A 95,957-nucleotide genomic window follows, 5' to 3' on the forward strand; every position below is an offset into this window, starting at 1 on the left:
GGCCGACGGTCTTGGTGCGTTCGCGCATGGTTCCCCCGTTCTCCGAGGCCGGTTCCTTCGTGCCGGGAGCACTCTGCCCGAGAAATGTCTCGATATCAAGATGCTTGATGTCGAGATGCCCTGTCGGGATCCGGTGGGTACGCTCGGCGCATGGTTGATCACGAGCGGGTGGAACACCCCGGCGCCGTCGGCCCGGTGACGGCGGACGACCTCGCCGAGGGCGTGCGGCTGGTCGTCGCCCTGCTGAGCGGGCCGGACGCGGCGGCCGCCGACTGGGACCGGCCCGCCGGAACGCTGGAGTGGAGCTGCTGGGAGACCGCGGAGCACTTGGCGGACGACCTGTTCTCCTACGCGGCCCAGCTGGGGCCGCAGTCGCCCCCCGCCGAGGGCTTCGTGCCGTTCGTCTACCAGCGGGAGGCGCCGGGCAAGCCCGCCAACGTCGTCTTCGCCGAGCGGGAGGCCGGACCGCGCGGCCTGGTCCGGGTCCTGGAGGCCTGCGGAGCGCTGCTGGTGGCGATGGTCCGCACGGCGCGCCCGCAGGACCGCGCCTTCCACGGCTTCGGGACGGCGGACGCCGAGGGCAGCGCCGCCATGGGGCTGGTCGAACTCTTCGCCCACGCCCGGGACCTGGCGCTCGGCCTGGGCCTGGAGTGGACGGCGCCCGCCGGGATCACCACCCGGGTGCTGGCCCGGCTCTTCCCCGACGCGCCGGCCGGTACCGACCCCTGGCCCACCCTGCTGTGGGCCACCGGCCGGGGCGACCTGCCCGGCCGCGACCGGCCCGCCGAGTGGCGCTGGTACAGCGCCCCGCGCGACTGAGCACCGGCCCGCGCGACTGAGCACCGGCCCGCACGGCTGAGCACCGCTCCGTGCCGGGCCGTGCCCCCGGCCGGCCCCGCCCCTCGCGCGGGTCACAGCAGGGGCTGGATGTCCCCCGTGGTGACGGTGGGGCCGGTGCCGCGGGTGGTCAGGTCGCCCGGGGGGATGCCCGGGTGGTGGCGGGAGTCGCCGGGGGCGGCGGGGGACGGGCCGGCGAGGGAGATTCGGGAGACGATGCGGTAGCGGTCGCCCCGGTAGAGCGAGTGGACGTACTCGACGGGGCCGCCGGAGGCGTCGGTGGTCAGCCGCTCGAAGCGCAGCGCGGGGGAGAGGGCGGGGACGGTCAGCAGCCGGGCCTCGCGGTCGCTGACCACGGTGGGCTCGATGGCCTGGACGGCCTGGTGGACGTGCACGCCGCGGGCGGCCATCAACTGGTAGAGGTCGCCGCGCTCCAGGTCGGCGGGGGCCAGGCCGGGCAGCAGGGCGGCCGGGATGTGCAGGTGCTCGATCGCCATCGGCTCGCCGTCGACCAGCCGCAGCAGGACGATGTGCAGGATCGGCGTCGGCGGTGAGAGCGACAGCTTGCGGCCGATCGCCGCGCCGGCCGGCATCGAGCCGAACTCCAGCACCCGGCTGGTCCAACTCCCGGACGCCCGGGGCACGCTGAAGGCCGGCTCGCCGCCGCCGGACGGGGTCAGCTCCTGGACGATCTTGGCGGGGGCGACGAACATGCCGCGCCCGTGCTCGCGCACCAGCAGCCCCGCGGCCACCAGTTCGTCCACCCCGGCGCGCAGCGTCGGGCGCGAGACGCCGAGCTGGGCGCAGAGCGTCCGCTCGGAGGGGACCGGGTCGCCGGGGGTCAGCGACTCGACCAGTTCGCGCAGGTACTCCCTGACCTGATCGCGCTTCAATCCCGCCCCGCCGGACGAATCCGTCGCCATCGTTCCATCCCCTTCACTTCGAACTGGTCAGACCATACCAGACCAGTTCGCGGACCTTACCAGTGGCCGACCGGACGCCGGAAGGCCCGCACTCGATGTCTTCCTCGCAGGTAGATGGCCAAGTTACCTGGGCGCACGGGGCCTTGACGGGGTGTGGCGGCTGTGCCACCTTCTCTTACCACTGACCGGACCAGTTCACTCTACTGGTAAAGAGCCGGTCTCCTTCGAACACCCCCACCGGCATCCCCTGCACCCCCGAGGCGGCACCCACCGTGAGATCCACCGCACTTCCGGCCACCCTGCGCTCCGCGATCGCCCTGCTGCTCGGCGCGGCCACCCTGACCGCCTGCTCCTCCGGCTCCGGCTCCCAGGAAGCGTCCGGACCGGCCGAACTGACGGTCTGGATCATGAAGGACAGCGTCACCGATGCCTTCCTGAAGGACTTCCAGGCCGACTTCGAGGCCGGCCACCCCGGCACCACCCTGAAGGTGCAGATCCAGGAGTGGGACGGCATCGGCCAGAAGGTCACCAGTGCGCTGGCCAGCAAGGACGCCCCCGACGTGATCGAGGTCGGCAACACCCAGGTCGCCCAGTACGCGGCCAGCGGCGGCGTGCACGACCTCAGCGACAAGGCCGCCGAACTCGACGGCGGGCACTGGATCCCCGGCCTCGCCGAGCCGGGCAAGATCGGCGGTCGGCAGTTCGGCATCCCCTGGTACGCCGCCAACCGCGTGGTCATCTACCGCAAGGACCTGTTCCAGCAGGCCGGCATCACCACCCCGCCCAGGACCCGCGAGGAGTGGATCGCCGACACCCGGAAGCTCGACACCGGCGGCAACGAGGGCATCTACCTCACCGGCCAGACCTGGTACGTGCTGGCCGGCTTCCTCTGGGACGAGGGCGGCGACCTCGCCGCCAAGGGCTCCGACGGCAAGTGGGCCGGCACCCTGGACACCCCGCAGGCCAAGGCCGCGATCGGCTTCTACCAGCAGCTCCAGTCCCTCGGCAAGGGACCCAAGGACGCCGACGAGGCCAAGCCGCCGCAGGCCGAGGTGTTCGCCCAGGGCCACACCGCGCAGGTGATCTCCACCCCCGGCGGCGCCGCCGCCATCCTCAAGGCCAACCCGGAGCTCAAGGACCGGCTCGGCTTCTTCCCGATCCCCGGCAAGAGCGCCGACAAGCCCGGCGCGGTCTTCACCGGCGGCTCCGACCTGATCGTCCCCGAGTCCTCCCGCCACCAGCAGGCCGCCTACGAAGTGGTCAAGGCGCTGGCCGGGGACAAGTGGCAGACCGAGATCGCCAAGCGGATGAGCTACGTCCCCAACCGGACCACCCTGGCCTCCGTGCTCAGCGCCGACGAGGGCGCCGCCGCGATGGCCGCCGGCGCGGTCAACGGCCACGCCACCCCCAACTCGCCCGACTGGGCCGCCGTCGAGGCCGACAACCCGATCAAGCAGTACATGACCCAGGTCCTCACCGGCGCCGACCCGGCCGCCGCGGGCAGGACCGCCAGCGAGGCCATCACCAAGGCGCTCAGCGGCAACTGACCCCGGCCGGGCCCCGCGCCGCGCCCGGCCGCGTCCCGCCGACCCGCCCCGCACGCCCGACAGGAGTACACCCCGCCGTGCCCACCGACGCGCCACCGCCGCTCCGCACCCGGATCCGGCCCTACCTGCTCATCGCCCCGACCCTGGTGGGCGCGGCGTACCTGCTGCTCTACCCCGTCGCCCGCAACCTGGTGATCTCCTTCCAGCACTTCCGGCTGGCCGAACTGATCCGCGGCGGCGCCCCCTTCGTCGGGTTCGACAACTACACCGCGCTGCTCTCCGACCCCAAGTTCTGGACCGTCACCGTCCGCACCCTCGGCTGGACCGCCCTCAACACCGCGCTGATCACCGGCCTCGGCACGCTCGTCGCGCTGATGCTGGTCCGGCTCGGCCGGCGGATGCGGCTGGCCGTGATGAGCGCCCTGGTCCTGGTCTGGGCGACCCCCGTGATCGCCGCCACCACCGTCTTCCAGTGGCTGTTCCAGTCCCGCTTCGGAGTGGTCAACTGGGCGCTTGACCAGTTGGGGCTGCACGGCTACCACGACTACGCCTGGTTCGCCCACTCCGGCGCCACCTTCACCGTCCTGGTGCTGCTGGTGGTCTGGCAGTCCGTCCCGTTCGCCGCGCTCACCCTCTACGGCGGGCTCACCACCATCCCGGGCGAGCTCTACGAATCCGCCCGGATCGACGGCGCGGGCGCCTGGCAGACCTTCCACCTGGTCACCGTCCCCGTGCTGCGCCCGCTGTTCGCGCTGGTCACCTCGCTCGAAGTGATCTGGACCTTCAAGTGCTTCGCCCAGATCTGGGTGGTCAGCCAGGGCGGCCCCGACGGCGCCACCACCACCCTGCCCGTCTACGCCTTCCAGATCGCCCAGAACCTGCACAAGTACGACCTCGGCTCCGCGGCCTCCACGCTCACCGTGCTGATCCTGCTCGCCGCGCTCGTCACCACCCTGCGGCGGATGCACCGCCAGGAAGGAGCCGAGGCGTGAACCCCCTCGCCCCCCGCGAGCTCCTCGCCCCCCGCCGGCTGCGCCGGCTGCCGCTCAACCTCGCCGCGCTCGCCGTCCTCGCCACCGCCGCGTTCCCGGTGTACTGGATGGTGGTCACCGCCTTCAAACCCACCGCCGAGATCCAGTCCGCCACCCCCGCCTTCCTGCCCCTGCACCCCACCCTCGACCACTTCTCCACGGCGATCCACGCCCCCGGCTTCGGCGGCTACTGGCGCAACAGCCTGCTGGTCACCCTCGGCGCCGTCCTGCTCTCCCTGGCCGTCGCCCTGCTCGCCGCGTACGCCGTCGGCCGACTGCGCTGGCGCGGCCGACGGGCCTTCCTGCTGCTGGTGTTCACCGCCCAGATGGCGCCCTGGGAGGCGCTGCTGATCCCGATGTACGTGATCGCCCGCGACACCGACATGCTCGACAGCCTCAGCATGCTCACCCTGGTCTACTTCATGACCACCCTCCCCTTCACCATCGTCACGCTGCGCGGCTTCCTCGCCGCCGTCCCCGCCGAGCTGGAGGAGGCCGCCCAGGTCGACGGCTGCACCCGGGCCGCCGCCTTCCGCCGGATCACCCTCCCGCTGCTCGCCCCCGGCCTGCTCGCCACCTCGCTGTTCGGCTTCATCACCGCGTGGAACGAGTTCGCCTTCGCCAACACCCTGATCATCAAGAACCAGGACGCCCGCACCCTCCCGGTCTGGCTCTCCTCCTTCGCCAACGTCTTCGGCACCGACTGGGGCGCCACCATGGCCGCCGCGACGCTCTTCATGCTCCCCGTCCTGCTGGTCTTCCTGTTCCTGCAGAACAAGGTCACCACCGGCATGACCGCCGGCGCCGTCAAGGGCTGAACCCCCGCCCCGGCCACCCCGCCCACCCCTACCCCCGGAAGAAGACCACCCCGTGATCCTGCCGACCCCGGTCGATCTCGTCCCCGCTGCCGGACGGTTCACCCTGACCGAACGGACCACCGTGCGCGCCGAGGGCGGAGCCGCCGCCGTCGCCGACCTGCTGCGCACCCTGCTGCGCCCCGCGACCGGACTGCCGCTGGCCCCCGGGGCGGAGGGCACCGTGGCACTCGTCCTCGACCCCGCCGAGCGGGAGCTGGGGGAGGAGGGGTACCGGCTGACCGCCGACCCGTTCCAGGTGACGCTGCTCGCGGCCCGGCCCGCCGGCCTGCGGCACGCGGTGCAGACGCTGCGCCAACTGCTGCCCCCCGAGGCGCTCTCGGCCACCCCCGTCCACGGCGTCGAGTGGAGCCTGCCCGCCGTGCGGATCACCGACCGGCCCCGGCACCCCTGGCGCGGATTCATGATCGACACCGCCCGGCACTTCCAGCCCCTCGACCGCCTGCTCACCGCCGTCGACCGGATCGCCCTGCACAAGCTGAACGTGCTGCACCTGCACCTGACCGACGACCAGGGCTGGCGGCTGCCGGTCGACGCCTACCCCCGGCTCACCGAGATCGGCGCCCGCCGCGAGCGCAGCATGGCCGGTCACGCCGGCTCCACGACCTACGACGCGCTGCCGCACCAGGGTGCGTACACCAAGGCCGAACTGCGCCGCCTGGTCGCGTACGCCGCCGAACGCGGCGTCACCGTCGTCCCCGAGATCGACATGCCGGGCCACACCCGGGCCGCCCTCGCCGCCTACCCCCACCTGGGCAACCGCCCCGAGCGGCGGCTCGACGTGTGGACCGACTGGGGCGTGTGCGAGACGGTGCTCGGCGTGCACGAGGAGGCGCTGGCGTTCTGCCGCGCCGTGCTGGACGAGACGATGCAGCTGTTCCCCTCCCGCTACGTCCACCTCGGCGGGGACGAGTGCCCCACCACCGAGTGGGAGAACAGCCCCGCCGCCCGCCACCGGGCCGCCCAACTCGGCCTCGCCGCCCCCGCCCACCTGCGCGGCTGGTTCCTCGGCGAGACCGGCCGGCACCTGCTGGACGCCGGCCGCGTCCCGGTCTGCTGGGCCGAGACCGACGGCGCCACCCTCCCCGTCGAGTTCACCGTGATGCCCTGGCGGGACGTCGAGCACGGCCGGGAAGCCGCCCGGCGCGGCCACGACGTGGTGATGGCCCCGCACCGCGCCACCTACCTCGACTACCCGCAGAGCACCCACCCCGACGAGCCGCTCGGCCAGGCCGGGTACGTCGTCGACCTGCCCACCGTCCACGCCCACCGGGCCGCCCCCGCGCACTGGGACGAGAGCGAACGCGCCCGGGTGCTCGGCACCCAGGCCCAGCTGTGGAGCGAGTTCGTCACCACCGCCGAGCACTTCGACTACCTCGCCTACCCCCGGCTGTGCGCCGTCGCCGACCGGGCGTGGAACCCCGACAGCGACTACGTCCGGGACTTCCTGCCCGCCCTCGCCGCGCACCGCCCCCGCCTCGCCGCCCTCGGCGTCCACCACGCCGAACGCGAACCGCTCACCGTCTGAGCACCCCCACAGACCCGGCCGCTCACCCGCGGCCGACCGCAGCACGCGGACCACCTCCGCCGCCGCACCCCGCACGTGCACCGCCGGAACGTCCCGCCGCCCCGCCGCACCGCGGGGCTCCCCCCACGGAAGGAACCACCGTGTCCGCACGCCCCCGCACGACCGGCCGGCGCGCCCGGCTCGCCGCGGCCGCCGCGATCGCCGCGGCCGGCCTGGCCGCCACCGCGCTGACCGTCGCCCCCGCGTCCGCCGCCGACGCGTTCAGCGTCCAGTACCGCACCAGCGCCTCCGGCGCGACCGCCGACCAGACCGAACCCTGGCTGCAGGTCACCAACACCGGCAGCACCACCGTCCCGCTCAGCCGGATCACCCTGCGCTACTACTTCAAGTCCGACGGCCCGCCGGTCAGCTACCGCTTCGCCTGCTCCTGGGCGGTCAAGGGCTGCGCCAACATCACCGGCACCTTCGGCTTCGGCACCCTGGCCAACCCCACCGCCACCGCCGACCGCTACCTGGAGATCGGCTTCACCGCCGGCGCCGGCTCGCTCGCCCCCGGCCAGTCCACCGGCGACATGCAGCTGCGCTTCTACCGCTCCGACTGGCAGACCCTCACCCAGTCCGACGACTACTCCTTCAGCGGCTCCCAGACCGGCTACGCCAACTGGCAGAAGGTCACCCTCCAGGAGGACGGCGCCCTGATCTGGGGCACCGCCCCCACCGGCAACAACCCGTCCCCGTCGCCGAGCTCCCCGCCCTCGCCGTCGCCGTCCGGCTCCACCTCCACCCCGCCGGTCGACCCGAACGCGCCCGTCCTGTTCGACGACTTCTCCTACAACACCAGCGCCGACGCCGCCGTCCAGCAGCACGGCTGGACCGTCAAGTCCGGCCAGGGCGGCCCCGGCGTCGCCGGCGCCACCTGGTCCCCGGCCGACGTCACCTTCCCGACCGTCGGCGGCAGCAAGGTGCTCAACCTGCGCCTGACCACCGACGGCACGGCCTCCGGCACCAAGGAGACCGAGATCCAGACCACCGCGCGCAAGTTCAAGAACGGCACCTACGCGGCCCGGGTCAAGTTCGCCGACGCCCCCAACAGCGGCCCCGACGGCGACCACGTCAACCAGACCTTCTTCGCCTTCACCCCGCTCAACGCCCCGATGGACCCCGACTACAGCGAGCAGGACTTCGAGTACCTGCCCAACGGCGGCTGGGGCGAGCAGAGCGACATCATGTACGAGACCACCTGGGAGACCTACAACCCCGACCCGTGGAACGCCGTCAACACCCACGGCGAACAGCGCCAGTCCTACGACGGCTGGCACCTGCTGCAGTTCACCATCGACAACAGCAGCGTCACCTACTACATCGACGGCCAGGTCGTCGCCGCCCACGGCGAGCCCTACCTGCCCGAGACCCCGCAGTTCATCGACTTCAACCACTGGCTGATCGACCTGGCCGGGCAGTACTCCACGACGCCGCGCTCGTACGACCAGCAGGTCGACTACGTGTACTTCGTCAAGGACCAGGTGCTCAGCCCCGCCCAGGTCGCCTCGAACGTCGCCGCGCTGCGCTCGGCCGGCACCGCCTTCAAGGACACCGTCCCCGGCAGCTGACGCCCCCGCACCAGGTGCCCCGCCCCGCCCGCCGGGCGGGGCGGACCCCCGCCCCGCGCCGGCGAACCCCTTGGAGAAACAACGGACATGGTGATCTCCGGACAGTATGATCGCGAATCATTTCGATCACGGGGGATACCATGTCCGACCACCGAGAACCACCCCGCTGGCCACTGATCGCCCTCCGGGTGACGGCCGGCCTCACCGCCCTGCTGGCCCTGCTCATGCCGTTCCTGGCCGGCGGATTCCTACAGGGCTACTACCCGCTGCTGGACGCCCACCGGCAGACCGCGCTGGTGCTGTCCTCCACGGCCCTGCTGGCCGCCGTCGCCGGCGTGCTGGTGCGGCGCCTCTCGCGCGGCCCCAGCGGCCCGGCCGTCCAGTACGGGGTGCTCACCCTGCTGTGCATCGTGCAGTACTCCCTCGGCGACGAGCGGATCCTGCTGCTGCACGTCCCGCTCGGCGTGGGCGTGTTCGTGATGGCGGAGAAGTCCGTGGTGGAGGCGTTCAAGGCGAAGGCCGGGAGCGCCGACACGGAGGACCGGGCCGCCGACCCGAAGGCCGGGAGCGCCGACGCGGAGGACCGGGCCGGGGACGCCGCCACGGCGGGTGCCGAGTGAGCGCCCCGCTGAGCAGGCGCCGACTGCTGGGCGCCGGCGGCGTCGCCGCGCTCGGACTGGGCGCGGCCTTCGGCCTCCCGCCGCTGATGAACCGGCTGCTGCCCGGCGGCGAACCCGGCAGACTGCTGCGCAGCGCCCTGCCGCTGCCCGCCCGCCACACGGCCGAACTGCCCGTCCCCGCCGTGCTGGAGCCCGTCCGCAGCGACGCCGGCGCCGACTACTACGAGATCACCGCGCGCCGGGCCACCGCCCGCCTGCTGCCCGGCCACGACACCGAGGTGTGGGGCTACCAGGGCACCTTCCCCGGCCCGACCGTCGAATCGCGCAGCGGCCGGCGCACCGTCATCACCCACCGCAGCGAACTGCCCCGCCCCACCGCCGTCCACCTGCACGGCGGCCACACCCCGCACGACAGCGACGGCCACCCGCTCGACCTGGTCGGCACCGCCGGCCACCACGACATGGCGGGCATGCCGGGGATGGCGGACGCACCGGGCCTCGACGGGGCCACCGTCCTGCCGCAGCGCGACCACACCTACCCGATGGCGCAGCGCGCCGCCACGCTCTGGTACCACGACCACACCATGGGCTTCACCGGCCCGCAGGTCTACCGCGGCCTGGCCGGCTTCCACCTGGTGCGCGACGAGGAGGAGGCCGCGCTCGGGCTCCCGCAGGGCCCGCGCGAACTGCCGCTGATGATCGTCGACCGCTCGTTCGCCGCCGACGGCTCCTTCGCGTACCCGGAACTCCCCGGCGGCGCCCCGGGCGTGCCGGACGCCTACATGAACGGCGTGCTGGGCGACGTGATGCTGGTCAACGGCGCGCCCTGGCCGCTGGCCCGGGTCGACCGCGCCTGGTACCGGCTGCGGCTGCTCAACGCCTCCAACGCCCGGCGGCTGCGGCTGTCGCTGGACCCGCAGCCGGGCGGCGGCGGGGCGCTGGTGCAGATCGGCTCCGACGGCGGCCTGCTGGAACGCCCGCTGCGCCACGACTCGGTCGACCTCGCGCCCGCCGAACGCTGCGACGTGCTGGTCGACTTCTCCCGCTACCCCGCCGGGACGCGGGTGCGGCTGCGCAACCGGCTCGGCGACGGCCCCACCGGCGAGGTGATGGCCTTCGAGGTCGGCTCCGCGGCCGACGACGGCTTCCGCCTCCCCGAGAAGCTCTCCACCGTCGAGCGGCTCGACCCCGCCAAGGCCGTCAACACCCGCACCTTCGTGTTCCGGAAGGGCGAGCGGTACTGGACCGTCAACGGCCGGGAGTACCGGCCCGGGCGCTCGATCGCCGCCCCCCGGCTCGGGCAGATCGAGGTCTGGCGCTTCGTCACCGACTTCCACCACCCCGTCCACCTGCACCTCGACCCGTTCCAGGTGCTCGGCCGGGCCGGCGGCCGGCCCGGCGCCAACGACGCCGGCTGGAAGGACACCGTCGACGTGCTGCCCGCCCAGGGCGTCGAGGTCGCCGTCCGGTTCACCGACTACGCCGGGCGGTTCCTGCTGCACTGCCACAACCTCGAACACGAGGACATGGCGATGATGGCCGAGTTCACCACCACCGAGTAGCCGCCCGGCGGCGCCCCGGACCCCTCCCGTCGGCGGGGCCCGGGGCGCCGCCGCGCGCGGGCCCGGTCAGCCCAGCCGGGGCGGCGTCCAGGCGTGGTGGCGCAGGATCATGCGCACGGCGGTGCGCGAAGGGGTCAGCCGCATCGCGGTGTTGCGCAGCGCGACGGCCAGCGGGTTGGCCAACTGGTGGCCCATCCGGCCGGCCTGCCGGGCCGCCCGGGCGACCGATTGGCTGCGCGGGCGGCGCTCGGCGTCGTAGCGGGCCAGGGCGGCTTCGACGGTCGGCCCGGCGGCGAGGGCCGCGGCCAGGGTGACCGCGTCCTCCAGGGCCTGGCAGGCGCCCTGGCCGAGGTTCGGGGTCATCGCGTGCGCCGCGTCGCCGAGCAGGGCGACCCGGCCGACCGCGAACGCGGGCAGCGGGGTGCGCAGTTCGTCGACGTCGTGGTGGAGCACGTCGCCGGGACGGGTCGCGTCGAGCAGCGCCGGGATCGGGTCGTGCCAGCCGCGGAAGCGGCGGCGCAGTTCGGCGAGCGGGTCAGCGAAGCGCGTCCGCGCGGGCAGCGTGAGCACCGCGTGCCACTCGGCCCGCCCGTCGTTGAAGGCGATGTGCCCGAACTCGGCACCGCGCCCCCAGGTCAGCTCGAAGTCGGTGCGGAGGTCGACGGCCCGCTCGGTGATGGCGCGCAGCACGGTCGACCCGCTGTAGACGGGGCCCGGGTGGTCCGGGAAGAGCGCGCGGCGCACCCGGCTGCCGATGCCGTCGGCCGCCACCACGAGGTCGGCCTCCAGGACGGTGCCGCCGCACACCACCCGGACCGGCGCCGGGCCGTCCGTTCGGACCTCCTCGGCCTCCGCGCCGGCCAGCAGGCAGTCGGCGGGCAGGGCCTCGCGCAGCAGCCGGTGCAGGACGGAGCGCGGTACGCCCGTGATCGGGGTCCCCACCGCCGCCTCCAGCGCCGCGCCGTCCATCCGGGCCAGCCAGCCGCCGCCCGGGGTGCGGGTGCCGCCCGCGTACTGGCCCCGGGAGGCCGCCCGCACCGCCGCGCCGACGCCGAGCTCGTCCAGCGCCCGCAGGCCGTTGGCGGCCAGCGAGATGCCCGCCCCCGCGTCGTCCAGGACCGGCGCGCGCTCGACGACCGTCACCTTCCAACCGGTGCGGTGCAGGCCGATCGCCGCGGCCAGCCCGCCGATGCCGCCGCCGACGACCACTGCGGTACCGCCCATGCCGACCTCCAGGTTTTCTACATCTGTAGAAGAGACCCTAGCGGACGCCCTACAGGTGTAGAAAAGAGCCATGACCCCCGACCGGCGCACCCTCCTCGCGGACACCGCCCTCGACGTGCTCGCCGACGAGGGGATCCGCGGCCTCACCCACCGCGCGGTCGACCGCGCGGCGGGCCTGCCCCCCGGCACCACCTCGGCGTACTTCCGCACCCGGTCCGCGCTGCTCACCGGACTCGTCCGGCGCCTGGTCCAGCTCGACCAGGCCGAACTGCAGGAGCTCGCCGAACGGCTGCCCGCCCCCCGCACCGCCCGTGACCTGGTGGACGGCGTCGTCCTGCTCGCCCGGCACCGGCTCACCGGCGAAGGCCGCCGCCGCTCGCTCGCCCGCTACGCCTGCACCGTCGAGAGCGTCCGCGACCCGGAGCTGCGGGACATCCTCGTCCCCCGCGAGAACGCCGGCCGGGAGTCCGTCCGGCTCTTCCTCGCCGCGCACGGCGTGGCGGACGTCGAGACCCGCGGCCGGGTCCTGCTCTCCTGCGTCGACGGCCTGGTCTTCGACGCACTGGTGAACGGCGGCGAGGTGCCGCGCGAAGCCGTCGAAGGACTGGTCGCCGCCGCCCTGCGGTAGCCCGGGCCCGGGCCGTCCGGACCGGCCGGTAGGGTCGGGGGACAGGCGTGCGAACGGGGGAGCGGGGCATGGGGACGGAGCACCGGCAGTCGGTCCGGCAGGCCCGGGAGGACGGCATCGAGGCGCTGCTGGGCGGGGTGGCCGTCCTCGACGGCAGCGGGCGCGTCCTGCTGGTGCGGCGCAACCCGGACGACCACTTCGGCGGCCTGTGGGAGATCCCCGGCGGCTCGCTCGAACCCGGCGAGGAACCGCCGGCCGGCGCCGCCCGCGAACTCGCCGAGGAGACCGGGCTCACCGGCCTCGACCTGGCCTACCTGCACGCCGCCGACTTCACCAGCCGGCGCGGCCTGCGCACCCGCCAGTTCGCCTACACCGCCACCGTCCCCGACGGCACCCCCGTCACGCTCACCGAGCACGACGCCCACCGCTGGGTGCCGCTCGACGCCCTCCCGGAGGTCAGCGCCCACCACCGGGAGATCCTCGACCGCCTGCCGCGCGGTTAGATCCCCGCTGGGGTCACCACCCTGGCGTTCCGTCACCGCCGGGGCGGGCGGATCGCCCGGGCGGGGAGCCGGGCTGGCCGATCGGGTGACAGTGCGTCAACGAAGCGATAGGCGGGCGGCCGCCCTGGTGATGGCTGAGCGTGACCGCCGATCGGTTCGGCGGCCGCCCCGACCCACGGGCGCCCCACCCCTCCAGCAGGATCCGAGCAGGAGAGACATGCCCCGCACCCCCTGGCGCCGCCGCCTCCCGGCGGCCCTCGCCGTCCCCGCCAGCGTCCTCGCCCTGAGCGCCGCCGCCCCCGTGCCGGGCCCGGCCCCAGGCCCCGCTGCGATGCCGCCCGCCGCCCGCGACACCGAACCGGTCTGCACCGGCCCCGCCGGGCCCGCGGTCCCCGTCACCGGAGGCACCGTCACCTGGTGCCCCACCCGGGACGGCGGCCGGCTGCTCTTCACCAACACCGGCCCCGCGACCACCGACCTCTCGCTGGTCGTCCACGACTGCGACGGCGGCAAGGCCCCCGCCGTGGACGCCGCCAAGTGCGCCGCCACCCTGAAGAGCACCCGCGACGTCATCTGGCGGCAGGTCGCACCCTCGGAATCGGTGCACGCCGACTTCGCCATCCCGAAGGGCGCCAACGCCCAGGTGTGGTGGACCGCCGACAGCACCGACCGGGCCACCGCCCTCAAACTGCTGGGGACGCCGTGGAACTCCTGACCGCCTCCCGCCCGCTGCGCGCCCTCGCCGCCCTGCTGCTCGCCGCCGCCCCACTGGCCGCCCCGGCCGCCCCCGCGGCGGCCACCCCCGCCCCGACGCCCCCCGCCCCGGCCGCCGCCGTCAGCAACCCGCCCGGCGTGCACGTCCTCAACGGCGACGGCCGCGCCCCCCGGCACACCGAATGCCCGGCCGGCTGGGTCTGCCTCTACGACGGCGCCCACTTCGACCACGCCGCCGTCGCCCTGCTGCCCGGCACCGGAATCACCGACACCGAACGCCTGAACCTCCCCGACGGCTCCCGGTTCACCGGCGAGGAGGGCGTCTCCGCCTGGATCAACAACTCGCCCGTCACCTACTGCTGGTACCCCGGCAAGGACTACGCGGGCACCGCCGTCACGATGGCCCCCGCCACCCGGGGCAACGCCCACGGCAACGCGCTCAAGTCGCTGCGCCCGTGCTGAGACCCGCCGTGCTGAGGCCCACCGCGCCGAGGCGGCCGTGCTGAGCCGGCCGTGCTGAGCCGGTCGCATTGAGCCTTCCGCGTTGAACCCGCCGCCCCGGGGCCGCCCATCGAACGGACGGCCGAGAAGGATCTCGGGTGAACCGCTGCCGACGGGAGACCCGCGCGCCAGGGGCGTGACGTGCGGGAACGGGGGAGCGGTGAGGGTCGGGCGGGCTCCGGCGGGCCGGTGGGCAGGGCGGGGCGAGGGTGCGGGGAGGTTCGAGGGGCGGGCAGTGTGGGCAGGTCCCTGCCAATCCTGTCCGTTGCTCGATCCTCTTCCACCCGCGGAGGCTGTCGAATGAAGCGCACGACCTGGAGTGCCGGACTGACCGTCCTGGCCATGGTGTCGCTCGCCCTGTCCACCACCACCGGCACGGCGTCCGCCGCCGGGCCCGGGGCCGGAACCACGGCCGGGAACACCGCCGGAACCGCGGCCGCCGGGTGCACCTACACCGCCGCCGTGCCCGCCGACAACTTCAAGGGCATCCCGGTCTTCGACGCCGAGAAGGCCGCCAAGCCCTACAGCGCCACCCTCCGCACCAGCCAGGGCGCGATCACCTTCCGGGCGCTCACCGACAAGGCCCCCTGCACCACCTACTCGTTCCGCTTCCTCGCCGAACGCGACTACTTCGACCGCACCCACTGCCACCGCCTCACCACCCAGCGGCTCTACGTCCTGCAGTGCGGCGACCCCACCGGCACCGGCAGCGGCGGCCCCGGCTACTCCTTCCCCGACGAGAACCTCGAAGGCGCCACCTACCCCGCCGGCACCGTCGCGATGGCCAACGCCGGCCCGAACACCAACGGCAGCCAGTTCTTCATCGTCTGGAAGGACACCAAGCTCTCCCCGGCCTACACCCCCTTCGGCCGCGTCACCTCCGGCCTCGACGTGCTCGAGAAGATCGCCGCCGGCGGCGAGGACGACCAGAACGGCCCCGGCGACGGCTTCCCGACGCTGCCCGTCGACATCCGCGACGTCAAGCTCTCCAAGCGCTGAGCGGCCGCGTCACGCCCCGGCGGTGCGCCACGCCGCCGGGGCCAGCGCCCCGCACAGGTGGCTGCCCGGGTCCGCCGGGTCCGCGCTGATCCAGAACTGCGCCCACAACTCGGTGAACTCCTCCCGGGAGAGGAAACCGTCGCCGTCCAGGTCGACCAGTTCGAACACGCCGGTGGTGTCCGTCGGCCGCCCGTTCCACACGTCCACCAGGCGGCGGTGCTCCTCCCGGGAGATCCGGCCGTCGCCGTTCTCGTCGATCGCCTCGAAGACGGTGTCCGCCGTCGCCGTCACCGCCTCCCGCATCCCGGGCAGCCGGTCCACCATGGCCAGGACCTCGTCCATGTCCACCAGCCCGTCGCCGTCGGTGTCCGCCGCCGCGTACAGCGCGTCCCACCAGCCGAGCATCACCCGCTCCACCCGGGCCGCCAGTTCGGGGTCGGCCGCCACCCGGGGCAGCCGCCCCCAGCGGTCCGCCAGCGCCCGGAAGTCCTCCCGGTCGAGGTAGCCGTTCCCGTCGGTGTCGAACGCGCGGAACACGCTGGTCAGCTTGTAGCGCTGGAACTCGCTCGCCATGGCCGTGCCCTCCCTGGAACCTCTCGCGACCTGCGAGGCTGATCCTTTCCACTCCGCGCCGCCCTACGGCAGCGCGCGGTCGCAGCCCCCGTCCCCGACCGCACGCCGGGGGAGCGCACGCCCACCCGCGCGCCGGGTCGCCCATGACATCCGTCACTCCCGGGCCGTGCGACCGGCCACTACGCCGGGACTTCTGACGGCCCCTAAGGTTGCCGCCATGACGAACACGGGGAATCCCAAGGACGACGACCGCACCGACATCCGGATCAGCCTGATCGGCGGCGCCCGCCTGGAGGGCGGGGAGATCCACACCCGCACCCTCACCGCCTCCCTGATCGGCGGCGCCGACATCGACCTCACCGACATCGACATCCCGGACGGCGCCGAACTGCGCATCACCAAGCTCAGCCTGATCGGCGGCGTCTCGCTGCGGGTCCGCCCCGACGTCCGGGTGGTCGTCACCGGCATCCGGCTCGGCGGTGTCAGCGACGACGGCCCCACCCGCGAGGGCGGCCCCACCGTCCACGTCGCCGCCTGGGGCCTGCTCGGCGGCGTCAGCGTCCACCGCGACTGAGCACCCGCCCGCCCCGCCCCCGCAGACCGGGCCCGGCCTGTCGGCACGTCCGGAACTGCGGCTATTGTGGCCCGCGCGCCGAAAACACGGCGCCGAGTACGGTGCTACAGCAAGAAGAGGGGTGGGTCCGGTGGCGGACATAGAAGCGGCACGGGCGGCATTCGCGCGCCTGGACGTCGACGGCGACGGGCGGGTCACCGCGCGCGAGTACAAGACGGTCATGGCCCAGCTCGGCGACTACCACGTCACCGAGACGGTCGCCCAGGCGATCATCAACGCCAAGGACGCCAACGGCGACGGCAAGCTCTCCTTCGAGGAGTTCTGGGCCTCCGTCCAGGGCTGACCGCGCCCCCGCCCCCTCCACCCGGAGGGGGCGGGCGAGGCACGACCCACCCGCACCGCCCCGACCAGCCGGAACACCACCGTCCCGGCCCCGGGTTTGGCCGCCCGCCCCCGGCCGCCGTACAACTGGCGGATGCCGCCGAAAACCCTCCACCGACGCCACCTCGCCGCCCGGGCCGCCGCGCCCACCTACCCCGAGGTCGGCGCCACCGCGAGCGCCGCCCTGCCCGCCGGCTACTCCCGGCTGCGCCGCCGGGTCCACCTCGGCCGCGGCCCCGCCGTCCTGGAACGCGCCGGCGCGTACGTCCTCGGCTGGGGCGCCCAACTCGGCTCCGGCTTCGCGGTGTACCCGACGGCCGAACCCGCCGCCCCCGGCGCCACCGTCCTGCTCCGGCTCGCCCTGCCCGGCCTGCGCCTGCCTCGCCTGGTCATCCCCTGCCGGGTGGTCTGGACGGTCGAGGCCCCCGACCGGATCGGCTTCGCCTACGGCACCCTGCCCGGGCACCCCGAGCGCGGCGAGGAGTCCTTCACGGTGAGCATGGACGCCGACGGCGAGGTGTGGTTCGAGGTCGCCGCCTTCTCCAGGCTCGCCTCCTGGTACGCCAGGCTCGGCCGTCCCGTCGCGCTCACCCTCCAGCACCTGGCGATCGAACGCTACCTGCGGGCCGTCGCCCGCGCGGTGGACGCGCCCTGACCACCCGGCGGCCCGGGCCCGCGCGCCCCTGCGTCCTACGTCATTGCGCCCCTACGTCATTGCGTCGCGTCCGCGAAGGCCCGCACCGCCGCCGACGCGACGGACTCCACCAGCGCGATGCCGGCCTCCTCGCTCGCCGAACCGTCGCTCAGCACCGACACCAGCAGGCTCCGGCCGCCGTACTCGATCCGGCCGATGCTGTTGACCACCCACAGACCCGTGCCGTCCCGCGGCAGCCAGCCGTTCTTCAACCGCACCGCACCGCCCTGGTCCGCCGCGGAGACGCCCCAGTCCTGGCCGTCCGCGACCAGGCCCATCAGCTCCGCCAGGTAGGCGCGGGAGGCGGGGCCCAGCGGCGAGTCCTCGGTGAACACCACCCGCAGCAGCCGCGCCTGGTCGGCCGCGGTGGTCTCGGTCAGCCCCCAGAAGCCGTCCGTCCCCGCGACCGTCCCGGTCAGCCCGAAGACCGCGTTGGCCGCGTCCAGCCCGCTCGCGCCGCCCACCGCCTCGAACAGGGTGGACGCCGCGGCGTTGTCGCTCTGCTCGATCATCAGCTCGGCCGCGGCCTTCTGAGCGGCGGTCAGCACGCCGTCGCCACGCAGCAGCAGCGCGGCCAGGATGTCCACCTTGACGATCGAGGCGGTGACGAAGGCGTCCTCGCCCCGGACCGCGGACGCCCCGGAGCCGGGGTCGGTGACAGCGACGGCGAAGTGCCCGCCGAGGGCGCCCAGTGCGGCGTCCAGCGCGGCACCGGCGGCGTCGGCGGCGTCCGAAGTGTTCGAGGCGTCCTGGGTCGCGTGGGCGGTGGCGGTGTCCGCGCCGTCCGCCGGGCCGGTCGCCGACGCGGACACCGCCGCGCCCGCCGGGGCGCCGGCCGACGGGCGGGAGAGCACCAGCCACGAACCCAGTGCCGAGAGCACCACCGCCACGACCACCGCCCGCCTGATCCGCCGGGTGCGCCGGGTGCGCCTGCCGTGACGCTCCTGCCTGCGGGCGGAGGTCCGTGATCCGGGTGGTGCCGTCATGCGGACGATGCTCCGGCACCCGCCTTGAGCCGGGATGAGCCCCGTCTGAGGCCGCCCTGAGAAGCCGCGGCGGCACCATTCGCCGGCGGTCGGCGGTCGGCGGTCGGCGGTCGGCGGTCGGCGGTCAGCGGTCAGCGACGTGCAGGTGCGGGGCGCCGTCCGGCGGCCGGTGCCAGGAGGTGCGCAGCCCGCAGGCGGTCAGGGCGGTGCCCACCGCGTGGTGCATCGCCTCCCCGACGGCCGTCGACACGGCCGGGCTGCCGGGCAGTCGGGGGGAGGAGCGCCAGGCGGCGTCGACGACGGGGGCCGCGCCGGCGGCGTCCGCGACGGGCGGGCAGGCCGTGAGCGCGACCCCGGCCGCCCGGGGGTGCCGGGCGAGCGGGAGGCCCGCGAGGGCGGCTCCTCGGCGGACGGCGGCGACGACCTCCGCGGCCGGGGGCTCCACCGCGGGCGGCTCCCCGGCGGACGCCCCGAGGGGCCCGTCGGCGGTCAGGGCTGCGGCCGGTACGACAGGCTCGCCGGGGCCGACCAGCGTCGGCCCGTCCGGAGCGGTGCGGGTGGCCGTCAGCCCGAGGGCGGGCAGGAACTCGGCGAGCGCGGTCTCGACGCTGTTCACCACCGACTGCCGCGTCCGGGGCCACGGGCTCCCCGCCCCGCCCCCGGAGTCGGCGGCCGCCGCGGCGTCCTCCAGCCGGGCGGAGCACAGCCAGCGCAGCGTGACCGGCCACAGGTCCCGGTCGGGGGTGCCGTCGGAGCCGTCGGTCTCCGTGGCGCACAGGTGCACCCCGGGCCCGTGCCCGCCGTGCGCGACGGGCAGGCCGACCAGCAGCAGCGCCTCGACGACCCGGTCGGCCAGCAGCGGATCGACCCGCGCCTGCCGCGCACCGGCTGCCACCCCGTGGACTCCCATCCCGACACCCCTCCCGCCCGCGGGGCGCTCCCGCGCGTGTGACTATCCATGAACACGTAAAGCCAGTCAACAGCCCCGGCGCGCAACGGAGATCGAGCCGAGGGCCGCCCGCCCGCGCCACCCGTGACCGCCCGTTCCGCCCGCACCCTGATACCGTCCGGCCGTGTCCCCTTCACCCACCCCGCTGTACGCGGCAGCCGACGTCCACGGCCACCGCGCGGAGTTCCTGGACGCGCTGCGCGCCGAGGGACTGGCCGACGCAGACGGCCACTGGTGCGGCGGTCGGGCCCGGCTCTGGATGCTCGGCGACTACGTCGACCGCGGCCCGGACGGCATCGGCGTCATCGAGGACATCCGCCGCCTCGCGGCCCAGGCCCGCGACGCCGGCGGCCAGGTGGGCGCCCTGCTGGGCAACCACGAGGTGCAACTGCTCGCCGCGCACCGCTTCGGCACCGCGCCCGTCCCCGGCTGGAACCAGCCCGGCGGGTTCCACGGCGGCTGGGTCCGCTTCGGCGGCCAGGAGACCGACCTGCGCCGCCTGACCCCCTCCCACCTGGACTGGCTCGCCGCACTGCCCGCCGCCGTCCTGGTCGAGGGCCACCTCCTGGTGCACTCCGACACCACCCAGTACCTCGAACTCGGCACCAGCCTCACCGCCGTCAACACCGCCGCCGCCGAAGCCCTGGCCGACGAACGCCCGGAAGCCTGGCTGGAGTTCAGCCGGCTGATGAGCTCCCGCGGCTCCTTCCGGGGCGCCCGGGCCGCCGACCCCCACGACCCCGTCGCCCGCGTCCTGGACGCGCTCGGCGGCACCGTCCTGGTCCACGGCCACAGCACCCTCACCGGACACTTCGGCATTCCCCCGGAACACCTCCGGGAAGCCCTGCGCTACGCCGGGGGCCGGGTCCTCGCCATCGACGGCGGCGTGTACGAGGGCGGCCGGATCCTGCTCACCCGCCTGCTCTGAACCCCCGGCCCCCGGCCGGGTCCGCGTGGTCCGGCGCCACCTTCAGCCGGCCGCACTGCAGCGCCGACTCGTCGGTCTTGCCGGTCTCCGGGGCGTCCGCGCACGGCGCCCGGGCGGTCCGCTGGGTGCGGAACGCCTTCAGCGCGGGGTCGTCGGCGTGGATCCCCCCCCGCACGTCGGCGCTCACGCCCCCGGGCCGGAGAGCACCTCGTGCAGCCGCTCCGCCGTCGCCCGCGGCCGGAACGCGTAACCGTTGTGCCCGCCGGGGAACCCCTCGCACGCGACACCCAGTTCCGCAGCCAGCAGCTCGCCGCACCGGCGCGGCCAGAGCCGCCCCGAGTTCTCCCCGACCCCGGGCACCACCCGTACGCCCGAGCCCCGCAGCGCGGCCAGGTCGAGCAGGTGCCCGCGCAGTGCGGAGACGTCGTGGCGCAGCAGGAACTCCGCGTTGCGCACCTGCTCCGGCCCCCGGGCCCGGGTCGGGGCGTCCGGCTCCCGGTCGGTCGGATCGATGCCCGCGAACCGCGCGAACCGCCGCAGCGCGGCATCGACCCCCCGCGTCCCGAACGCCTCCTGGGCCCCCAGCAGGTCCCGGACGGCCGAGGACCGCTCGGGCTCCGGCAGGAGCTGGACGGCCGCCGGCTCGTGCGCGACGACCGCACGGGCCTGGCCGGGGTGCCGGATCGCGAACTCCAGCGCCACCAGGCCGCCGAGACTGCTGCCGAAGACCAGGGCGGGCTCCGGGGTGAGCGCCGCCAGCAACCGCGACACGTCATCGGCGTGCACCGGCACCGTGGTCCGCTCCGGCTCCTCGACAGGGCTGCCGGACAGGCCGCGCCGGTCGTAGGTGACCACGGTGTACCGGTCGGCCAGCCGGTCGGCCAGCGCGTCGGTCACCCCCGCGTCCCCGTGGCCCCCGGAGACGAGCACCAGCACCGGGCCCGCCCCGCGGACGAAATGGCGCAGCCGGGCACCCGGCACCTCCAGCACGGACTCCCTCATGGGACGCTCTCCTCCCGCTCGTCGGCTCCGGAACTCCCGGCCCCGCTCCGACGACTATGGCCGCCCCGCCCGCGCCCGTGGAGCGGAGAGCCTGACCTAGGAGCGCCGCTCCCAGGCGGCGCCGCCACGGCAGCCGGCACCCCGCGTCCCGCCCGGCCGCTCCCGGCCGCTCCCGGTTCCGCCCGGCTCAGTCGTCCTCGTCGGCGCCGCCCGCGCCGCCCGCGTCGACGTCCACGGCGGCGCGGATGCGCCCCAGCAGGGCGCGCAGCTGCTCGCGCTCGGCGCCGCTGAGCGCCCCGGTGGCCGCGGCCAGGGCGGCCCGGTCCAGCTCCTCGGCCTCCCGGTGGCAGCGCGCGCCCTCCTCGGTGAGCGTCAGCAGGAACGCCCGCCGGTCCGAGGGGTGCCGGACGCGCTCGACCAGCCCGTCGCGCTCCAGGCTGTCGACGATCGTGGTCGTGGTGCGGGGCGCGTTGCCCACGTACTCGGCGAGGTCGCGCATCCGCAGCGGCTCGCCCGCGAGGGCGAGGACGCGCAGGGTGCGCAGCCGGGCCACCGAGGCGCCGTGCTCGCGCAGCCTGCCGTCCACGAAGGCGCGCAGCCGCTGGGTGGTGACGAACAGTTCGTCCACCAGGGCGTCACTGCTGCCGAACCGCTGCCGTGCTGCCGGGTCCTCTGCCATGCCGTGCCTTCCCCATCCTCTTCGGGCCCGCCGGGCCCTTCCGGTCCCTCGGGTTCCGTGGGCCGGCAGCTTTCTGAGCACCATCATAGTGAGTATGCTCAGCTTCCATGAGCACCCGCTTGAGCCAGCGCCGTGTCGTGCCCATCATGGCTGTCCTGACCACCTTCATCTGCATCATCGACGGCGCGATCACCACCGTCGCGCTCCCCAGCATCGCCCGGCAGTTCGACCTCACCCCGGCCGCCCTCACCGGCGTCGTCGTGGTCTACCCGGTCTGCCTGGGCATGATGATCCCGGCCTCCGCCTGGCTGGTGGAACGCTACGGCGGCCGCCGCTCGCTGCTGCTGTCCCTGGCCGCCTTCACCGCCGCCAGCGGCCTGTGCGGCGCCGCCCCGAACCTGACCGCCCTGGTCGGCGCCCGCGCCCTGCAGGGCCTGGCCGCCGGCCTGCTCATGCCCACCTCGCAGGCCCTGCTCTTCCGCACCTTCAGCCAGGCCGAACAGGTCCGGCTCTCCCGGCTGATGGTCATCCCGCAGCAGATCGCCCCCGCCATCGCCCCCCTGCTCGGCGGCCTGCTGATCACCAGCCTGTCCTGGCGCTGGGTGTTCTACGTCAACGTCCCCTTCGGCACCGCAGCCGTCCTGTTCGGCGCGCTCTTCCTCGCCGAGCACCGCGACCACGCCGCCGGCCGCCTCGACCTGCCCGGCCTGCTGCTGTGCGCCGCAGGCACCGGCACCCTGATGTACGGCGTCTGCGCCGGCCCCGACCTCGGCTGGGACCGCCCGCAGGTGATCGGCACGCTCGCGGCCGGCGCCGTCCTGCTCGCCGCCGCCGTCCGGCACCAACTGCGCGCCGCCGAACCGATCCTGCGGCTGCGCCTGTTCCGCGACCGGCTGTTCCGCGACACCAACCTGATCAGCCTGGTCGGCTACGTGCCGATGATGGGCGCCATGTTCCTCGGCCCGATCTTCATCCAGGAGGCCCGCGGCGGCTCCGCGCTCGACAGCGGCAGCACCACCTTCACCGAGGCGTTCGGCGTCCTGATCACCATGCAGGTGGTCGGCGCCGTCTACCACCGGGTGGGGCCGCGCCTGATCATCGGCACCGGCCTGTTCGGCGTGGCCGGCGTGATGCTGCTGTTCGCCGCCGCCGACGCGAGCACCAGCCTGTGGACCTTCCGCGGCTACATGTTCCTGCTCGGCCTGGCCATGGGCGCGATCTTCATCCCCGCCACCATCGCCTCGTTCAGCACCGTCGACCGCGCCGACGTCGCCCACGCCGCCACCCTCAACACCGTCGTCCGACAGACCGGCAACGCGCTCGCCCCGGCCGTCGTCACCTCCGTCCTCGTCCTCGGTGCGAGCGGCACCCAGCGCGTCCACCCGCCACTGGCCTCCTACCAACTCAGCTACTTCGTCCTGGCCGCCGTCGCCGTCGCCGCCGCCCTCTTCGCCTTCACCATGCCCGACGGCCCGGCCCGCACCGCCGCCCCCGCCGCCTCCCGCCCCGCCGGATCCCGCGCCGCGGGCTCCCGTCCCGCCGCCCGGCGCACCGCCGCCCGGCGCACCGCCGCGCCGGGCTCCCGGCAGAAGGCCGGCCGATCGGGCGGCTGAAGCCCCCGCCCGGGCCACCGCCCGCCGCGTAGAGTGGCCGCCCGCCCACCGGAGAGGACGACAGCGTGCACGAGCGTTCCAGGATCCTGTTCGTGACCGACCTCGCCTACCCGGCGCGCGGCCGCCGCTACTGCGACGAGGACATCCTCCTCACCTCGCGCCTGCGCGACCACTTCGACCTGGCCCTGTGCCACCCGAAGGACGCGGCCGCGCTGATGCCCGGCTTCGACGCGGTCGTGGTCCGCAACAGCGGGCCCGTCCTGCACTACCGGCAGCAGTACGACGAGTTCCGCCGCCGGGCCGCCGAACAGCGCACCCGCGTCTACAACCCGCTCACCGGCCGCGGCGACATGGCGGGCAAGGGCTACCTCCTCGACCTGACCGAGGCCGGGTTCCCGGTCATCCCCACCATCCGCCGCCCCCAGGACCTCCACCTGCTGCCGCCCACCGACCGCTACCTGGCCAAACCGGAGGCCGGCGCCGACTCGATCGGACTCACCCCCGTCAGCCGCACCGACCTCCCCCGGCTGGACTGGACCGGGCTGCTGCTCCAGCCACTGGTCGACTTCCGCCACGAGGTCTCCTTCTACTTCGTCGACGACGCCTTCCAGTACGCCCTGCACGCCCCCGACCCGTCCCGCCGCTGGGAACTGACCCCCTACCGGCCCACCCCGGACGACCTCGCCTTCGCCCGCCGCTTCATCGACTGGAACACCCTCGACCACGGCATCCAACGGGTGGACGCCTGCCGCACCACGGCCGGCGACCTCCTGCTGGTGGAACTCGAGGACCTCAACCCCTACCTGTCCCTGGACGCCGTCACCCCGCGTCAGCGCGAGGACTTCGTCACCGCGCTGACGGCCTCGCTGCACCGCTTCCTGCGCACCGGCTAGCAACAGGGGACGCGGCGAGGGGCGGGAGACGAGCCGCCCGCCGATGCCGGATCCACGATCGAGGCCAAGGGCCGGACCGGCCAGGTCGCGTCCGGCGGCGAGTACGCCACCCCACCCGCGAGGGATCCGTGGCGCGGATGACGGCCGGTGAGGGGCTCGCGCGTGCCACCGCCCGGATGATGGGATGGCGCGGTGACCGACCACGACGAGGCGGCGACCCTCCGACCGCTGACCCTGGCCTGGGTGCGCCGGCACCTGGAGGCCGGCGAGCACCTCGCCGGAGCCGAGGCGCTGCACGGCGGCGCCACCGCCGACATGCGGAGGCTGACCGTCGGCACGCGGGACGGAGGCACCCGGTACCTGGTGCTGCGCTCCTTCGTCGGCCCGACCCGGCAGGGGCCGGCCGAGGAACTCCTGCACCGGGAGGCCGACGCCCTGACCACGCTCACCGCGACCGAGGTGTCGGCCCCCGGGCTCGTCGCCGTCGACCCGACCGCCGCGCACTGCGAGCACCCCTCGCTCCTCATGACCCACCTGCCCGGCCGGACGGTCCTCGACGACGAAGGGCTGGAGGCGCGCCTGCCCCTGCTGGCCCGCCAACTCGCGGCCGTCCACGCGGTGCGGCCGGCCGTCCGGCCCCGGGAGTACACGGCGCTGACGACCGCCGACACGGTCGTGACCCCCGCCGGCGCCGACGCCGCCGTCTGGGCCGCCGCGACCGACGTGATCCGCAGGCCCGCGCCGCGCTACGAAGGACGCTTCCTGCACCGGGACTTCCAGCCCGGCAACGTGCTGTTCGACCTGCCGCCGGAGAACCCGGCCGGTGCCGCCCGCACCCGCATCACCGGCGTCGTCGACTGGGCGGCGGCCGCCTGGGGCCCGGCGGACCTCGACGTGGCGCACTGCTCCACCAACCTCGCGCTGCTCCACGGCCCGGCGTGGGGCCTGCGCTTCACCGAGGCGTACCAGGAGGCCGGCGGGGTGCTGGCCGCGGCCCCGGACGAGCGCCTGTACTGGCAGGTGCGGTCGCCGCTGGCGTTCTCGGAGGAAGTGGAGTGGGTGGCGCGGCCGTGGCAGGAGGCAGGACGCACCGAGCTGACGGCACGAGCCGTGGAGGAACGGCTGGACGCCTACCTGGTCGCCTTGATGGACGCGTCCGGCTGAGCCGGGGCGCGGCCGCCGCCTCCTCGGGACCGAGAGGCCGGCCGAGCCGCGAGTCGGCGCGGCCGCAGCGGGTAGGCGCGCCGCGGCGGCCCCGTACGGCCGCCCCGCGCCCCGTGCGGCCCGCCCCGGACGCCCCGCGACGCCCGAGACCCGCGACATCCGGGCCCGCGACGGCCCGCACCGTCCCGGTCCCGCACCGCCCGGGCGCCCTCCGACGAGAAAGGCCCGTCCGACATGACCGCGCAGTCCCCCCTCGGCCCCGACACCGCGCCCGCCCGGCTCTTCGATCTCGCGCAGCAACTGCGCGTCGACGCCGTCCGGGCCAGTACCTCGGCCGGTTCCGGACACCCCACCTCCAGCCTGTCGGCCGCCGACCTGATGGCGGTGCTGATGACCCGCCACCTGCGCTACGACTGGCAGGCGCCCGACAACCCGGAGGCCGACCACCTCGTGTTCTCCAAGGGGCACGCCTCCCCGCTGCTGTACGCGATGTTCAAGGCCGCGGGCGCCGTCACCGACGAGGAGCTGATGACCACCTACCGGCGCTTCGGCCACCGCCTCCAGGGCCACCCCACCCCGGAACTGCCCTGGGTCGACCTGGCCACCGGCTCGCTCGGCCAGGGCGTCGCCTGCGCCGTGGGCATCGCCCTGGCCGGCCGCGACCTGGAGCGCCGCGACTTCCGGGTGTGGGTGCTGTGCGGCGACAGCGAGACCACGGAGGGTTCCGTCTGGGAGGCCCTGGACAAGGCCGGCCGCCACCGCCTCGCCAACTTCACGGTGATCATCGACGTCAACCGCCTCGGCCAGAGCGGTCCCACCGAACTCCAGTGGGACACCGACGCCTACGCCCGCCGGGTCGAGGCGTTCGGCTGCCGGGCCCTGGTCGTCGACGGCCACGACCTGGAGGCCGTCGACCGCGCCCTGACCACCGCCGCCGACGGCTCCGCGCCCACCGTCGTGATCGCCCGCACCGTCAAGGGGCAGGGCGTCGCCGAGGTCGCCGACCAGGAAGGCTGGCACGGCAAGTCGCTCCCCCCGGACCTGGCGCGGCAGGCCGTCGCCGAACTGGGCGGAGAGCGCGAGCTGCGGGTGCGCGGACCGCAGCCCCCGCACGCCGGCCCCACCCTCAAGGTCGACGCCCCCGAGGTCGAACTCCCGCGCTTCGAGCTCGGCGAACAGGTCGCCACCCGGGTCGCCTTCGGCCGGACCCTCGCCGCGCTCGGCGCCCGGCCCGAGGTGGTCGCCCTGGACGCCGAGGTCGGCAACTCCACCCACGCCGAGGACTTCGCGAAGGCCCACCCCTCGCGCTACTTCCAGAGCTACATCGCCGAACAGCAGATGGTCGCCACCGCCGTCGGCATGGCGGTCCGGGGCTTCCGCCCCTACGCCACCACCTTCGCGGCCTTCCTCACCCGCGCCCACGACTTCATCCGGATGGCCGCCGTCTCCCAGATCACCATGGCGTTGTGCGGCACCCACACCGGCGTCGAGATCGGTGCCGACGGGCCCTCCCAGATGGGCCTGGAGGACCTGGCCATGATGCGCGCCGTCCGCGGCTCCACCGTCCTCTACCCGGCCGACGCCACCTCCGCCGCGGCCCTCACCGCCGCCATGGCCGACCTGCCCGGCATCTCCTACCTGCGGGCCACCCGCGGCGCCTACCCCGTGCTGTACGGCCCCGAGGAGCGGTTCCCGATCGGCGGGTCCAAGACGCTGCGCCACGGCCCGGACGACCGGGTCACGCTGATCGGCGCCGGAGTGACCCTCCACGAGTGCCTGGCCGCCGCCGACCGGCTGGCCGAGGACGGCATCCCCGCCCGCGTCCTCGACCTCTACTGCGTCAAGCCCGTCGACACCGAGACCCTCGTGCGCGCCGCCCGCGAGACCGGGGCACTGGTGGTGGTCGAGGACCACCACCCCGAGGGCGGTCTCGGCGAAGCCGTACTGTCCGCCCTGGCCGCCGCGGACGCCCACCCGGCCGTCACCCACCTCGCCGCCACCGGCCTGCCCGGCTCCGGCACCACCGAGGAACTCCTGCACGCCGCCGGCCTCTCCCGCGGACGGATCGCCGACGCGGCCCGCGCCCTCGCCGCCCGCCGCCACTGACCGCCTCCCGCGCCGACGGCAACCGGGCGCGAGCCGAGCGCGACAGCTCCCGGCCCTCCCGCCTCCGCGCAACCGCGCGCGCCCGGTGCCGCCGGACCCGGTCAGGCCCCGGAGGCGGCGTCCCAGTAAGCGAGGTCGGCGGGACGGCGTCCGTACAGGTCCCGGCGGACGGCCGTGGCCAGGCGGAGGGTGTCGGTGCGGCTGACCCGCGCCCCGATCACCGCGCCGACCAGCAGCGGGGCGAGAGTCGGCAGTTTGCGCAGCCCCGAGCGGGTCAGCCGCTTGCTCACCTGCCGGCGCAGCGCCGCACTCCGGTTCAGCGCCAGCAGCGCCCCGGGGCGGGTCAGGTCCAGGCCGCGCCTCTCGCTCCACACCGCCAGGTACGCGTACGAGCGCTGCCGGGCGGACCCGGGCGGCACCTGGCCGTAGACCGCGTACAGCTCGGCGATCAGCTTCAGCTCGATCGCGGCCGAGGCCAGCAGCTCGGACGCCAGCTCGACGGGCATCGCCAGCGGCACCGGCATCATCGCCACCGTCCCCGCGCCCGCGCCGACCGCCGTCGAGGCCCGCACCGACCCGGCGGTGAGCAGGTCCGCCAGTTCCTCCGGGGTCCGGGCCCCGGGGTGCTGGGCCCGCAACGTCGCCAGGTCCCGCACCGGGATCCGCGGGGCCGCGTCCATCAGCCGCTCCGTCAGCATCCTCAGCCCGCCCCGGGAGCCCGCCCCGAGCCGCCGGCCACCCCGGCCCAGACCGTCGCCCAGCCGCCTGGCCAGCACACCCACCCGGCGCGCCGACCCGTCCCGGGACCCCTTCTCCTGGACCTCCACCTCGGCGGCGATCCGCGCCAGTTCCTCCGCCACTTCCTCCGGCTCCCCCGGGGAACGCCCCGGCAGATCCGGCCCACCGATCGACACCATGTGCTTCCCTCCGCCTCCACCTCTGCCCCGCCCCACCGACGACCCGGTGGGCATCCGCTACGGACTCTCCTTCCCCGTCTGCCCGGCATCGCCCCGCCCAGTCCCCGCCCGGCCCCGCCCGTCGTCGCGGGTGCGGCCGGACCGACACGCCGACGCCTGCCGCGCCGGTGGGGTTCAGGTGTGCCCGCGGGTGAATTCCGCGCCGGGAGCGACTGGATCCGCAGGATCGGGGATAGGCGGAGAGAGCCCCTGCGCCGCCGGTGCACGCTGCCCTCGCACCCGCGCGGGAGGTGCACCGGACCTCGACGGAAGCGAGTCCGATGTCCTCCGTACCACTGTCGATGCCCGCAGGAGGCCGAGCCGCCCCGCCCGGGCAGCCCGGCCCGTCCACTGCGTTCCGCCCCCCGGCCGCAGGGCGCGGCCCGTCCGGCGGGACGGAACGGGCTCCGGCGTCGGCCGGGCGCGTCGACGGCGACGTGCCGGGTGCTGTCGGCCGGGTGCTCGACCGGTACCTGGAGCACCGGGTGGCGCTGGCGGCCGCCGCCGACGGGATCTTCGCAGCCGACGTCGCCCGCCGGGTGGCGGACTTCACCCGGAGCGGGGGCAAACGGATGCGGGGGCAGTTCCTGTGGTGGGCGATGCGCGCGTGCGGGCGGGAGGAGGACGGCCCGGTCGGCACCGCGCTGACCACGGCCGCGGCGCTGGAGCTGCTCCAGACGTGCGCGCTCGTCCAGGACGACGTGATGGACGGGTCCGCGACCCGTCGCGGCCGCCGGGCCCTGCACGCGGACGTGGCCGCCCGGTACGCGCCCGAGGTGGGCGAGCGGGGCGCCGCCGAGCTCGGTTCGGCCGCGGGCGTCCTCGCCGGGGACCTGGCCCTCGCCTGGGCGGACGACCTCGCCGCCGCCGCGCGGGAGGAACTGCCCGCGCACCTGCGGGACCAGGTGCGGCAGGTCTGGTCGAGCCTGCGGACCGAGATGGTCGCCGGCCAGTACGCGGACGTGCACGGCCAGGTGACCCGGTCCCGCGCGCCGGGCCGGGCGCTCCGGATCGCCCAGCTCAAGAGCGCGATGTACTCGGTGGAGCGGCCCGTCCACCTGGGCGCCGTGCTGGCCGGAGCCGCCCCCGAGCAGGTGCGGGAACTGCGCCGCTCGGGCCGGTGCGCGGGCATCGCCTTCCAGCTCAGGGACGACCTCGACGGGGTCTTCGGGGATCCCGCCCGGACGGGCAAGCCCAGCGGCGACGACATCCGGGCCGGCAAGCCGACCTACCTGTTCGCAGTGGCGCACGCCCGGGCGGTGGCCCGCCACGACCGGGCCTCGTCGGACGTGCTGGAACGGTGCCTGGGCGACGCGGACCTCGACGACGGGGCGTTGCAGGAGGTCAGGGAAGCGCTGGTGAGGACGGGCGCGCGGGCCGCCGTGCAGTCCCGCATCGAGCGGCTCTCCGCGCGCAGCACGGAGCACCTGGAGCGGGCCCGCCCGGCGGGCCCCGGCGCCGGACGGCTGGCCGACCTGCTCAGGGCCGCCGCCGGGCTGCCGCACGGCGCCGGGGCGACCGAATGAGGCGCGCCGTGCCCCCGACCGACCACGTCGTCGTCGTGGGGGCGGGCCTGGCCGGGCTCTCCGCCGCCTGCCACCTGCTCGGCGCGGGACGGCGGGTGACGGTCGTCGAGCGGGACGGGGGGCCCGGCGGCCGGGCCGGGCGGATCCGGCGCGGCGGGTACTTCTTCGACACCGGGCCGACCGTGCTGACCATGCCCGACCTCGCCGACGAGGCGTTCACGGCCGTCGGGACCTCGCTGCGCGAACACGTCGACCTGCTGCCGCTGCACCCCGCCTACCGGGCCCGGTTCGCCGACGGCAGCACGCTGGACGTGCACACCGACGCGCAGGCGATGGAGGCCGAGGTGGCGCGCTTCGCCGGCGCGCGGGAGGCCGCCGGCTACCGGGAGCTGCGCCGCTGGCTCGTCCGGCTCCACCGGGCGCAGATGCGGCGCTTCATCGACACCAACTTCGACTCGCCGTGGCAACTGCTCAACCCCGACCTGGCGCGACTGGCCGCGCTGGGCGGGTTCGGCCGGCTCGCCCCGCAGATCGGGCGCCACCTGCGCGACGAGCGGCTGCAGCGGGTCTTCTCGTTCCAGTCCCTGTACGCGGGAGTGGCCCCGGCCCGGGCGCTGGCCGCCTACGCGGTCATCGCCTACATGGACACGGTGGCCGGAGTGTGGTTCCCCCGCGGCGGCATGCACGCCCTGCCCCTGGCGATGGCCGACGCCGCCGGGGCGGCGGGCGCCGAGTTCCGCTACGGGAGCACCGTGGTGGACCTGGAGCGGCGCGGGAGCAGGATCACCGCCGTCCTCACGGACCGCGGGCGCGTCGCCTGCGACGCGGTCGTCCTCACGCCCGACCTGCCGGTGGCGTACCGGCTGCTGGGACGGGCCCCCCGACGGGCGGTGCCGCTGCGGTTCTCGCCCTCGGCGGTGGTCCTGCACCTGGGCACCGACCGGACCTGGCCGGAGCTGGCCCACCACACCCTGTCGTTCGGCCGCGCCTGGGAGCGCACGTTCGACGAACTGACCCGCACCGGGCGCCTGATGACGGACCCTTCACTGCTGATCACCCGCCCGACCGGCACCGACCCGTCGTCGGCCCCGGCCGGGCGGCACACCCACTACGTGCTGGCCCCGGTGCCCAACACCGCCATCGGCCCGAGCGCCACGGCCTGGGGCGAGCTGGCGCCCGGCTACCGCGACCACCTGCTCGACACCCTCGAACAGCGCGGGCTGACCGGCATCGGCGCGGCCGTGGAGGAGGAGTGCCTGGTCACCCCGGCCGACTGGACCGCCCAGGGGCACGCGGCCGGCACGCCGTTCTCCGCCGCCCACACCTTCGCGCAGACGGGGCCGTTCCGGCCGCGCAACCTGGTGCGCGGCCTGGAGAACGTGGCGCTGGCCGGCTGCGGCACCACCCCCGGAGTCGGCGTTCCGACCGTCCTGATCAGCGGGAAGCTCGCCGCCGCCCGGATCACCGGCGCCGCGCACCCGGCCCGTGCGCGCCGCCGCGCGCCCACCCCGCCGTCGCCCGGCTCCGACGCGGCGCCCACCCCGTCCCCGACCCCCGGAGTGCTGCATGACAGCCCGTGAACTGGACGCCGCGGGGATCACCGCCCCCGCCCTGCGGGCGGCCTACACCGCCTGCCGCGAGCTCAACGCCCGGCACGGCCGCACCTACTTCCTGGCCACCCGGCTGCTGCCGCCCGAGCGCCGGTGCGCGGTCCACGCCCTGTACGGCTTCGCACGCTGGGCGGACGACATCGTCGACGGACTGGACAACCGCGAGACGCCCGCCGAGTGCGACCGGCTGCTGCGGCTGCTGGAACGCGACCTGGCCGAGGGCCTGCGGCGCGGGGAGGCGGACGAGCCGGTGGTGCGGGCGGTCGCGGACACCGCGGGGCGGTACGGCATCGACCCGGTGCTGTTCACCGACTTCATGGCCTCGATGCGCGCCGACCTCACCGTCACCGACTACCCGACCTACCAGGACCTGTACGGCTACATGCACGGCTCCGCGGCGGTGATCGGCCTGCAGATGCTGCCCGTCCTCGGCACGGTGACCTGCCGCACCGAGGCCGAGCCGTACGCGGCCGCCCTCGGGGTGGCGTTCCAGCTGACCAACTTCCTGCGCGACGTGGGGGAGGACCTGGACCGCGGCCGGGTGTACCTGCCGGGCGACCTGCTCGCGGCGCACGGGGCGGACCGGCCGTTGCTGGAGTGGAGCCGCCGCACCGGCCGGGACGACACCCGCATCCGGGCCGCACTGGTGGCCGCCGCCGCGCTCGCCCGCGGCGTCTACCGGGAGGCCGAGCCGGGCATCGCGATGCTGGAGCCCCGGGTCCGCCCCTGCATCCGAACGGCGTTCACGCTCTACGGCGGCATCCTCGACGCGATCGCCGAGGACGGCTACGCGGTGCTGCACCGGCGTTCGGCGGTGCCGCTGCGCAGGCGGGCGGCCGTCGCCGCGTCGGGGCTGGCGGGCCTCCTGGCCGCCCGGGTGCGGCGCCGGGACCGGCCCGCCTCCCCCTCCGGCGCGCCGCACCGCCCGCCGACCGGCCGAGGAGCGGCGCGGTGAGCGCCCCCTCCTCCCGCTGGACGCCGCCGCTGCGGCTGCGCCGGGGCCCGTCCTGGGCGCGGCAGGAGCCTTCGTGGCGGGCGGCGAAGCCGGCGCTGATCGCCGGCGCCCTGGAACGGGCGGCCGCCCGGCCGTCCGGGAACTGGTTCGTCGTCGGCGCCTCCCGGGACTTCCCGGTGCGCGGCGGACCGCGCGGACGGCTGGTCGGCGGCACGGAGGTCGTGCTGTGGCGGGACGCCGCGGGCGCCCTGCGGGCCGGCCCGGGGGTGTGCCCCCACCTGGGCGCTCCGCTGAAGGACTCCCGGGTCGTGTGCGGCACGCTGGTCTGCCACTGGCACGGCCTGGCCCTGGACGGCACCGCGACCGCCGGGTGGGAGCCCTGCCCGGTGTACGAGGACGGGGTGCTGGCCTGGGTGCGGCTGGACGCCGAGGGCGGCGAGGAGCCCACCGAGCGGCCGGCCGTCCCGGAGCGGCCCGGACCGAGGGGGGCGGTCACGGCGGTGTACACGGGGCTGGGGCGCTGCGAGCCCGAGGACGTGGTGGCCAACCGGTTGGATCCGTGGCACGGCTCCTGGTTCCACCCCTACTCGTTCACGGACCTGGCGGTGCGGGAGGTGCCGGACGGGGCGGGGGAGGACCGGTTCGTGGTGGACGTGTCGTTCCGGGTGGCCGGACGGCTGGTGGTACCGGTGCGCGCGGTCTTCACCGCGCCCGGGCCGCGCACCGTCGTCATGCGCATCGTCGAGGGCGAGGGGGCGGGGTCGGTGGTGGAGACCCACGCCACCCCGCTGACCGGCCGCTCCTCTCCCGCACCGCGCACGGCGGTGGTGGAGGCGGTCGTCGCCTCCTCCGGGCGGCGCGGGTTCGCCGTGGCCCGGGCGCTCGCCCCGGCCTTGCGACCGCTGGTGCGCCGCACCGCGGGCCGGCTGTGGCGGGACGACCTCGCCTACGCGGAGCGCCGCTGGGCCCTGCGCAGCACCGGCCGCTTCCCCGGCTGACACGACGGTCGGCACGCCGGCCGGCACGACGGCCGGCCCGCTGGCCGGCCGACGAGCCGACCGGTCAGCGGGCCGCCCGGCGGGCCAGGGCGCGCAGCAGGCGGGAACGGCCGGCCCGGGGCACCGACCACAGGGTCTGCCCGGCGACGCCCCAGCGGGCGAGCAGGGCGTTGGCGGCCTGGAAGCCGGTGGTGGCGGCGCGCTCCATCAGGGCGACGGGCAGGTCGGTGCGCACGAGGTCGCCGGCGAGGACGACGGCGGGGTGCGGGGTGGTGACGCCGGGACGGCGCGGCCAGCCGCCCACCGGGAAGACCGGGCAGTCCTGGCGCCACTCGTGGCGGACGTCCACCGCCCGGGCGTCGCGGGTCTCCGGGTAGACCTCGTGCAGCCGGGCCGCCATCCGCTCCTGGACCTCCTTCGGCTCCGCGCCCTCGGCCACGGCGTAGGCGTGCAGCTCGACCACGGATCCGCCGGTGCGGGCGGACCAGCGGGCCGCCTCGCCCTCCCAGCGCTCCAGCACGCTGACGTTGTCCAGCCCGTCGTAGCCGCTGGTGCCCAGGAAGCCCGGCCGGTCGGCGGCGACGGGGCGGTCCAGCCAGAGCCGGGAGACCAGGAAGGGCGGCGCGGTGCGCAGCGCGGCGATGTCGGCGCGCCAGGCCGGGTCGCCCAGGTGCGCGGAGTTCGCGACGAGGTTCCGCAGCCCGGCCGTGTCCAGGGCGAGGACCACCGCCTGGTGGCGTTCGGCCCCCCGGCCCGGTGAGACGACTTCGAGGTCCCCGCCCGGCAGCGGGCGGACCTCGTCCACGGCGGAGCCGGTGCGCAGGTCGGCGCCGAGGGCGCCCAGGTAGGCGGCCAGGGGCTCCCACAGGGCGTGCGGGTAGGGCTCGGTCGGGACGTCGAAGAGCAGTCCTTCGGAGGAGCCGAGGAAGTAGATGTGGAACATCAGCAGCAGTTCGGCGGCGGACAGGTCGCGCGGGTCGGTGAAGAAGCTGCGGGAGAACACCTCGAAGGCGAGGTGACGGGCGGCCTCGGGGAAGTTGATCCGCCGCAGCAGGTCGTGCGCGCTGGTGGTGTCGTGGCGCTCGAAGACCTCGGGCAGGCGGACGTCCAACAGGGGCAGGGCGGCCCGGGCGTTCAGGGAGGCGAGATCGCGCAGGCCGAAGGTGGGGCTGAGGGCGACGAAGCCGGCGGCGCTGAACGGCGGGGTGCGCGGCACCCGGGCGAAGCTGTCGGTCGTTCCGGAGCGCTGGCGCAGCGGGTAGTCGGGCAGGCCGACCAGCCGGGTGAGGCCGGGATCGGTGCGCCGCAGCAGGCCGCGCAGGTTGTAGTACTGGCGGAAGAAGGCGTGGAAGCCCCGGCTCATGGTCGCGGTCGAGCCGTCGGCGAGCCGGGTGCTCCAACCGGCGACCCGCCCGCCCAGCACGGGCTCCCGTTCGTGGAGGACCACGTCGATGCCGCGTTCGGCGAGGGCCGTCGCGGCGGCCAGGCCGGCGATCCCGCCGCCCACGACGGCCACCCGGGGCCGCTCGGCCCCGGAGAATCGGGCGCGGCCCGGGGCGGCGGGCACCACTTCGGCCCGGCGGTCGCGCCCGTGCCGGACGCGGGGTCGGGCGCGGCTCATCCGCGCACCGCCGGGAGGGCGGCCGTACGCGGCGCCGCGTGGTCGCGGTCGGGGGCGAGCGTGGTCATCGGTGGTCCTCACGGGTGTCCGGAGCGGGTCCGGGGCGGATACCGGGCGCGGCCCGGCGGGGCAGTAGCGGCAGTTCGGCGGCCGACCGCAGCATGGGGCCGACGGGGCAGCGCAGGCCGATCCGCAGGTCCTCGAAGGGGGTGCTCGCGCCGTCCAGGAAACGCAGCACCTGCTCGGCGGGGGTGCGGCGGAACAGGTCGGTGAAGAAACGGGGCCCGTCGATACGGCCGGTGTCCAGGGCGCGCAGCAGGACCGCGTCCATGGCCAGGGCCCGACGGCGGTGGGGCGCGGGCGCCGGCGCGGGCCGGCGCGGTGCCGCCGGTCGGCCGAGGGCCGCGGCGATGGCCCGGCTCTGCCGCTGGACGGCGGTGAAGGTGTAGCCGGTGGCGGGCCGGGTGGCGCCGCCGGCCGTGCCGATGCGCACGTGCGCGGGGGCGGCGCGGCGGGGGAAGCGGCCGTCCGTCATCGGAATGGCGCCCTGTTCGACGTCCTCCACCGTGAATCCGCCCAGGCCCAGGACCTCCCGGGTGTAGGCGCGCAGGGCGTGCTCGTACGCGGGGACGCTCAGCGGGTGCCGGGAGAACTCGGTGTACTCGATCAGGGCGCGGTCGGGTGCCAGCGGCAGGACGTACCCGAAGGCGAGGCCGTGGGCGGGCTGCGGGACGCGGAAGTCCATGAGGTCCGCCCGACCGGTGTCGAAGCACGGCCGGTCGGTGCGCACGAACCAGCCGCGGAAGTGCTGCAGCAGGACCGTCCGGGCCGGCGGGAGCCCGGCGGGCGGCCTGGAGTCGAAGACGTACCGGGCGTCGAGGACGAGCGGCAGGCCCGCCGGGTCGTCGGCGTGCACGCGGGCCCCGGGTCGTCCGTCCGGCCGCGCCCGCACGCGCCCGACGGTGGCGCGCAGCACCCGGGCCCGGGGGTGGGCCGCCAGGCGGGCGTGCACCAACTCCTCGAACGAGGTGGAACGCAGCATCCGGTAGCGCAGCGGGGCGGGTACCGCTTCGACGCTCTCGCCGTTCGGGCCGGTGATCCGCAACCGGGACCACTGGGCGGTGACGGCCTCCTCGTACGCCCCGGGGCCGTCGTCCCAGAAGCACCAGGTCCGGGCGGCCGGGCGCAGCGGCCCTTCCGGCGCCTCGACGACGGTCACGTCGAACCGGGGGCCGCCGCCGGCTCCTGCCTGGTCGTGCCTGACCAGGCAGTCGGCCAGGCTGAGTCCGGCGGCCCCTCCACCGATGATCACCAGCGCGAGGGGGGCGCCTTCCGCGTCGCTTCTCAACCCACTTCCGCCTTCCGGCTCCGGACGGACTCCCACCGCGCCGCCCGGACCCCGTCCCGGTGGGGCGCTACTCGGCTGAGCCGTGAACGGCGGGGGCCTCCTGACGGGGTGTCACGGCGCTGTCCCCACCCTGGCACCTCTGCCCCGAGCCGGCCGTGCCATTCGTCCGGACATGCCGTCGTACCCGCTGTCCGGCGGATCCGGCGGATGCCGACCGGGGCGGGGGACCGCCTCCCGGCCGAGCGGAGCAGACCGGGACGGCCGCGGCGGTCCGAGCCGGTTTTGCGGCCGGGCACCGCCGGGTGGACCGTGGGAGGTGGAAGCGAACCGGTACGCCACGAAACTCGGAACCACCGGGAGGACGCCATGTCCGTCAGCCGCCCCGTCCCCGCTCCACCCCAGTCGGACGGCCACTCCGTGCCGACCGAAACCCCCGAGTGCGAAGCCTCGACCACGCACGGCATCTCCACGCCCGAGGCGGTGGAACTGCACACGGCCTGGCCCAGTTGGATCCCCCTGCTGGCCATCACGGTCATGGTCGTGTGCTGCGTCGGCTTCGCCGTCGGGCGGATCTTCGCCTGAGCCCGTCGTTCACCGTCGGCCCGGAACGCAGCGCAAGTACCGGAACCGCTGCTGGACCGGTTCGTGCCTGGTGTCGGCGCGCTCCCGGTGGCGCCCCTGGTGCCGTGCGCGCCGGAAGACACGGGACGGCCGTGGCCGTCCCCGCCGGTGAGCAACGGTCGGCGCGGGGCGGTGGCGTGATCACCGGCAGCCGGATCCGGTACGGGCTCCCACCGCTCCTTGCCTCCGCACCGGGCTGCGGGCTCGCCGCCGAACAGGATCAGGCCGGGATGCCGGTTCTCGGTGCTCCGCCGGTCCGGCGCGCGATGGACGGCTCCGGCAGCGCCCGGCACCGCCGGTGGACCGGCCGCGCGGAAGACCGGCGGAGCCGACCGGGCGGTGCGTCCGCTCCGGGCACCGACCGGCGCGTTTCCCCGGGCAAGCCGCCCCGCGCGCCCGCGTGGCGAACGGGCACCCTCCTGGCACAGACGCGCGTGGGCCCGCCCGACGGCCGGGCGGGCCCACACGAACGCGCGGTGGCGCTCAGCTCTTGAAGGCGTCCTTGACGTGTTCGCCGGCCTGCTTGAGGTCGCCCTTGGTCTTGTCGGCCCTGCCCTCGGCTTCGAGGCGCTCGTTGCCGACGGCCTTGCCGGCGGCCTCCTTGACGGTGCCCTTGAGCTTGTCGCCGGTGTTCTCGATCTTGTCGCCCGTGCTCATCGCGTCCTCCTCGAACCGTCTGCGCCCCGTGGGACCCTCGTCCTGACAGGGCTCCGCCTACCCCCTCGAACTGCGGAGATTCGTAGGAATATTCACCGAGGGCGGGGGCATGCGGCGGTCCGACACAGACTGCATGGAGGTCGCCGTGGTTCCCCTTCTTCTCGTTCTCCTGCTGGCCCTGATCCTGTTCGGCGCCGGCTTCGCGCTCAAGGCCCTGTGGTGGGTGGCGGTCATCGTGCTGGTCGGAGAGGGCGGAGTGTGAGCTGATTTCCGTTCTGTCGTCGCCTGAACGTGTGGCCTTGCCGTCAGTGGCAAGTCGCCGGGCCGGCACCGTGCTGAGGTGGCTGCGTGAGTGGCCGCAAGCCCTACAAGAGCGGCTTGTCCGACGAACGCTGGGCGCTGGTCGAGCCGGTGCTCCCGCCGTGGCCGGAACGTTCCCCGGGCCCGCGGCCGGTGGACGACCGGCTGTGCCGGTGGACCGAGGCCGGGGTCTTCGACCAGGTCCACCGGATGCTGCTCGCCGAGCTGAACGCGGCCCGGCGGATCGACTGGACGCGCGCGTGCGTGGACGCCTCCCACGTGCGTGCGAAAAGGGGGGGGCTCACATCGGACCTTCGCCGGTCGACCGTGGCCGGGCGGGCAGCAAGCACCACCTGATCTGCGACGGCAACGGCGCACCGCTGAAGGTCATCACCACCGGCGGGAACGTCCCCGACCATCACCCAGGCTCTCGCGCTGGTCGACGCGGCCCCACCCGTGGCAGGCCTGCCCGGGCGCCCCCGCAAGCGGCCCAAGTCCCTGCTCGGCGGCAAGGGCTACGACAGCAGGCATGTCAGGCGGGAGCTGATCAGGCGCCGGATCCTGCCCGTCATCTCCCGCCGTGGCGAACCGGACATCCGCGGTCTGGGGAAGCTCCGCTACGTGGTGGAGCAGACCTTCGCCCTGCTCCACCAGTTCAAGCGCCTCGCCGTCCGCTGGGAACGCCGCCTCGAACTGCACGACCCACTCATCCCGCTCACGTGTGCGCTCATCTGCTGGAGAAGGCTCAACAAGCCAACCGCATGATCATGTCACGGGCTCGAAAGAGCGAGAAGAGCGAGGCGTTGCGAGAAGAACGACAACCGCTGACCGTTTGCCGTGGGACTGGAATCGGGGCTGCTGCCGTGCTCGCGCGGCGGGGGCACACCGAGAGTCTTGCGGTCGGTGTGCCCCGTCAGCAGTTGCCGTGAACTCGGCGTTTCTTTCACGGCGTCAGTGCGGAGAGTTGTGCCGGAGGAACAAGTGCCCGCAATCCGGGGTGTCGCACGTCATGTGGGCCAGCTCGGCGCCAGTGAAACCGTGCTTGGGTACGTGTTTCTTGGTGAAGTCCGGACAGTCGCATAGCCGACAGAAGCGGGCGCTGGGATCTCCGTCCCCGTTGTCCGCCGGTGATTGTCTCGGAGTTTCCTGGTGGGGCATTGATTCTCTCCCTGGTGAGACTCGTCTCCCATCAGCGTGATCCTCATGTGGGGCCGATGCATCTCGGTGCCGGTGCCGGTGCCGGTGCCGGCACCGCTGGCGTCGGTACGGCTACGACTTCGTGGCCTGGCGCGACGACGGTACGGACATGAGGCTCAACGACCTGGTGCGCCGACAGGTCAGAAGTCGTGATCGACACCCCGGGCGTCCACGCGGCGGTGAACGTCGCCGGGGCCACGACCAGAAAGGACGCGGCCGAGGTGCGAAGTCGCAAGTGCGAGCCGGTGGTCGACGTCCTCGGCTTGGTCGTCGCCGTGACCGTGCCGGCCGCCGGTGCCGACGACAACGCGTCTGCATCGCCCTGCTCGGCCACGTCACGCCCATCGGCATCACCAAGAAGGCGCTGGTGGAGCTGGGCTGTTTCAAAGTCCCGGTGAGCACGTGAGCCCGCAGGTCACGGCGATGCAGGGGCCGGGTCCGGCCCGATACGAACGCACCGCGGCGGGTCATCGCTCTTGTCTCTCGGTCGGCCCTGCCGAACAGCCGGACGTCAGAAAGGATCCGTTGCGGGGTGACCTTGCTCGCACCGATGGAGTTCGTTCGCTATTTCGTCAACATCGTTCGAGGTGGTGTTCAATTGATCGGACACCGAGTCCACGGCCTGCTGTGCTTGGCGGATCTTCTCCCAGTCCGGACTCGCCTGACGCTTCAGGTCCGCTAGCTCAGCCATAAGTCTTGCGAGTTCGGTTTCTTCTCGCCGCAACACCTTGATGGCTTCTTTGTGCTCCTTCTTGAGGGCTTCACAGTTCGGCATTTTTGCAACGTCCCGCCACGCTCGGAATTGGGAATTCAGAAAGGCGTCAAAGTCGGCGTCGGGCAGTGATCCGACGGGATCAAGCCGTTCTCGGGTTCGAGCGACACGGTTCTGTGGGTGATAGCGGCCGTGCCGACAAAGGTTGACTTGCTCTTCCCACGCTACGGACCGCACGTGCGCCATGCATCCCGGCGCCGATGTGGCCGAGCCAGGTCGGATGCGGGAGCCTCCCGCATGCCACCGCCGGCCGGGCACGGAGCGGCCGTCCCAAGGGATGCGCGGAGGACCGGGCTGCGCGCCGTCACGGAGGTAGCGGCGCCCCGCCTCGACGCCTCTACCCGGTCGAGCGCAACGCGCTCCTGAACGCCGGCGCCCGCGGCGCGGACCTCCGCGAGGTCCGCGTCGACCTCGGCCCCACCCGCTGAACCTTTCGCTGGAGCGCCGCGACGACCCGAATTCGACCAGCGTCTCTGAGCCGCGTCGCGCGGCGGCGGTTGCCGTCGCCTCTGTTGCGCCGATGCGGGGCTGCCGGCTGCACGGCGGCCGCCCCCGTCGTTCAGTGGTCGTTGCTCACGACGTGCGTGACCTCGCCGACCGGGCCCGAACCCGACTTGGTCAGGTACATCCGGAACCTGATGTTCACCTCGGGCAGGTTGTGGAAGGCGATGCCGTCGCCGGCGTTGGCAGTCTGCACGTCACCGGCGCCCGACGCCTTCAGCGTGTACAGGAGCTGACCGGTGCCGTCCATGTAGACGTCGAGGACGACGCTGTAGCCGTCGGCGTCGTAGTCGGTCAGGAAGACGTAGTCGCCGTGTTCGGCGAAGCACAGGCGCCCGCCCTGGTCGACCGAGCCTATCGAGTCCGACTCGTCGGTGTACCAGACGTGGTCGCAGTCGACGGCCTGTGCGGGGGCGGCCGCGACGAGGGTTCCGGCGGTGGCGGCGAGCGCCGCCGCGCCAGCGATGAGAAGTCTCTTCATGTTCTTCATGCGCAGTAGGGGAACCTTTCGAGTGGAGGGGATCCGGGTCGGCCGATGGGCCTGGCAATGAAAACGGACGGCTCGGCCGGCCGACATGTTCCTGCCGGACGCGGTGATCGCCGTCCCTCGCCGACGCCGACGATATCCCCCGACCGTCAACCCGGTGCCCCCGATCCCGCATCTCTCCAGGCAACCAGCGTCGAGGAAGACCCGAGCAGCCCCGTCTGCCACCTCGACGACCTCGTGCCTGCGCCGGTCGAAGCCCCCTACGGGACGCGGCGTCAGGTCGGAACGCAGTTCTGCCAGCGCTGCGCCCCCTCGCCGCTGCGGCCGGCGGCCATCGTTTCCGAACGTCCGGATCCGGGCGCTGCCGATTCGTCACCGCTCGCCCGCGAGGCGGAGAGGGAAAGCCTCCAACAAGCCGCGAGGCGGCTTGTTGGAGGCTCCGGCGCATTCAGGTTGCGATACTCACGAGGCTGCGATGGGCACCAGGAAGAACACCCGGCCGTCGGGCCCCTCGATGCGCAGTGGCGTGTCGGGCAGGGTCTCGAAGACGGCGTCGGCCACTGCCTGCGGCTCCGTGGCGCGAGTCAGCGGCTCCCGCAGGGCGCTCCGGACCGCCAGCCGGGTTTCCAGGGAAGGAGCCGGCGCCGAGGCGTCGTCCCTGGCCTCGGCAATGCACTCCAGCAGCTGAGCGTCGGTCATGTCCGCGTTCAAGCCGGAGCGCAGCGCGATCGCGGCGGCGCCGGTCGCCAGCGCCGCCCGCGAGTGCGCGCGGCAGATCTCGCCGTCGGTTCCGACGGGGTGGAAGAAGCGGGCCGTGCCGATGTCGGACTTCACAACAAGCCTCCAAGGCGAGCAGAGGTGACGCGGGAGTGGAGGTGGAAAGCAGAGAGATCAGGCACCGCACCCGGCGTGGCCTGCACAGACATTGTCTCGCCGGGCACTGACAGTCGACGTCGACGCCCCGGCGCACGGGCTGGTCGCTGGAGGCGTCCCTGCGCGGCCAGATCTTGTCGCCGTCCGCCGGGAATCTGTGGATCCAGTCGCGCTCCACCCGGTGCGCACCGAGCTCGAAGCCGTACCGCCGGTGCACACGCCCAGAAGGATGTCAGCCTCGTACGACGAGGGTGCCTCGGCGGCCTTCGCGTCGAGGAGGAAGGGCGGGTGAGGCGGATCGTCCCGGCCGGTCCAGGCCTTGCAGGAGTCCAGGACGGCCGTGCGAATGGGCTCTGATCAACATTTCGGGACGACCGAGCGTAAACGGCCTACGAGCAGGACGGACTCGGTGGTTATCCTTCCTGTGCCGGTCGGCGGCGCCGTCCTTCTGGGGTGAAAGCGAAGCTGGCGGCGAACGGATCGTCACCGCGGCGGACTGCCGGGAGCAGTGGCTGCTCGCGGCTCGGTGGCCAGGAAGGCTCGGTGCCCGGGCCGGTGCCGTTCCAGAGGTGAAAGAACAGCATGGGCGTGGAGGGATCCGCGGTCACGTATCCGAGCGTCTTCCCGTAGTACGGATCGGTGCTGCCGAAGAGCACTGACGGCGCGCCGAAGGCCGAGGTCACGTCGTCCCACACCCGGTCCTGGCTGGCCCATGAGTCGATCGCGGCGTGCATCGTGGCGTACTCGTCCGCGCTCAGCATCCGGTCCGGCTCGAGCCATCCCTCCCGGTGCGCGAACTCAGCGTAGACGGAGGCCACGCTGGCGCTGTGATCAGCCGGCAGGGCGTTCTCGAAGGCCCCTGATCGTTAACGCGAACAGCTGTCCCAGCACCTCCGCCCGACTGCCGGTGATCTTGGTGCTCGCCGGTGCGCGAGCGTGATCGGTGGGCATCTCGGGCTGTCGCGTCGACCGATTTCAGCTGCCGAGGTGCGCGACCAATCCCCCCGTGGCCAAAAAGGCCGGCGCGACATTCCATCAGGGGCTGTTGCTGACCCCGGCCGACGTGTGGACCCCCGGCAGGTTCCTTCCGGCGTGACCCGCCCGGAGATCACCTCGCTCCGCCGGCCTCGCGGCAGCACCTGCCGCACTTCTTGACAGTGCATGGGCGATGCGGGAGTGTCTCCGTGCCGAAACTTCTCGGAAATACCCCGCCATGGACATGATCTTGCGCCGTCGCGGGATGTTAGCGCTAACAATATGCGGATCTTGCTCAATGCAGAGCTGGGAGACCTCATGAACGTGCGCACATGGGCAAGCCGTTGGGCCGGTGCGAAGCGCCTGGCACCGGCTGCGCCCCGCGGCGTGGCAGGGTCGCGCACGCCGGATGCGGTCGCCGTCCGTCGGCCGACCCGTGGACCGGGCCGCACGCGGTTGGCCCGTCTGGGGGCCGCTGCCGCGGTGCTCCTTGGTGTACTGGCAGGCAACGCGGCCACGAGCGGTCCGGCACAGGCCGCCGTCCCGACACAGGCCGCCGTCCCGGCGGCCGCGTCGATCAGTACGCCGCCGATGGGTTGGGCGTCGTGGAACAGCTTCGCCGCTCAGATCAACTACAACGTCATCAAGTCGCAGACCGACGCCATGGTTGCTTCGGGCATGAAGGACACCGGCTACCAGTACGTCAACATCGACGAGGGGTGGTGGCAGGGAACCCGCGACTCCTCCGGCAACATCACGGTGGATCCCGCCGACTGGCCCGGCGGGATGAAGGCCATCGCCGACTACATCCACAGCAAGGGCCTCAAAGCCGGGATCTACACCGACGCCGGCCGCGACGGCTGCGGCTACTACTATCCCACTGGCCGTCCGGCGGCGCCGGGCAGTGGGAGCGAGGGCCACTACGACCAGGACTTCCTCCAGTTCTCCCGGTGGGGCTTTGACTACGTCAAGGTCGACTGGTGCGGCGGCAACGCCGAGAGGCTGAACGCACAGAGCACCTACCAGGCGATCAGCGACTCGATCGGTCGCGCCACCGCGACGACCGGCCGGCCGATGGTGCTGTCGGTGTGCGACTGGGGCAACGAGAGCCCGTGGAACTGGGCACCGGGCATGTCCAGCCTGTGGCGCACCAGTGGCGACATCATCTTCTTCGGCGAGAGCGCATCGATGACCCGCGTGCTGTCCAATTTCGATGCGGCGCAGCATCCGGGCGCCCAGAGCCCGGGTCACTACAACGATCCGGACATGCTGGTCGTGGGAATGGCCGGGTTCACCGCGGCACAGAACCGCACCCACCTGAGCCTGTGGGCCGTCTCCGGCGCCCCGCTGTTGGCGGGAAACAACCTGGCCACGATGGACGGCGACACGCGCAGTGCCCTGACCAACCCGGAAGTGATCGCTGTCGACCAGGACGCCCGGGGCCGGCAGGGCGTGAAAGTCGCCGAGGAACAAAGCGGGCTGCAGGTCTACAGCAAGACCCTGTCCGGCAGCGGCCGGCGTGCGGTGGTCCTGCTCAACCGCACCGGCTCGGCGGCCACGATCACCGCCAACTGGGCCAACCTCGGCCTGACCGGCGCAGCTTCGGTACGCGATCTGTGGGCCGCCACCGACCGGGGCAGCTTCACCGGCAGCTACGCAACCAGCGTCCCGGCGGGCCAGGCCGTCCTGCTCACCGTGACCGGCACCGACGCCGGTACGGCCGGCGCGAAGGAGATCGTCGGCGGCCAGTCCGGCCGCTGCGTGGACATCAACAACTCCTCGACCACCAACGGCACCCAGGCGCAGCTGTGGGACTGCAACGGGCAGGCCAACCAGAAGTGGACGTACACCGCGAACAAGCAGCTGATGATCTACGGCAACAAGTGCCTGGACGCCTACAACCAGGGCGCCACCAACGGCACGGCGGCCGTGGTCTGGGACTGCAACGGCCAGGCCAACCAGCAATGGAACGTGAACGCCGACGGCACGATCACCGGAGTGCAGTCCGGAATGTGCCTGGACGCCTACGACAACGGCACCGCCAACGGCACGAAGCTCGAGCTGTGGGCCTGCCATGGCGGCGGCAATCAGCAGTGGGCCATGCGGTAGACGGCAGGCGGCGGGGACGCTGTCTGCGACCGGTGCCCCCGGACCGGTTCCCGAGTTCGACAGTGTGCGGGCACATGACTGGGCCGGATACCGGGGGTGACCTGCGGGTTCGGGAGTGACGGCCCGCCGGGGTCGTGCGTCCGCGGCCCCGATGGATGTTTGCCCAGTCCAGGGGCTATTCGGCGGGTGTGAGTCCGCTCGTCTTCGGCGGCATCGGGACGCCGCAGTCCCGGAAGATCCGGACCCATCCGCCTCGGGCGCGCACCTCGGCCCGGTCGCACCGCGAACAGCACGAAGAAAGCAGCGTGATCCCCCCACCCTTCAACAAAGGAGCTCGCGTCATGCGACAACCCATTCGGCTGTGGTGCCGTCGACGCTTCACGCCGGTGATGGCGACCACCGCGGTGCTGCTCACCGCCGTAGTGGGCGTGCACCCGGCCACGGCGGCAGGTCCGCGACCCACCGCGCCCACGGCGGCCGTCCCTGCCGCGTCGGCGGCGGACGTCAACGGCTTCACCGCGGGCAACGCCGCGATCGCCTCGGTCGACCTGGCCGGCACGTGGGGCTTCACCCCGGCGGGCCGGTCGGCGACGTCGATCACCGTGCCGGGCGGCGGCTGGTACAAGCAGGGCTTCACCGACGTGAACGAGGCGGTGTACTCCCGCACGGTCACCGTGCCGGACTCCGGGCAGCCGCAGTCCACGTGGATCGAGTTCGGCGCGGTGAACCACCAGGCGACCCTGTCGGTCGACGGGCGGACGGTGGCGACCAGGACCACCGCCTTCACGCCGTCGAACTTCGACATCAGCGCGTACGCGGCACCGGGTACCACGCACACCATCACGGTCGATGTGAAGGGCAGGGGCGCCCTGAAGAACCCCGCGAACGGCAGGTACCTGGTGCCCGACGCGGCCGACTGGGCCGAGGCCGTACCGCAGGGGATCTTCCGTTCGGCGTTCCTGCGCGTGTATCCGGCGGTGTACGTCAGTGACACGTTCGTCCGTACGTCCGTGGCCGATCAGACCCTCACCTACGACGCGTCGGTGACCAACACCTCCGGCGCCGCGCGGACGGTGAAGCTGACCGGTTCGCTCGCATCGGACAACGGCACGTCGTTCAGCTACCCGGCGCTGCCGAGCAGCACGGTGACCGTGGCCGCCCACTCGACCGTCAAGGTGACGGTCGGGCCGGTGGCGTGGAACCTGGGCTCCTCCTCGTACTGGTGGCCCAACGTCCCCTACCGGCAGGGGTACCGCGCCCAACTGCACCGCCTGACGGTCCACGCGGCGACCGACGACGGCCGTACCAGCGACGCGACCTACCGCTTCGGATTCCGGGAGAGCAGCCAGAACGGCGAGTACTACTACCTCAACGGCGTGCGGGTGAACTTCCGCGGCGACAACCTCCAGGGCGCGGACTTCGACCGCATCAACAACGGCGGCAAGGGCGACGCCTACGACACCCTGCCCGGCTTCCTCGCGCCCTCCTCGGGCAACGGCGGCTGGCCGCAGGCGGTCGACAACTACCAGCGGCTGAACTACAACGTGGTCCGCATTCACCAGGAGCCGGCCAGCCCCTACATGCTCGACGTGGCCGACGAGATGGGCCTGATGATCATCGACGAGACCGGCATCCGCGGCTCCAACAGCCTTCAGGACTTCGTCGCCGGGCACGACAACATGGTCGACCACGCCCGCGCGCTGACCCTGCGCGACCGCAACCACCCGGCGACCGTCCGCTGGAGCCAGAGCAACGAGCCCGGCAGCAGCGGTATGGACTCGGAGCAGTTCGAGAAGGACCTGTACGCGGCGATGAACGGCAACGACGGAACCCGGCCGGTCAGCGTCGACGCGTGGGTCGGCGCTCCGGCCAACCCCTACCCCACCATGACGTACGCCAACTTCGATGTCTTCGGGCACTACTTGGACGGTTTCGGCGCCTACGGCGAGAAGGTCGTGCCGGTGCCCGGCCGGCCCGACGGCGAGGGCGAGTACATCTGGCCGGCGTGCAACACGAAGCAGGGCTTCGAGTGGTTCGCCACCACGATGGTGGCCAAGCGCGGCAAGGACGCCAGCGACTTGCGCCCCTACACCCTGCTGTCCGCCTGGGCGGGCGTCGTACCCGGCGTCCGCACCACCGACTTCACCCCCGAAGAGGGCGGCCGTCCCGTCTATGGCGCCGACAACCTCTCCGACCCGTGGAGCAACCCGCAGTTCCAGCGCGTCCAGGCCGCGTTCAACCCCGTGGCCGCGATCGACCTGCCCTACTGGTCGGCCTCCGGTGCGTCCGACTCCAACGGCACCTTCCCCCTGCCTCAGGCGGTCCCTGGATACGCCGCCAACAGCACCGTGAACCGTACGATCTCGGTGTTCAACGACGACTTCACCGGCACTGCCGTGGGCTTCGCCTGGAGCGCCCGCCTCGACAGCGCCACCGGCCCGGTGATCGCCTCAGGGAACACCACCCTCACCGTCCCGCTCGGCTCGAAGGCGACGCAGACCGTGTCGTTCACCGCGCCGTCCAGCGGCTCACGGGTCTACCTCGTCCTGTCCACCAGCAAAGCCGGGGCGACCGTGTTCAGCGACGCGGTCGAGTACTTCACCCTGGGCAGCTCCACGAGCCCCGCGCCGGGCACCTACCGGATCGTCAACCGCAACAGCGGCAAGCCGCTGGCCGTCGCCGGCAACTCCACCGCCGACGGCGCCAAGGCCGTCCAGCAGACCGGCGGCGGGACCTGGACCCTCAGCGCCTCGGGCAGCGCCTTCACCCTGCGCTACAACCCCACCGGCAAGGTGCTCGACGTCAACGGCTTCTCCTCGACCGCCGGGCTCCAGCTCCAGCAGTGGACGGCCACCGGCGGCACCAACCAGCAGTGGTACCTGCGGCCCACCGGTGACGGCTACTACACCATCGTCAGCCACGACAGCGGCCTGGCGGCCGATGTGTACGGCCAGTCGACGAACGACGGAGCCGCCGTCGTGCAGTGGACCGCCAACAACGGCGCCAACCAGCAATGGCAGCTGACACCGGCCTGAGCCGGCGGCCCGCCTGTCGGATGTGCCGCCGCCTCCCCGTGGCGGCACATCCGGGGCGCGCGGACATCCCGGGGCACACACACGGGAGGCCACTGCGTCGTCCGTCACCCGGTTCCGGCCCGGTGACGGCCCCCGGCCCCGCGCGGGGGAGAGCCGCCGCGCGCGGGACCAGCCCAGCACGCCCATGGCCGCCGACCGGCCCGGATACCGTCCTGCCACGCGTTCAGGTGACGACAGAACACCTGCGCACTCGCATTCCCCCCGCTGAGACAGCGGTTCACGGTCAGACGGACGGCAAGACCGTCCACGCCGATCCGCGCGCCCGCGTCCCCGTCCCCGCGCAGCCGAGCGGCGCCCCGTCGACTTCCGAGCCCGACTCCGGCTGTCCGCTCAGGCCGATCGCGGACGTGGCCCGGGCTGGTGCGGCATCATCAGCGTGGTGACTCCTTCCTCCTGCCCTTCCTCCGAAGAGAGCGGAGCCGCCCGTACTCCCGCCGGTGGCTGGACCCGGGCGCAGCTCGCGCAGTGGGGTGTGCCGTGGCCGCCGCCCGAGGGCTGGAAGCAGGAGCTCACCGACCGGTGGAAGACCAGGGAGGAGTTCCGGAGTTCAGCTCCGGGAGCGTGCCCGACCACCCGGAGAGTCAGAGTGGGGGAGGAGACGCGGTGACCGGTCAGGACGCCCAGGAGGCTTGGGAAGCTGCCCATCGGCGAGCCTACGCCCGCACCGCGTGGCGGCGTGCCCTGCCCGCGGCCGGGGCGCTGACCTACCGGGCCCTGGGCCGCAGCCCCGAAGACCCCGAGCAACGGGACGCCGCCCAGGAGGACCCGGCCGCGGTGAGGCAGTGGACGGCGAAGGTGGCGCTGCCGACCGGGCTGCTGGTGGCGCTGGCGATCTGGCAGGCCGCCCGCATCGCCGACGTCCTGGTCGACGACGTGCCCCTCGCCGACGCCCAGCGGGTGCTGCGCACCAAGCGGTCGCTGTTCGCCGAGCCGCTTCCGGACGCCCCGGCCGGCACCTGGGCGGACCTGCGCGAAGGCGGGCTCGACGTGCAGGCCCGCGCCGACACCGTGCTCGCCCACCACATCGCCGCGGACGCCCGCGAGTTCACCCGGGACCCCGAGCGCCCGGCGCCGCTGCAGGTGGGTGACGCGGTGCGCGCGGTGCGTTCCGGCCCCTACCGTGACGGCGGCCCGCCCCGTTGGAGGCAGGCCGTCGACAACGCCCGGGCTGCCATCGCCCGAGCCTCCACCGCCCTGTACACCAACCCGAGGCCGCCCGGCGAGCTCGACCTCGCCCGCGCCCGCACCGGACGGCTGTGGATCCCCGACCAGGACGAGATCGACGCCGCCGCCGCTATCCACCCCACCCTGACCGCCGAACCCGACACCCCCGCCGTCCCGGGCTCCGACGGCACCGTCTGGATCCAGCGCCTGCTGCGCCTGGCCCACGTCGATGCCACCCTGACCGCCGTCGTCCAGCACCACCTCGACCGCGCCGACCCCGCCTTCCGCCCCGGCCGGCCGCTCCCCTCCGCCCTCGGAGCCACCGGAGCAGCCCTGACCGACCTCGCCAAGGCCGCCCGCGACCTCGAACGCACCTGGGCCGACACCTCGCCGACGCTCGGCACCACCGCCTGGGAGCGCCGCCACGTCCCCGAAGCGCTGCGCCGTCACATCACCGCGCTGGAACGGGTGCTGCGGGACCTGACCGGCCTGGCCGACGCGCTGCGCGACGCCACCGCCCACCCCGGCACCCGCTGACGGACCACCCGGCCGGAGAGGTGGACGGCGTGCCGGTGCGGGTGCGGTCCCCGTCGTCTTCGGCGGGGGCCGTCGGGGAGGCGGGGGCGCCGTCGCGGCCGGCGGTCAGGGGCAGTTCTCGTCGATCTTGTACTGGAGGGCTCTGGGGCAGTCGTGCCGGCCGAGGCGGACGCGGACGAGGAGCCCGCCGTCGACCAGGTCCTCCCGGTTGTCGGGCGCCCGCTGCCCGCCGAGCGCCCGCCGTTCCTGGAACCGGCCACCGACGCGCCCGCCCCGCCGACAGCCCGACGCGCGCCCGTCCAGCGGGCCTGACCCCGCACCGGCCGCGCCGCCGGTCGCGCCCGAGCCGCTGCCACCGCTGCGCGCTGTGCAACTTCTTCGGCGGGGAACCGTCCTGGGTCAGATCACCGGTCAGGCGGCCGGTGCGAACGCGGTGATCGCGTCGACGAGTGCGTCGGGGGCTTCGAGCGGGATGAGGTGCCCGGTGTTCGCGATCACGGTGAACCGCGCTCCGGAGAGGTAGGGGAGGAGGTTGCGGCGCAGCACGTCGACGGGTTCGACGCGGTCGTGCTCGCCGGCGACGACGAGGGTCGGGACGCTGATCATGCGGGCGTGTTCGGTGATGTCCTCGGCGATGCCGCGCAGCGGCCATTCCGTGCGCGCCGCCTCGGCGCCGGCCCGGGAGTCCGCGCCGATCTGTGCTTTGACTTGCGTCGGCAGGTCGGTGGCGGTCAGGACGGTGTCCCTCGCGCCGGCGACGGACTCTTCGGTGTCGTAGGCGTGGGAGAGGAACTCGCGGTACTCGGCGGTGATCCCCGCGGCCGGCCTGGCCGGCCCTGATCCGACGAGGACCACCCGCCGCAGACGGGCGGGTCGCGTCGCGGCGACGAGCTGCGCCACCTTGCCGCCCATGGAGTGCCCGACGAGGACGTGGTCGTCGATTCCGGCGTCGGCGAGGACGGCGACGGTGTCATCGGCGAGTTGGCGGAGCGTGTAGGGACCGGGGAGCGTGTTCGAACGGCTCCACCCGCGGAAGTCGACCGCGAGCGTGTCGCGGCCCGGCAGGCGGTCCACGACCAGGTCCCAGGTGCGGGCGGATCCGCCCCAGTAGTGCAGGAAGACCAGGGTCGGACCCGTACCCCTGCGATGGTCGTATGCGGGCAGGGAAGGGTGCTGCGTGCTGGTCATGCGGGGATCCTTCGGTCGCGCTTGCGGCTGGTTTCTCGTTGGTTCCATTGGACCGTCGGGCGCGGAAGGGGACATCGGCACGATCGGACGGCTGATGGTGAAAACTGGACTCGTGGCAACCATCCGGCACATGACCTACCAGCCCGTCGACCGCGGGGCCTCGTCAGTCGAGGTGATGACGTTCGAACGGCTCCGGGGCATCAACGACCGCGGTACGCAACGAGCCGACTTCCACGTCCTCGCTCTCGTCGACGAAGGGGACGGCAAGGTCACGGTCGACTTCGTCTCCCACCCGCTCTCGGCGCGGACCGCGGTGTGGATCCCGCCCGGCGCAGTGCACCGCTGGGACGACGTCGCCCGCGTCGCGGGACACCTGGTGCTCTTCGTCCCGACCGCGCCGGTGACGCACCGCACGCGCGAGCTGGTCGCCTCTCCCGATCTCGTCGCCCGGTGGCCGGTGCCCGCCGGGGCCTGGCCGTTCGTCGACGCGGCGCGTAGGCACCTCGTCCTCGAGGCGGCCGCCCTGGCCGGCGACCCGTCGACGGAGCTGCCCGCGATCCTGCTGTCCGCACTGATCACCCGCGTCGAGCCCCCGCACTCCAGGGCGCACTCGGCGAACCCGACGTTCCAGCTGTTCCGCTCGAGCGTCGAGGCGCACTTCCGGACCCACCACGACGTCGGCCACTACGCGGCCACGCTCGGATTCGCCCCGCGCACCCTGACCCGGGCCGTGCAGCAGGTCACCGGGCGTACCGCGAAGGCGTACATCGTGGAGCGGATCGTGCTCGAGGCGAAGCGCCTGCTGGCCCACGACCGCGTCACCGCGGCGCGATGCGCGAGCGAACTCGGGTTCCCGGACCCGTCCAACTTCTCGCTCTTCTTCCTGAACGCGACGGGTCTGCGCCCAGGCGCCTGGCAGGCGGCGACGATCCTCGACTGACAGTGAGGATGTGACGTGGTGATGTTGCCGGTGGGCCTGACAGGCCAGCGGCGGAGGCCGCGCGTCGGATCCTTCAGGAGGCGCCCCCTCCCATTTTTGGTCCGGACACGTCATCCTGGTCTCCCGTGCCGCGCCCCGGCCCGGCCCGTCCGTGCATCGTCCTGCCCCCGTACCGCCGTAGCACTTCGCTCGCCCCGCCAGGCAGTCCCACCGACCAGAGGAGCCGACCATGCGGATGTCCATCGCACGCGCGCTGACGGGGATGGCCGTCGTGGCAGCCGTCGTCGTGCCCGCCGGCACCAGCGAGGCGGTGGTACCGCCCGAACACGCCGTCATCGTCTGCCAGAGTGCGAGTTTCTACGCCAACTACGACAGCGCGTCGGGGCCGGTGGGGCTGGTACGGGTGCTCGGCTACGGCAACAAGGTCGGCCACACCAGGGGTGTGCACCCGGTCTACAACGGCTGGGCGGCGACGTTCGACTTCGGCAAGGGCGACTGGGGCTACGTCCGCAACGAGTGCCTGGGCGGGTACGGCTCCTGGTGACGCCCGGCGCGCACCGACCGTCCCCCCGGCCCGTACCCGACGAAGGAGAACTCCCCGTGACTGCATCCCGCACCCTCCTGCGCGTCGCCGCGAGCGCCTGCGTCCTCGTGACGGCGGCGACGGCCGCGGCCGGCACCGCCGCGGCGGCCAACGGCACCGTCGGGCACCGCGAGACCGTCTGCGCCCAGGACCTGTACGTCCGCACCGCACCGGGCGGCGCCTGGACGGGCACCCTGTACACCGGTCAGACGTTCACGGTCGAACGCGTCCAGAGCGGCTGGGTGTACGGCTTCGCCTACGGCGACATCAACCGGCACGGCTGGGTGCAGGACGGCTGGTTCTGCTGAACGCCTCCCGCTCGGGGCACCGCCGGCACCGTCGAGGAGTACGCGACGTTCAACCCATTGAGCCTTTTCGGCGGTGCAGCTCAAGGGTGAGGACCGCCTTGGCTGCCGACGTCGGCCAGTTCGGGCTGCGGCGTGCGTGCTGGAAGATTCGCCGGCGTTCGAGGGTGGCGGCGCCGCGCTCGACCGGGTGGCGGAGCCGGGCATGGGCTCGGTTCAACGACCTTTGTCCGGCGGTGGGTTCCTTGCCGGGCGGGCGCCTGGTGGGAACGGCGACCGTGCTGCCGGCGCCGGTGTGCGCCATGTCGGCCAGGGCCGGGATGCGGGGCCTGGCGCAGGTCTTGGCGATTCGGGAGCCCTGTCCGTTCTTCCCCGCCCGTGGCCACTCCGCCGTCACCCGATCAGCGGCCGCCCTGAAAAGACCCGCTCTTGGCAACTGCTTGCTGTTCGCGAGCATCCCTTCGCCTCCGACGGGGAGCGCAAGCGTCCCTTGATCCGTTCCCGTCCCGATCGGACGCCGACCGGTTCCCGTCGAAAACCCCCGCCGTCGCGCCAGGAGGGCGCGGACGCGGCGAACCGGCACCCCACGATGCCCGGCCGGGCCGGCGACGGGGCTGGGCTGTCCGGGCGGCGAGGCCGGCACCCTGCCGGGCGCGGTCCACCGCTCACGCCGTACGAGGCCGGCGCTGAGCGGATCGCCCGACCGCTCCGTTGCCGGGGTCTGCGAGAATCGGCCGGTCGGGTGGACGGGCGAGGAGGTTTCCCTTGGGCGGGGACGAGATGCGGTCGCGGGTTCCGCAACTGCGGCTGGACGAACTGCTGGAGGAGCTCCAGGCCCGGATCGACGCGGCCCGGGGCACCCGGGACCGGGTGCACAGCCTGCTGGAGGCCGTGCTGTCGGTGGGGCGGGAGCTGGACCTCACCCAGGCGCTGCGGCGCATCGTGGAGGCGGCCGCGATCCTGGTGGACGCCCGGTACGCGGCGCTCGGGGTGATCGGCCCGGACGGCACGACGCTGTCCGAGTTCCTCACCGTGGGCCTGTCCGAGGAGGAGATCGCGCGGATCGGGTCCTACCCGACCGGCCGGGGCATCCTGGGCGAGCTGATCCACCACCCCGAGGCGCTCCGGCTCGGGGAGCTGTCGGCGCACGGGGCGTCATACGGTTTCCCGGCGAACCACCCGCCCATGCGGACCTTCCTCGGCGTGCCGGTCCGGGTGCGCGACAAGGTCTTCGGGAACCTCTACCTCACCGACAAGCGGGGCGGCGAGGAGTTCGACGCCGACGACGAGTCGGTGCTGTCGACCCTGGCGGTGGCCGCCGGGGTGGCGATCGACAACGCCCGCCTGTACGAGGAGGCGCAGCGCCAGCAGCGCTGGTTGAGCGCCAGCGCCGAGATCACCCGCGGCCTGCTGTCCGGCTCCGCCCGCACGGATGTGCTCGGGCTGATCGCGCAGCGGGCGAGGGAGATCACGAGGGCGGAGCTGGCGGACGTCTCCGTCCCCGTGCCCGGCGCCGATGCGGTGCGGGTGGAGCTCGCGCTCGGCGGGGACGAGGCGGGGCGCCTGGGTCTGGTGGTGCCGTTGGAGGGATCGCTGTCGGGCGAGGCGTGTGCCCAGGGCGCCCCGGCGGCGACCGACGACCTGTCCGCCGACCCGCGGCTGGCCGCCGGCCCGCGCCGGTTCGAGGGGCTCGGGCCCGCGGTGGCGGTGCCCCTGGGCCTGGCCACCGGCCAGGTGGGCGGCGTGCTGCTGCTCGCCCGGCGATCGGGGGAGCAGCCCTTCAGCGAGGAGGAGATCGCCCCGCTGAAGGGCTTCGCCGGTCAGGCGGCCCTCGCGCTGGAGTTGGCCGAACGCCGGCGTGACGCCGAGCAGTTGGCGATGCTGGAGGACCGCGACCGGATCGCCCGCGACCTGCACGACCTGGCGATCCAGCGGCTGTTCGCGACCGGGATGACGCTGCAGAGCGCGGCCCGGTTCATCGACCACCCCGGCGCTTCGGAACGGGTGCTGCGGGCGGTCGGCGACCTGGACGAGACCATCAAGATCATCCGGTCGACGATCTTCGGTCTGCGGGTGCGGGAGGAGGGTGCGGGCCAGGGTCTGCGGGCCCGGGTGGTGCGCGTGGTCGAGGAGGCCCAGCCGTCGCTGGGCTTCGCGCCCCGGCTGAGCATGGAGGGACTGCTCGACACCGACGTCCCGGCGCAGGTCGCCGACCACGTGGTGGCGGTGCTGGGGGAGGCGCTGAGCAACGCGGCCCGGCACGCGAAGGCCCGCCGGGTCGAGGTGGGCCTCCAGGCGACGGGCTCGCGGGTCGCGCTGACCGTGCGGGACGACGGTGTCGGCATCCCGGAGCAGGGCCGGCGCAGCGGCCTGCGCAACCTCGCCGAGCGGGCGGAGGGCCTGGGCGGAACGCTGGAGCTGGCGAGCCCGCCGGACGGTGGCACCGCCCTGGTGTGGTCGGTGCCGCTGGGCTGAACCGGGTGGCGGCACGCTCACGGGAGGCGGCACGCTCACGGGAGGAGCGGTCGCCCCTCCCGGGGGAAGGTTCCGCCGGCGCGGCGGGCAGGGCGCCGACCGAGTGGACCAGTCGGCCGACCGAGGCACCGGCCAGCAGCCGCAGGCACTGCCGCTCGTCCAGTTGCGCCACGGTGTCGGGTGTCATGCCCCCATGCTCGTGCGGCGCCCGTCGGCGGGGGAGGGGTCGATGGCCCCCGGGCGGCGGCCGACCGGCTCAGCGCCCGGGACGCCCGGCCTCGTGGCCCTGGGCGGCCAGGGTCTGGGTGGCGATGACGGCGGCCTGCACCCGGCGCTCCACGCCGAGCTTGGCGAGCAGCCGGGAGATGTGGTTCTTCACCGTCTTCGCCGGGGTCGAGCATGGACTGCCCGGAGGCCACGGTCCGCACCGCGGAGACCAGGTCGGTGCCGCTGATCTGCTTGAGGACGTAGCCGGCGGCCCCGGCCATGATCGAGTCGAGCAGCGCCTCCTCGTCGTCGAAGGAGGTGAGCATCAGGCAGGCGAGGTCGGGCATGCGCGAGCGCAGTTCGCGGCAGACCGTCACGCCGTCGCCGTCCGGCAGCCGCATGTCCAGGATCGCGACGTCGGGCCGCAGGGCGGGGACGCGGGCGACGGCCTGCTCGGCGGTGGCGGCCTCGCCGATCACGGTCAGGTCGGGCTCGGCGTCCAGCAGGTCGTGCACGCCCCGGCGGACCACCTCGTGGTCGTCGAGGAGGAACACCCTGACGGGCGCGGTCGACTTCTCCGGTGCGCTGTCGGTCATCGCTTCTCCGCACTCCTGGCCCCGGCACCGGACTGTGCGGGCGACGTTCGGCACGAGTCTGTCGCACGCGGGGGCGCGCCGGTAGGGCCGGAGGTCCCGGCCGCAGCGGAACCGGTGCCCGTCGTCCGCCCGCCGGACGTCGTCCGGCGTCCCGACGGACGACGTCCGGCCCGCCGCGCAGCGGGCGTCGGGCGAACCGCGCGGCCGCGGTCCGGGACCACCGGGACACGAGCCCGGGACCGCCGGCGCCGGAACCGGGGCCCCAGGTCCCTGGGACGACCCCCGACCCCGGTCCGAGGATCTTCACCGTGGGCGACCGGTTCGGCCGGACACCCGCCCCGGCCCCCGCATCCGGCGGAGGAGCCCGGGGCCCGGTCGTCCGCAACCCCGTCGCGGCGCCCACCACCGTCCGACACACCAGGAAGGACACCGCCATGAGCCTGCGGACCCGACCCGACACCGAGATCGCGGTGACGACCCGCGGCGAGGTCACCCTCGCCGCGCCCGACTACGCCCGGACGAAGCTGCTCGCCGTCCTCGCCCGGCTCGACGAGCCGGTCCTCGCCGTCCGGGTGAAGCTCACCCAGGAGCCCCACCACGCGGTCGCCAAGCCGTCGATCGCCCAGGCCACGGTCGACCTGAACGGCCGCCCCGTGCGCGCCCACGTGGCCGCCGCCACCATGCAGGAGGCCGTCGACCTCCTGCACGAGCGGCTCCGGGCCAGGATCGCCCGGCTGCGCGGTCGGCGCGGTCACGGCCGGATCGCCGAACGGACCGCCGCCGGGCAAGAACACCGGCCGCAGCGCCGCGAGTTGGACGGCGAGGACCGCCGCGTCGTGCGGCACAAGTCCTACGGTCTGGCGCGGCGCACCACGTGGGAAGCGGTGCTGGAGATGGAGGCGATGGACTACGACTTCCACCTCTACACCGACGCGACGACCGGCTGCGACAGCGTCGTCCACCACGACGGGGCGGCGGGGACGTACCGGATCGCCACCGCCGGAGCAGCGCCGCAGGCCGAACCGGACATCCCGGTGAGCCACCACGCCGCGCCCGAACTGACCGTCGCCGAAGCGGTCCGGCGGCTCGACCTGACCGGTCTGCCGTTCGTCTTCTTCACCGACGGCGCCGGCGGCCGCGGCAACGTCCTGTACCACCGCTACGACGGCCACTACGGCCTCATCACGCCCGCGCGGTGACGGCCGCGACGGAAGGAAGGGCCCTGGTGCCGCACCCGCTTCGAGCGGGTGCGGCACCAGGGCCCTTCCGCGCCGAATCCGCCGTGCGGTGGAAGGGCGACCGGTGGCGGGCCGAGCGAGGACCTTCGGCGCCCGCCGGGTACTGCCCGGCCCATGCCCCGGGGCCCGGCCCGGGGCGAACCTGCCGGGGACGAGCCGGGCGCACGGGTGCCCGGACGAACCCCGACCCCTGGAGGTCGCACCATGTCCGATTCCGTTTCCGTCGTGGTCGTCGGTGTCGACGGGTCCGCCGAGAGCGCCGCGGCGGCCCGCTGGGCGGCGTCCGACGCCCTGCGGCGCCGCGTCCCCCTGCGGCTGGTGCACGTGGTGCCAGAGGGGGGCGGCCTGCCGCACCCGGAGGCGGCCGGAGAGCGGCTGCCGGACTTCGCGGTGGCGCTCCGGGCGGAGTTCGCGCACGCGCTGCCGCAGTTGGACGTCTCCTGCGAGGCGGTCCCCGGACACCCGTGGTCCACGCTGGTCGCCGCCGGGGAGCGGGCGGGGCTGCTGGTGCTCGGCTCCACGGGGCCGGGCGTGGTCACCGGGCGGCTCCTGGGGTCCGTCGCACTGCGCGCCGCGGGGGAGGCGCGGTGCCCCGTCGTCCTGGTCCCGGTGGGCGCCGCCGGCCCGGACGGCGGGAGCGGCGGGGTGGTGGTGGGTCTGCGGGGCGAGCGGCAGTCGGACGCCGTCCTGGAGTTCGCCTTCGAGGAGGCCGCGCGGCGCGGAGCCCCGTTGCGGGCGCTGGAGGGCCGGGTCGAACCGGACGCGCCGCTGCGGACCGACGCGCCGGTCGGCCCGGAGGAGATCCGCCGGTCCCTGGTGGAGTCCAGGACGGTGCGCCTGCGGGACGCGCTGGCCCACTGGCGGGGGAAGTTCCCCGAGGTGCGCACCGAGGCGGAGGTCTCCGGCCGGGGCGCGGCCCGGACCCTGCTGGAGGCGTCGCGCGGCGCGGACCTGCTGGTCCTGGGCCGGCGCGCGCCCGCGCACCCGATGGCCGCGCCGAAGCCGGGGCCGGTGGCGCACGCGGTCATCCACCACGCCCACGGCCCGGTGGCGGTCGTCCCGCACGACTGAACCGGACGGCGGCCGCGGCCGGGGCCCGCGCGGTCCCGGCCGCCCGCGCGCCGCCCGGCCGAAGGTCCCGGGTGCGCCGGGCGCCCGGGACCTTCGGCCGGGCGGGGTACCCCATCCGGCGCATCCCCGGGAGGAACGGGCGCGGAAGGCTGAGGAACGAAGGCGCGAGCGACCCGCGAAGGCGCCTGATCCCGGACGACGATCCGAAAGGTGGTCAGCATGGCACGCCGCCCGCAGACCGACAGCGAACCGGCCCCCGCGAGCGCTCCTCCGGCGGCGGCTCCCGCCGACGCGGCGGCCGCCGTCGACGAGTTGGTCTCCCGAGGGCTCACCGCCCTGGAGGAGTACGCCTCCTTCACCCAGGAGCAGGTCGACCACATCGTCAAGAAGGCGTCGCTGGCGGCGCTGGCCCAGCACACCGGCCTGGCCGTCCTCGCGGTCGAGGAGACCGGCCGCGGCCTGTTCGAGGACAAGGCGGTGAAGAACGTCTTCGCCTGCGAGAACGTCACCCACGTGATGGGCCGGACGAAGACCGTGGGGGTGGTGCGCCGGGACGAGATCGACGGGATCGTGGAGATCGCCGAGCCGGTGGGCGTGGTCGCGGGCGTCACGCCGGTGACCAACCCGACCTCCACCACGATCTTCAAGGCGCTGCTCGCGCTCAAGACCCGCAACCCGATCGTCTTCGCCTTCCACCCGGCGGCGCAGCGCTGCTCGGCCGAGGCGGCCCGGATCGTGCGGGACGCGGCGGTCGCGGCGGGCGCCCCGGCGCACTGCGTGCAGTGGATCGAGCACCCGTCGATGGCGGCGACCGGCGCGCTGATGAACCACCCCGGCGTCGCCACGATCCTGGCCACCGGCGGCAACGCGATGGTCAAGGCCGCGTACTCGTGCGGGAAGCCCGCGCTGGGCGTGGGCGCGGGCAACGTGCCGGCGTACGTGGAGAGGAGTGCGGACGTCGAGCGCGCGGTGAACGACATCGTGCTGTCGAAGTCCTTCGACAACGGCATGATCTGCGCCTCCGAGCAGGCGGTGATCCTGGACACCGAGCTGTACGACGCGGCGATCGCCGAGTTCCGCAGGCTGAAGGCGCACCTGGCGACGCCCGAGGAGAAGGCCAAGCTGGAGCGGCACCTCTTCGGGGTCGGCGCGGGCACCGACTGCGCGGGCGCGAAGCTGAACGCCGAGGTGGTCGGGCAGTCGGCGCCGGCGATCGCACGGGCGGCGGGCTTCAAGGTGCCGGAGGACACCTCGGTGATCCTGGCGGAGGTCGGCGGGGTCGGCGAGGCCGAGCCGCTGACCCGGGAGAAGCTCTGCCCGGTGCTGGCGGTGCTGCGGGCGGACAGCCGGGCGCGGGGCGTGGAACTGGCGCAGCGGATGGTGGAGTTCAACGGTCTGGGCCACTCGGCGGCGGTGCACACCGAGGACGCGGCGTTCGCCGAGGAGTTCGGCACGGCGGTGAGGGCCTGCCGGATCATCTGGAACGCGCCGAGCTCGCAGGGCGGTATCGGCGACGTCTACAACGCCTTCATGCCCTCGCTGACGCTGGGCTGCGGCAGCTACGGCCACAACTCGGTGTCGGGCAACGTCTCGGCGCTGAACCTGGTCAACATCAAGCGGATCGGGCGGCGCAACACCAACATGCAGTGGTTCAAGGTCCCGCCGAAGATCTACTTCGAGCGCAACTCCATCACGTACCTGACCAGCATGCCGAAGGCCCGCAAGGTCGTGGTCGTCACGGACCGGACCATGGTGGAGATCGGCCACCTGGAGCGGATCCGCACCGTGCTGGACCGGCGCCGCGAGCCGGTCGAGGTGCGGGTCGTCGACGACGTCGAGCCGAACCCGAGCATCGACACGGTGCGCCGGGGCGCGGAGCTGATGCGCGCGTTCGAGCCCGACACCATCGTGGCGCTGGGCGGCGGTTCGCCGATGGACGCGGCGAAGGTGATGTGGCTGCTGTACGAGCACCCGGAGGTCGAGTTCGCGGACCTGAAGGAGAAGTTCTTCGACATCCGCAAGCGCGCCTTCACCTTCCCGGACCTGGGCGAGAAGGCCAAGCTGGTGTGCATACCCACCACCTCGGGCACCGGCAGCGAGGTCACCCCGTTCGCGGTGATCACCGACACCGCCACCGGCCAGAAGTACCCGCTCGCCGACTACGCGCTCACCCCCAGCGTGGCCATCATCGACCCGGCGCTCACCACCCGCCTGCCCAAGGACGTCACCGCCGACTCCGGCTTCGACGCGCTGACGCACTGCATCGAGACGTACGTGTCGGTGTACGCCAACGACTTCACCGACGGCCTGGCGCTACAGGGCGTCCGGCTGGTCTTCGAGAACCTGGAACGGGCCGTCACCGACGGGCCCGGCGACCCGGCGGCCCGGGAGAGGATGCACAACGCCGGCACCATCGCGGGCATGGCGTTCGGCTCGGCCTTCCTGGGCGTGGTGCACGCCATGGCGCACACCCTGGGCGCGACCTTCCACGTCGCGCACGGGCGCACCAACGCGCTGCTGCTGCCGCACGTGATCCGGTACAACGGGGCGGCGCCGACCAAGGTGACCAGCTGGCCGAAGTACCGCGCCTACGTGGCGCCGGAGCGCTACCGGCAGATCGCCCGGACGCTCGGCCTGCCCGCCGACACCCCCGAACAGGGCGTGGAGTCGCTGGCCGCGGCGGTCGAGGAACTGCGCGAGAAGGTCGGCATCCCGCGCTCGTTCAAGGACGCCGGGGTGGACGAGGCGGCCTTCCTGGCGGCGCTGCCGCAGCAGGCGATGAACGCCTACGAGGACCAGTGCGCGCCCGCCAACCCCCGGATGCCGATGCTGCACGACATGCAGCAGCTGATGACCTGGGCCTACTACGGCGACCAGAGCTGAGACAAGGACACCCGAGATGACCACCTCGCAGCAGCACCCCGCCACGTCCGCGCCGACCGGGGCCTGGGACGGCTTCAAGGGCGGCCTGTGGCGCGACGCGATCGACGTCCGCGACTTCATCCAGCAGAACTACACCCCCTACGAGGGCGACGGCTCCTTCCTGGCCGGCCCGACCGGGCGGACCACCGGGGTCTGGCGGAAGATCACCGCCCTGTTCCCCGAGGAGCGCGCCAAGGGCGTCCTGGACGTCTCCCACGACACGCCCTCGACCATCACCGCGCACGCCCCCGGCTACATCGACCGGGAGAACGAACTGGTCGTCGGCCTGCAGACCGACGCCCCGCTGAAGCGGGCGATCATGCCGAACGGTGGCTGGCGGATGGTCGCGGGCGCGCTGGAGACCTACGGGTACCCGGTCGACCCGGAGCTGGAGAAGGTCTTCACGGCCTACCGCAAGACCCACAACGCGGGCGTCTTCGACGCCTACACGCCGGAGATCCGGGCCGCCCGCAAGGCCGGGATCGTCACCGGCCTGCCGGACGCCTACGGGCGCGGCCGGATCATCGGCGACTACCGGCGGGTCGCGCTGTACGGGGTGGACCGGCTGATCGCCGCCAAGCGCGAGGAGAAGGCGTCCCTGGACGCGGCGCCGAGCGACCCGCGCACGCTGGAGGACACCATCCGCGAGCGCGAGGAGCTCGCCGAGCAGATCCGCGCCCTGGAGGAGCTCAAGGCGATGGCCGCGAGCTACGGCCACGACGTCTCCGGCCCGGCGCGCACCGCCCACCAGGCCGTCCAGTGGCTGTACTTCGCCTATCTGGCGGCGGTGAAGGAGCAGAACGGCGCGGCGATGTCGCTCGGCCGCACCTCCACCTTCCTGGACGTCTACCTCGAACGGGACCTGGCAGCCGGGCTGTTGACGGAGGAACAGGCACAGGAACTGGTCGACGACTTCGTCATCAAGCTGCGGATCGTCCGCTTCCTGCGCACCCCCGAGTACGACGAGCTGTTCTCCGGCGACCCGACCTGGGTCACCGAGTCGATCGGCGGCATCGGCACCGACGGCCGCCCGCTGGTCACCCGCACCTCGTTCCGTTACCTGCAGACGCTGTACGACCTGGGCCCGGCGCCGGAGCCGAACATGACGGTCCTCTGGTCGCCGAAACTCCCGCAGGGCTTCAAGGAGTTCTGCGCGCAGGTGTCGATCGACACCTCCAGCGTGCAGTACGAGTCGGACGAGCTGATGCGCCCGCGCTCCGGCGACGACACCGCCATCGCCTGCTGCGTCTCCGCGATGGAGGTCGGCAAGCAGATGCAGTTCTTCGGCGCCCGGGTCAACCTCGCCAAGACGCTGCTCTACGCGATCAACGGCGGCCGGGACGAGAAGTCCGGCGCCCAGGTCGGCCCCGCCACCGGCGCGCTCACCTCCGAGGTCCTGGGCTACGACGAGGTGACGGCCCGCCTCGACCGGCAGCTGGAATGGCTGGCCGAGACGTACGTCCACGCGCTGAACGTCATCCACTACATGCACGACAAGTACGCCTACGAGCGCCTGGAGATGGCCCTGCACGACCGCGCGGTGCGCCGCACCATGGCCTGCGGCATCGCCGGCCTCGCGGTCGCCGCGGACTCGCTCTCCGCGATCAAGCACGCGAAGGTCCGCCCGGTGCGCGACGGGACCGGCCTCGCGGTCGACTACGAGATCGAGGGCGAGTACCCGGCCTACGGCAACAACGACGACCGGGCCGACCAGATCGCGGTGCGGCTGGTCGAGGAGTTCATGCGCAAGGTGCGCAAGCACCCCACCTACCGGGGCGCCGAGCACACCCAGTCGGTGCTGACCATCACCTCCAACGTGGTGTACGGCAAGAAGACCGGCGCGACCCCGGACGGCCGCCGGGCCGGCGAGCCGTTCTCGCCCGGCGCCAACCCGATGAACGGGCGCGACACCCACGGGTACGTGGCCAGCGCGATGTCGGTCGCGAAACTCCCCTACGACGCGGCCCAGGACGGCATCTCGCTGACCAACACCGTCACGCCCGACGCACTGGGCCGCACCCCCGAGGAGCGGGTGCGCAACCTGGCGGGCGTGCTCGACGGGTACACGGCCGTCGGCGGGTTCCACATGAACGTCAACGTGCTGAACCGGGAGACCCTGCTCGACGCGATGGAGCACCCCGAGCAGTACCCGCAGCTGACCATCCGGGTCAGCGGCTACGCGGTCAACTTCGTCCGGCTGACCAGGGAACAGCAGCTCGACGTCGTCAACCGCACCTTCCACGGCTCGCTGTAGCCCGCCCACGCGGAGCGCGGCCCCCGGCCCACCGGCCGGCGGCCGCGCCCCCGACCGAGGAGCCCGCCATGGCCGCACCATCCGGACCCGACCTGCCGCCCGGCCCGCCGCCCGCCCCCGCCGCCACGCCGGCCGGAGCCGCCACCCGGCGCCCGGTCACCGGAGCGGTCCACTCCTGGGACCTCTCCACCGGCGTGGACGGCCCCGGCACCCGCTTCGTCACCTTCCTGGCCGGCTGCCCGCTCGACTGCCTCTACTGCCACAACCCCGACACCCGGCGAACGGGCAACGGCAAGCGCACCAGCGCGGACGAGGTGGTCGCGGAGGCGTCGAAGTACACCGCGTTCATCCGCGCCGCGGGCGGCGGCGCCACCGTCAGCGGCGGCGAACCGCTGCTCCAACCGGTGTTCGCCGGCGAGCTGTTCCACCGCTTCAAGCACGAACTCGGCCTGCACACCGCGCTGGACACCTCCGGCTACCTCGGCCCGCGCGCCAGTGACTCCCTGCTCGCCGACGTCGACCTGGTCCTGCTGGACATCAAGTCCTGGGACCGGGCCCTGTACCGGCGGCTCACCGGACGCCCGCTGGAGCCCACCCTGGACTTCGCCCGCCGCCTCGCCGACCTCGGCAAGGACGTCTGGGTCCGCTTCGTCCTCGTCCCCGGCCTGACCGACCCGGCCGACAACGTCGAGGGGGTGGCCGCCTTCGCCGCCGTGCTGGGCAACGTCTCCCGGGTCGACGTCCTGCCCTTCCACAAGCTCGGGGCGGCCAAGTGGACCGCGCTGGGCCGCGAGTTCACCCTCGCGGGGACGCCGTCCCCGACGCCCGAACAGGTCGAGGCGGCCCGTACGCGCTTCACCGCCCACGGCCTGCACGCCGTGTGACCGCCCACCGGTGGGCGGCCCGGCCCGATGGCCGACGGCAGAGCCGGGACCGCTAGGCTTCGGCTCCCCGGAACGATCACCGTTCCCCCGCAGAAGTGGACCCCGATGCCCGCCACCGCCGGCCAGGTCACCGCCGACAAGCGTCTGGACCCGCAGGAGATGGTGGTCCTGCACCGCGTCTTCCGCCGCGAGATACCGCTCCTGGCCGACCTGGTCGAGACCGCCGCCCCGGGCGACCGGCGGCGCACCGCCGTCCTCGCCGACCACCTCGACCTGCTCCTCGGCGCCCTGGGCGAGCACCACGAGGGCGAGGACGACCTGCTGTGGCCCAAGCTGCGCGAGCGTGCCGTCCCGGGCACCGACGTCGTCGTGCGGATGGCCCACCAGCACGCGGCCGTCGCCGACGCGCTGGCCGCGGCCACCGAACTGTCGCACGACTGGCGCGCCCGGGCCGACCGCGACACCGCCCTGCGCCTCGCCGAGGCCCTGCGCGCGCTCGACCGGTGCGCCGCGGCCCACATGGACGACGAGGAGGAGCACCTCCTGCCCCTGATGGCCGACCACATCACGGCCCGCGAGTGGTCCGAGGTCGGTGAACGCGGGCGCCGCAGCGTCCCCAAGGCCAGGCTCCTGGTCTTCCTCGGCGCGATCCTCGAGGACGCGACCGCGCGGGAACGGCAGCTGTTCCTCGCGCAGATGCCCGCCCCCGCCCGCCTCCTGTGGCGCACCCTCGGCATCCGCCTCTACCGGCGCACCACCACCCGCGTCCGCCGGACCGGCGCCGAGACCCCCCGGGGGTAGCAGTCGGCCCCAGCTGCGGGAGGGCGGGCCCCGGGCCCTCCCGCACCGTACGGGTGGGGTGACGGAGGCGGGCGGGCCCGGCCGGGGCCCGGTGCGGCGGATCGGTGCCGCTCAGCGCTCCGCGCCGGGGCCCGCCGTGTCGTCGGTGCGGTGGTCGAGCAGCACGGTGACGTCCACGACGCCGTCCACGCTGCGGCACAGGCGTTCCAGCACGTCGGCGAGGCTGCGCCGCTCCACCGTGCCGGTCAGCGTGACCCGGCCCTCCTCGACCGTGACGCCGAGGCCGTCCGGGGACAGGCCCATCGCCCCGTCGAGGACGTCGTGGCGGATCTCCTCCCGGATCGCCCGGTCCTGCCGCAGGAAGACCCGCAGCAGGTCGCCACGGCTGACGATGCCGATCAGCCGGCCGGCCTCGTCGACGACCGGGAGCCGCTTGAGGTGCGCGTGCTGCATCCGACGGGCGGCTTCCACGACCGTCCACTCGGGGCGACAGCACAGCGCCGGGCGGCTCATCAGTTCGCCCGCGGTGGTGGCCCGGCTGCGGGCGGCCTGCTCGGGGGACAGGCCGGGCACGAGCAGCAGGCCGGCCGGGTCCTCCCGGGCGCACTCGCCGAGCAGCAGGTCCGCCTCGGAGACGATCCCGACGGGCCGGTCCTCGGCGTCCAGCACGGGCACCGCCGCGACGTCGTGCTCGGCGAGGAGCCGGGCGATCTCCTTGAACCCGGTGCCGGGCCGCACGCTCACCACCGGACGGGTCATCAACTGGCCCACGCTTCGGTGTCGCATCGTCGCTGTCCTTCCTGTTCCTGTTCCTGTTCCTGTTCCTGTTCCTGTTCTTGCTTCTGCTCCTGCTCCTGCTCCTGCGCGGTCGCGGGTCATCGGGCGGAGGCCCGGGCCGCGTCGTGGCGGACCACGACGACGGGGCACGGCGCGTGCTGGACGCAGTGCTGGCCGACCGACCCCAGCAGCGCCCCGGCGAACCCGCCGTGGCCGCGGCCGCCGACCACCAGCAGTTCGGCGCCGCGCGCCGCGGCCAGCAGGGACGCGACCGCGCCGCCCCTGACCACCCGGGCGGCGATCCGGACCGGTCGCCCGGGGCCGGCCGCCTCGGCGACGGCGGCGTCGAGGGTCTTGCGCGCGATGCCCGCGGCGAAGTCCGCGTCGTCGGGGTGCCCGGACCAGCCCGGCGCGGACAGGTGCTGCCAGGCGGTCACCGCCTCGACGTCCGCACCGACCGCGTGCGCCTGGCCGACGGCCCAGCGCAGCGCGTCCACGGAGGACGGGGACCCGTCCACCCCGACCACGATCCTGCGCGGTACCACGTTCTGCTCCTGCACGGTGTGCCTCCTGGTTCCCGGTGATGACTCCACCTTCGTGCGGCGGCGCCCGGCGCCGTAGGGCCGCTGGGGCCGGGCGAGGGGGCCGACCGTCCCCGCCGCGCGGACCCGGGCTCCCCGGCGGCGGCAACATGCCGGACGGGGGCCCAACGAGCGCAGGCCGGTGACCAACGGACCAGCGCCGTACGGGGCCGCGCCCCGGATCCTGGTCCCGGGCCGCCCGTCCACCGGACGGAGCTCGAACCCACCTCGGCCAGGGCTTCCTGACGGGTCGGCAGCGCACGCGAGGAGACCGCCATGACGTCCACCGCGGAACCGCCCCGCACCCCGATCGACACCCGCACCGCGGGTCTCGGCCACGAGCCCGCCGGGCGCGCACTCGCCGCCGCACGGGTGGCCCTCGGGCTCGTCTTCCTCCGGGCCTTCCCCGACAAGGTCTTCGGGCTCGGCTACTCCACCAGGTCCGAAGGCGCCTTGGTCTAGGACGGCTCGCCGACCAAGGGCTTCCTCAGCCACGTCGCGGCCGGTCCGCTGCGGTCCACCTTCCACGCCTGGGCCGGCCGTGGGCGGACCGGTTGTTCATGCTCGGCCTACTGGGCATCGGCGCGGCCCTGGTCGCGGGCGTGGCGCTGCGCCCGGCGGCGGTGGCGGGAACGCTGCTGCTCGCCATGGTGCGGACGGCCGAGTGGCCGCCGGCCCGGCACCTGGCCGGCGGGGCGCCCAGCGGATCCGACCAACCCGGCCGTGACCACCACCTGGTCTACGCCCTCCCGCTGGTCGCCCTGGCGGCCGCGCGGGCCGGTGACCGCCGGGGCCCGGGCCGGTGGCGGGCCGCGCGGTCGGTGGTCCGGGCCCGCAGCCGGCTGCGCTGAACACCCCGCCGACGCCGCCCGGCCCCCACACCAAGTCCCGCTGCGAAAAGGGACCTTGGACCTGCACGAAGGACTGTCGGGCCCTGGGGGGCGCCCGCCGCGAACAGCAGCATGGAACCCGGAGGCGGGACACCGAATCACCGCCCGACGGAAGGGGAACGGCCATGGCCCACGGAATCGTGACCGGGTTCGACGGATCAGCGCGGTCCGAGGCGGCGGTCGGCTGGGCCGCCGCCGAGGCGGCCCAGCGGGGCGAGCCGCTGCGGATCGTCCACGCCTGGCCCTGGCTCGGATCGGCCCGGACCGACCGGCCGGCGGCGGCGCCCCGCCACAGCGCCCTGCCGGAGCTGGACGAGGCCGCCGACCGGCTGCGCGACGTCCACCCCAGCCTGGACGTCGTCACCGAGGCGGTGGCCGACGACCCCGTCGACGCCCTGCTCGCCCGCGCCGCCGACCACCGGCTCGTCGTGCTGGGCTCGCGCGGCCTCGGCGGTTTCGCCGGCCTGCTGGTGGGCTCCGTCGGCCTGGCCGTCGCCGCCCGCAGCACCACCCCGGTGGTCCTGGTGCGCGACGCCGCGCCCGCCGCCTCCGGCGACGGTACCGGCCGTCCCGAGATCGTCGTGGGCGTGGCGGGCGAGTCCTCGGCGGCGGTGCTGGAGTTCGCGTTTGCCGAGGCCGAGCGCAGGGGAGCCCGGGTGCGGGCGGTGCACGGGTGGGAAATGGTCCCGTTCTGGACGGCGGCGGGCTGGGTGCCGCCGCAGGAGGACGTCGAACTCCGGGGCGCCGAGGTCGGGGACGCACTGGCCAAGGCCCTCGCCGCGGTCCGGGCGGCGCACCCCGACGTCGAATCGGTCGCCGAGACCAGGACCGGGGGCGCCGCGAACGCGCTGGTCGCCGCCTCGGTCCACGCCGACCTGGTCGTGGTGGGCCGCCGTGAGCACCGCCTCGGCACCCGTCTCGGCGCGGTCGCCCACGCGGCGATCCACCACTGCACCGCCCCGGTCGCCGTCGTCCCGCACGCCTGACCGCCGGTTCGGCACGGGCTCGGTTCCCGCCCCCACCGACGGCGTGCGGTGATCCGGCGGCCGGTGACGGACGCGGACGATCACGTGGGCACGGGGCGTTCACCCGTCGGCGGGCCGGCTGCCCGCTCACCCCAGGGGGCGGGGGAGGCCGGTGCAGGGGTGGGGCTGCGGTTGCGTGAGCAGTCTGGTGTACCGCCGGATGGTGGCGCCGGCCTCTGCGGTGCAGCGGATCTGGACGAGGCCGCAGGGCTGGTGGACCAGCCGGAGCGAGCCTTCCCCCCGGGACTCGGCCGCGAAGAAAGTCGCCGCGGCCTTGAGGATCCCGTTCGCCCGCTTCAGCTCGGCGATCTCCTTCACCGCCCTGATCTGCGCGGACTCCCCGTGGTCGTGCCCGGGCGCCGTCCGGAGTCGACCTGGCCCCGGCGCGCCCAGTTGCGTAGCGTCTCGGCCGAGCCGATGCCCTGCTTCTCAGCGACGGACCGCAGCGCGGCCGAGTCGTTCGGATGGTCACCGAGGACCCGGCGACCATGCGCACCGTACGACGGCGCAGCTCAGGCGGGTAGAAGAAGGACGTGCCATGACTCGATTCCGTCACGAAATCGAGTTCCCACCGAACCCGGGGCGGTTCAGTCAGCTTGTGCGCGAGGTCGGGGCGGCCGTCCGCTGGGACGCGCTCGTGCAGCCCGTCGACCAGGCCCCGCATCGCTGAAGTGCTCCGTGGTCTCCGCGTGACCGCGGGGCGGTTTTCGGTCGTTGCGGGGGCGCGGACGGCGGGATGCGGTGTTCGGGTCCCGGGCGGTGGTCGCGGCCAGCATGCTCGTTGGCGGCGGGGCTTTCCCGTCGGTCAGTTGGGATGTTCGGATCGTCGCGGGCTTCTTGCGGTGGCGGTGACCAGGGCCGCCGGTGGGGGCCGCGCTCACCTGTTCCGAAGTGGCCGGCGCGGGCGGACACCGAGATGGAAAGAGGCATCCCATGTCTTCGCGTTCCGTTTTACGTCCGGCCTCCGGCGGGTGGCGCCGGCGGGTCACCGCGCTGGCGGCGTCCGCGGCCCTGTTCGTGACCGGGTTGGTCGCCGTGGCCGCCCCGAGCGCGCAGGCGCTCGCGCCGGCCCCGGTGGCGTACATCGCCGATCTGTCCGACAACGTGGTGCGGGCGGTGGACAGCGCCACCAACACCGTGGTCGCCACCATCCCCGTCGGCGGCAGCCCGACCGGGGTCACGGTCTCTCCCGACCTGGCGCACGTCTACACGGCGAACAGCGGCTCCGGCTCGGTGTCGGTGATCGACACCGCCACCAACGCCGTCACCGCCACCGTCGCGGTCGGCTCCAGCCCCATCAAGCTCGCGGTGTCGCCGGACAGCAGCACCCTGTACAGCGCCGACTTCGGCGCGGACAGCGTCTCCGTCGTCGACACCGCCACCAACACCGTGACCGCGACCGTCCCGGTCGGGGACGGCCCGTTCGGCATCGCCCTGTCCCCGGGCGGTGCCCGCGCCTACGTGTCCAACAACAACGCCAACACCGTCTCGGTGATCGACACCGCCACCAACGCCGTCACCGCCACCGTCGCGGTCGGCGCCAAGCCGAACGTCATCGCGCTCACCCCGGACGGCACCCACGCCTACGTGACCAACCAGAACTCCGGGTCGGTGTCGGTGATCGACACCGCCACCAACGCCGTCACCGCCACCGTCGCGGTCGACTACGGCCCGTTCGGCCTCTCGCTGTCCCCGGACGGGACCCGCGCCTACGCCAGCAACGGGGACAGTTCGGTCTCCGTCATCGACACCGCCACCAACACGATCGTCGCCACCGTCGGCGTCGGCCGCGGCCCGTTCGAATCCGCGTCCACCCCCGACGGCACCCACCTCTACGTGCCCAACGGCTACGCCGGCACCGTGTCGGTGATCGACACCACGACCAACACCGTCAGCGCGTCCTTCCCGCTCGGGTCGTTCCCGTACGCGATCGCCTTCCCCCACCCGAGCGCCCCGCCGGCCGCCGACCTCGCCGTGACCGTCAGCGACTCCGCCGACCCCGTCCACCGGGGTGACCCGCTCACCTACACCACCACCGTCACCAACCACGGCCACAGCGGCGCCACCGGTACGACCGCGACCCTCGCCCTCTCCGGCGCGGCGACCACCATCGCCTCGGCCACCGCCTCCCAGGGCACCTGTGCCGTCACCGCGCCGACCGTCACCTGCACCCTCGGCGCCCTGCCCAACGGCGCGTCGGCCACCGTCACCGTCGCCGTCACCACGGGAGCCACCGGCACGGTGACCGCGACCGCCACCGCGACCGCCACCGAGGCGGACCCGGCCCCCGCGAACAACACCGCGAGCCAGTCCACCACCGTCAACACCCCGCCGGCCGCGGACATCGCCGTCGACGTCGCCGCGCAGCCCCACCTGGGCATCCTGGTGCCCTACCTCACCTACACCCTCACCGCCCGCAACAACGGCCCCGCCCCGCTCACCTCCGCGACCGTGACGGCCACCCTGCCGCCCGGTGCCACCGCCACCAACCTCTCCGCCGGCTGCACCACCACGCCCGGCACCGTGACCTGCACCTACGGCACGCTCGCCAACGGGGCAAGCGCCGGCAAGTCGTTCCAGTTCCCCCTGCACCTGCTCTCCCTCGGCTCCGTCCACGTCACCGGCACCCGCACCGCCTCGGCCCCCGCCGACCCCAACGCCGCCAACGACAGCGACACCGCGACCTGCACCGTCGTCACCATCCTCCTGGCCACCTGCTCGGGCTGACCCGACACCACCACCCGGCGGGCGGGCACCAGTTCCGCCCGCCGGGGGCCGCCCGCACAGGCGTCCGAGGTACCCGTCGGACATGACCGATGCGGAGTGGGCCGTCGTGCGCGACGCGATGCCCGTGCCCGCCTGGCTGGAAGGCCGCGGCGGGCAGCCGGAGGGCTACTGCCCCCGCCAACTGGTGGACGCGGTGCGCTACCTGGTCACCGCGGCCTGCGTCACCGACCGCGAGGCCAGCCGCACTCTGCTGGCCCGACTGCGTCAGCGGCGCTGGCGCATCACGCTGGTGCGGGCCGACGGCGGTTACACCGGACGCCTGGTCGACCTCGCCCGTGCCGCCTGGCGGATCGTGCTGACCGTGGTCAAACGCAACGACGCCACCGCCGGGTTCACCGTGCTGCCCAAGAGGTGGCTGATGCGCTCACGCCGCCTGGCTCGCGACTGCGAGGCCGGCACCGACACCTCCGAGGCGATGATCCGGTGGTCGATGAGCACGGTCATGAGTCGCCGGCTCGTCCGGCGAGCACACTGAACACCCCCGGACGATTCTCGATCAGCCAGCCCCGCGCGGCCAGGCGCTCGACCTTCGACCGCACTCCCTCCACCTTCGCCGCGACCACCTCCAGACCGAGTGCCGCAGCGAGCCGCCGACAGTCCACCTCCTCCCGCTGCCCGCCAGGACCTCCACGAGCCGTCGGTGGTCCGGCGCCAGCGAGACGAGATCGAGCCCTTCCCGCCAGGCGGGAACCACCGGCCCGGGCACCGCCCCGGCGACCCGCGCAGGCCGTTCACCGGCCACCCCGACCGACAGCGGCTCCTCGCCCGCAGGAGGTTCCGCCAGGACCTCGGCCACCGTCTGACGGGTGATCACGAACCGTTCCCACGTGACTTCCGCCTCTCGCAGCTCGGCCCGCAGAACCTCCATCCGCTGCCGTGCAGCACGCTCGCGCTCCTCCAACAGCCCCACCACCGACGGCATCCGGCACCTCCACCGACGAGACGACACCCCGTCCCTGCCGCCGAGGCCCCGACGCTACGCCTGACCAGCGGAAACACGCCCGCCGCTACCGGGAAGACAACGGCTTCTCAGCGGAGTTCGACGGGTCGGGCTCTGTCCGTGGGCGGCTTCGTGGTCGTGTTGACGGGGTGGTGGGCCGGTAGCTGGGCGGGAGGGGCTTCGGCTGTCCTGTCGTCCTGTCGTCCTGTCGTCCTGTCGTCCTGTGGGTGTGTCAGGTGGTGGCGAGTCGGCTCACCAGCAGCTCCAGCCTCTGCTCGGCTTCGGCCGGCGGCAGTCGCCCCGCCCGGGTCAGGGAGGCCAGTCCGTGCAGGGCTGCCCAGAAGGTCTCGGTGAACAGTCCGGGGTGTACTCCTCCGGCGACCTCGGCGAGGGTCTCCATCAGGGCGGCGAAGGCGTCCTTGAGGGGTTCCGGGGTGTCTTCCTGCGCGTATGCGAGGCCGCCGTCGAGTTGGAAGATGGCGTCGTAGACGGCCGGGTTGCGTTCGGCGAAGTCGAGGTAGGCGCGGGCGAGGGCGGCGACCCGGGCGCGGGGGCCGTGGGCGGCGGAGGTCGCGGCACGCACCGCCGCGGCCATCTCGGTGGCGCCCTGGAGGGCGACGGCGCCGATGATCTCGCGCTTGCCGCGGAAGTGGCTGTAGAGGACGGGCTGGCTGTACTCGATGCGCTCGGCGAGCCGGCGGGTGGTGACCGCGTCCCAGCCCTGCTGCTCGGCGAGTTCGCGGGCCGTGGCCACGATGAGGTGCTCGCGGGAGGCGCGCTCGCGTTCCTTGCGTTCCTGTACCGACATGACTCGATCCTAGCATCGCTAGACAAGGGAGCGATATTAGGTCTAGCGTTACCACGTCACCTAGCAATGCTAGATCCCAGGAGGGGCCGTCATGTTCAAGGCACTTGAGGTGTTCACCGTCGTCGTCGCCGGCCTGATGGTGGGGGTGGAGTTCACGGTCGCCTTCATCGTCAACCGGATCCTCGGCGCACTGCCCGAGGACAGCTACCAGCTCGGCCGCGCCCACGGCGGCCGGATGCTCGGCGCCCTGATGCCGTTCTGGTACTTCACCTCCCTCGCCCTGAGCGCCGTGTGGGCCATAGCCGGATGGCACCGCTCCGGCGCCGGCCTGGTCGTCACCGCCGCCGGGCTGCTGGCCCTCAGCGTGGCCATGTCGATCCTGCTGCTCGTCCCGATCAACAACCAGAGCAAGGCGTGGACCCCCGAGAACCGGCCCGCGGACTGGCGGGAGCAGAGCGCCCGCTGGGACCGCTACCACTACGCCCGCGTCGCCGTCCTCGTCGCCGCCTTCGCCCTGCTGGCCACCGCCCTCGCCTGAGCCCGCAGAGCGGGACGGGCAGACAGCGGCGAGCGGTCAAAGCCCGGCGAGGCCGACCAAAGCCCGGTGAGACAGGTCACCGGTCCGTGCTGCGCGGCCCACGGGCCCTGGCGCTGCCCGCCCCGACCCGCGGCGCCCTCGCCCTCGCCGTCGGCGTACTCGTTCGAGTGCTCCATCCCGAACAGGGCTTTGCGCACCAGTCAGGTGCAGACGTTGCGTCCGTATTCCACGCGGCTCACCTGGAAGTCGTTCGGCCGGTCGCGGCGGAGCTCCTCATGCCGCGCACCGAAGGGGTCGACCGCCTCGTGGAGCGTGCAGCCGCACGCGTCCGTGATCGCGTCGAGTGCCAGGACGATCTGAAGCAGATGCCGCCGGCGACCACGTGACCGCCGACAGCGGCTGCTGATGCCGCGGTAGGGCGGACGCCGGGGGCGCGTGCAACGCCGGTCGGGCACGGCCCCCGTCCGTCACGGAGCCAGGGTGACGGGGCCGAGCCCGGCGGCAGTGCGGGCGAGGGCGTGCAGGGCGGGGTCGTCGGTGGCTGAGCGCCAGGTGAGGGCGAAGCGCAGCGGCGGGGCGTCGTGGACCGGCAGGAAGACGATCCCCGGGGGCCGGTTGTAGCGGGCGGCGATCTCGCCCAGCGGGTGGACGCAGCGCCCTGCGGCGACCAGCGAGAGGATCTCGTGCAGGGTCCGCGCCCTCGGCCCGCGCGGCACCCGCCGACCGAGCGGGGTGCGCAGCGGCACCATGGCGTCGACCCAGTACGCCGGGGCGTCCGGGCCGAAGTCCGCGACGTGGTTGTCCGCGAGGTCCTCCAGCGAGGCGCTGCCGCGCTCGGCCAACGGGTGGCCGGCGGCTACCGCCAGAACCCGTCCGGTGATCAGGACGGTGGGGCCGACGGTGAGGTCGGGTTCGGCGACCGGCAGCCACAGCACGTTGGCGTCGTGGTCCCCGCTGCGCAGCGCGTTGAACGGGTCGCAGCCGTTGACCTCGGTGAACTAGATGTCGCCGCCGGGGTGGGCGGCCCGGAACGCCTCGACCAGCGGCCGCAGTTCGTACCCGGCATGGCCGAACACCCCCAGCCGCAGGGTTCGTTCCGCACCCGGACCGGCCGCCCGAGCGCGGGCCAGTCCGGCGTGCAGCAGGTCGACGGCCTGCTGGAGGTCCTCGCGCAGCCGTCGTCCGACCGGGGTGAGCGCCACCCGGCGGCTCGTGCGGTCGAACAACTTCACGCCGAGCCGGCGTTCCTGAGCGGTGATCGACTGGCTGACCCGGGCCTGCGAGACGTGCAACCGCTCGGCGGTCCGACCGAAGTGCAACTCCTCGGCCAGGGCCAGGAAGATCTCGATGTCGCGCAGCTCCATCCATAACCCCCGTGTTATCGATAGGTCCACGGACCGCCCGTTGTTCCGCTGCTGACCTGCCGAGATGCTAAACGCATCACCACGTGAGAGGACAACGGAGATGCGACGGACCTCGGTACTGGTCACCGGAGCCAACAAGGGACTCGGCTACGAAACCGCCCGTCGGCTCGGCGAGTCGGGCTGGACCGTCTTCCTCGGCTCGCGCGACGAGGAGCGCGGACGGGCCGCGGTGGAGAAGCTGGCCGCCGAGGGCGCGGACGCGGTCCTGGTCCCGCTGGACGTCACCTCGGACGAGTCGGTCGCCGGAGCCCTGCGGCTCGTCCGGGAGCACACCGACCGGCTCGACGTCCTGGTCAACAACGCCGGCACCCCCGGCCGGATCGTGCCGCCCGCGGACAGCACGGCCGAGGAGGTCCACGGCGCCTTCGACACCAACGTGTACGGGGCGATCCGGGTCTGAACCGCCCCGGGTTCGATAGAGACCTCAGCTTGTGGTTGTGACCTGTGGTTTTGCGGTTGTGAGGCGGTAGGTGTTCTCGTATTCGACGGGCGGGACGTGGCCTATCTCACCGTGGAGTCGGCGGTGGTTGTACCAGTCGACCCACTCGGCGGTGGCGAGCTCGACCTGCGACAGCGTGCGCCAGGGCCGCCGGGGTTTGATCAGCTCCGTCTTGAACAGCCCGATCGTGCTCTCCATGAGGGCATTGTCGTAGGCGTCGCCGACGGATCCGATGGAGGCGGCGATGCCGGCGGCGTCGAGGTGCTCGGCCAGGCGGAAAGATGTGTACTGACTGCCCGCGTCGCTGTGATGTATCAACTCGCCCCGTCCGGGCGGATATCCGTCGCGGTCGCGCTGCCACAGGGCCATTTCCAGGGCGTCCAGGACGAGCCTGGTCCGCTTCGTGGTCGCGGCGGACCAGCCGACGATGCGACGGGAGAAGGTGTCCACGACGAACGCGACGTAGACGACGCCGGCGAACGCCGCCACGTGGGTGAAGTCCGCGACCCAGCACCGGTTCGGCGCCGAGGCGACGAAGTCGCGGTCGACCAGATCGGGCGCCCGCGCCGCGGACGGGTCGGGGACCGTGGTCACCACGCGCTTGCCGCGGACGGCCCCGGTGATGCCGAGCTCGCGCATCAACCGCTCGATGGTGCAGCGGGCCACCGTGTGGCCGCGGCGGTTCAGCTCGCGCCAGATCTTGCGGGCGCCGTAGACCCGGAAGTTGTCCTCGTACGCTGCCGTGATCAGATCCTTCAGCTCCGCATCCCGGACCGAACGGGCGGAGGCGGCAAGGTTGTTGAAGGCGTAGTAGGTGGAGGGGGCGATGCTGCAGCCGTGCTCGGTGAGCACGCGGCAGATCGGCTCGACACCGCCGAAGTGGCCCCGGTGCCCGTCGATGAACGCTACGAGCGCAGATGTGGCCGGTCGAGCTCGGCCGCGAAGAAACTCGCCGCGGCCTTGAGGATCTCGTTCGCGCGCTTCAGCTCGGCGATCTCCTTCTTCATCGCCTTGATCTGCGCGGACTCCTCAGTCGTCGTCCCCGGGCGCTGCCCGGAGTCGACCTGGTCCCGTCGGACCCAGTTGCGCAGCGTCTCGGCCGAGCCGATACCGAGCTTCTCCGCGACGGCCCGAAGCGCGGCCGACTCGTTCGGGTAGTCACCGAGGACCTCGGCGACCATACGCACCGCACGACGCCGCAGCTCAGGCGGGTAGGAAGAGGGACGTGCCATGACTCGAATCCTTACACGAAATCGAGCCTCCACCGAACCCGGGGCGGTTCATATGTCGGTGTGGTCGGGTCTGCAGGGGTCCAGGTCCAGCCCGTCCGGAACCTTCACCGGCTGCCCCTGGGAGGCGATCAGAAGGTGGATACCGTCGACGGGGACGCGGTGCGCGACGTCCGAGCCGAGTCTCACCATCTGCCAGAGCGAGCAACCGTCGACCCTGGTCGCCACGGGGAGGGCGCATGCCTCGCAGGCCATGTTGGGCCCGTCGACCTCGTCGACGCCACAGCAGGCACCGCCACGCTTCTCGGGAATCAACCGGGTCCCACGGATATCACCGGGCGCAATGACACTGGCCCCGGGCACGCCGTCGGACAGGGCATGGACTGGCGGGTAGATGCCGCGTGCCTCAGCCTCGCCCGGATCAATCTCGTCCCACAGCCGCCACGGCCCTCCCCAAGGTTCCGGGTCCACGGCAAACGTCCCGGATTCCATGAGCGCCGGAAGCTGGGCCCCGTTCCCGTACTGCTAACGGGCGTGTACCGGCAGTGAGACCTGGGACAAATGAGTAAGCCGTAGCGGGGCAGCGCCGAAGGCGCCTGCCGCCTGTCACAAGCTCGACCACCGTCAAGCGACCGAAGCGACCGAAATTTCAGAGGACGGCATGTGAGTTGATATCCGCTTTCGCACGAGGTTGAGATGGCTGCTCCGTCGGACCAGCGAGAATGGCCGGATGGACGGACTGGGTGGGGCGCTGGAGCGGGCAGCTACGGACGGCGATGTGGTGGACGGCTGGCTCCGAGGGCTGGCGGGCAATCAGGTGCTACCGGTGGAGGTGCTGGCCCGGCTGCTGGAGTTCGACGAGCTGCCGGCGTCGAGCCTCTGGCTCCGGAGCAGGACCTTGGATACCGCAGCGACGGAGCTGCTGGTGGCTTCGCCAGAGGTCCAGCACCGGTTGGACGTGACGGAGAACGCGACGGCGGACGTCGAGGTTCTGGCCCGGCTCGCGCAGGATCCGGAACCCCAGGTCCGGCTCGTGTATGCGGTCATGCTCTTCGAGTACAAGCGCCGTATCCCCGCGGGGGTGCTGGAGATCCTGGCGGAGGACCCGAACCCGAAGATCCGGCGGATCGTCGGCGAGAGGGAGAAGCCGCCCGCCGCGGTGCAGGAGCCACCGATCGTACTGACGGCGGATCAGCGGGTGGCGCACCCGGATCCGGCGGTGCGGATGAAGGCCGCCGCTGATCCCGAGGTACCGACCGTCCTCGCCCTGCGACTGGCGCAGGATCCCGAGAACGACGTCCGGCTCGCGGTGTCGATGCGGGAGGAGCTGACGGAGGAACAGCGCACCGTGATTCCGTGTACGGTGTGGCAGCACCTCTGGTCGCCGCCGTCCTGGATCGCACGGCAGGCGCCCGATCCGGAGGCGGCCCGCCGGATCGCGAGGTCGGCGCACGTGGGGCTGCGGCGGGTGCTCGCGGCTCAACCGCACCTGGCGCCGGACGTGGTGGCCCTGCTGGCGGCGGACGAGGACGAGTGGGTGCGGCGCACGCTGGCCGAGCGGTGCGAGGACGCGCCGCACGAGCTGCTGGTGGAGCTGTACGCCACGGTGCAGGACCGGTATTGGTCGGGGTACCGTCGCCACCGCAACTTCGCCCGGCCCGGGTTGGCCCGGTTCGCCGAGGACCCCAACCCGCGGCTGCGGCAAGCCGCGTTGGACGACCCGGAGGCCGGGCCGGAGCTGGTGCTGCGGCTCGCCGACGACCCTGAGGTGGGCGGCTGGGCGGTGCGCGACCCCAGGCTGCCCGCCGACGAACTGCTCCGGCGGCTCACCCTGCCGGCCCATGCCTTGGCTGCCGCAGGCAATCCGGCACTGCCGGTTGCGATCATGCACCTCCTGCTGGACCTCGCCCGGGCACACTGACCTGCCGGACGCTCGCCCCGTACCACCGTGGAGCGCAGGGCCGCGAAAATCGCGAGCTTGAGATGGCGGTACGTGAGCTGATGCCCGGTTCGGTGTTGCGGTTGGGGGGCGGGCCGGTCCTGGGCTTGCCGGGGGGTCAGGATCGTGGCCTGGTGAACAGTCCTGGCTCGCTCTCGGTCGGAATTCCGCGCCCGGTCAGGCGCTTCAGTTTGATGCGGGCGTTGTTGATGTTGTTCGGAATGGAGCCCAGGTCCATTGCCTCGCATACGTTCCGCGCGCGTAGCGGGGCGTCGGTTTCGGCGAACACGGCCATGATCTGCCGGTAGGCGGGGCCGTCCGGCAGGGCCGGAGTCGGTGTGGCCGGTGCCGGAGGCGTTTCGTCGGGCAGTTCCAGGAGTGTCCTGCGGGTGATCGTGATGTGTTCGGCGGCCTGGGCGAGTCCGTTCAGCAGCGTGGTCAGCTGTTCCGGTCAGCCGACGGGACCTCACGCCGCTTATCGCCCAGTACACCCGGGGCTCGGAACTGGCCGGGCGGTGCTCGTAGTCACGGACCAGCCTGCGGCGCAGCACCAAGATCCCGTTGGTCTGCTCCGCCCTCCAGCGGATCGGCTGCGGGATGGAACCTCGGCCGACCAGGTTGCGCTCGACGATTTCCACCGCGATGCCCAGGCCGGCGCCGTGGTCGACCACGGCCTTCTTGAACCCCTGGTCCACCAGCGCCTTCGTCACCGTCGAGGTCCCGCCGACGACCTTGTCCAGCGACGCGGTGCCGAAGGCGTTGTCGTGGACGGAGGCGGCCAGCACCACCACGGCGATCATCAGGCCCGGCACGTCAACAGCCGGCCCTCGCTTGCGGCCCGGCACCTTCTTGGCGGCGTCACGTCCGGTCGTGGCCGCGGGTACTCCGGCGGCGGCACGCAGGCTCTGGGGCCGCAGACTCGCGGACCAGGAGGGCCGGCAGTTACAGCGGATCCTGCGTCGGGGCAGCACGAACACGGTGCGCCACCGGCGGGCGACGATGTTGCCGGCCTCGGCCGGCGGGAACCGGGTTCCGGTGATCGCCCAACTGGTCCGGGCCGAGGAGGACGCGGGGCGCGACGTGGTCCACCGTTCGACGAGACCGGCCCGGCCTGCCTGGACCCTCGGTGGGCGGGAGGCCGTCCTGCCTGCTCAGTCCTGGCGGCGAGGACTTCGTCGTCCGGGCGGTCACCACCCGCCCGGCCAGGTTCGGGCAGCCCTTCACCCGCTGATCCGTCCGCCGCTCGGCGGCCATGACCCCTCCGGAGTGCCCGCCCGCGGCTCGGACCTGCCCCTTGTGGACCGCGGCGAGGTCGGTCACACCCGCGGCGGCGCACGGCGGCCACCGGCCGCCCACCGCCGGACGGCCGCCCCCGGACGGCTGCCCCGGAGCCGCCGCTCGGTGGCTCCGGGGTAGGGATGGGACGCCGATGTCGCGCAGCGCGGACGGTTGCCGCCTGGCAGCGGTCTCCTCGGCGGTGGCCTGGTGCTGGTCAGCAGTGGGTGCGCGCCTGCTCGATGCCCGGTTCGGCACGGTGGATGTCGAAGGTGGTGGAGAACGTCTGCCGGGCAGTGGCGAGTGTGTCGGCGAGCGGCTGGTACTTCGGGTCCTCCAGGGCGGCCACCCGGGCCAGCTCCGCGGCCGTGTTCAGCCGGCCCACCGCGACGTCCCAGGAGTGGTCCGACGAGCCACTGGCCGGTTGGTCCGGCATCCGGTCGGGCAGCATCCGCACCAGCGTGCAGGCCAGTTCGCCGTCGCTGCTGACCTGTCGGTCGGCGGACCCGGTCGAGCTGCAGGCAGCGAGGGTCAACACCGCTGCGATCAATGGAACAAGACGTCTCATCATGTGCTGATTCCTTCCCCCGGTTGGACGCGCCCGATCACCTTAGCTTGACTCTGTCGGGGATCTTGGAGCTTTCCCGGTGCGTCCATCTGACCAGCGGGCATGCTCGGGGCTGATCGAAGACCCTGTAGTTGTTGAGGTGTCAGTTGTCGCTCCGTCTCCGTTCTGGTGAGCACGTCCCTTCTCTGACCGCGCAGATCGCGCGGGCGAGCAATCCGGGCGGGACGACTGCGATGTGGGTGAGAGACCGGTTGGACGGGCTCTGGCACGACGAGGACTTCGCGGGCTGGTACCCGCGCGACGGACGTCCCGGCATCTCGCCCGCCCAACTGGCCACCGTCAGCGTGCTGCAGTTCCTGCTCGGCCTGTCGGACCGGCAAGCGGCGGAAGCGGTGCGCTGCCGTATCGACTTCAAGTACGCGATGGCCATGGAACTGGATGACCCCGGCTTCCACCACAGCATGCTCGCCGACTTCCGAGAGCGCCTGACCCAGGACGACCGTGCCGACCGCCTCCTCGATCTGGCACTCGTCCGCCCGAAGGAGGCCGGGCTCGTGCGAGAGCGCACCACGCAGCGCACCGACTCCACCCATGTCCTGGCCGCCGTACACGAACCGACCCGGCTGGAGCTGGCCACCGAAGCCGTCCGCGCCGCGTCGGAAGAGGTGGCCCGGACCGCTTCGCACCTGCTGACCGGTCTGGTCGACGAGGAGTGGGGCCGCCGCTACGGCCGCCCGGTCCGCCCGGGCAAGAACCCCACCCGGCCCAAGACGAGGATCCTCGCCGCCGGCGACGACGCCTGCCACCGTCCGCCTCGGCGATCGTCTCCCTCCACGACACGACGGCGCGCTACGTCCGCCACGGGTACATCATCAGCTGGAAGGGCTTCGCCGCGCATGTCACCGAGACACGCGCCCCGGAGAGCGTCGACGTGATCACGGTCGTGGCCACCATCTCGGCCGCCACGAACGACGGCCAGGCCCTGCCCGGCATCCACACCCGCCTCGCGCGGCGCGAGCTGCTACCGGCCGAGCACCTGGTCGACGGTGGCTGCACATCCCTGGTCCACCTGGAACGAGCCGCCCGCGAACACCGGGTCACCGTCGGCGGGCCACTGCCAGGCAACCCGACCCGCCGGCACCGCAAGCGCGAGGGCTTCGACCGGGACGACTTCCACATCGACTTCGACCGCCGGCAGGTCACCTGCCCCAACGGCCAGGTCAGCGCCGGGCGGCACGGCCCCTACCCGACTTCCTCGCCCACCGCGGCACCCCTGATCGTGGCCCGGTTCACCAAGAGCCAGTGCCGGCCGTGTCCCGACCGCCTTCGGTGCACGAGCTCCAGTGGCGCCCGGAACGTGGGCTTCCCTCCGCGAGGACTCCGCGACCTGCAGCCGCACGTCCGCGCCGAGCAGCAGACACCCGACTGGAAGGCCCGCTACGCGGTCCGCTCCGGCATCGAGGGCATCATCAGCGAGTTCGCCCACGGACACGGCAGGCGCTGCTGCCGCTACCGAGGCCGGCCGAAAGCCCACCTGCAACACGTCCTCACCGCCATCGCCGTCACCATCGAACGACTCAGCGGCCGCCCTGTCACCGAGCAGGCCCCCTCACCGAGACTGCCGACCGCCTTCCAGACCTACCTGGACGAGAACGACACCCCCAGACCGAAGTCCTGTCGGACTCTTGGTACTTGAGCTTGACCGTCCAAGATCCCCGACAGAGTCAAGTTAGGGAACAGGGTGATCGTCGGCACTCGGCAGCCGATGCGTCGTGTCAGGACGCCGGGATGAGCAGGCGGATGGCAAGTGCGGTGATCAAGGTGCTGGAGGCCATAGCGGTAGTGAGTCGCCCGCGGCTGCCGGTCAGAGCTCGGCCGAGCAATGCTCCGCCGCCGGCGAGAAGAAGCTGCCAGCTGGCGGACGCTGCGAAAGCAGCAAGGACGAATACGGCCTGCTCCGAGTAGATCGGAGCCGTTGCGGTCTGGCTGCCGAGCACGAGCGCCGCGAAGTAGATCACGGTGAGAGGGTTCACCATCGTGATCCCCAGCAGCGCCGTGTAGGCCCGCGCAGGGCTGACGGGGGCCTCGTCAGCCCGGGTTGTGGTCTGGTGCTTGCGGTACTGGCGGACAGCCGTGGCGCCGCTTCGGACCGCCAGAGTGATGAGCACCGAGACGGAGGCCAATCGCAAGGGAACCATGATCGGCTCGATCGCATGGGTGAGTGTGGAGCCCCCGATCACCGCGATCAGCGCATAGAGACCGTCGGCGGTCGCGACACCGAGTGCGGCGAAGGAACCGACCTTCAGAGACGTCCGAGCTGTGAGGGCCACCAGATATGTCGCGACCGCTCCCACTGGCATGGCGATGCCGTAGCCGGCGAGGAGTCCCGCGACCAGGGCGGCGATCACGACCGGGTGAGAGTCGGCCTCCGCAGTCGGCCGGGCTGCTGCTGGACTCGCACCAGTCGGGCGGTGGAGGTCGGCGGCAGGAAAGCAGCGGTCGTGGTCATGGGCAGATCCTGTGGGCAGCGCGCTTGTCCAGGCAACTGAATTCAGCGGGCGACGGGGTCACGACGGATGTCGGCCAGGCTGGCGGCGGCGGCGTACTTCACGGCACCGGTGTTCGCCCCGACCGGCACCAAGACCCAAGCTGAGCAACGATCAGATCAGGGCCGTACCTGGGGATTGACGCGATCGTGGGCCTGGGGAATTACGCGATCGTCGACAACCAGGCAAACTCACCGGCAGGGCGACCGTGGCCGTACCCGTCTTCGTCCGTCTGGTCGGCCGGCGCGCACCGCCTGCCCCGCTGCGCATTCGGCCGGTCGGTGCCCGGGCCGTCCACGGACGAGATCTCTGATTCGTCCGCATCGGGGGTGCCGCCTGCCTGAGACAGGCGTGCACCCGAGAGGTGAGGAAGACGTTGATGAGCGACTGGCTGGTGTACGAGAGCGGTGAGTGGACCGCCCTGGCCGGGAGGTCGGCCCTACCCGGATCCGAGCAGGCCCTGGCCCCGATGGCCGCGACCGGCCGCAGCGCACGGATGTCCCACCCGAAGCTCCGCTCTTCCTCAAATCGCTTCTCTTCCCGTGCAGTTGCCTGGAAACTGTTGGTGACGGTCCAGTGACCGACCGCGCCTGAACTCCTTCCGGTGCCGCTGATCGGCGGTACCGGCCCTCGACGGAGCTGGGAGAGTTGATGACCGAACACTCCGATCCTTCGGACGCGGGCAGGACGGATGCCGCAGCAGCGGGCACGCGCCCCTCGGAGCAGCCTCCGACTGTCGCACCTCCGGGCAGGCTGCTTCCCACGCCCTACGCGGCCCCTCCCGCACCGTCCGTTCCGCCGCAGCCGCTCGCCCCACCCGAGCAACGAAGGACGTGGGCTTCTCCGCGGCTTCTCGTACCGGTCCTGGTGCTGTGCCTCGCAGTGGCCGGTGGTGCCTGGTGGCTCTGGCTCCGCAACCCGGATCCCGGACAGGACCTGCACGTTGCGGCCGGCACCGTGCAGGCGGACCTCCTGTCCCCGGACGACGTGAGCGCCCTGACCGAAACCACCGTCGTTGCCGGGCCCCGGCTCAGCGAGCCACCCCCCGAACTGACAGCCGAACCCTCGAACTGCGCAGCTGCCGTGGGCCCGGCCACCCGCACCGTCTACGGGAACAGTTGGAAGGCGTTCCTCGCAGCGACCTACCAGGACGCAGCGGGCACCGGCGACTACACGGTGACCCAGGTCATCGGTGTCTACCCGGACGCCGTCGAGGCCGAGAGCGCCTACAAAACCCTGGCCGACGGCGTCAAAGGCTGCCCGACCGCAGTGCGCACCGACCAGGACGGCGGTACCTCGACCTGGAACTACAGCAGCGACACGAGCAGCCCGGACGCGATCGCCTGGACGTCCAGCCAGTACGCCGCTGACGGCTGGTCCTGCTACCGGCAGGCCCGGCTGAAGGACGCGACGCTCTTGCAGGTCGCCCTCTGCCAGGCCGGCGACGGCAAAACGGCCGCCGCCGCCATCGCGGACAAGCTCGCGGCGAAGGTGACGCGGTGAACGCCACCCACCTGGCCCCCCGCACACAGCACGGCAGGATTTCCACAGTGCTGCGCCGAGGACTGGGCCCGCTCCTTGCCGCCGCGCTGATACCGGCCTTCGCCGGCGGACCAGCGGCCGGTGCCACGGCCCCGCAGCACGACAGCCGCGTCGCGGCCGGGCAACCGTCTGCGACTCCGGTACTGAGCCCGGCCACGGACACCGCGGAGAGCACCGCAGCACCTCAGCCGCTGCACACCAGCAGCGCCTACTCCGGAGACCTCAACTCCCGGATCACGTCCTTCGGACGGCAGATCGAGCCGCTGTCGCAACGCGCAAGCGCGCTCACCGCGCAAAGGCAGTCCCTCGACCAACGCAGCGCAGAACTCGACACCGCGCTCGAGGCCCTCGGCACCCAGTCGTCCGCCATTTCGAACAAGTTCGCAGCCCACAACAGCAAGGTCGACGCACACAACGCCAAGGTGGACGCGCACAACGCCAAGCCGCATACCTTCCGCATACCCGCCCAAGCCGCCGAAGCCGACGCCTACTCCGCAGAGAAAGCCGCCCTCGACGCCGAAGGTGCCCAACTCGCCGGAGAAGAAAACGAACTGAATTCCGAGCAGGACCAACTGCGCACCCGGCTGGCCGAACTCGACAAGCAGCTCTCCAGCATCGATGCGGACACGACCGCCTACAACACCAAGGCCAGCGCACTGCGGAACGATGTCCAGCAGCTGGCGCTCCAACGACGCCAACTGCTCCAGCAGATGGCCGCCGTCCTGCAGAGCCTGCCCGTTCCCCCGCCAGCCGCCGCCGACCGACCGAACGCACCGTCACCGGCTGCGGCGTCCATGGCCCGAGGAGGGGACGCACCCCGCCCGACGAACGCCACCGCCGGCCACGCGACCGCGCCCGGCGGCGACACCCCTGCCCGCTCCGCGCAAGCCCAGGCCCTCGACACCTACGGACGTCTGCACGACGTCAAGGTCGACAAACGTCCCGTCACCGCCTACCTGACCCCCGAGACGATCGCCAGCGCCTCCACATCCGACACCAGCCAGCTCAACCCCTCCACCACGTTCGACGGCCTCGTCCCGCAGCCGAACGGCCACTACACAGCACTGATCGCCCAAGCCGCCGGACTCGGCCACAGCGACGGGCAGAACGCCTTCCGCTCCATCCTTGCCAACGGCGGCCGGGCAACAGCCACAGTCGACGGCAAGAAGATCGTCATTGACCAGGTCGAGACGGCCCAGGACTGCCGGGCAGCCGCTGGGAACGCCGCTCTGCCTGACACCGGCTCTTCCTCGGTCGTGCCCGCCACGATGCGAGACGGCTCCCGGGTCCGGTCGGCATCCACGGCCGGCCAGTGCGGCCCCACCGAGGACGATGCCAAAGCGGCCCGGAGCCGAGCCAGTGAACTCCAGGCCCAGCGCCCGCCGCCGATGAACGACCGCGGTACGACTGCCGTCATCGGCGTCTACAACACCGCCACCAAGACCTGGACCAACCGGATCGCCATCGAGGGAGGCGGCCCTCGACCGCCGGACTGGAAGCTACGCCCCGGCGAGGAGTTCGTCCAGGCCCGGGGGACCGCCAGCCGATCGGTCATCCACGCGGAGGAGACCATCATCGACAGCCTCGGACCGGACGAGATCATCGGTTTCGGCGGTGCATCGCGCAACATATGCCGAGACGCCTGCTACCGGGCCCTGACCGGCCGCGGCATCACCTTCGGCGGAGCGGGCGACTTCAACGGCGCACCGGACAAAACTCCGTACTCGACCTTCTGGTCCGAAGGCTGGTAGCCGCTCCAGGACCAGCCCCACCGTCCGGGCCGCCGGTGCTGTTCGGACGGTGGGAACACCGAAACGGAACCGCTGGAACTCCATCCCGGTCCCGTCTCTCAACACCACGTCCGGCGGCGCCGGCACGGAACCGAGGGGACGGGAGCCGAGACGGCACTGACCTCGGACGAAGCCGTGGCGCAGTTCGGCCACCGCCTTTCCCTCGATCGGCGTCCCGCCACCGTGCGCCTGCGACGCCGTGCCGATCCCACGCAGACGTTCAGGCGTGCCCGCTTCGATCCTCCCGGAGCGCGATGAGCGCGCGACCGGCTATCTCGTCGGGGGTGCCGACAGCGTCGACCGCGACAAGGAGCCCTCGCTCTGCGTAGTACCGGGTGATGGGCTCCACCATCGCTTCGTAACTGCTGAACCGGCCGGAGAGCGGGTTCTTCGCCGCCCGGCCGGGCGGACCGCCAGACGGCCAGGAGACCGCCCCGGCCGCTGCGCAGCCGAGCACCCGGCCCGGGGCCCGCCCGGGAGGCCTGGCAGGGTCGCAGGGACCACCTGATGCCCCACCCCGATGCCCCGCCCGCCGGGCCGCCTGATGCCCTACCTGATGCCACCACCCCGCCCCGGCCCCAGCCGCCCCGTCCGTCCGGGCCACAGGGCTGATGGAGACCGCCGGAAAATCCGACGTCCCTGTCTGCGCCCCTCGGTGGTGGTGGGTGGTGGTCGTGCTGGACGGGACCGGCGGCGCTGCGCGAGCTCCACCTCGGCGGCCCAGCCGGGTCCGACCACGACGACCATCAGGCCGCCGAGCACCGCCGCGCCGGGTGCCGCCGAGCACCGCCGCGCCGGGTCTCGTCCGACGTCTCGTCCGACGTCTCGTTCGGGGTTCAGCACCTCGACCTGCCACCGGCCGTTCCCGCAGGCCAGGTCCAGGATTCGGCCCATCTCACCGGCCCGGCTTACCTCTGTGCGCCTGGTCCTGGTGGTGATGGGTGGTGGTGGGCGGGTTGGGCGCGGTCGGTCCAGGGCGGGGCCGCTCACCGGCGCTCGGCCTCTTCCTTCGCACCCGCCTGGTGGCGGCCGCCGCGATCGAGCAGGGGGCGGGCGGCGTGGCCGTCGGCCGGCCCCGGCCCGCCCGGGACTTCCCCAGCGCCCGTAGCCCGCGGGAAGGGTTCCCAGGGAAGTAGTCGGCGCCCGTCGGCCTCCGCTCGCGCCTCTTGACCAGCAGGTCACAGCCCTTGTCCGCGTGCCCGCACCGGCCGATCGAAGACCAGTCCGTAGACCACTCTGCAGACCAGTCCGTGGACCAGTCCGCAGACAACCTCGCCCACCGCCGGGGCAGCCGGGCCCGGCCGGGCCGGTTTCGTCTCCGGGTTCGTCTCTGGTTTCGTTTCCAAGTGCCCCCACCCCGCTGTGCCCGGACTGTTTCCGCGGGTCAGGCCCGGCAAGTTCGCCCAGCACGGCTCCGACTTACCTCTGGGAGCCCTCGGCCCGGCGGACGAAGGAAGGGGGAGGGTGGTGGGCGGCGGCACTGTGGGGTTCGGGGGCGCTGCGCTGTGTTGTTCGCCCTCTTCGGCCGGGGCGGTCAGGGCGGTCACGCCTCCTGTCACGCCCTCGCCGAGAAGGGCGCTATAGGAAGGGCTGTCGCGCCCTGCGACCTGCACGAGCACCTCTCAACCCCCGCTCCTCGACCGGGCGCGCCAGCACCCCGGGACAGCCGCTTCCCGCGCCCGGTCGCCCACCCCTTGACCACCAAGTCGGCGCCCCCACTCGCCGCCCCGGCCGCAGTCGTCCCCTGCGCAAGTTCGAGCTAGTCCGTCGCCGCGGGACTGCTCGGCGCTCGTCGGGCGTCGGGTTCAGCCTCGCGGCTTCAGCGGGCGATCTCCTCGGCCCAGTGCGCCAGTTGGGCGAAGTGCTCCGGTCGCAGCCCGTACCGGCGGTCGATCTTCAGGGTAAGCGCCCGGCCCGGGTGGTTGGCGGCGATCCACTCGGTGTCCTGGGGTCCGATCTCGTCGTCCACCCAGGCGAAGGGCTGCTGGTCGGCCCAGTAGACCAACTGCCGGGTCTTCCAGTGCAGCCCGTCCGGGTCCTTGTGGTTCATCGACTCCCAGTTCACGTGAGGGAGTTTGGGCAGGCCGAGGAGCGGCGCCAGGTGCTCGTCCGCCTCGTGCCGCCAGGCGGTCGCCCACACCAGGTCGTACGGCAGGGCGAGTAGAGACGGCCCGTGGGTGGGGTTCAGCCAGACCCGCAGCGGCTTCGGATCGGTCACGCCCTTGTCGAGCTGACGCTGTCTCCACGTCTGCGAGGGCACCCGGTGGGTCCGGTAGCCTCGGGGGCGGAGGATGCGGTCGAACGGGGCTATCGGCCCGTCGACGTCCAGCATCAGCAGCGGACGGTGTGCCATGAACATCCTCCCAGTTGGTCGCTGCCGGATTCTCTCCCACTTCCGGCCCGCGCGGGGGTGTGTCCAGTGACTGGCTCTGGCCCGTAATCGGTGGTAGCACTGCGTGGTGATCATGGGAGGAGGATCCGCTGGCGGAGGAGGGGGAAGCCTGCGCGTCCGTGCATCTGCCTCATGATCCGTTTAGTGCGGGTGTTGACGCCTTCGGTGCGGCCGTTGTGGAACGGCAGGGTCAGGCCAGCGTTTACGGCGGCGCGGTCGAGTTCGAGGCCGTTCGCGAAGGAGTGCAGGTGGGGAAGAGCGGCAGCGCGGACGGCCGCGATCCAGTCGGTGAGCTTGGCGCCGTTGCCCTCGGCCGGGGTCAGCAACTGGGCGAACTCGTAGACCAGGCGGGCGAGGTCGGCCATCTCGGGGCAGGCCTTGGTGAGCGCGGCGTCCTTCTCGCGCAGGTGGTCGGGGCGGGCCAGGAGCAGGCGGGCGAAGCGCTTCGGAGTGGTGACGGGCCGTTCGCCCTCTGCTCGGCCCTGGTTGATGTAGCGGACCAGGAGGTTCGCGCTGCCGGTGTAGCCCAGTTCCTTGATCTCGCGCAGGAGGTGGGTGACGGGGACCGCGGGGTCCTCGGCCCGGCGTCGGCGCAGGTGATCGCGGTAGGGGTCGACCAGGGCGGGCCGGTAGCGCGGTGCCCGGCGCTCGGCTGGGGGCTCTTTGCGGCGTGCGTGGCGCTTGACGGTGTTCAGGGCGAGGTCGAGGCGGCGGGCGCACTCGAGCAGGCCGACGCCCCTGTCGAGCAGGTCGTGGATCTGCTGCCAGCGCTCGCGGACACTCTGCTCGTGCAGGCCTGCGGGCCGGGCCGGATTCACCGCGGTGGCCCAGCAGGCGGCGTGGGAGCGGACTTCGCCCAGGACCTTGTCGCATAGGTTCGACCACAGGTGCCATCGGTCGCTGACCTGCACCGCTTCCGGAAGTGCCTGCCGGATCGCCTCGCCGTGGGAGCCGGAGCCGTCCCGGCACACGTACTGGGCGCCGGGGTGCTCGCGCAGCCACGCGACCAGCGTCTTGGTGGTGCGGTCGGGCAGGACGTCGATCCGCTCGCCGGTCTCAGCGTCGATGATGACGGTGGCGTACCGGTGCCGGCGCTTGAGCGCGAAGTCGTCGACGCCGAGTACGCGCGGCACACGCAGCGGCGGTAGCACTTGGTGCATGAGGATCCGGAGCGCTGTTGAGCGGGCCACGGCGCAGGCCGGCACGCGGGAGAGGCGGGCACCCGCCCGGCCCGCTAACTCCTTCACCACCGCGCTGAGTTGCCTGGTCAAACGGTTGGTGCGGCGCTGGTAGCGTTCCACGATGCCGGGGACCTGTTCGCGGAACGTCTGTCGCGGACAGCCGAGCACCGGACACACCAGGCGCCGCAGCGTCACCGAGACGACGACTCTCCGCCCGTCCACCGGCACGTCCGTCACCTTCCTCCCGTGAAACCCGTGCACCCGCCCGGTCGGCGTTCCGCACGAGGGACACGGCACCGGGGCGTCCCGGGTTCGGGCCGACACTCGGATCGCATCTCCTTCATCCGACACGCCCTCGACGACCAGTCCCGACAGCCCCGAAAACACCACGCTGACAAGCTCGTTGACATCCAGCACACCATGCCAACGAGAATCGTCACGATAAGTCACCACCGATTACGGGCCAGAGCCGGTCACCGTACAGACCCCACGCTGGCTGCATGACAACCCGAACGCGTGTCCACTACCGCGGGGGAAGGCCCCAGGTCTTCGGGCCGGTGGTCGATCAGCGCCTGCCGGACACACTGCTGCTGGTCCGGATCGAGCACCTGGTGCTCGCCCACCCGGCGGCCGCGGGTCTTTGACACCAGCGCCTCGCGGCCGCCGGTCTGCCAGGCAGCCCACCAGTCGGTCACCGACTCCACGGTGACGCCGAGGAGTTCGGCCACCTCGCGACGGTCCCGGCCCGCCCCAAGCACCGCGACCGCCCGCATCCGCAGAGCTTCCTGAGCCTTCGGCGACAGCCGCCGCGCGTCCTCAAACAGATCCGTCACGCCCGGATCAACGAGCCCGGAACCTTACCGTTTCGGGCAATACCACTGGCGCCGGCCGGGGTTTCGATCTCTCCGGGTAGCTCCATGCCGGGCTTCGTTCCTTCGGCCTGGCCATCGGCGGCATCCCGGGCGCCGGCCCCAGGAAACGTCGTTGCCGCTTGTTGTCGTCTTCTGCCGCAGGGTGTTGCAGGGCGCGCAACGGGATCCGGATCCGGCATGCTTCTGCCAACTCGGTGCTCCTGTGGGGGCGTTGAAGACGGCTGGGGGCCGGCCTGGTGCGCGGAGGTGTGGGTGCGGCCTTCCGGGCGGAACCTGGGGTGCGATTTCTAGTGAGACGCAAATTGACTTCCGGATTTGTGGCCGAATGGAATTCAGTGTCATTTTTCTCTTGGAATGTTGTCGAATTGAATGACTGCCGGGTGTGTGTGGGGATGTCGCGTTGAGGGTGGGATGCTCCGGTCCGTGCGCTGTGGCCCCGGGTGTGCATTTGGGACATTCGCCAACAAATCTTGTTGTTGGTTGATGTGCGGAGTGACGGGCCATATGCTCAGGGTAAGGTCTCGAGGGGATCCGGACCTTCTGTTGCCAGGTTCTGAACGACCTACTATTGGGGGAATTTTCATGCGTCGAATAGTTCGTGCCGGCGTTGCCGCAGCACTTCTGATTTCTCCGGTCCTGGCGGCTGTCGATGCCCAGGCGGCTTCGGCTGACCAGCTGCCGAAGAGCGGAGGGGTTTCCGTCGAAATCAACGACGGAAGCGCGTCTGTCAAGAGCGGCGGCGTCGCGCCCATGAGCAGCACCAAGCTGAGCAGCGGGACCCTGTACTTCACCGGCGTGAACGGCATCCAGGTCGGCAGCAGCTACAACTCGATGCTCGCGTACATCAAATACGAGAAGACCTCGGGTGGTCAGATCTACGCCGAGTTCGCGTACGAGGAAGGCGGGATCACCCACTGGGACCAGGGCGCGTTCTACCAGAACGCGGGCGAGACCAAGAGCTACAGCTGGGGCATCGTCCCGCTGCCGGCGAACTGCTCCGCGATCGGCAAGATGTGGGTGTCCGGGCAGCAGACCTTCCAGACTCCGCCGGAGCACCCCTGCTGAGCCTGACAAGCTGAACCAGAACCACGGGGTGGGTACGGGCTCTGCCCGTACCCACCCCGTGCCGCTGCCCACCACATCCCGGAAGACCCGATGATCGAAGCAATTTTCGGTGCTGTTCCTGCTCTCTTTCCCGTGCTCGCCGTACTCGGCCTCCTTTTCGGCGCGGTGGCCTTCTGGCAGGCCCGGCGCCACCAGTACCCGCCTGCAGTTCCGATTCTGTGGGCCCTATCGCTGGCCGGGGAGCTGACAGCGACACTGACGCCAGGCGGCGGATCGACTGGGTCGCCGAGCTGCTCGATCGGGGCCGGCGTATGGGACACGGCGGTAACCGAGCAGGGGCTGATGAACATCGCCCTGTACGTCCCGCTCGCCTTGTTCGGCACGATCGTTTTCCGCCGGCCCCTGACCATCCTCGCCACCTCCGCAGTACTCTCCGGTGTGACCGAGGTCCTGCAGACTCTGATGGGCCTCGGCCGGGCATGCGACGGCGCCGACTTCGTCGACAACGTCTGTGGCGCACTCGTCGGTACTGCCCTCGCAGTCCTCTGGCTGTGGCTTCGCCGCCGCAAGCCGCAGTTCGGATGCAAGGACGCCCTGCACTCCTTCGCCGCGGCCGGCACCGGCTTCGCGGCCGTGGCTGTCGTCATCTGGATGTTCATCCCGCTCTACCATGATGAATCCGGGTTCGGCACGAATTCCTCCGACGACGGCGGGGTCGGCGCGTCCCGACGCATCGCAGTGAAGCTCTTCGGCCCGGATACCCAAGTGCAAACCACCCAGATGGGTCCCAACCCCGAAAAGTCATCCCAGCGGGTTCTGGACGTCACAACCGACCGGGGCCAGTTCCGAATCGAGTGGCCCACCGAGCGCCTCCTCCTGAGCGCCTCGGCCAACAGCCAGGTCGACCCAGGCTCCCTGACCCAGGACCAGGTGCTCAAAGTCGGCGCAGACTTTGCGACAACTTGGTTCTCCGACCTCACACCGGCAGCGACTCGGACCCTGACCCCCACCGACAGCGCAGGCGGTGCTTACATGCTCACCTACCGCCGGTACAACAGCGATGCCGTGCTGATGCCCATGCGCCTGGACATCACCGTCTCCACTTCCGGACGGATCATGGCGTCATCCGCACGGTGGGACACAGACCCCCAACTGCCGCACCCCACCGTCAGCGCCGATGCGGCAAAAGCGAAGGCCGTCTCAACAGTGCCCGGCTCACGTGCGGACACCACATTCCTCCTGGCCAAGCAGATCGACGGTCAGTGGAGGCCGTGCTGGGCGGTCAACCTCATCAAACAGGGGGAAGCCCAACGCTCGGGCACCGTCGACTTCGTCGATGCCATTACCGGACAGTCGGTGGCACATCAAGGATAGTTTTTCCAGCGCAGGCGATTGGAATTCCAGGGAAAACCAGCGTGCTGCCCTGCCGTCCCCGTAGCGTTCCTGGACAGCACCATCTGGGCACGGGAAAGGTGTTACATCAGGCCCAATGGGCCACGTAGCGTATTTCGCTACTCGGACCACGGCGGCCGCACACTGAAAGATGAAACTAAAGGCGGCGCCGAAATTCCGCCTGGACACCGAAAACGGCTCGGAGGTGGTCTGGCTGTCGGCGGCCGACCTGGCAGGCAGCCACCTCTGCCCGAACGTCGGCGAGCACCTGGTCGCCACCGCCACCGAGGCCCCGCCCGCGGCCACCGCGCCGATGCTGCTGCCGCCCATGACGGACGCCAGCTACCAGTGGCGCCGAACACCCTGCGCGCTGTCGGCCGGCGGTGCCACGCTGGCCCGATGGACGAGCATGACGAGCAGCTGCCGCAGCGCCGGGTCTACGGCGCCGAGCCCGGAGAGGACCCCGGCCCCGATCCGGGTGCGAGTACCGGGAGCTGGTGGGCGGTCCGCTGGACGGCCAGCTGCTGGACATCACCGGCTGGGATGCCGACATGCTGGAGTACGGGGCCGCGTTGATCACAACCTGGGCCACTACGGCGCCGGCGGCCGCGCGCACTACGAGCCCCGGCCCGGCGAGCCGGACCGGTGGGTCTGGCAGGGTGACTCGGCGTAGAGGCCCGATCGGGCCGGTCTTGGTCGTGCGCCCGTCAGGCCGCCTGGTCTGCCTGGTCGTTGAGGTGCATGAGCTGGGTTTGGGCGTTCACCCGGTCGGTGCCTTGCAGTTCCTGCCGGTGCGGGTGCGCCCACACGGTCCGGGCGGCCTGCGCCTCTACTTCCAGCAGCCGACGGTTGTCCTCGGCCTGCTCCTCGTTCCAGCCCTCACTGCCCGCCATGACGGTGCTGTCCTTCGACGCGGTGTCGGTCTGTGGCTCGGTCCAGCGCGGGGCGATGGCAAGGAGGGCGTGCCGGGCTGCGCGGGCGGTTTCCAGGGCCGGCTGGGCGGTCGTCAGGTCGGCCGGGTGTGCGAACGTCTTCTGCTTGCTCACGGGTTCGCATCGTGTGTATGACCCGTGCCGGAGCCGTGCACCGCCTCACCGGCGGCCGTGCTTGGCCCCGTCCGCTGTTCGGCCGGAGTCTGTGCCGAGCCGGGTCGGGTCGGGTGGGGATGGTTCGGTGAGGGTGGGACAGACTGTGCGCATGAGTCCCGACCGCCGCCCGCTGGAGCCGGTCTTCTCCGAGCCCGCCGTCGACCTGGTCCTGCCGGCCGCGGAGCGCCCGCTCCCGCTGCCCGCCGAGCTCTCACCGTTCCTGGAGCCAGGTGGGAACGCCTCCACCCCGCCGCCTGCCCGCCGCCTGCCGGCCGCGTTCGCGCCCGACAGGCCTGAACCCGCACTGCCGGCCTTCGGCAGTCGGTGGTGGGCGCCGCAGGCAATGGGTCGCGGCGCGCACCACCGGGGTCGATTCTTCCCCACCCGGGCGACAGCCCCGTCTTCGGACCCGGGTCTGCCCGGAGCCGCAACGGCTCCGGGCAGCCACGAACACGCCTGCATCCGCTGCCCGATGCTCCACATCGACCCGAAGATGCTCGATCGGCTCGCCGAGATCGAGGCCGACCTCCTCGTCCGCCGCGAGCGCGCCGAAGCCGAAGGCTGGCTCGGTGAGATCGAGGGCATCGACCTCGCCCTCATCTTTCTCAACGGCAAGCGCGAGGAAGCACTCCGCCTCGCTGCCAAGGACCGGGTCAACCTCGCCATGCCTGCCCGCAGAGAGAAGACGAAATGAGCCCTACGGACACGAAGCACTGTCCCGCACAGGACTCACACCAGCAGCCGAATCGACGGAACCTCCGCATCCACCCCGATCTCCGTCTTGCAGCCTCCGCAGTACACACTCGTGGGACGCCGCACGTTCGTCTGGATCGAGCCTTCGCCGGACGTCTCCTGGTGAGGGCAGGAGTTGCCATAGTGCAGGCGGACCCAATTGCTCAACGGCGTTGCGTTCGTGCCCCGCTTGGCATCCTTGAACGGCGCCCACCAGAAGTCCACCACCGTCCGCAACGCCAGCCGGTCGTCCTGGCGCGTCACGTCGAACGCAGCGATCCGCGCCGCGGTGAAGTGCTGCTCGTTCCTGCCGCTCCAGCAGACAGCCCGCTCGGCGCCCCGCTCCAGCGAGGTGGCGCGGCCGACCCGCTCGCAGACGAAGCAATCCAAGTTCAGCTGGATCGCGGGTTTCCAGAACAACCGATCACGATGAACCTTCTCAAGCCCAGACAGAACCGCGGTGATCTCAGCTTGGCGTTTATCCATGCACGTCACCCGACCTGCTGATCTGCGGTTCTTCCCGGGACAGCAGAGGCGGCCGTTCTCCACGCTTTGAGGTGTCGAGTCACGAAGCACGAGAGAACGGCCGCTGTGTATGAGTCTGCCTGCCGATGTGCCCGCTGGTGACGCATTGGGCGTCCTGTCCCGCTTTCGGGTCGAGTTCTACGAGTGCCTTTACGCCCGCGCGGATGTGCTCTTCGAGCTCACGGACGCGGTGCTGTGTGCG

At 73.0% G+C, this 95,957-nt stretch carries 90 protein-coding genes and 6 pseudogenes (1 of these 96 only partly in view); 60 read left to right on the plus strand and 36 right to left on the minus strand.

The annotated features are described in order from the left end of the window. Window positions 1–130 carry the 5' portion of an MFS transporter gene (locus OO48_RS13055; RefSeq protein ID WP_425338536.1) on the minus strand. The gene continues 1,223 nt to the left of window position 1, outside the view, so only the first 130 of its 1,353 coding nucleotides appear in the window; it begins with the start codon at window positions 128–130; its stop codon lies beyond the left edge, outside the window. Window positions 131–150: 20 nt separating this feature from the next. Here OO48_RS13055 and OO48_RS13060 point away from each other — a divergent pair, with 20 nt between their 5' ends. After that, window positions 151–819 carry a hypothetical protein gene (locus tag OO48_RS13060; RefSeq protein WP_051732074.1) on the plus strand — a complete coding sequence of 223 codons (669 nt, stop codon included), beginning with the start codon at window positions 151–153 and terminating at the stop codon, window positions 817–819. Between the two features lie 92 nt (window positions 820–911). Here OO48_RS13060 and OO48_RS13065 read toward each other — a convergent pair whose 3' ends face one another. Beyond that, a complete protein-coding gene (locus OO48_RS13065) occupies window positions 912–1,760 on the minus strand; it encodes a GntR family transcriptional regulator (protein ID WP_033215473.1) in 849 nt (282 codons plus the stop codon). Window positions 1,761–2,032: 272 nt separating this feature from the next. Between OO48_RS13065 and OO48_RS13070 the strand changes: the two genes are divergently transcribed. The 7 genes from OO48_RS13070 (at window position 2,033) to OO48_RS13100 (ending at window position 10,533) form a co-directional block, all read left to right on the plus strand. Continuing rightward, the gene (locus OO48_RS13070) at window positions 2,033–3,307 is read left to right on the plus strand and encodes an extracellular solute-binding protein (RefSeq protein ID WP_033215474.1); all 1,275 of its coding nucleotides are present in this window, start codon (window positions 2,033–2,035) and stop codon (window positions 3,305–3,307) included. A 77-nt stretch (window positions 3,308–3,384) separates the two neighbouring features. Then, window positions 3,385–4,299, plus strand: coding sequence for a carbohydrate ABC transporter permease (locus tag OO48_RS13075; RefSeq protein WP_209439467.1), 915 nt, complete (start codon window positions 3,385–3,387; stop codon window positions 4,297–4,299). 107 nt (window positions 4,300–4,406) lie between these two features. Beyond that, entirely contained in the window at window positions 4,407–5,156 is a 750-nt protein-coding gene (locus OO48_RS13080) for a carbohydrate ABC transporter permease (protein ID WP_245194632.1), read from the plus strand. A gap of 52 nt (window positions 5,157–5,208) precedes the next feature. Continuing rightward, on the plus strand, window positions 5,209–6,741 hold the full coding sequence (locus OO48_RS13085; protein ID WP_033215476.1) for a beta-N-acetylhexosaminidase: 1,533 nt from the start codon (window positions 5,209–5,211) through the stop codon (window positions 6,739–6,741). 140 nt (window positions 6,742–6,881) lie between these two features. Then, window positions 6,882–8,351 (plus strand): cellulose binding domain-containing protein, encoded by a 1,470-nt coding sequence (locus OO48_RS13090; protein ID WP_033215478.1) that lies wholly within the window; start codon window positions 6,882–6,884, stop codon window positions 8,349–8,351. A gap of 140 nt (window positions 8,352–8,491) precedes the next feature. Beyond that, window positions 8,492–8,971 (plus strand): hypothetical protein, encoded by a 480-nt coding sequence (locus OO48_RS13095; protein ID WP_157845438.1) that lies wholly within the window; start codon window positions 8,492–8,494, stop codon window positions 8,969–8,971. After that, window positions 8,968–10,533, plus strand: a complete 1,566-nt coding sequence (locus OO48_RS13100; protein WP_209439468.1) for a multicopper oxidase family protein — start codon at window positions 8,968–8,970, stop codon at window positions 10,531–10,533. The genes OO48_RS13095 and OO48_RS13100 overlap by 4 nt, the downstream gene beginning before the upstream one ends. Window positions 10,534–10,599: 66 nt before the next feature. Here OO48_RS13100 and OO48_RS13105 read toward each other — a convergent pair whose 3' ends face one another. Further along, a complete protein-coding gene (locus tag OO48_RS13105) occupies window positions 10,600–11,757 on the minus strand; it encodes an FAD-dependent monooxygenase (protein WP_033215481.1) in 1,158 nt (385 codons plus the stop codon). Between the two features lie 70 nt (window positions 11,758–11,827). Here OO48_RS13105 and OO48_RS13110 point away from each other — a divergent pair, with 70 nt between their 5' ends. From OO48_RS13110 to OO48_RS13130, 5 genes are all read left to right on the plus strand, one after another. After that, entirely contained in the window at window positions 11,828–12,385 is a 558-nt protein-coding gene (locus OO48_RS13110) for a TetR/AcrR family transcriptional regulator (RefSeq protein WP_033215483.1), read from the plus strand. Between the two features lie 68 nt (window positions 12,386–12,453). After that, on the plus strand, window positions 12,454–12,888 hold the full coding sequence (locus tag OO48_RS13115) for an NUDIX hydrolase (RefSeq protein WP_033215485.1): 435 nt from the start codon (window positions 12,454–12,456) through the stop codon (window positions 12,886–12,888). A gap of 217 nt (window positions 12,889–13,105) precedes the next feature. Then, on the plus strand, window positions 13,106–13,603 hold the full coding sequence (locus OO48_RS13120; RefSeq protein ID WP_033215487.1) for a hypothetical protein: 498 nt from the start codon (window positions 13,106–13,108) through the stop codon (window positions 13,601–13,603). After that, window positions 13,591–14,064, plus strand: coding sequence for a peptidase inhibitor family I36 protein (locus OO48_RS35115; protein ID WP_051732076.1), 474 nt, complete (start codon window positions 13,591–13,593; stop codon window positions 14,062–14,064). Before OO48_RS13120 ends, OO48_RS35115 begins: the two co-directional genes overlap by 13 nt. Before the next feature lie 339 nt (window positions 14,065–14,403). After that, on the plus strand, window positions 14,404–15,102 hold the full coding sequence (locus OO48_RS13130; RefSeq protein WP_033215489.1) for a peptidylprolyl isomerase: 699 nt from the start codon (window positions 14,404–14,406) through the stop codon (window positions 15,100–15,102). Between the two features lie 9 nt (window positions 15,103–15,111). On the opposite strand, the gene OO48_RS13135 is transcribed toward OO48_RS13130, so the two are convergent. Next, a complete protein-coding gene (locus tag OO48_RS13135) occupies window positions 15,112–15,675 on the minus strand; it encodes an EF-hand domain-containing protein (RefSeq protein ID WP_033215491.1) in 564 nt (187 codons plus the stop codon). 217 nt (window positions 15,676–15,892) lie between these two features. Here OO48_RS13135 and OO48_RS13140 point away from each other — a divergent pair, with 217 nt between their 5' ends. From OO48_RS13140 to OO48_RS13150, 3 genes are all read left to right on the plus strand, one after another. Next, entirely contained in the window at window positions 15,893–16,249 is a 357-nt protein-coding gene (locus OO48_RS13140) for a hypothetical protein (RefSeq protein ID WP_033215493.1), read from the plus strand. A gap of 130 nt (window positions 16,250–16,379) precedes the next feature. Then, complete coding sequence (locus OO48_RS13145; RefSeq protein WP_030921710.1) at window positions 16,380–16,592, plus strand: EF-hand domain-containing protein; 213 nt, start codon at window positions 16,380–16,382, stop codon at window positions 16,590–16,592. A 132-nt stretch (window positions 16,593–16,724) separates the two neighbouring features. Continuing rightward, window positions 16,725–17,285 (plus strand): DUF1990 domain-containing protein, encoded by a 561-nt coding sequence (locus OO48_RS13150; protein ID WP_033215597.1) that lies wholly within the window; start codon window positions 16,725–16,727, stop codon window positions 17,283–17,285. A gap of 56 nt (window positions 17,286–17,341) precedes the next feature. Here the strand turns inward: OO48_RS13150 and OO48_RS13155 are convergent, their stop codons facing one another. Next, window positions 17,342–18,310, minus strand: a complete 969-nt coding sequence (locus tag OO48_RS13155) for a serine hydrolase (protein WP_033215495.1) — start codon at window positions 18,308–18,310, stop codon at window positions 17,342–17,344. Window positions 18,311–18,434: 124 nt separating this feature from the next. Beyond that, window positions 18,435–19,205, minus strand: coding sequence for a hypothetical protein (locus tag OO48_RS38875; protein ID WP_167346439.1), 771 nt, complete (start codon window positions 19,203–19,205; stop codon window positions 18,435–18,437). A gap of 178 nt (window positions 19,206–19,383) precedes the next feature. On the opposite strand from OO48_RS38875, the gene OO48_RS13165 reads away from it, so the two are divergent. Continuing rightward, on the plus strand, window positions 19,384–20,187 hold the full coding sequence (locus OO48_RS13165; protein WP_051732077.1) for a metallophosphoesterase: 804 nt from the start codon (window positions 19,384–19,386) through the stop codon (window positions 20,185–20,187). Here the strand turns inward: OO48_RS13165 and OO48_RS13170 are convergent. From OO48_RS13170 to OO48_RS13180, 3 genes are all read right to left on the minus strand, one after another. After that, entirely contained in the window at window positions 20,171–20,362 is a 192-nt protein-coding gene (locus tag OO48_RS13170) for a hypothetical protein (RefSeq protein ID WP_167346440.1), read from the minus strand. The genes OO48_RS13165 and OO48_RS13170 overlap by 17 nt on opposite strands. 8 nt (window positions 20,363–20,370) lie before the next feature. After that, window positions 20,371–21,189 carry an alpha/beta fold hydrolase gene (locus tag OO48_RS13175; RefSeq protein ID WP_033215502.1) on the minus strand — a complete coding sequence of 273 codons (819 nt, stop codon included), beginning with the start codon at window positions 21,187–21,189 and terminating at the stop codon, window positions 20,371–20,373. A gap of 187 nt (window positions 21,190–21,376) precedes the next feature. After that, a complete protein-coding gene (locus OO48_RS13180) occupies window positions 21,377–21,868 on the minus strand; it encodes a MarR family winged helix-turn-helix transcriptional regulator (RefSeq protein WP_033215503.1) in 492 nt (163 codons plus the stop codon). A gap of 107 nt (window positions 21,869–21,975) precedes the next feature. On the opposite strand from OO48_RS13180, the gene OO48_RS13185 reads away from it, so the two are divergent. From OO48_RS13185 to OO48_RS13200, 4 genes are all read left to right on the plus strand, one after another. Next, window positions 21,976–23,481, plus strand: coding sequence for a DHA2 family efflux MFS transporter permease subunit (locus tag OO48_RS13185; protein ID WP_245194620.1), 1,506 nt, complete (start codon window positions 21,976–21,978; stop codon window positions 23,479–23,481). A gap of 65 nt (window positions 23,482–23,546) precedes the next feature. Beyond that, on the plus strand, window positions 23,547–24,374 hold the full coding sequence (locus OO48_RS13190; protein ID WP_033215505.1) for an ATP-grasp domain-containing protein: 828 nt from the start codon (window positions 23,547–23,549) through the stop codon (window positions 24,372–24,374). Window positions 24,375–24,566: 192 nt separating this feature from the next. After that, complete coding sequence (locus OO48_RS13195; protein WP_033215507.1) at window positions 24,567–25,538, plus strand: phosphotransferase family protein; 972 nt, start codon at window positions 24,567–24,569, stop codon at window positions 25,536–25,538. A 234-nt stretch (window positions 25,539–25,772) separates the two neighbouring features. Next, window positions 25,773–27,644 carry a transketolase gene (locus tag OO48_RS13200; protein ID WP_033215508.1) on the plus strand — a complete coding sequence of 624 codons (1,872 nt, stop codon included), beginning with the start codon at window positions 25,773–25,775 and terminating at the stop codon, window positions 27,642–27,644. Between the two features lie 101 nt (window positions 27,645–27,745). Here the strand turns inward: OO48_RS13200 and OO48_RS13205 are convergent, their stop codons facing one another. Next, a complete protein-coding gene (locus tag OO48_RS13205; protein WP_051732078.1) occupies window positions 27,746–28,504 on the minus strand; it encodes a hypothetical protein in 759 nt (252 codons plus the stop codon). A 554-nt stretch (window positions 28,505–29,058) separates the two neighbouring features. On the opposite strand from OO48_RS13205, the gene OO48_RS13210 reads away from it, so the two are divergent. The 4 genes from OO48_RS13210 to OO48_RS13225 are packed head-to-tail and all read left to right on the plus strand — an operon-like array spanning window position 29,059 to window position 33,689. Then, complete coding sequence (locus OO48_RS13210; protein ID WP_245194621.1) at window positions 29,059–30,126, plus strand: polyprenyl synthetase family protein; 1,068 nt, start codon at window positions 29,059–29,061, stop codon at window positions 30,124–30,126. Further along, a complete protein-coding gene (gene crtI / locus OO48_RS13215; protein WP_051732080.1) occupies window positions 30,123–31,706 on the plus strand; it encodes a phytoene desaturase family protein in 1,584 nt (527 codons plus the stop codon). The genes OO48_RS13210 and crtI overlap by 4 nt, the downstream gene beginning before the upstream one ends. Continuing rightward, window positions 31,693–32,691, plus strand: coding sequence for a phytoene/squalene synthase family protein (locus tag OO48_RS13220; protein ID WP_051732081.1), 999 nt, complete (start codon window positions 31,693–31,695; stop codon window positions 32,689–32,691). Before crtI ends, OO48_RS13220 begins: the two co-directional genes overlap by 14 nt. Next, the gene (locus OO48_RS13225) at window positions 32,688–33,689 is read left to right on the plus strand and encodes a Rieske (2Fe-2S) protein (RefSeq protein ID WP_033215512.1); all 1,002 of its coding nucleotides are present in this window, start codon (window positions 32,688–32,690) and stop codon (window positions 33,687–33,689) included. Before OO48_RS13220 ends, OO48_RS13225 begins: the two co-directional genes overlap by 4 nt. Before the next feature lie 64 nt (window positions 33,690–33,753). On the opposite strand, the gene OO48_RS13230 is transcribed toward OO48_RS13225, so the two are convergent. Together OO48_RS13230 and OO48_RS13235 are read right to left on the minus strand one after the other, a co-directional pair. Next, window positions 33,754–35,310: an FAD-dependent oxidoreductase gene (locus OO48_RS13230; RefSeq protein ID WP_033215514.1), complete on the minus strand. Its 1,557-nt coding sequence runs from the start codon at window positions 35,308–35,310 to the stop codon at window positions 33,754–33,756. A gap of 64 nt (window positions 35,311–35,374) precedes the next feature. After that, entirely contained in the window at window positions 35,375–36,658 is a 1,284-nt protein-coding gene (locus OO48_RS13235; RefSeq protein ID WP_051732082.1) for a lycopene cyclase family protein, read from the minus strand. A 366-nt stretch (window positions 36,659–37,024) separates the two neighbouring features. On the opposite strand from OO48_RS13235, the gene OO48_RS13240 reads away from it, so the two are divergent. After that, window positions 37,025–37,240, plus strand: a complete 216-nt coding sequence (locus OO48_RS13240) for a DUF6480 family protein (RefSeq protein WP_033215515.1) — start codon at window positions 37,025–37,027, stop codon at window positions 37,238–37,240. Between the two features lie 522 nt (window positions 37,241–37,762). On the opposite strand, the gene OO48_RS35730 is transcribed toward OO48_RS13240, so the two are convergent. Further along, on the minus strand, window positions 37,763–37,936 hold the full coding sequence (locus OO48_RS35730; RefSeq protein ID WP_063830669.1) for a CsbD family protein: 174 nt from the start codon (window positions 37,934–37,936) through the stop codon (window positions 37,763–37,765). A 145-nt stretch (window positions 37,937–38,081) separates the two neighbouring features. Between OO48_RS35730 and OO48_RS39750 the strand changes: the two are divergent. Together OO48_RS39750 and OO48_RS36155 are read left to right on the plus strand one after the other, a co-directional pair. Next, window positions 38,082–38,180: pseudogene (locus OO48_RS39750) on the plus strand (hydrophobic protein); the annotation flags it as partial. A gap of 134 nt (window positions 38,181–38,314) precedes the next feature. Further along, a pseudogene (locus OO48_RS36155) lies at window positions 38,315–39,001 on the plus strand (IS5 family transposase). A gap of 943 nt (window positions 39,002–39,944) precedes the next feature. On the opposite strand, the gene OO48_RS38880 reads toward OO48_RS36155, so the two are convergent. The 4 genes from OO48_RS38880 to OO48_RS13270 form a co-directional block, all read right to left on the minus strand. Beyond that, entirely contained in the window at window positions 39,945–40,208 is a 264-nt protein-coding gene (locus OO48_RS38880; RefSeq protein ID WP_167346441.1) for a hypothetical protein, read from the minus strand. 556 nt (window positions 40,209–40,764) lie between these two features. Next, entirely contained in the window at window positions 40,765–41,196 is a 432-nt protein-coding gene (locus OO48_RS13260; protein WP_051732083.1) for a hypothetical protein, read from the minus strand. A 459-nt stretch (window positions 41,197–41,655) separates the two neighbouring features. Continuing rightward, window positions 41,656–42,027, minus strand: coding sequence for a hypothetical protein (locus OO48_RS13265; RefSeq protein WP_033215519.1), 372 nt, complete (start codon window positions 42,025–42,027; stop codon window positions 41,656–41,658). A 452-nt stretch (window positions 42,028–42,479) separates the two neighbouring features. After that, window positions 42,480–42,884: a hypothetical protein gene (locus tag OO48_RS13270; protein ID WP_051732084.1), complete on the minus strand. Its 405-nt coding sequence runs from the start codon at window positions 42,882–42,884 to the stop codon at window positions 42,480–42,482. Between the two features lie 439 nt (window positions 42,885–43,323). Here OO48_RS13270 and OO48_RS13275 point away from each other — a divergent pair, with 439 nt between their 5' ends. The 4 genes from OO48_RS13275 to OO48_RS38235 all read left to right on the plus strand — a co-directional run bounded on the left by OO48_RS13275 (window position 43,324) and on the right by OO48_RS38235 (window position 50,258). Next, entirely contained in the window at window positions 43,324–45,150 is a 1,827-nt protein-coding gene (locus OO48_RS13275) for a glycoside hydrolase family 27 protein (RefSeq protein ID WP_245194622.1), read from the plus strand. 341 nt (window positions 45,151–45,491) lie between these two features. Then, window positions 45,492–48,185, plus strand: a complete 2,694-nt coding sequence (locus tag OO48_RS36160) for an RICIN domain-containing protein (RefSeq protein ID WP_081952089.1) — start codon at window positions 45,492–45,494, stop codon at window positions 48,183–48,185. Window positions 48,186–48,848: 663 nt separating this feature from the next. After that, a complete protein-coding gene (locus OO48_RS13285) occupies window positions 48,849–49,946 on the plus strand; it encodes a hypothetical protein (protein ID WP_033215523.1) in 1,098 nt (365 codons plus the stop codon). Between the two features lie 153 nt (window positions 49,947–50,099). Continuing rightward, window positions 50,100–50,258 (plus strand): hypothetical protein, encoded by a 159-nt coding sequence (locus OO48_RS38235; RefSeq protein ID WP_157845441.1) that lies wholly within the window; start codon window positions 50,100–50,102, stop codon window positions 50,256–50,258. Window positions 50,259–50,357: 99 nt separating this feature from the next. Here OO48_RS38235 and OO48_RS13290 read toward each other — a convergent pair whose 3' ends face one another. Beyond that, window positions 50,358–51,134, minus strand: coding sequence for an alpha/beta fold hydrolase (locus OO48_RS13290; RefSeq protein WP_033215525.1), 777 nt, complete (start codon window positions 51,132–51,134; stop codon window positions 50,358–50,360). 130 nt (window positions 51,135–51,264) lie between these two features. On the opposite strand from OO48_RS13290, the gene OO48_RS13295 reads away from it, so the two are divergent. From OO48_RS13295 to OO48_RS13305, 3 genes are all read left to right on the plus strand, one after another. Beyond that, window positions 51,265–52,074, plus strand: a complete 810-nt coding sequence (locus OO48_RS13295) for a helix-turn-helix domain-containing protein (RefSeq protein WP_245194623.1) — start codon at window positions 51,265–51,267, stop codon at window positions 52,072–52,074. A 235-nt stretch (window positions 52,075–52,309) separates the two neighbouring features. After that, window positions 52,310–52,618 (plus strand): hypothetical protein, encoded by a 309-nt coding sequence (locus OO48_RS13300; protein WP_209439469.1) that lies wholly within the window; start codon window positions 52,310–52,312, stop codon window positions 52,616–52,618. Between the two features lie 56 nt (window positions 52,619–52,674). Further along, window positions 52,675–52,965, plus strand: coding sequence for a hypothetical protein (locus tag OO48_RS13305; RefSeq protein ID WP_209439470.1), 291 nt, complete (start codon window positions 52,675–52,677; stop codon window positions 52,963–52,965). 49 nt (window positions 52,966–53,014) lie between these two features. On the opposite strand, the gene OO48_RS38240 is transcribed toward OO48_RS13305, so the two are convergent. Then, window positions 53,015–53,419: a hypothetical protein gene (locus tag OO48_RS38240; RefSeq protein WP_157845442.1), complete on the minus strand. Its 405-nt coding sequence runs from the start codon at window positions 53,417–53,419 to the stop codon at window positions 53,015–53,017. Window positions 53,420–53,742: 323 nt separating this feature from the next. Here OO48_RS38240 and OO48_RS13310 point away from each other — a divergent pair, with 323 nt between their 5' ends. Beyond that, window positions 53,743–55,437 carry a sensor histidine kinase gene (locus tag OO48_RS13310; protein WP_033215622.1) on the plus strand — a complete coding sequence of 565 codons (1,695 nt, stop codon included), beginning with the start codon at window positions 53,743–53,745 and terminating at the stop codon, window positions 55,435–55,437. Window positions 55,438–55,693: 256 nt separating this feature from the next. On the opposite strand, the pseudogene OO48_RS34385 reads toward OO48_RS13310, so the two are convergent. After that, window positions 55,694–56,240: pseudogene (locus OO48_RS34385) on the minus strand (response regulator). 434 nt (window positions 56,241–56,674) lie between these two features. Here OO48_RS34385 and OO48_RS13320 point away from each other — a divergent pair. From OO48_RS13320 to OO48_RS13345, 6 genes are all read left to right on the plus strand, one after another. Further along, window positions 56,675–57,439, plus strand: coding sequence for a ribosome hibernation promotion factor (locus OO48_RS13320; protein WP_033215623.1), 765 nt, complete (start codon window positions 56,675–56,677; stop codon window positions 57,437–57,439). Window positions 57,440–57,682: 243 nt separating this feature from the next. Then, on the plus strand, window positions 57,683–58,549 hold the full coding sequence (locus tag OO48_RS13325) for a universal stress protein (protein WP_033215531.1): 867 nt from the start codon (window positions 57,683–57,685) through the stop codon (window positions 58,547–58,549). A gap of 219 nt (window positions 58,550–58,768) precedes the next feature. After that, on the plus strand, window positions 58,769–61,432 hold the full coding sequence (gene adhE / locus OO48_RS13330; protein WP_033215533.1) for a bifunctional acetaldehyde-CoA/alcohol dehydrogenase: 2,664 nt from the start codon (window positions 58,769–58,771) through the stop codon (window positions 61,430–61,432). Window positions 61,433–61,448: 16 nt separating this feature from the next. Beyond that, on the plus strand, window positions 61,449–63,725 hold the full coding sequence (pflB, locus tag OO48_RS13335) for a formate C-acetyltransferase (RefSeq protein WP_033215535.1): 2,277 nt from the start codon (window positions 61,449–61,451) through the stop codon (window positions 63,723–63,725). A 68-nt stretch (window positions 63,726–63,793) separates the two neighbouring features. Beyond that, window positions 63,794–64,609: a pyruvate formate-lyase-activating protein gene (gene pflA, locus OO48_RS13340; protein WP_051732088.1), complete on the plus strand. Its 816-nt coding sequence runs from the start codon at window positions 63,794–63,796 to the stop codon at window positions 64,607–64,609. A gap of 105 nt (window positions 64,610–64,714) precedes the next feature. Further along, a complete protein-coding gene (locus OO48_RS13345; RefSeq protein WP_051732089.1) occupies window positions 64,715–65,410 on the plus strand; it encodes a hemerythrin domain-containing protein in 696 nt (231 codons plus the stop codon). 111 nt (window positions 65,411–65,521) lie between these two features. On the opposite strand, the gene OO48_RS13350 is transcribed toward OO48_RS13345, so the two are convergent. Both OO48_RS13350 and OO48_RS13355 read right to left on the minus strand, forming a co-directional pair. After that, window positions 65,522–66,196 (minus strand): CBS domain-containing protein, encoded by a 675-nt coding sequence (locus OO48_RS13350; protein WP_033215537.1) that lies wholly within the window; start codon window positions 66,194–66,196, stop codon window positions 65,522–65,524. Window positions 66,197–66,285: 89 nt separating this feature from the next. Next, on the minus strand, window positions 66,286–66,747 hold the full coding sequence (locus OO48_RS13355; RefSeq protein WP_245194624.1) for a universal stress protein: 462 nt from the start codon (window positions 66,745–66,747) through the stop codon (window positions 66,286–66,288). Between the two features lie 297 nt (window positions 66,748–67,044). Between OO48_RS13355 and OO48_RS41175 the strand changes: the two genes are divergently transcribed. The 3 genes from OO48_RS41175 to OO48_RS13365 all read left to right on the plus strand — a co-directional run bounded on the left by OO48_RS41175 (window position 67,045) and on the right by OO48_RS13365 (window position 68,644). Beyond that, window positions 67,045–67,230, plus strand: coding sequence for a hypothetical protein (locus OO48_RS41175; RefSeq protein ID WP_051732090.1), 186 nt, complete (start codon window positions 67,045–67,047; stop codon window positions 67,228–67,230). A gap of 98 nt (window positions 67,231–67,328) precedes the next feature. After that, complete coding sequence (locus tag OO48_RS41180; protein ID WP_051732091.1) at window positions 67,329–67,619, plus strand: hypothetical protein; 291 nt, start codon at window positions 67,329–67,331, stop codon at window positions 67,617–67,619. Window positions 67,620–67,783: 164 nt separating this feature from the next. Further along, a complete protein-coding gene (locus tag OO48_RS13365) occupies window positions 67,784–68,644 on the plus strand; it encodes a universal stress protein (RefSeq protein WP_033215539.1) in 861 nt (286 codons plus the stop codon). Between the two features lie 126 nt (window positions 68,645–68,770). Here OO48_RS13365 and OO48_RS13370 read toward each other — a convergent pair whose 3' ends face one another. Further along, complete coding sequence (locus OO48_RS13370) at window positions 68,771–69,001, minus strand: hypothetical protein (RefSeq protein WP_033215541.1); 231 nt, start codon at window positions 68,999–69,001, stop codon at window positions 68,771–68,773. Between the two features lie 615 nt (window positions 69,002–69,616). Here OO48_RS13370 and OO48_RS13375 point away from each other — a divergent pair. After that, entirely contained in the window at window positions 69,617–71,410 is a 1,794-nt protein-coding gene (locus tag OO48_RS13375) for a YVTN family beta-propeller repeat protein (protein ID WP_063830670.1), read from the plus strand. An 82-nt stretch (window positions 71,411–71,492) separates the two neighbouring features. Continuing rightward, a complete protein-coding gene (locus OO48_RS13380) occupies window positions 71,493–71,945 on the plus strand; it encodes an IS5/IS1182 family transposase (RefSeq protein ID WP_033215543.1) in 453 nt (150 codons plus the stop codon). A gap of 697 nt (window positions 71,946–72,642) precedes the next feature. Here OO48_RS13380 and OO48_RS13390 read toward each other — a convergent pair. After that, entirely contained in the window at window positions 72,643–73,218 is a 576-nt protein-coding gene (locus OO48_RS13390; RefSeq protein ID WP_033215545.1) for a TetR/AcrR family transcriptional regulator, read from the minus strand. Window positions 73,219–73,309: 91 nt separating this feature from the next. Here OO48_RS13390 and OO48_RS13395 point away from each other — a divergent pair, with 91 nt between their 5' ends. Further along, entirely contained in the window at window positions 73,310–73,756 is a 447-nt protein-coding gene (locus tag OO48_RS13395) for an anthrone oxygenase family protein (protein WP_033215548.1), read from the plus strand. Between the two features lie 467 nt (window positions 73,757–74,223). Here the strand turns inward: OO48_RS13395 and OO48_RS39245 are convergent, their stop codons facing one another. Beyond that, window positions 74,224–74,691, minus strand: a complete 468-nt coding sequence (locus tag OO48_RS39245; RefSeq protein ID WP_245194625.1) for a LysR substrate-binding domain-containing protein — start codon at window positions 74,689–74,691, stop codon at window positions 74,224–74,226. A 63-nt stretch (window positions 74,692–74,754) separates the two neighbouring features. Continuing rightward, entirely contained in the window at window positions 74,755–75,120 is a 366-nt protein-coding gene (locus OO48_RS39250) for a LysR family transcriptional regulator (RefSeq protein ID WP_209439471.1), read from the minus strand. Window positions 75,121–75,220: 100 nt separating this feature from the next. Between OO48_RS39250 and OO48_RS13410 the strand changes: the two genes are divergently transcribed. Next, window positions 75,221–75,580 carry an SDR family NAD(P)-dependent oxidoreductase gene (locus tag OO48_RS13410; RefSeq protein WP_033215636.1) on the plus strand — a complete coding sequence of 120 codons (360 nt, stop codon included), beginning with the start codon at window positions 75,221–75,223 and terminating at the stop codon, window positions 75,578–75,580. Between the two features lie 24 nt (window positions 75,581–75,604). Here OO48_RS13410 and OO48_RS13415 read toward each other — a convergent pair. Both OO48_RS13415 and OO48_RS34405 read right to left on the minus strand, forming a co-directional pair. Further along, window positions 75,605–76,851 (minus strand): IS3 family transposase gene (locus tag OO48_RS13415; protein ID WP_245194626.1). Its coding sequence is split into 2 segments (ribosomal slippage): window positions 75,605–76,572 and window positions 76,572–76,851, totalling 1,248 coding nucleotides; the frame shifts between segments, so codons are not numbered across the junction. 78 nt (window positions 76,852–76,929) lie between these two features. Beyond that, window positions 76,930–77,340, minus strand: a pseudogene (locus OO48_RS34405) (hypothetical protein); the annotation flags it as partial. Window positions 77,341–77,578: 238 nt separating this feature from the next. On the opposite strand from OO48_RS34405, the gene OO48_RS35130 reads away from it, so the two are divergent. Next, window positions 77,579–78,769 carry a hypothetical protein gene (locus OO48_RS35130; protein WP_051732092.1) on the plus strand — a complete coding sequence of 397 codons (1,191 nt, stop codon included), beginning with the start codon at window positions 77,579–77,581 and terminating at the stop codon, window positions 78,767–78,769. A 136-nt stretch (window positions 78,770–78,905) separates the two neighbouring features. On the opposite strand, the gene OO48_RS38885 is transcribed toward OO48_RS35130, so the two are convergent. Next, entirely contained in the window at window positions 78,906–79,082 is a 177-nt protein-coding gene (locus OO48_RS38885) for a hypothetical protein (protein ID WP_167346442.1), read from the minus strand. A 575-nt stretch (window positions 79,083–79,657) separates the two neighbouring features. On the opposite strand from OO48_RS38885, the pseudogene OO48_RS41185 reads away from it, so the two are divergent. After that, window positions 79,658–80,015: pseudogene (locus OO48_RS41185) on the plus strand (helix-turn-helix domain-containing protein); the annotation flags it as partial. 264 nt (window positions 80,016–80,279) lie between these two features. Here OO48_RS41185 and OO48_RS13445 read toward each other — a convergent pair. After that, on the minus strand, window positions 80,280–80,600 hold the full coding sequence (locus OO48_RS13445) for a hypothetical protein (protein WP_157845443.1): 321 nt from the start codon (window positions 80,598–80,600) through the stop codon (window positions 80,280–80,282). A gap of 281 nt (window positions 80,601–80,881) precedes the next feature. Between OO48_RS13445 and OO48_RS39765 the strand changes: the two genes are divergently transcribed. Together OO48_RS39765 and OO48_RS39770 are read left to right on the plus strand one after the other, a co-directional pair. Continuing rightward, window positions 80,882–81,565 (plus strand): transposase, encoded by a 684-nt coding sequence (locus OO48_RS39765; RefSeq protein WP_245194627.1) that lies wholly within the window; start codon window positions 80,882–80,884, stop codon window positions 81,563–81,565. Then, window positions 81,562–82,326 carry a transposase gene (locus tag OO48_RS39770; protein WP_245194628.1) on the plus strand — a complete coding sequence of 255 codons (765 nt, stop codon included), beginning with the start codon at window positions 81,562–81,564 and terminating at the stop codon, window positions 82,324–82,326. Before OO48_RS39765 ends, OO48_RS39770 begins: the two co-directional genes overlap by 4 nt. 79 nt (window positions 82,327–82,405) lie before the next feature. Here OO48_RS39770 and OO48_RS13455 read toward each other — a convergent pair whose 3' ends face one another. After that, window positions 82,406–83,038 (minus strand): LysE family transporter, encoded by a 633-nt coding sequence (locus OO48_RS13455; RefSeq protein ID WP_033215562.1) that lies wholly within the window; start codon window positions 83,036–83,038, stop codon window positions 82,406–82,408. A gap of 517 nt (window positions 83,039–83,555) precedes the next feature. Here OO48_RS13455 and OO48_RS13460 point away from each other — a divergent pair. The 3 genes from OO48_RS13460 (at window position 83,556) to OO48_RS13470 (ending at window position 86,469) form a co-directional block, all read left to right on the plus strand. Continuing rightward, window positions 83,556–83,756 (plus strand): hypothetical protein, encoded by a 201-nt coding sequence (locus tag OO48_RS13460; RefSeq protein WP_033215564.1) that lies wholly within the window; start codon window positions 83,556–83,558, stop codon window positions 83,754–83,756. A gap of 287 nt (window positions 83,757–84,043) precedes the next feature. After that, complete coding sequence (locus OO48_RS13465) at window positions 84,044–84,679, plus strand: sensor domain-containing protein (RefSeq protein WP_033215566.1); 636 nt, start codon at window positions 84,044–84,046, stop codon at window positions 84,677–84,679. Then, a complete protein-coding gene (locus OO48_RS13470; protein WP_033215567.1) occupies window positions 84,676–86,469 on the plus strand; it encodes a hypothetical protein in 1,794 nt (597 codons plus the stop codon). Before OO48_RS13465 ends, OO48_RS13470 begins: the two co-directional genes overlap by 4 nt. 1,858 nt (window positions 86,470–88,327) lie before the next feature. On the opposite strand, the gene OO48_RS13475 is transcribed toward OO48_RS13470, so the two are convergent. From OO48_RS13475 to OO48_RS13485, 3 genes are all read right to left on the minus strand, one after another. Then, a complete protein-coding gene (locus OO48_RS13475; RefSeq protein ID WP_033215639.1) occupies window positions 88,328–88,861 on the minus strand; it encodes a hypothetical protein in 534 nt (177 codons plus the stop codon). Between the two features lie 110 nt (window positions 88,862–88,971). Continuing rightward, window positions 88,972–90,495 carry an ISL3 family transposase gene (locus OO48_RS13480; protein ID WP_033215641.1) on the minus strand — a complete coding sequence of 508 codons (1,524 nt, stop codon included), beginning with the start codon at window positions 90,493–90,495 and terminating at the stop codon, window positions 88,972–88,974. A gap of 59 nt (window positions 90,496–90,554) precedes the next feature. Further along, window positions 90,555–90,914, minus strand: coding sequence for a helix-turn-helix domain-containing protein (locus OO48_RS13485; protein WP_051732093.1), 360 nt, complete (start codon window positions 90,912–90,914; stop codon window positions 90,555–90,557). Window positions 90,915–91,703: 789 nt separating this feature from the next. Here OO48_RS13485 and OO48_RS13490 point away from each other — a divergent pair. From OO48_RS13490 to OO48_RS39775, 3 genes and pseudogenes are all read left to right on the plus strand, one after another. Next, window positions 91,704–92,018 carry a hypothetical protein gene (locus OO48_RS13490; protein ID WP_033215568.1) on the plus strand — a complete coding sequence of 105 codons (315 nt, stop codon included), beginning with the start codon at window positions 91,704–91,706 and terminating at the stop codon, window positions 92,016–92,018. Between the two features lie 90 nt (window positions 92,019–92,108). Then, on the plus strand, window positions 92,109–93,392 hold the full coding sequence (locus OO48_RS35135) for a VanZ family protein (RefSeq protein ID WP_051732094.1): 1,284 nt from the start codon (window positions 92,109–92,111) through the stop codon (window positions 93,390–93,392). 417 nt (window positions 93,393–93,809) lie between these two features. After that, a pseudogene (locus OO48_RS39775) lies at window positions 93,810–94,083 on the plus strand (hypothetical protein). Between the two features lie 34 nt (window positions 94,084–94,117). Here OO48_RS39775 and OO48_RS13500 read toward each other — a convergent pair. Further along, entirely contained in the window at window positions 94,118–94,456 is a 339-nt protein-coding gene (locus tag OO48_RS13500; protein ID WP_033215569.1) for a hypothetical protein, read from the minus strand. Between the two features lie 151 nt (window positions 94,457–94,607). Between OO48_RS13500 and OO48_RS39780 the strand changes: the two genes are divergently transcribed. After that, on the plus strand, window positions 94,608–95,192 hold the full coding sequence (locus OO48_RS39780) for a hypothetical protein (RefSeq protein ID WP_245194629.1): 585 nt from the start codon (window positions 94,608–94,610) through the stop codon (window positions 95,190–95,192). Between the two features lie 35 nt (window positions 95,193–95,227). Here OO48_RS39780 and OO48_RS13510 read toward each other — a convergent pair whose 3' ends face one another. Then, complete coding sequence (locus tag OO48_RS13510) at window positions 95,228–95,716, minus strand: hypothetical protein (protein ID WP_033215570.1); 489 nt, start codon at window positions 95,714–95,716, stop codon at window positions 95,228–95,230. Window positions 95,717–95,957: the final 241 nt, after the last annotated feature.

Origin of the sequence: Kitasatospora phosalacinea, from assembly GCF_000716545.1 — a bacterium.
Classification (GTDB): domain Bacteria; phylum Actinomycetota; class Actinomycetes; order Streptomycetales; family Streptomycetaceae; genus Kitasatospora; species Kitasatospora phosalacinea.

Bases quoted from the DNA above. Each gene is read 5' to 3' on its own strand.
- OO48_RS13345 (WP_051732089.1), top strand. From the start codon at position 64,715: ATGCCCGCCACCGCCGGCCAGGTCACCGCCGACAAGCGTCTGGACCCG.
- OO48_RS13155 (WP_033215495.1), bottom strand. From the start codon at position 18,310: ATGACGGCACCACCCGGATCACGGACCTCCGCCCGCAGGCAGGAGCGT.
- OO48_RS39780 (WP_245194629.1), top strand. From the start codon at position 94,608: ATGAGTCCCGACCGCCGCCCGCTGGAGCCGGTCTTCTCCGAGCCCGCC.
- OO48_RS13120 (WP_033215487.1), top strand. From the start codon at position 13,106: ATGCCCCGCACCCCCTGGCGCCGCCGCCTCCCGGCGGCCCTCGCCGTC.
- OO48_RS35730 (WP_063830669.1), bottom strand. From the start codon at position 37,936: ATGAGCACGGGCGACAAGATCGAGAACACCGGCGACAAGCTCAAGGGC.
- OO48_RS38885 (WP_167346442.1), bottom strand. From the start codon at position 79,082: ATGGCCGTGTTCGCCGAAACCGACGCCCCGCTACGCGCGCGGAACGTA.
- OO48_RS38240 (WP_157845442.1), bottom strand. From the start codon at position 53,419: ATGCTCGCGAACAGCAAGCAGTTGCCAAGAGCGGGTCTTTTCAGGGCG.
- OO48_RS35135 (WP_051732094.1), top strand. From the start codon at position 92,109: ATGATCGAAGCAATTTTCGGTGCTGTTCCTGCTCTCTTTCCCGTGCTC.
- OO48_RS13290 (WP_033215525.1), bottom strand. From the start codon at position 51,134: ATGACCAGCACGCAGCACCCTTCCCTGCCCGCATACGACCATCGCAGG.
- OO48_RS13300 (WP_209439469.1), top strand. From the start codon at position 52,310: ATGTCCATCGCACGCGCGCTGACGGGGATGGCCGTCGTGGCAGCCGTC.
- OO48_RS13200 (WP_033215508.1), top strand. From the start codon at position 25,773: ATGACCGCGCAGTCCCCCCTCGGCCCCGACACCGCGCCCGCCCGGCTC.
- OO48_RS13115 (WP_033215485.1), top strand. From the start codon at position 12,454: ATGGGGACGGAGCACCGGCAGTCGGTCCGGCAGGCCCGGGAGGACGGC.
- OO48_RS13460 (WP_033215564.1), top strand. From the start codon at position 83,556: ATGAGCGACTGGCTGGTGTACGAGAGCGGTGAGTGGACCGCCCTGGCC.
- OO48_RS13510 (WP_033215570.1), bottom strand. From the start codon at position 95,716: ATGGATAAACGCCAAGCTGAGATCACCGCGGTTCTGTCTGGGCTTGAG.
- OO48_RS13180 (WP_033215503.1), bottom strand. From the start codon at position 21,868: ATGGCAGAGGACCCGGCAGCACGGCAGCGGTTCGGCAGCAGTGACGCC.
- OO48_RS13490 (WP_033215568.1), top strand. From the start codon at position 91,704: ATGAGCAGCACCAAGCTGAGCAGCGGGACCCTGTACTTCACCGGCGTG.
- OO48_RS13095 (WP_157845438.1), top strand. From the start codon at position 8,492: ATGTCCGACCACCGAGAACCACCCCGCTGGCCACTGATCGCCCTCCGG.
- OO48_RS13350 (WP_033215537.1), bottom strand. From the start codon at position 66,196: ATGCGACACCGAAGCGTGGGCCAGTTGATGACCCGTCCGGTGGTGAGC.
- OO48_RS13220 (WP_051732081.1), top strand. From the start codon at position 31,693: ATGACAGCCCGTGAACTGGACGCCGCGGGGATCACCGCCCCCGCCCTG.
- OO48_RS13060 (WP_051732074.1), top strand. From the start codon at position 151: ATGGTTGATCACGAGCGGGTGGAACACCCCGGCGCCGTCGGCCCGGTG.
- OO48_RS13140 (WP_033215493.1), top strand. From the start codon at position 15,893: ATGACGAACACGGGGAATCCCAAGGACGACGACCGCACCGACATCCGG.
- OO48_RS13080 (WP_245194632.1), top strand. From the start codon at position 4,407: ATGGTGGTCACCGCCTTCAAACCCACCGCCGAGATCCAGTCCGCCACC.
- OO48_RS13130 (WP_033215489.1), top strand. From the start codon at position 14,404: ATGAAGCGCACGACCTGGAGTGCCGGACTGACCGTCCTGGCCATGGTG.
- OO48_RS41175 (WP_051732090.1), top strand. From the start codon at position 67,045: ATGACGTCCACCGCGGAACCGCCCCGCACCCCGATCGACACCCGCACC.
- OO48_RS13390 (WP_033215545.1), bottom strand. From the start codon at position 73,218: ATGTCGGTACAGGAACGCAAGGAACGCGAGCGCGCCTCCCGCGAGCAC.
- OO48_RS13275 (WP_245194622.1), top strand. From the start codon at position 43,324: ATGCGGATCTTGCTCAATGCAGAGCTGGGAGACCTCATGAACGTGCGC.
- OO48_RS13240 (WP_033215515.1), top strand. From the start codon at position 37,025: ATGTCCGTCAGCCGCCCCGTCCCCGCTCCACCCCAGTCGGACGGCCAC.
- adhE (WP_033215533.1), top strand. From the start codon at position 58,769: ATGGCACGCCGCCCGCAGACCGACAGCGAACCGGCCCCCGCGAGCGCT.
- OO48_RS13320 (WP_033215623.1), top strand. From the start codon at position 56,675: ATGAGCCTGCGGACCCGACCCGACACCGAGATCGCGGTGACGACCCGC.
- OO48_RS13260 (WP_051732083.1), bottom strand. From the start codon at position 41,196: ATGAAGAACATGAAGAGACTTCTCATCGCTGGCGCGGCGGCGCTCGCC.
- OO48_RS35130 (WP_051732092.1), top strand. From the start codon at position 77,579: ATGGACGGACTGGGTGGGGCGCTGGAGCGGGCAGCTACGGACGGCGAT.
- OO48_RS13230 (WP_033215514.1), bottom strand. From the start codon at position 35,310: ATGAGCCGCGCCCGACCCCGCGTCCGGCACGGGCGCGACCGCCGGGCC.
- OO48_RS13135 (WP_033215491.1), bottom strand. From the start codon at position 15,675: ATGGCGAGCGAGTTCCAGCGCTACAAGCTGACCAGCGTGTTCCGCGCG.
- pflB (WP_033215535.1), top strand. From the start codon at position 61,449: ATGACCACCTCGCAGCAGCACCCCGCCACGTCCGCGCCGACCGGGGCC.
- OO48_RS13475 (WP_033215639.1), bottom strand. From the start codon at position 88,861: ATGGCACACCGTCCGCTGCTGATGCTGGACGTCGACGGGCCGATAGCC.
- OO48_RS13295 (WP_245194623.1), top strand. From the start codon at position 51,265: ATGACCTACCAGCCCGTCGACCGCGGGGCCTCGTCAGTCGAGGTGATG.
- OO48_RS13375 (WP_063830670.1), top strand. From the start codon at position 69,617: ATGTCTTCGCGTTCCGTTTTACGTCCGGCCTCCGGCGGGTGGCGCCGG.
- OO48_RS13175 (WP_033215502.1), bottom strand. From the start codon at position 21,189: ATGAGGGAGTCCGTGCTGGAGGTGCCGGGTGCCCGGCTGCGCCATTTC.
- OO48_RS13185 (WP_245194620.1), top strand. From the start codon at position 21,976: ATGAGCACCCGCTTGAGCCAGCGCCGTGTCGTGCCCATCATGGCTGTC.
- OO48_RS38880 (WP_167346441.1), bottom strand. From the start codon at position 40,208: ATGCCGAACTGTGAAGCCCTCAAGAAGGAGCACAAAGAAGCCATCAAG.
- OO48_RS13395 (WP_033215548.1), top strand. From the start codon at position 73,310: ATGTTCAAGGCACTTGAGGTGTTCACCGTCGTCGTCGCCGGCCTGATG.
- OO48_RS13065 (WP_033215473.1), bottom strand. From the start codon at position 1,760: ATGGCGACGGATTCGTCCGGCGGGGCGGGATTGAAGCGCGATCAGGTC.
- OO48_RS13310 (WP_033215622.1), top strand. From the start codon at position 53,743: ATGCGGTCGCGGGTTCCGCAACTGCGGCTGGACGAACTGCTGGAGGAG.
- OO48_RS13365 (WP_033215539.1), top strand. From the start codon at position 67,784: ATGGCCCACGGAATCGTGACCGGGTTCGACGGATCAGCGCGGTCCGAG.
- pflA (WP_051732088.1), top strand. From the start codon at position 63,794: ATGGCCGCACCATCCGGACCCGACCTGCCGCCCGGCCCGCCGCCCGCC.
- OO48_RS13410 (WP_033215636.1), top strand. From the start codon at position 75,221: ATGCGACGGACCTCGGTACTGGTCACCGGAGCCAACAAGGGACTCGGC.
- OO48_RS36160 (WP_081952089.1), top strand. From the start codon at position 45,492: ATGCGACAACCCATTCGGCTGTGGTGCCGTCGACGCTTCACGCCGGTG.
- OO48_RS39250 (WP_209439471.1), bottom strand. From the start codon at position 75,120: ATGGAGCTGCGCGACATCGAGATCTTCCTGGCCCTGGCCGAGGAGTTG.
- OO48_RS13325 (WP_033215531.1), top strand. From the start codon at position 57,683: ATGTCCGATTCCGTTTCCGTCGTGGTCGTCGGTGTCGACGGGTCCGCC.
- OO48_RS13150 (WP_033215597.1), top strand. From the start codon at position 16,725: ATGCCGCCGAAAACCCTCCACCGACGCCACCTCGCCGCCCGGGCCGCC.
- OO48_RS13380 (WP_033215543.1), top strand. From the start codon at position 71,493: ATGACCGATGCGGAGTGGGCCGTCGTGCGCGACGCGATGCCCGTGCCC.
- OO48_RS41180 (WP_051732091.1), top strand. From the start codon at position 67,329: ATGCTCGGCCTACTGGGCATCGGCGCGGCCCTGGTCGCGGGCGTGGCG.
- crtI (WP_051732080.1), top strand. From the start codon at position 30,123: ATGAGGCGCGCCGTGCCCCCGACCGACCACGTCGTCGTCGTGGGGGCG.
- OO48_RS13110 (WP_033215483.1), top strand. From the start codon at position 11,828: ATGACCCCCGACCGGCGCACCCTCCTCGCGGACACCGCCCTCGACGTG.
- OO48_RS13105 (WP_033215481.1), bottom strand. From the start codon at position 11,757: ATGGGCGGTACCGCAGTGGTCGTCGGCGGCGGCATCGGCGGGCTGGCC.